Genomic DNA, 112,696 nt, shown 5'->3' with positions numbered 1-112,696 from the left:
CCCGAAGTCGATCTGGGCCTTCTGACCGCCAGCATCTTTCCGACCCCCGCTCTCGTCGCCATCGACCTCGACAGCACTGGCGCCCCGGACTTCAAGGGCAATGTCGCAGCCTTCCCTGAACTGGTCCGACAGATCCGCCTGCGGAACCTCTCAGGCACGATTCTGGTAGACCCGGCGGGCGTGAAGACGCGCAAACGCCCGGCTCTGGTGCCGTTCCTGCGTGAGGCTCTGGCTGGCGATCCCCTGAAACCAGACGTTCTCGGCGCCACACCGTCCGGCCTGCTGGAACTGACGCGCCCGCGCCGCCGTCCCCCTTGCATGAACTCCTGTCCTCCCCACATGGACAGGCGCTGTCCATCCTCAGGACGATCCTGCGCGAAAACCGCCCCGGCCGGACGCTGACCGCCTCGATCGGACTCGTCACGGCGCTGGAAAACGATCCCGATGCTCTGGCGGATTTCACATCCCGCCGCGCCCGGCCGCTCGATCTTGTCCTTGATCCCAATGCCCCACCCGCAAGCTGGAGCCTGTCATGAGCAACGCCACCTGCCCGATCTGCCATCGCCCCACCGATCCGCAGTTCCGGCCTTTCTGCTCCCGTCACTGCGCGGATGTCGATCTGGGCCGCTGGTTCAGCGGGACTTACCGCGTTCCGTCCTTCCGTCAGGACAATGATGAAGAACAGGACGAATATCGCGACAGGGAGGGTTGATCCCGCCTCAATCATCAGCTAAACCCCATCTCCGCAACAGGGTCCGCCCTGAAGCTCGGTGCCCAAGTAGCTCAGTTGGTAGAGCATGCGACTGAAAATCGCAGTGTCGGTGGTTCGATTCCGCCCTTGGGCACCATTTTTCCCCTGAAAAAATCATTATCTGATCAGCGCTTTACGCGAATGGCTGCTCTGTCGTGGCGCGATTCTGTCTGGCGTTCTGATGGCCTGATCTTCCATGATGGCGCCGGGCAGGCCATCGCCGTCTGAAACAGGCCTCATCTCTCGCGCCCGGAGATATCGGGAACCGAAAAATGGACGATCCCCTTTCCCGGCATCACGACCCGGACCTTCCACCCCGGATGGAACCGGAGCAGGCACCTCAGCCCGAACTCCAGCCCTGTCCCGAGACTGATGCCAACGGGCGACGTCGCCAGCCGCCAGTCTGGTTTTTGCTACCCCTGCTCTGCATCTGTCTGTTTCAGGTTGCTGTTCTGGTGCCGCAGATCGCCCATCTGAACATCGGTCCGGGCAGGTTTTTCGCCATATCAGACCATCAGGGCAACACCCGCGCTGCCCGCCTCAACCGCGCCGTTTCAGGAATGCCCCGTTATCCTCAGGCCATGATCGACCGGCATATCGAAGATCATGTCACGGTGGCCTGTACGATTGATGCACAGGGCCGTTCCCATGACTGTCTGGTCCGGGAAGGGCATTACGCGAAACTGAATCAGGCCGCACGCGACTATGTGGTTCAGGCGTCCTATTTCCCTGCAATGAGAAACGGCCATCCCGTCAGCTCACACTACAGGATGCACTTCAACTTCCTCATCCCCAAGGTCCGTGACCGATAGCAGGAACATGAATGTCCCTTTGAATGCATCCGAACCGGGGGCGAGGGCGTTGTCTTTTCAACCGTCAGTGTCACACGGGTTTCCACCCGCAGGGCCTGACTATGAAAACAGACAGAAGGTTCCATGATGTCTTCCAATATCAGCCGCCGTGGCGTCGCCCTTGCAGCCGTTCTTTTCGGAACGGGTCTTGTCGCAGCCCCTGCCGTCCGTGCTGAAGATACGCTTGGCACTCCGGTCGGACACGTCACGCTTTCCGCACGCTCCGCCGATGTGGGCGTCGGTTACACCTGGGGTGACGGCACCCTGACCTATGGCCATCGCACCTACCATTTCAAGGTGACTGGCGGGAACATTGCCGCTGTCGGCTACTCGGCCCTCAAGGCCGAAGGAACCGTCTATAACCTGAAAAACCTGCATGATTTCGATGGCAGCTACGGCTCTCTTGCAGGTGAGGCTACTCTGAACAAGGGTCTGGGAGGCGCTGTTCTCTCCAACAGCAATGGTGTGCGCATCAAGATCGACAGTTCGACGCAAGGTGCACGTCTGGCTGCCGGTGCACAGGGCCTGACCTTTACGCTGAGCAACTAATCTGATGTCCTCCGGTCGCGGCTCCTTTCAGGGGCTGCGAGTCCAGGCAGGATATTCCCCCGCATGCCCTGCCTCTTCCGTCGGTTTTCTGCGGGGGTGCGGAGCATGACAGATCATGGATACCAATATTCTTGTTCTCTCCTTCACCGAGCAGAGCAAGGCATTCCAGGCTTTTTCCGAACTGCGTGAACGGGCTGCGGATCAGAAGCTGGTTGTCATCAACGAGGCTGTCGTTGAGCGCGGTACGGCTGGCAACATCACCATTCATGATAACTGGGCCGATGGGTCTTCCGGCGAACAGGTTCTGAACGGAACACTTCTGGGGTCTCTGGTCGGGCTTCTTCTTGGGCCGCTGGGTGTGCTGCTCGGGGCATCCATGGGCGCGCTTGTGGGATCGAGCCTGTCGGTTGAGGATTCGGCAATCCGCAGCAGTCTTCTGGCGCAGATTTCTTCCGTCATTCCCGTGGGAACGACGGCCGTGATCGCGACGGTTCAGGAATATGTGCCGCAGGTCGTGGACGATCTGGCGGCGTCGCTGGGTGCATCGCTGGTGCTGCGTCGGCCGATCGAGGCCGTGGAGCGCGAGGTTCTGGCCCAGCAGAAGGCCCAGGCCGCTGCGGCAGCGGAGGCCGAGCGCGTCCTCGTGCAGCAGCATTCGACCGAATGGCACGACCGTATGAGCGAGTGGCAGAAGCAGGTTTCGACCAGCCTTCACAATCTGAAGAACAAGATCACGGGCGGCTGAGACCGTTACGGTCTTGATCTGACCCTCTGATGCGGGCCATCGTGACGAAACATTTCCTTACAGGATGTCGTCACGATGGCCCGTTTTCGTATGCTTTTCCTGCTGGCCGGTCTGGGCGCGTTTGCAGCAGCATCCGCGGCTCCTGCGCCGCCGCCCATTCTGGCGCCGTTTTTTCATGACGGCAGTTTCGAGCCCGGCAATTACGGGTTTGTCCGGGGTGCTTTTCCGGGTGCGACCGCGCAGCAGGTCGCGGACTGGAAGGCCATTAAGGCTTATGGCAGGGCCTGCATGCATGATGCGGCACTCGTGCAGGATGCGGAGCTGAAAAAGCTCGGGATTATCGCGTCCGTTCCGAAAGATCGCGGCTATCAGGACCGGCTGTGTTCGCAGATCCTTAACGTCATCTCTGCGCCGGAAGGTTTTGCGAATTGGGAGGCATTCCGGACAGCATTGTCCCGCAGCCTTCCCTATTTCCAGACTTACGAGGCCGGGATCACGGCTTCAGTCAATGCCATTCAGGGGGCAGAAGAGAACACGCTCGAAGAAGAGGCCACAGCACGCATCATTCCTGATCAGGCCTGGCGGGGGCCCCTTGGGATGGAAACATTAGACACTCTGTCAGGCGTTGATGCCGATACACTCAGAATGCTGAAAAACCGTACTGTACACAGATTTGAAGATGTGGATTGGGACAACAGTCACTGGGTGCGGCATCTGCTGGACACGAAGGGATGGTCAGCCGTGATAAAGGCGGGACCGAGAACCGCAAAAATGGTCTGGCTGATAGTGCAGCATGCCGATGAGGATCCGGCCTTTCAGGCCAAAGCGCTGCATCAGCTTGCGCCCTATGCGCGCGCTGGCAAATTCGCCAGGCCGGATTATGCATTGCTGACAGACCGGGTCATGCTGGCGACGACAGGCAAGCAGCATTATGGCTCCCAGCTTTCGTGCCAGAACCATCACTATGCACCCCGTTCGCTTGATGCGGGCGGCGACGATCCGAAGACGCTGGACAAACGGCGGGCGGAAATGGGGCTGTTCTCGGAAGCCACCTACCTCACCTATCTGCCACCCCATTGCTAAAAGGGGTGAAGGGGGCGAGCCCCCTTCCGGGTGCAGGGCAGCGCCCTGCATCACAACGCCGTCGGACGGTCCATGGTCTTGCGCAGCGGATACAGCGCCAGTTCTTCGATTGTCGCACCGGTATTGGTGGCCTGAAGGCCCAGCGTTGTCAGCGGATTGGCAGGGAAGACCAGGGCCGTGGCAACCGAGAGGCCGTCATTGGCGAAGAGTTCCAGCGCACAGGCATCCAGCACCAGACGCAGGGAAAAGCGGCGGCTGTTGGCGATCAGGGGCGTGGAGAAACGCTCCGTGAAGAAGGGCTGGGAGAAGCCGTGCAGGTCACCACGGTCGAGCCAGAGCTGGCTTGAAAAAGCATCGAAACCGATGGAGAGGGACTCTCCCTGCCCGTTTGAGAACACGATGACGAAGCGGCCCGCACGGCCCTGTTCGCCGTCCGGCTGCGGGTTGCTGCGCTCATCGACAGTGACGATCAGGAGCAGTTCAATGACCGTGCCGGTGGGGAGGGCAACCTGCACACCGCTCTGGGCGGCGATACGGTCCACTTTGAACGGGATTTTCTCGCCCCGGAAGGCTTCGAGCCCGTAGGGGCGCTGGACCAGACGCAGCCAGTTCATTTCATCCCGGCGCAGGGACATGCGGCGCGGCAGCGTCATGAGGCCGCGCCAGCTCCGGTTGGGGACTTCCTCGCAGTACTGCCAGTTGCCGAACCAGGCGAAATAGACCGCCTTGTTGTCCGGCATGCTGTCATAGACCTGCATGGCGTAGCTGTCCTTGGCGAAGTCCGTCAGGCCGATCACCGTGTTGTCGGGCGTAAAGCGCTCACCGTCGAAATCGCCCACGAAATACTGCGTGACGCTGCCGCCCAGCGGGCCGCCCGGATTGACGGAGACGAACAGGACCCAGCGCCTGCCTTTCTCCTCACCCTCGATGTCGAGTTCGATCAGGTTGGGACATTCGTAGTCCACGCCGAACAGACCGGCCGGGCCGAAGCTGCTGAGATGCATCCAGTGCAGCAGGTCGATGGAGCCGTAGAACAGCACCTTGTGGGCGCGCGCGCTGACCACGACCATGATCCATTTGCCGCTGGCCTCATGCCAGAAGACCTTGGGATCGCGGAAGGAATTGACGCCGATATTCAGGATCGGGTTGTGGTCGTAGTCGATGTAATGCTGGCCGCCATCGGGGCTCCAGGCGATGTACTGCGTCTGGCTCTGCGGTGTGGCGCGCGTGTAGATCGCGACCAGTCCGCCGGGCATGGGCGGGAGCGCAGGCGGGGCGGCATGGGTTTCGGCGCTGCTTGAAGGGGCATAGACCGACCCGAACGGGGCGGACTCATTCGGGCCGAGCGCGGGCATTTTGTCGGGCGCGTAAGGCGTGTCAGATGTGGTTTTCCGCAGTTCCGGGGCGAGCGCCTGCATGGCGGCCTGCGTGGCCGTCGGGGTCGCCGGAGGAGCAGCGGCGGCCTCCGGTTTGCGGGGCGGGAAAAGACCCGAGACGTTGTTGCGGTCCAGCACGACGCAGCCGGTATAGGCCTCGCCCGCTGCCGTCTGGTCAATGGCGATGGGCTGGTCCTGCCAGGTGTAGAGATCCGTGCTGGTGGCGTGGCCCCAGTGGACGCGTCCGGCGTAGGGGGCGGTCGGGTCGTACTGGTAATAGAGATGGTAGGTCTGGCCGTCGAAGATCAGGCCGTTGGGGTCATTCATGAAGCCGGTAGGCGGCGAGAAATGAATGGAGGGGCGATAGAAATAGTCGCTCTGGGTGCGGATGACAGGCTTGTTATTTGCGCCGGGCTGATCGGCGGGTTCGATATGCGCATTGCTCGGCTGATGGCCGTGAGGCGTGAGCGCGTCTTTCGGCGGTTCATCGGCGGCGCTAGCATTCCCCGTCAGACGCAGGCTGCTGCCGACGGTGCCGGCAACGGTTCCGGCGGCAAGAAGGGATGTCAGGGCGCGGCGGCGGCCCGGGACTGGCAGGTCATTATGGTCTGTCATGACGGACAGGATACATGAGACGCCCGTTTTCAAAAGAGCGGGCGTGAGCCCGGGGCAGGACGTTGCATGTCCGGCCCGGATACGGACATAGTGCGGCATGAAGCGTCTCGACCCCTTTCTCCTGTCCCTCATCGCCGCAATCGCGCTGGCCTCTTTCCTGCCCTGCCGGGGGCAGATGGAGCACATTCTCCAGCATGTCGTGACGATCCTCATCACGTTCATGTTCTTCTTCCAGGGCGCAAAGCTCGAACGTCATGCCATCGTGGACAGCGTGAAGGACTGGAAGCTTCAGGGGAGCGTACTGTTGTGTACGTTCGCGCTGTTTCCGCTGCTGGGGATCGGGCTACATCTTCTGTTCCGGACAGTCTTTCCGGATGCGCTGTTCGGTGAGGAACTGTGGTCGGGCATCCTGTTCTTGTGCTGTCTGCCGTCCACCGTGCAGTCTTCCATCGCGCTGACCTCCATCGCGAAGGGCAATGTTCCGGCGGCGATCTGTGCGGCGACGGTTTCCAACATCGCGGGCATTGCGCTTACGCCGCTGCTGACGGGCGTGGTGCTCGGGCATATGGGCGCGGGACATTCGCCGCTGGAATCCGTGCTCGATGTGGGCAAGGAGCTTCTGCTTCCGTTTGCGCTCGGGCAGATCCTTCAGAAATGGGTTGGGCCGATTGTGCGGAAACACAAGATCCTGATTTCATTCACCGATCGCGGGTCCATTATCGTGGTCGTTTATACGGCGTTCAGCTCGGCCGTGGTCGAAGGGATCTGGCACCGGGTTTCGGGCGCGCATTTGCTGGAAGTGGCGCTGCTCAACAGTTTCATGCTGGCGCTGGTTCTGGTGCTGTCGCATCTGATGGGCGACGGGCTGGGGCAGACGACGGAGAACAAGATCGCGCTCCAGTTCTGCGGCTCGAAGAAATCGCTGGCGTCAGGCGTGCCGATGGCGAGCGTCATTTTCCCGGCGGCATCGGTCGGCATTATTGTGCTGCCACTGATGATCTATCATCAGATCCAGCTCTTCACCTGCACGCTGCTGGCGCGGCGTTATGGGCGTCGGGCGCTCGACACCAGCGACCAGGGCACGGCGACCTCGCCGCAGCGGCGCACGGCCACGCCGTAAACTTCGGCGAACAGAGCGTCCGTCAGGACTTCGGCGGGCGTGCCGATGCTGACGAGACGCCCCTGCGACAGGACCGCGATGCGCGTGCAGAAGCGGGCCGCGAGCGCCAGATCATGCAGGACGACAGCGACGGCCTGACCCTGCGTGGCGTACTGCCCGAACAGGTCCATAACCGTCAGGGCCTGTGCCGGATCGAGTGCCGCGACGGGTTCGTCCGCCAGCAGAATGGGGGCCTGAACCGCCAGCGCGCGGGCGAGCAGGACGCGGGCGCGTTCGCCGCCTGAGAGACGGGCGGAGGAGCGGTCGGCAAAGGCGCTCATCCCGACCGCATCGAGAGCCTGCTGCACGGCTGTTTCATTCTGTTCCGCCGAGGCCGTGCGGCGATGAGGCAGGCGCCCGAGCATTGCGACATCCCGCACGCTCATGCCGATGGCAGCAGGCGCTTCCTGCGGGAGGTAGGCCAGATGGCGGCCGCGCTCTTCGGGCGGCATGGTGAACAGATCCTGTCCGTCCAGCAGGACGCGGCCGGTCTCGGGGCGCAGCAGTCCGGCCATGATGCGCAGGAGCGTGCTCTTGCCCGCACCATTAGGTCCGATCAGGCCGAGAACTTCGCCGGGACGCACATCGAGCGCAATATCATTGAGCAGTCTGTTGCCCAGAAGCGTCAGGCTGATCGTGTCTGTCTGGAGGATCATGGTGCGCTCCTCATACCGGCCGTCCGCGCAGGCGCCAGACCTGCCAGAAAAAGACCGGCGTTCCGATCAGGGACGTCACGACGCCGAGTTGCAGTTCGGCACCACTGACGGGCAAGCGTACGAACAGGTCCGCGGCCAGCAGGAGCGCTGCGCCCCCGAGTGCGGATGGCAGCAGAAGGCGCGACGGGCGGGCTCCGGCGAGTGGGCGCAGCAAGTGCGGCATGACGAGGCCGACGAAGCCGATGCCGCCCGCCACGGCGACGCCGCTGCCGACCGCAAGCGCCGTTCCGAGCACGACGCGCCACTGCACCGCACGCAGGGGGAAGCCCATCGTCTGGGCAACATCTTCGCCAAGGGTCAGGGCGTCGAGCGAGCGTCCGGTACTGAACAGCAGCGCCGAGCCGATCAGGAGGCCGGGTGTGGCAATCAGCACGTCATGCAAACTGGCGCGGGACAGGGAGCCCATGAGCCAGTGCATGATTTCGTAAGACGCATAGGGGCTTGGCACGAGATTGAGCGTCAGGGCCAGAAGCGCGGCACTCATGGAGCCCAGCGCCGCACCAGCAAGCACCAGAACGAGCGTACCGCCTCGGGTCAGGGCCAGAAGCAGCAGCGTGGCTAGCCCGGCGCCGGACAGGGCCGCAAGCGGGAGTGCGGGCGCCCAGACTGCCGAGACGCCGGTATAAAAAACCAGCACGGCTCCGAGCGCACCACAGCCCGAAATGCCCAGCACGCCCGGATCGGCGAGCGGGTTGCGGACCAGTCCCTGAAGCGCCGCACCCGACAGGCCGAGCGTTCCGCCGATTAGCAAAGCGAGGATCATACGCGGCAGGCGGATCTGGCCGATGATGGTGGCGGCGATCGTCTCACGGCCATGCAGCATGTCGGACAGGCCTTGCACGACGCCGATCCCCGCCGGGCCTGCGGCCAGTGACAGGATGGCGAGAGCCAGAACCACGGCGCTCAATATGGCGACGGTCAGGGTGTAGCGGCTCATGGCGAGGGCTCCGTACCAGTCAGACGGTCATGCGCGGCGATCAGGGCGGTCAGTGCATCGAGAGTGTCGGGCGTGCCACACATGGTCAGGCGGCCGGGAAGTGCCAGAAGATGCGCGCCCGTGAAACGGTCCCGCAGGGCGGGATGATGCACGACATCTTCCGCCAGAGACGCGCCTTCGGAAATCATGCCCGTCACCAGCAGGGCGGGCGGATGGGCAATCAGTGTTTCGAGCGCGATGGTGCCGTCGGGGCGTTCGGAAGCGGACAGGCGGAAGCCGGCGCGCTTTAGCAGATCGGAAATCAGGCCGCCCTCTTCTCCCGCAAGGTTCGCGCCGATGACCGTGGCGGTCAGGATCTGGTCCGGATGGGTGGGATGGAGGCTTTCCAGACGCTCCGCGAAGGCGCGGATCATGTCGTCGCCGCGCGCGTCCTCGCCGATGGCGTGGGCGACGGTGCGGATCTGCGTGGGAATATCCGCAAGGGAGGCGATGGACGGAAGCTGGACGAACGGGACATGCAGGGCATTGGTCACGAGCGGGACGGTCGGGCGGTGCCATGTTCCGTCCAGCACGACGTCCGGATGGGTGACGACGAGATTTTCGCCGTCAGGGCGCTGGATGGGGTAGGTCCTTGCCACCTCGCAGCGGACGGATTCCGCGCAGTCCGTTGCCAGGGGGCTGAGACCGAGGATGTGGGACGGGTCTGCCAGTTCGAGCAGCAGTTCGTCCGTGCACAGGTTCAGGGAAACGATACGGGTCCGCACCGGACCGGCACAGGCCGATCCAGCGATCGCACCCGTCATCAGGCCCGACAGCAGCAGGACTGCCATCGGGGCTGAAAGGGCGTGAAGGAACGCCTTAAAGGCCAAACGTCACACCGCCATAGAAGGATCGGCCCGGCTGGAGATAGCCGACCGGGTTTTCATAATACCGGTTCCCCAGATTGTCGCCGCGAGCGAACAGGGTGACGAAATCGGCCAGCTTGTATTCCGCAGCGATGTTTACCGTGACGTAGTCATGACCGATCGTGCTCATGGACGTGTAACGGTCGAGATCGTGCCAGCCGCTGACATAGAGCAGGCTCGGCGTGATGCTCAGGCGTTTGGTCGGCGTCCAGATGACGCTGGCCGTGGCCTTGTGACGGGGGCGGCGCACCAGGGCCGCACCCGTGCTGCGATCCGACGCATCCGTCCAGGTATAGGTGCCGCGCAGATCCACGCTCTTGATGATGCGGTAATCAACAAAGGCTTCCACACCATGCGTCTGGGCGCGGGCGACGTTCACATAGGTGTAGTTGTAGCCCGACAGTGCCGTGTTGATGAGGTTGCGGACATGGTTGCCGTAATAATCGGCGCCGAAGGTCAGCTTGCCGTCCAGAAGACGCTCTTCAAATCCGGCATCAAAACCCAGGAGACGCTCGGCCCGCAGGTTCGGATTGGCCAAGAAGTAATAGGCCGGGTAGCTGACGAAGAGCTGGTTCAGGGACGGGCCGTGGAAGCCCGAGCCGCCACTGGCCTTCAGCGTCAGGCCGGTGCCGGGGATCTTCACGGCAGGGGCGACACGCCAGGTGACGTAATTGCCGTAACGGGAATTGTTGTCATAGCGGATATTGGCCGAGCCGAAGAGGATATCGTGCCAGTGGCCTTCGAGCTGCCCCCAGGCGGCGTTCGTCGTGGTCTGGGCCGAGACCGGGGTCATGATCCGCTCACGGATATAGTCGTAACCCACGAGAAAGGAGCCGTTATGGCCGAGATGGGTCAGGCCCTGCCAGTCCACCTTCAGGCGATCGCCGCGGTTTGAAGCGATTTCCGGATCGCCAGCCGTGATGTCATGGCGGCGATAGGTAATGTAGCCGACACCCAGCGTCTGCTCGAACACGCCCTTGAAGGATTTCATGTGTGCGGTGCCGCGCAGGATGGCCTGTTTGAGATCGCTCTCATTCTGCTGCGCTGACGGCAGCGCCGGGTAGGAGCTGTAATCGTCGGCGACGTATTCGTAATCCGCCTGCGTCAGATGGGCCGTAAAGCCGAGATCGAAATTGTCCGTCACGTCATAGCCGAGGCGTACATTGGCCGTACGGTTGTCGTTGCGGTTGGACGCGACATCATGGCCTTGGACCTGCGCGCGGATGGCTTTCGGCACGGCCTGATAGTCGCCGACATGGTTATGCGAGACTTCAACCATATAGTGGAAACGATGGAGCGAACCTGAAAACCCGGCCGTCTCGTTCTTGGTGGAATAGCTGCCACCTTCAAGACGGACAAAACCGTGCAGCGGTCCCTGCCCCTGCTTGGTCGTCATGTCGATGACGCCGCCCATCGCATCTGCACCATAAAGACCACTCTGCGGTCCGCGCAGGATTTCCACCCGGGCCAGACCATCGGTGAGGAACTGCGCCGTATCAAATGCCCCGGCCGGCGTGGACGGATCATTGATGTCCATCCCGTCCAGCCGCACCTTCACTTCATTGGAATTGACCCCGCGCATGAAGATCGACCCCGTCCCGCCGGGGCCGCCCGTGCGCACCATGTTCAGGCCCGGCTCACGCGCCAGAAGGTCCGCAAGGTCGCGCCGCTGCAGAAGTTCAATGTCACGCTGGGTCACAACCGTAACCTGCGAGCCGACCTTGCTGATGTCCTGCGGGATGCGATTGGCCGTTACGGTGACGGTCTCCGGGACGGTGGCGGTCACGGCGTCAGGAGTGGTCTGCGGGGCACTGGTGGCTGTCGTCCGGGGAACGGCCGGGGGTGCCTTGGGCTTCTGCGGCGGTGCCGGTTCCTGGGCCGGGACGGACGCCAGCGCGGGAACGGCGACAAGCATGCTCGTCGCGAAAAGAAGGCAGGAAATACGGGGCATGGCGATAGTAATGTCTCGTCGTTCTGCGTCGCCCTCAAGAAGGAGGCAGACCCGCAGTGACAGGGCCTGACCCGGCGTTCCGATGCACCCCGCCCGGACCGTCCTTCGGACAACTCATGCTGACGGCAGGTCTCCTGGCTCGCGCTCCGGTCTCAGGCCCCTTCCCGGCACCGGGCCAGTGGGTTCTCTCCTGAAGCCGTACTGTTCGCCCGTTACGGAGCGACAGTCAGCACTTACAGTTGCGGGGGCAGCCGCAGTTTTGCACTGCGTTCCCTTTTCACCCGGCAGGCCGGGCACCGTCAGGTGTCATGAAGCGCCCCGGGCGACACAAGTCAAACACAAACATCCATTTCTGGCTGATTTGATACCGCACAACTCTGCAACATGGCTTTCATTCTGTTACAATACGGCCTTTGCCTCGAATATCCCCGGACGTCAGTGTTCCTGCCATCGGATACAGGATCAGGACACGATCATGACGACCCATTCTGCTGCCCAGACGGTTCACCAGGACCGCGACCTTCCGGCAGGACGCGATGGCATGAAAGCAGAGGGGCCCGGTCTTCCCCAGCGCCTGTTGTGCAGCACCTTCCGGGTCCAGCAGTATAATGACGTCCATGCCCGTGCCGCCGATCTGAGACTGCGCCTGCCGCTGGGCCGCAAACGCCTTCAGCGGATCGAACGCATCCGCGAAGCCGGGGCGCTGTTCATCCATGTTCCCAAGAACGGCGGGACCTCGATCTGTGACCTGCTGTATGGCGGGATCATGATGCATGAGACCTGGCGCTACTATAATCATGTCGCCCCCGATCTGTGCCGGACCCTTCCCAGCTTCGCGATCTGGCGCGATCCCATGAAGCGTTTCGTTTCCGCATGGGCCTTTGCCCGTCGTGGCGGCACGTCACGGGTGAAAATCCATCCTGCCGTCAACGCGCTCTACCGCTCGTTCCACACGCTGGACCATGCCATCGACCACGTGGAATCCTGTTCGTCCGTTTACGAGATGGACCATGTGTTCCGTCCGCAGACCCTGTATGTCTGCGACCGTAATGGCCGGCTTGCCGTCGATCAGCTGTTTTCGATGGACCGGATTTCGTCCCTGCCCGATCTGGTGCCTGTCCTGAAGGGCAAAACCATTCCCCATCTGAACGGCAACAGCCACGATGTCGTCCCCACGGCCGCGCAGGCGAAAAGGATTCGAGAGATCTACAGCGCAGACGAAGCACTGCGTCCCGCAGGATGACTTTTTGAAACGATCGCCCCCAGAAAAACGGGTCATGTCTTCCAAATGTCACAATGCGCAGGGAGTTACCTGCCCTTTCGCGCCGTTAGATCAGCGAAATGTGACTAAATTGCCATACCCCCTTCATGTCATACTGTATCACTCTACATCTGATTGAAATAGAGCCGGCACTCATGCTTTTTCTCGGTTGAAAGTTCACCTGACCGAGAAAGACCAACAATACGATGCGCCTTGCTCGCCTGCTTTCGACTTCGGCCCTGTTTGCATTTGGTACGGTGTCGGCATTTGCCGCCCCTGCAGACAGCACGGCCCCTTCCACCAAGAAGGGTCCCACGAAAGTCGCTGCTGCCGCCGCCCCGTCCATGATGGGCAATACGGCTCCAACAGACGAACATGAAGAACATGTCTCCGTCAGCGGTCACCGCTCCTATTTCGATGGTGTAACACGCCGCGATGTCGGTGGTGGTCTGATGCAGAAACAGGATGCGGCAAAGTCCGTTTCCGCCATTTCCCGCGACTACATCGAAAAGCAGGCCCCTGGTCAGGACCCGATGCAGCTCATCGCGCTGCTTCCGGGCGCAAACGTTTCGTCTTCCGATCCGGCAGGTCTGACGGGCAGCCACATGAGCGCCCGCGGTCTCGACCAGACGCAGATGGGCTTCACGCTTGAAGGCTTCCCGATCAACGACGTCGGCTCCTTCCAGACCTATTCCCAGGAAATCGTGGATTCCGAGAACCTGCGCAAGGTTGCTCTCGCACAGGGTTCCGCCGATCTCGACAGCCCGCATCTGAGCGCCACAGGCGGCGTGGTCGACATGTACATGATCGATCCGAAGATGAAGAAGGGCGGCGCGTTCGACGTTTCCTACGGGTCGTACGCCTACACCCGCGGCTTCCTGCGCCTCGACACCGGCAAGATCGGCCAGACCAACCTGCGCGCCTATTTCTCCGGCTCCTACGCGACCGAAGATGCCGTCCACTCCATGGCGACGAACCGCAAGCTGCATGCCGAAGCCAAGTTCGTGAACGACTGGGGTGACGGCAACCGCGTCTCTCTCGCGATCGTCGGCAACCGTCTGTACAACTACCTGAACCGCTCCGTGAATATGGCGTCGTGGGACGCCTACGGACTTGGCGTCAAGGACAAGTACGTCGCATCCTACAAGAATGCAGCGGGGACCACGGTTTCCAACACGGTCTATAACGGCGTCTACAAGGACCCGACCGGCAAGACCACGGCGAACGACGCCGATTACTACAAGTTCCACCAGAACCCGTTCACCAACATCTATGCCAGTGCCCCGTCCACCTTCAAGCTGACAGATCACCTGGTGCTGACCGAAACCCCGTATTTCTGGTACGGCAGCGGCAGTGGCGGCGGGGCTTATGCCGCACCCACAAGCTGGGGCGCCACGTCCATGAACGGCACGCTGGATGGCAAGACCGTCGCCAAGGGGACGCTGCTTTATGAACCGTCCATCACGACGACGTATCGTCCGGGCGCCGTAACCAAGCTGACCCTGACCACCGGCGTCAACCGCCTCATGGTCGGTTACTGGTTCGAGTATTCCAAGCAGATCCAGAGCGCCCCTGCCACGGGCATCGGTTCTGATGGCACGCCCTGGGAAGTCTGGGGTGGTGGCCCGAACTATGTGTTCAACAATGGCACGACCTACCAGTACCGCGCCAACCTGACGCAGACGCGCGTCCACACGATGTTCATCGGCGACAGCCTGTCCCTGCTGCACAACAAGCTGACCATCGAAGGCGGCCTGAAATACGCCATCGTCACCCGCGATGCGCAGAACATGCTGCCCGACACCTCAACGGGACCGTACATCAACAAGACGTATTACGAGCCCCTGCCAACGGCCTCGATCCGTTACCAGATCAATCCGGAAATGCAGGTCTTCATCTCCGGTTCGACCAACTTCCGCATGCCGACGAACTACTCCCTGTTCGACGCTGGGACCTATTACAAGCCGGGCGGATATTCCACGCAGGGCAATGCCAACCAGCAACCGGAAATCTCCATTTCCGAGGAAGCAGGCTGGCGTTATACGGGTCCGACGGTCATGGCCTCGGTCACGTATTTCCACTACAACTTCACCAACCGCTTCTTCTCGCAGAGTGAATGTCTGAACGAGACGTGCAGCAACTACGCAACGGGCAACATCAATGCCGGTGGCCAGAGCACGAACGGTATCGATGCGGAAATCGGAACGCGGCCGATCTTCTATCATATCCGCCCCTACGCTTCGTTCGAATATGTCGATGCACGCACGACCAGCAACCTGCGCGGCGGTAGCGGCAAATATATCGACTATCTGCCGACCAGCGGAAAGTTCGCGCCTGAAACCCCGAAATATCAGGTCGGCTTCAACCTCGACTATGATGACGGCAACCTGTTCGGCGCCTACAGCCTGAAATATGTCGCCAAGCAGTATTCCACTTTCATGAACGACGAACACATTCCCGGTTACGTCAAGATGAACATCTCGGTCGGATACCGCTTCAAGAATGTCGGTTTCCTGCAGGCACCGAACATCAAGTTCAACCTGACCAACATCACGGACAAGCACTATCTCGGCTTCCCACTCGGCCTGCAGACCAATGCCGTAGCAACACGCGGCATCTTCGGCACCACGGTCCGCGGCACGGCACCAACCTATGCCATCGCGGCTCCGTTCGCCGCGACGGGTTCCATCAGCGCCGGTTTCTGATCCTTCGGAACCCGCTGGAACTGAATACCCCATGCCGGTCTCCGGCATGGGGTTTTTCATGACCGGGAACGCCCGGCCGGGAAGGCTCTGCGCACTTGCACTCCACCCGGCAATATGGCCATTTAAGACCACGCCAAAGATGAAAAGGATCCACGGTGGGCAGAACGAAAACGGCAGTCAGATCAGCTCTGGACATCTATCTGGATGCCCTGCGGGATCACCTGTCCATTGACTCCAAGGCCATCGAGACGGCGCTTTCCGAGTTGCCGGGGTGTGAGCAGTATCCGGGGCTGTGCCGCCGGATGGAGCAGGATCTGGCGATGGGCCGGAGCCATGCGCGGGAGATCACGATCCTTCTGTCCCGGCACGGACACCCTGCCCCGGTTCCCCATGAGACCGTCTCGTCCATTCTCAGCACCGTCTCGGGGCTGCTGCATGGGGGTGAGGAGCATGACGTTCTGAAGAACGTGCTGGCGGCGAGCGGGTATCGCGCCCATCAGATCGCCTCGCTTCAGGTGCTGATCGTGCTGGCACGGCAGCTTGGCTTTGCGCAGGACGCGGCCGCGCTGGACTGTCTGAAGGATGAGGAAATAGCGGCGGCCGGGGCGCTTGAAGGGCTGATGCCGGAAATCGTGGCGCAGTATCTGGCGGCGGCCTGAAGCGGCTCAACGCGGCTTGCAAGACATCCGTGAGGGCGTAAACTTCGGGCATGTCCTCATTCCGCTTCCTTCATGCTGCTGACATCCATCTCGACAGCCCCCTGAGGGGGTTGAGCCGTTACGAGGGGCTTCCCGAAGCGGAAATCCGCGGCTCCACGCGGCGCGCGCTGGACCGGATGGTCGAGACGGCACTCACCGAAAAAGTCGATTTCGTCGTGCTGGCTGGCGATCTGTATGACGGAACCTGGCAGGATGTGGGAACCGGGCTTTACATGGTCCGGGCGCTGAGCCGGCTGGTTCAGGTGGGCATCCGGGTCGTGACGCTTTCGGGCAATCATGATGCCCAGTCGGTCATTGCGCGCGAACTGCCGCTGCCGGACGGGATCGACCATTTCTCCTATGATGCGCCGCAGACGCTGCACTGGCCCGAACTGGGTGTGGCGCTGCATGGGCAGAGTTTCCGGGACCGGCATGTCACGCAGGACATGACACGCGCCTATCCCGCGCCGGTGGCGGGGTGTTTCAATATCGGGGTGCTGCATACGTCGCTCTCGGGATATGGGGAGCACGAGACCTATGCCCCCTGCTCCGTCGAGACGCTCTCGGCCAAGGGGTATGATTACTGGGCGCTGGGGCATGTCCATGCGCGCGAAATCGTCTGCGAGCATCCGTGGATCGTGTTTCCGGGCGTGCTGCAGGGACGGCACGCGCGGGAGACCGGGGCCTGTGGCTGCGCGCTTGTAGATGTCGAGGACGGATCTGTCCGGTCCGTGACGTTTGTCGATTGCGATGTGGTGCGCTGGAGCCAGCTTGAACTGGATGTCAGTGACATGCAGACGATGGAGGCGGTTCTTGCCGCCGCGCGGCGTGAGATGGAGCAGGCGCTTGCCGAAGCGCAGGGGCGGACTGTCATTGCGCGGATTGTGCTGACCGGGCAGAGCGCATTGCATGACCGGTTATGTGCTTCCCATGCCTGGAAAGAGGATCTGCGGAGTATCGCGGTTTCGCTGGCGCATGGGACCGCGCAGATCGCACTGGAAAAAATCCGGAACGAGACAACCGCACCGGTACATCGGACTAGTGTTGCAGAGACGCGGGAGCTGGATCTGGCGCTTGAGGGACTGATGCAGGATGAGGATTTTCTGGCGTCCCTGCCCGAGGCATTTGAAGGATTTTTCTCTGCTCTGCCGTCCTGTGTGGAGCGGGACAGTCTGATGGCGGGCGGCCAGTTTCCGCTTGAGCAGGCACGGGCAGCCTTGCGGGCTCGACTGGTGGGGGAGACGGAATAATGCGTTTCGATCGTCTCGATCTTTTCCGCTATGGCGGGTTTCAGGATGCCACGCTGACCTTTCCCAAAGGCGCGCGGGATCTGCATGTCATTTATGGTCCCAACGAGGCCGGAAAATCGACGACGCTCAACGCCATCCGGGATTTCCTGTTCGGATTTCCGCATCATATTTCCGGAGACTGGATGACGGCCGCCTCATTGCTGCGGGTCGGGGCGTGTCTGGAACAAGACGGGACGGTTTTCGAAGGTATTCGCCGGCGCGGGCGAAACCAGACATTATATGCGGCGGACGATAAAACCGCTCTGGACGATCTGCCGCTGCGGACCTGGCTGGGCGGGCTGGATACGAAGGGCTTCGAAGCGGCCTGGGCACTGGATCATGCGCGGTTGCGCGAAGGCGGCGAGGAAATGCGCCGTCTGAAAGACGATGCGGGGCTCCAGATCCTTGCGGCTGGGCTGGGGCTTGAGGGGGTCGGGAAACTGGCATCCTCCCTTCAGGACGATGTCAATTCGCAATGGAAATATCGCTCTTCCAAATCGGCTTTGCAGCAGGCGCGCACAAAACTTACGGAGCTGCAAAAGACCCTGCGCAATGACACGACAACAGCCAGGCAGCTATCAATTTCGAATAGGGAACTTTCCCAATCAGAAACAGAAAAAGCTCTCTGTGAGCGCGCAATTCAGGACCTTGGCGTGCGCCGCAGAAATAATTCACGACGGAAAATGACATCTGTTCCGTTTCAGAAACTTATCGATATAGAAACGGAAATTGCGCAGTTCCCTGCGTGGGAATTGAGTATTCAGGAATGCAGTCGGATTGAAAAAATCCTTGAGACGCTGCGCCGGGATGAACATGCTGCATCGATTGCACGGCAAAAGATTGGTGCAGTATCAGAACAAATAAAATCTTTCGGTGAGCCACATCCGATCCTTGGGGATCATGAAAATATCCGTTCACTTCTGGCGAAAGGTGTTCTTATTGAACGGCTGGAAGCAGCGGTTGGAGAACGTCAGGCACGCATGACGCGGGACGGGATCTGGCTGGAACAGTTCTGGACGCGGCATGAATGTGAACCGGGTGATCTTCCCGCACTGGTCGCGCTGGATGATCTGGATCAGCGGCTTCAGGCCCGTGTTCTGCTGCAGACGCAGGAGCAGGGTCTTCGGGCACGGCTTCGGGACACGGAGCAGGCTCTTGATGGCCTTCATCCTGTGGCTGGTTCGGGGATGGAAGAGCATTCCGGTACGGAGCGGTTGCGTCTGTTCAGACTGGAACTGGATGAGGCGAGAAGTCTTGGTCCGGTTGATGAGCGCATCGACGGTCTTGCGCAGGAGGTTGCGCGGCAGGAGGACCTGACAGCTGCGGCTTATGGGGCGCTGTTGCCATGGTCGGCGAAGTGCGGGGATCGCCGTGGTGAGCTGACGGCTCTTGCAGTGCCCGACCTCGCAGGCCTTGAAGAAGAAATCCGGCTGTGGACAGCACTTGAAGAGCAGCGGCGCGGCGCGCTGGACGAGGAGCAAGCGGCGCAAACGGCTGCGGCGCAACTGGCGCAGCAGCGTCGGCGGCTGGAAGAAGATGGACAGGCCGTTTCCCGTGAACAGCTTCTGGCAGCGCGTCAGGAACGCGACCGTCTGTGGCAGGACATGGAAGAGCAATTCCGTTCCGAAACCTGTCCGGCTCCTGCGATGCGGGAGGCGTTTGGCGTTCTGATCCAGAATGCGGACAGTCTGGCGGACCGGCGTCATGCCCATGCCGAGCAGTCTGCACAACTGGCGGCACTGGTGCGTCAAGGTGAGGATCTTGTGCTGAGGGCTGACGAAGCCCGGCGCAGGGTTGTGCAGGCAGAGGCGGAACTGGATCGCCGCAGAACTGCGTGGGCGGCGCTGCTGGAGACGCTGGGTGCTCCGGTGTTGCCGCCTGCGCAGCTTCAGGTCTGGATCACGCGGCGTCAGGCGGCACTGGCAGCCGAGGATGCGTTGCAGGTCGCGCGGATGCAGCTTGAATTGGCAAAGACCAGCCGGGATGAGATGAGCCGGCGGCTGGGCGTCTTTATAAAGGGCTGCACGTCAGACCGGCTGGCTGTTCAGATCCGGCAGGCCGCATCCCTTCTGGAGCGTGACGAGGCCGAGGCGCAGCATCATGCTGCGCAGCAGGCGGAACGTGTCCGGTTGGAAAAGGCCCTGACACGAGACCGGGCGATGCTGTCCGAACTGGAACGTAGTCAGGCACAGTGGGAAGAAGACTGGACGGTTGCATGTCACGGATGCCGTTATCCGGGCCGGGCAGAGCGGGTTGACCTGCAGGATGTGCGGGAAGCGCGCACGATCCAGGAACGGCTTGAAAACGAGCGGAAGGAACAGGATTCCGAAGCGCGCGATATTGCAGCTTTCCGCAATGCGCTTGGGGTTTTCCTTCAGCGCTATGGGCAACGCGATGCAGTGGAGCTTGAGGCTTTCCTGACGCGGGAACTCGAGCGCGAACGCAAGCGACAGGCTGTTGTGCAGCAGCGAAATGCCGTTGAGGCTGAAATTGCTCAGGCCGATGTGCAGATATCGGCGCTTCAGGCGGAACTGATGCCGGTGCGATCCATGCTGGGAATTGGGCCGGATGATGATCTCCATACCGCGCTGTCGCAGGCACGGCACAGGGCCGGGCTTTGTGAAAAGCGGGACGAACTGCGGGAGCAGATCCGGCAGGCGGGAAATGGCAGACCACTCGAGGCATTGCTTGAAGAAGCACGCGGGACGGATCCGGCGCAGCTTGAGCAGGAATTCGAAGCCATCGAAGCGGAGACTGCGGCGCTGAATGCCCGCAGGTCGGAAGTGGACGAGCGCCTGTTCAAGGCGCGGGCGGCTCTGGCCGAGCTGGAAACTGCACGGGGCGTGCATGAAACGGCCGAGGAAATCCAGGAGACAGAGGCGGAAATTGCCGAGCGGGCCAGCCGTTATGTCTCGCTCAGGCTCCAGCAGTTGATGCTGTCACGTCTGGTGGAGCAGGGGCGGCAGAAGGCGCATGGGCCGCTGCTGTCACGGGCCGGGGATCTGTTTTCGCGCCTGACGCTTGGGCGTTATACGGGACTGGCGACGGAAGACGAAGGATCGGACGGGCTTGTGCTGGCAGGGAGCCGGCCTGGGAACACGGCGCTCGTGCCGGTGCATGCCATGAGCGAGGGCACGCGCGATCAGCTTTATCTGGCATTGCGTCTGGCGTCGGTGGAGCAGGCACTGGATCGTGGAATCCGTCTGCCTTTCCTGGCCGATGATCTATTCGTGACGTTCGATGAAGAACGGACGGCAGCCGGGTTGAAGATTCTGGCCGAAATTTCAGAGAAAACGCAGGTTTTATTTTTTACCCACCATGGGTATATCTTAAATCAATCAAAACAGATTGCGTGTATTACCGAACTATAATCTTATTTTAAAAGAACTTTTACTTTTAAGACTTTTAATATGGTCTGTGCCATCAAATGGCACCCGGTGACGACACAGTATGAAATACAATGTGGCTATTTCCCTTTAAATGGATTTTCCCTATAGCCATTCATCTATCGTTGTTTTGCTTGGTTTCACTCCCTAAGATGGTGTTTAACAGCATTTCCACCTCTCCTTACAGAGCATGGTCGTGACTGACAGTTCGCATGGTGATCTGAATGCACAGCGCATCGTGCCGCTGGCCACACTTGCGGTGCCACCACGCGGTATGGATCCTGTTGTTGCCCGGCTCAGCACAACCCTGTCATCGGCAATCGCCGGGATTCTGAAACAGGGGCGGGCCGTGCTGGTGCTGCCCCGGCAATCGCGCGGCACGCTGTATCTGGATCAGCGACAGTTTGCAGCACTGACGACACCCCCGGCGGTCGAGGCCACGGCAGATGTCTTTCTGCTTAGCGTGACGCGACCTGCATTGCTGCGACATCTTCCCATGCTGTCAGGGCTGCCGCCGCTGACCTTCGACCTGGAAAAAGGGCCCGGCGCCTTTCTTTTATCCGTTTCTGCCATGCTGGAGGCCGGGTTTCTGGAAGGTGCAACCCCCCAGACGCGCCAGCGTCTTCTGCAGCATGTGACGGATCTGCTGATCACGACGATCCTGGATTGCCTGGATCTGGAAGTCAGTGTGGCCGGGCGCCGACGGCATCGGCAGAAGCATATCCGGCATTATATCGAGACGCGGTTGCACGAACATGATCTGACCCCGCAGAGCATTGCTGAAGCGTCAGGGATTTCGACACGGGCGCTTTATCAGCTTTTCGACGGAGAGGAAGGTGCCGTTGCGGGCTGGATGCTCAACCGCCGTCTGGAGCGGATCCATGCCGATCTGACGAACCCGGCTCATGATGCGCTGCCGATTGCACAGATTGCGCTGAACCACGGCTTCCGCAACGCTGCACATTTCTCCCGGCGGTTCCGGCAGAAATTTGGCGCGTCTCCGCGTGAGGTTCGCCAGCGTTTCTCGCGAGGAACTGTCCGGTTGGGTAGCGCAGGTCGGGGCTGAATTTTTCCTGCTTTGAGAACCATTAAAAAAGGCGAGGGATGTTTCCCTCGCCTTTCTGTAGTCTGAAACGCAACCAAAGTTCCGCTTACTCTGCGGCCGGACCGGCCAGCAGCGTTGCAAGCGAACGACCGAAACCGGTCGGATCAGGAAGGGGCTCGCCTTCCTGCACCCGCGCCAGATCCAGCAGGACGCTGGCATAGTCCTTGATGCCTTCGCCCTTCGTCACACGCTCGGCCAGGGCCTTGATGAGCGGATGCTTCGGGTTGATCTCAAGGATCGGCGGCATGGCTGGCATGGCCTGACCTGAGCGACGCATCAGGCGCTGCATTGTCAGGTCCGGACCTCCGTCGGACGTAATGACCACGGCGCTGCCCGTCAGACGCACAGTGCTGCGAACGTCCTTGACCTGATCGCCAAGCGCGTCCTTAAACGCCGGGACCAGCTTTTCGACATCGGCGGCCTCGGTCGTGTCTGCTTCCACAGACTCGAACTTCTCCAGATCGCCGTGGGAGTGGGTGACGGAGCGCAGGGGCTTGTCCTGATAGGAGGACAGACGCTCCGGCCAGAAGCCATCCACCGCGTCGGACAGTAGCAGGACCTCAATGCCACGTGCGCGGAAGCCCTCAAGCTGGGCCGAGGACTTCAGGGCATCGAGGCTGTCACCCGTCAGGTAATAGATGGCGTCCTGACCATCCTTCATGCGGGAGACGTAATCATCCAGCGTGATCAGGTCGTCACTATAGGTGGAGTGGAAGCGGGCGAAACCGGCGATTTCCGTACGGTGTTCAGCGTCTTCCCACAGGCCTTCCTTGATAACGGCGCCGAAGTTTTCCCAGAATGTGTTGAAACCGCTATCGGCTTCCTTTGCACGCTTGCTGATCTCGCTCAGGACGCGTTTGGTCACGGCCTTGCGGATGCGGGCCAGGACCGGAGTGGCCTGGAGCATTTCACGCGAGACGTTGAGCGGCAGGTCTTCGGTATCGACCACGCCCTGCACGAAGCGCATCCAGTTCGGGACGAGTTCGGCTTCGTCGGTGATGAACATCCGGCGGACATGCAGATGGATCCGGCTTTCGCGGGACCGCTCCATGAAATCGAACGGACGGGCGCTGGGCAGGAATAGCAGGGCCGTGAATTCGGTTACACCTTCTGCGCGCCAGTGCAACGTTGCATAGGGTTCGTCAAAGGCGTGGGAGATGTGCCGGTAGAATTCGGCATACTGTTCCGGCGTGATTTCGGATTTCGGCTTGCTCCACAGGGCCGTGCCTTCGTTGGCAGCCTGATCTTCCGTGGTGCCGTCTTCCTTGGTTTCACGCAGGGTGATGGGCCAGGAAATATGATCTGCCCATTTGCGGATGATGGAGCGCAGACGCCAGCTGTCGAGGAAGTCGTCGGCATCATCCTTCATGTGCAGGACAATGTCGGTACCTGGCGTAGAGCGGGATGCAGGGGTGAGCGTGAAGGCACCTTTGCCATCTGAGGACCAGGTCCAGGCTTCATCCGAACCGGCCTTGCGGGACGTGACGTCCACACGGTCCGCAACCATGAAGGCGGCATAGAAGCCAACGCCGAACTGGCCAATCAGGCTCGGGCGGTCTTCCGGCTTGGCGGCATTCAGCTTCTCACCAAAGGCGCGGGTGCCGGAACGGGCAATCGTGCCGAGGTTCTGGGCCAGTTCGTCATGAGTCATGCCCACGCCGTCATCGGAGATGGTCAGCTCTTTCTGGCTCTTGTCCGGATTGATGCGGATAGACGCATTTTCCGGAAGAGCCAGCGCGCTGTCGGTCAGGGCCTCGAAACGGCGCTTGTCCGTGGCGTCAGCGGCGTTGGCGACAAGCTCACGCAGAAAGATTTCGCGATCTGAATAAAGGGCATGGACCACGAGATCCAGAAGACGTCCGACTTCAGCACTGAACTCATGCTTTTCGGCGGCCTTCTGGGTGTTTGTTTCGCTCATATCATCAATCTCCCTCAAGGAAAGTGATCTGGATATGCGATGTCACAAACAGTTTTTCAACTGCGATCAGAGGTATGAAGCCAGAGTCATGCTCTTCATGTCAGCGATAAGCGAATAGGACGCCTGAAGCTGGTTGTTGGTGTCCGTGACCTGCGTGGAAACCTTTGCCAGATCGGCATCCTTTACCTGTCCGAGCTGGGTGGTCAGGGCAGAGGACATCTGGCTCAGCATGGCGCTTTGACCCGTCAGGTTGTTCTGCTGGACACCGAGAAGGCCACTCATGTCTCCCAGACCGCTCGTGACCGTATCCATGGAACTCTGAAGCCCGGAAATCAGATTGGAATAGTCGGTGGTGCTGCTCGAAGACGAGCCCAGAGAAGCGACGACCATGAGGTTTCGCATCAGATCGCGGATGGGTGAGCTTGTGGAGGTGGACGTCGCACCCTGCGTGGCAACCATGCCGACCGACACTGTTTCGGACTGTCCGACGACAACCTGCGTTTTCTGCTGATAGGCCTGATCTGGCGAAGTGGACACCGATGCAGAAAAGGGTTGGCCGGCCGTAGTATTGTTGGCGAGATTCTGCGTCGTGCTGAGAATATCGGCTGCACTGGTTGAACCGAGTTGGCTGACGGCTTGTCCGATCTCATTGGCCAGGCTGGATGTGCCCAGATCTGTGCTGACGGGTGCCGTGGTGCTCTGTTGCCCGGCGAAGACGTAGCTGTCGCCCTGTTTGGTGTTCAGCAGATTGCCAAGTGACGTCAGGGCCGACTGTGCGGCGGTGGCAGCCGTCGTGACGGTTGAATAGGACAGCGTGCTGCCAAGTGTGGACAGAGAGCTCGTCAGATCGCTGGCAATGCTCGAAATCTGTGAGAGGGCAGTCTGCGTCGTGGTCAGGGTATTCTGGGCGTTCGTGACGTTGCCCGTCCAGGCCGAGACCTGCGTAATGGCCGGCTGAAGCGCGAGAGCCTGTGTTCGGGATGCGCCGAGACCGGCATAGCTGTCGGACAGCACGCCGGTCGAAGCCTGGAGCTGAAGGGCGCTCTGGTTCTGTGAAAGGTTCTGGACACCGAGGAGAAGCTGGCTGGAGATTCCTCCAAATCCGAAGCTGGAGATGGTTCCGGTCATGATCAGGATCCGATTGCGCTCAGCAGGGCGCTGAACATTGTCTGAACGGTCGAAACGACTTTGGCATTGGCCGCATAGGCGTTCTGCAGGGTGACGATATTGGCCATTTCCGTATCCACGGAGACCGTGGAGGTTCCGGAAAGATTGGACGTCAGGCTGGTCTGTGTCGTCTGGGACAGGGCGAGGCCGCTGCTTGCATCACTGGCGGTGGCAGCCTGTTTTGCCGTCAGGGAGGTGGCGAGGGAAATGATCCCCTGATCGCCCGTATACCCTGTCGACAGGTTTTTGGTCATGCCGAGGTTCGTGCTTGGAGCCGCAGTGCCGCTGCTTCCAAAACTGTTGTTCAGCACGTTGAGGACGGTCTGGGTGCTGGATGTGCTGTTATCGAGCAGTTTGGACGGGTCATCGGAATAGACGCTGGAAACGCTCATTTCCTGCGAGAAGCCGACGCTGCCGGTCGGCGTGAGATCCGTCTGCGATGTGCCCGGAACACTGCCATCTGCACCGGACGTGAAAAGAGGCATGCCCTGATCGCTGAAGCGGGTGGCGACTGTCGATGTCAGGGAGTCCAGCTGCGCCTGCATGGTAGGGAGGGTCGTGTCCCGCAGGGTGATGTTGGCGCCCAGCGTTCCCCCGGTCAGATGGGTAGTGACGTCCTTGCCGTTCAGGGTGATGGCAGGAATGGTGTTACTAGAGGACGTGCCCGGATAGGTCATACTGACCGAGATCTGGGCCGAGGACGTGGAAAGCGGCCATGTGGAGGACACGGTCGCAGGGCTGGCGCTGCTGGTGTCGCGCGTAGGAAGCGTGACGCCATCTGCCGTGCTGATGGTCATGTCGCCATTTGCGGATTCCGACCAGGAGACGGAGAGTTCCGAGGACAGGGACGACAGGGCCGTGTAACGCTGATTTTCGAGCGCCGCCGTATCCTGTCCTGTGCTCTTGAGGTTCATGATCTTGGTGGACAGGGTGCCGATCGTGGTGAGATCGGTATTGATGTCCGAAACCGAAGAGACCACGGCGTTCTGGGCGGTCTGACGCTGGGTCTGGTATGCGGAAGACAGGGTGTTGACGGACTGGGCAAAGCTTGCGGCGGCGGAAACGACCGTGCTCTGGGCCGAGGCGCTGTCGGGTGTGGAGGTTAGGGAGGTCAGGGCGGACTGGAGATTGCCCAGCTGGTCAGACAGCGTGCCGCTGCTGCCGGAGGTTGCCGTCGTTGAGCCCTGAAGCGCCGTGATGTTGGACAGGGAATTGCTCGTGGCCGTGTAGGCTGCGACATCCGCGTTCTGGGCGTAGAGCGCCTTCTGGACCTGTTCGTTCGTGGCGAGTGTTGTGGCGGCAGTGCGGACGCCAATACCCGTATTGCCAGCCACGGTGGACTGAACGTTGGCGTTTTCCTTGATATAGCCGCTTGTCCCCGCATTGGAGACGTTGTTGGACGCAACGGCCATGGCGTTCTGAACGACGTTCAGGCCAGATGTTGCAATCGAGAGTGCGCTGTTCAGTCCCATGAGGCTGGTGTTCCTTCAGTCCGGCTTACTGGATCATTGCCAGGGTGGTCTGAAGAAGCTGGTCTGCCGTGGAGACGACCTTCGTATTCGCGCCGTAAGCCTGCTGCGCCACGATCAGCTTGCTGAGATCACCGGTCAGGTCCGTGGTGGATTCCTCGACCGAGCCAGTGGTCAGAGTGCCGGCGCCGTTGGTGTTGACGGCGTTGATCTGGGGGCTGCCGGACTGTGCCGTGGCGGTATAGGCCTGGCCGTTCTGGGCAGACAGGCTGTTCGGATCAGCAAAGGTCGTCAGCGGGATCTTGGCGACGAGCTGGGAATAGCCGTTATCGAAAGTCGCCATGACAGAACCGTCCGTCTGCATGGAAATTCCGGAGAAATTGCCGCTGGTGACGCTGTCGGAAACCGTTGTAACGCCGGACGGCGTGGCACCATCCGTAGCGATACTGACGCCATTCGTGCTGCCAATCGTGCCCAGGTTGACAGTCATGTCCTGAGGGGAGCCCTCATAGTCGAAGCTGGCAGTCGAACCCGAAGCCTGGCTTTGTCCGTTGACGGAGGCAATGGCGCCGGTGGAGGCATCGAATTTCACGGTCGCGGTATTATCCGCATTATTGGCATTGGTGACCGTCCAGGTCGTGGCGTCGACCTGCGTCCAGTTCAGCGAAACCGTCTGGGCATTGCCCTTGCTGTCATAGGCCGTGGCCAAAGTGGGAGTGCCGTCGGGCTGACCGGTCATGGTCAGTTTCGTGCTTTCGGTTGGCCGGAATGCGATGGTGGAAGGAACCTGAATGGGATCGAGAGACGTGCTCAGGCTGCCCGTGGAGGAATCGACGTTGTATCCCTCAAGGTAATAGCCGGACGTGTTGACCAGATAGCCGTTCTTGTCCTGCGAGAAATCACCATTTCGCGTATAATACTGCTGCGAGCCCAGAACGGGGGTGCTGTCATTGCTCTGGCCGGTGGCCTGCACGACGTTGAAGAAGCCGTTGCCGGAAATGGCGAGGGCCGAACTGTTGGTTGAACTCGTGACCATGCCCTGGTTGTCGTTGTGCTGACGGGTGGTGGCGACGACGCTGTCGCTCAGGGCTTCACCGTCATTGGCGAGTTCGTTGTTGGTGACGTAGTCCTCGAAACTGGTGGTGCTCGCCTTGTAACCAGTGGTCTGGCTGTTGGCGATGTTGTTGGACAGGTCACTGAAGGCATGGGACTGCGAATTCAGGCCACTGACAGCGGTGTGGACTGCGTTGATGATCGAGGACATGGCATACTCCCGGACATGGAACAGGCTGCGGGTCATATGCCCGAGCATCATCGGCGAGGATTCCACAGCGGATGTTAAGGAAGTCCTTACGAGGCAAAAAAGAGCCATCCAGCCTGCATGAAGGCCGGATTCGGCTATGGAATTCCTTGGAACCCGGGCGGGAAAAACGCTTTCAGCCTCTGGTTCTCCGGGTTTGGAACGGGCAATATGTGTGAGCATGCCCCAGCCAGACGACGACCCGAAAAAGCCCAGTATTCCTGACGATTCTCCGGTCAGACCTGCCAGATTCGTTCATGGCAGCATCATGCGTCATGTCGTGACCATGGCCGGGACGGGGGCGATCGGGCTGATGGCGGTCTTTGCCGTCGATCTGCTCAATTACGGCTATATTTCCCATCTGCATGACAAGACGCTGACGGCGGCGATCGCGTTTGCGACGGCGGTCAGTTACGTGCAGGTCTCTGTTTCCATTGGCATGACGATCGGGCTCGGGGCCTGCACGGGGCGGCTGATCGGGGCGCGGCGGCATGACGAAGCCCGGCGGATGGCCTCGGCATTTCTGGTGGTCATGGTGGCGATTGCCGCTGTGCTGGGGCTGGTGACGGCGACGTTCGCGATGCCTCTGCTCGGGCTTCTGGGGGCGCATGGCGAGGCGCAGCAACATGCAGCGACGTTCCTGCATATTGTCTCGCCGGCGTTGCCGCTGGTCTGTCTGGGGATGGCGCTGTCGTCACTTCTGCGGGCGGTCGGGGATGCCAAGCGCTCGATGCGGGTGACGCTGACCGGAGCTGTGGTTTCGGCCTGTCTGGATCCGGTCATGATTTTCGGGCTGCATCTGGGGCTTGAGGGTGCGGCGATCAGCACGGTTCTGGCGCGGTTGGCTATTGCCGCGAGCGGATTCCTGAATTTGCGGGGTCACGCCATGCTGGAATGGCCGGAGCGGTCGGCGTTCGGGCCGTCCACGCAGCTGATTGGCGGGATTGCGGTTCCGGCGATTGCGACCAATCTGGCGACGCCGACGGGGGCGCTGTTCGTGACGCATGCGATGGCGCGGTTCGGGCTCAATGCGGTTTCGGGGCAGGCGACGATTGACCGGATCGTGCCGGTGGCGTTTTCGCTGGTCTTTGCGCTGACGGGGTCGGTGGGACCAATCATGGCGCAGAATCTGGGGGCGCGGCAGATCCATCGCGTGCAGGAAGCGCTTCTGGCGGCGCTCAAGCTGACGGCGCTGTGTGTGGGGCTGACCTGGCTGATTCTGGCGGCGACGCACAGTTACATCATCCAGCTTTTCGAGCTTCAGGGTGTCGGCGTGGATATCGTGCGGCTGTTCTGCTGCTGGCTGGTGCTGAGTTACATGTTTGTCGGACTGCTGTTTGTGGCCAATACGGCGTTCAACAATCTGGGGCACCCGTTCTATTCCACGGGGTTCAACTGGGGCCGGGCGACGCTGGGGACCATTCCGTTCGTGTGGTTCGGGTCGGCTTACGGGCCGGTCGGGATCCTCGTCGGGCAGTCGCTGGGCGTGGTGCTGTTTGGCAGTCTGGCCGTCGTGACGGCGTTCCGGGTCATCCGGAAGCTGGAGCCGGATATCGTAAAGCCGTGACGGCACCCGGAACGCTCTGATGGCAGTTCTGGACTTTAAAACCGGAAGGCCGCATCATCAGGGCAGAATACAGGATTGTCTTTTGGAAGAGTCTGGAACGTTTTCTTACAAGAAAAAGACTAATGACATTGAGTGAGCGCTGATTTGTTTTCAAAGGAACGAAAAACGGTTCCTCTTTCCCGGGATCAGGATTTTTGTTCGTTGAACCTGTTTTCTGATCGGGGCGGAATCTGTACCATGGATACTGAAAACCCATACTATCCTGCTGACAGGATATTTACGGCAGAAAACCGTTCCTTTTCCTCTCCGCTTCTTGTGTCCCTGCCCCATGGAAGACAGTCATGATCCAGGACTTTGATTTCGGTCGCGTCGTCATCATTGGAGACGTTGTTCTTGACTGTTACGTGCATGGCTCTGTTGATCGTATCTCGCCGGAAGCACCGGTTCCGGTATTGCTCCGGGCGAAACATACGGCCGTTCCGGGGGGCGCTGCGAACGTTGCCATGAATGCCGCAGCACTAGGATGCGATGTGGTTCTGATCGGGTTGATTGGGACGGATGCTTCCGGCGAAATGCTGAAAGAGGCTCTGCGGTTACAGCCGAATATTGATGTTTCGGGTCTGGTTGAAGATGCTGACTGGACCACGATCACGAAGACCCGTGTGCTGAGCGGCCGGCAGCAGATTGTCCGGATCGATGAAGAACATGTCAGGGCGCTTTCGGAAGAGACGCGCAGACGCCTCATGGAAAAAATTGCCGAAGCAACGGCCTCGGCGGATGTGGTGGTGTGTTCCGATTATGCGAAAGGCGTGCTGGGAGACGAGGTCGTCCGGTTTGCCATTGATGCGGCGAATGCGCGAGATGTGCCCATTATCGTCGATCCGAAACGTCGTGATTTCTCAGTTTACCGGGGGGCGACCTTAGTGACGCCCAATCGCGGTGAGCTTGCGGCCGCAACGAACCTTCCGGCCCGGACTGACAGCGAGATTGCGGAGGCGGCCCACTGCATTGCCCGGCAGTTCGGGGGCGATGTGCTCGTCACCCGTTCGGAAGAAGGCATGACGCTGTTTCGGACGAATGGCAAAACCGTTCATTCACAGGCCCGCAAGTCGGAAGTCTATGACGTGTCCGGGGCGGGCGATACCGTGGTTGCAACGATCGCCAGCGTGATTTCCGCCGGGCAGGACCTCGAAACCGCCATCGTCATCGCTACGAATGCCGCGTCCATCGTCGTCTCCAAACTGGGAACGGCGACGGTGTCACGCTCGGAACTCAGTGCGGTTCTGCTGGCCAGTATGCGTGAAAACGGTGCCCTGGTGGATGTTGAGCGTGCTGCGCTTGTTGTTGAGGAATGGCATCATCACGGGGCGCGGGTCGTGTTCACCAACGGGTGCTTTGACCTGATCCATCCGGGGCATATCTCGCTGCTTCGCTCGGCTGCCCAGCAGGGTGACAGGCTTGTGGTCGCCATTAACAGCGATGCCTCGGTTTCGCGTCTCAAAGGGCCGACACGGCCGCTTCAGGACGAACAAGCGCGGGCTACGGTCATCGGTGCACTGCGTTATGTCGATCTTGTCGTGATTTTCGACGAGGATACGCCGCTTGAGACGATCAGGGCCCTACGGCCGGATGTGATCGTGAAGGGCGCGGATTATCAGGAGGACGAGGTCGTGGGGGGTGAATTCGTTAAATCCTATGGCGGGGCAGTGGTGCTTGTGGACCTCGTCTCCGGACGCTCTACCACGTCGATCGTGCGGAAGATGCTGCCAGCGGCCACGGGCCCGGCATCCACAGAATCCTGAAACTTACAGACCATCATGCAGAAAGACATTCCCATGACTATTGCCGCTTCGTCGCTTGCCTGGCGGGACTGGCTGGCGTCGAGGGCGCTTCCCCTATGGACGACCAGCGGGTTCGATCCGCGACGGAACCTGTTCCATGAGCGCCTGTCATGGGATGGCACGCCGATCCGCATGGACGCGCTCCGTCTCATGGTGCAGGCGCGTCAGGTCGCGACCTGTTACCGTGCGTCGCTTGACGGGCTTTATGACGCAACGTCCAAAGCAGAAGCCTGTCTGGAGACGATGGAGCGGCTTTATCATCGCAGGGACGGCGCGCCCGGATGGGTCTTTTCAATCGGCCCTGATGACAGGCCCGCAGATTGCAGACGTGACCTCTATGCGCATGCCTTTGTGCTTTATGCCTGTGCGTGGTCCATCCGTGCAGGAGGGCCCGCCCGGCTGGCGCGGGAAACGGCCGATGAGGTCCGGACCATTTTTGCAGCGCATAATGATGGCTTTCTGGATGCCGTGCCCCCCGTGGACAGTCTGCGTCGCCAGAATCCGCATATGCATCTTCTGGAAGCCTATCTGGCTCTTTTCGAGGCGACGCAGGACGAGTTCTATCTTGCAGAAGCCAGGGAAATGGCGGAGCTGGCGCTCAGGCATCTGATCGAGCCGCGTTCAGGGCTGCTTCTTGAGTTTTTCGATGCGGACTGGAAACCAGCCGAGAAAGCCGGCAGCAATCGCGTTGAGCCCGGACATCTTTTTGAATGGTCCTGGCTTCTGGGCGAGTATCTGCGGCTTGCGTCTCCTCACGCCGCCAAGACCCGGCATTTCAGGGACGCGGCAGAACATCTGTATCAGGTCGGAGCGGCAAAGGGGCGCGACCGGGCCACAGGTCTGGTGTTCGATGCGATGACCGAGGATGGGGATGTCTTTGAACATTCGACCAGAATCTGGCCGCAGACCGAACTCATTCGCCTGCTTTGCCAGCGGGCGAAACATCAGGGTGGAACACTGGATGAGGCGGCGCAGTTCGGGGAGCGTTTCCTGTCCGGATATGCCCCGGACCGTCTGAAGGGTGGCTGGGTTGACCGTCTGGATGCCAGCGGCGCGCCTCTGGTCGATTACATGCCGGCCAGTTCGCTTTATCACATCTACAATGCAGGCCGGGAATTCATCCTGTAATTCCCGGCCCGTCGAAGTCAGTGACTGAAAACCTGCTGATAGAAGGCGAGTTCCCTTTGCAGGGCGTCTTCTATGGTTTCGCGGGCGCGGAAGCCGTGGGCCTCCTCCGGATAGACATGCAGGGCGGAATGTTCGAGTTTTGTGCGCATGGATTCCGCCTGTGAGAGGGGGACGACCCTGTCTGCGCCGCCATGCAGGAACAGGACGGGAACGGTAATCCCCTCGGCCTGCGTGATGGGAGAACGTTTCAGATACACGGCCTCGTCTTCCGGGTAGGGACCGATTAGTCCGTCCAGATAGCGGGCCTCGAACTTGTGGGTTTCTTCGGCCAGCGCGCGCAGGTCAGTGACGCCGTAGAGGGAGGTTCCGGCAGCGAAGAGGTTCGACTGGGCAAGAGCACCGAGGACGGTCAGGCCGCCGGCGCTGCTGCCACGGATGACGCATCGGGCGGGGTCGGCGAGACCGCGGTCGAGCACGGCCTGCACGCCGGCGAGGCAGTCTTCGATGTCTGCGACGCCCCACTGGCGGTCCAGTGCTTCGCGGTAGGCACGGCCGAAGCCGGTTGAGCCGCGATAATTCACGTCGAGGACGGCGAAACCGCGTGAGGTCCACCACTGCACCTTGAAGGCGAAGGACGGATTGGCGCGGCCGGTCGGGCCGCCATGCGCCATGACGACGAGCGGTGGTTTTTCGCCGTCCCGAAGCGCGCTGGTGCTGCTGGCCGGAGCGTAGAACAGGCCGTGGGCTTCGGCGCCGTTGGCGGTCGGGAAGGTCAGGGGGGTGGGAGTTGCGATATCGGCTTTTGTCACGCCGGGCGGGAGGGTGACGCTGGTGCGGAAGCGGTCATACGGTTCGCCGGGACGGCCGACGGCGATGGCGGCGGGCGCGTCGGACGGGGCGTCGATCCAGGCGAAGCGCCCGTCTTCGAGTGGTTGCGGGACGTTGACGGGGGTCCCGAGGGCAACATCCGTCCAGCTTCCGTTATCTTCCAGCAGGACGTGATTGAGGCCGTGGCGGATGCCGAGGGCCAGCAGTCTGTTTCCGGGCAGTGGAGCCATAGTGCGTTGACCGAAGACCCAGTGCGGCAGGCCAATTTCCGCGTTGGCACCATTGAGGCTGTGCGGGTGCCAGCCGGTATCGTCATGGGAAAAGCGGATGGGCGTCCAGCATCCCGAGGCGTCGGACGTGGCGTAGAGCGTGCCGTCGGGGGACCAGCAGGGTTCGATGATGCTGCACTGTTCCGGGCCGGTCAGGTCGCTGACGGGGCCAAGCGTGTCGGTTGTGCGATCGAAGGGGGCGACGGAGAGGGTTGTGACGGTCCAGGGCATGGCCGGGTTGTTCCAGCTGAACCAGGCCAGGAAGCGTCCGTCGGGTGAGGGGCGGGGGGCTGCGTAGAAATCCGCGCCTTTGGCCAGCACGGTTTCGCGTCCATCGGACTGCACATGCACGAGGGCTGCGACGGGCACGCCTTCGCCGTGGGTTTCTCGCACGCAGAACACGGCGTCGGAAACCGGATCAAAGGTCAGGTCGGCGTAGCGGTGTTCGGGGTTTTCGCCCGCCTGTGCCCATTGCGTGGCGGTGGTGCCGTCGCTGAACCAGAGTCCGCCGAGTTTGCGGTCGCTGAAGACGACCTGCGGGGCGCCGTTCTTCAGACGGACATCCCAGGCCCCGCCACCATATTCATGCACGCGGGTGCCGACCGAATATCCGGGCGGGATCAGGTCGCGGACGTGGCCTGCGGGATCGCGGGCGGTGATGACGGAGCGGCCCTGTTCATCCGGGCGGTTTTCGAGCCAGATGATCCAGTTTCCAGCCGTGCGCAGTTCGGAAAAGGACAGGGTGCGGCCGGCCACGAGTTCGGGCGTGATCCAGGACGGCCAGTTTCCGGAAGTAAATGCGGAAGCGCGGGGGAAACTGTGGGTATAGGCGATGTCGTCATTTTTCATCCTGTCTCCGATGCCGTAGTATCGTAACCGGCGGCCTTCCTTTCCGCCACAGCTTGAACGGGACCAGGACACTGTTTCACCTCAGTCATTTTCTCGACCACCTGCTGGTGCATTACGGCTACGGCGTCGTTGGCGTCATCGTCATGTTCGAGAGCATGGGCCTTCCCCTTCCGGCGGAAAGCGTCATCATCGCAGCCTCGCTCTATGCGGGCAGTACCCATCATCTGGAAATCCGCTGGATCGCCCTGGCCGCCGTGCTCGGCGCCATCATGGGCGACAATATCGGGTATCTGATCGGCCATCACTTCGGTTACGGCATTCTGAAAAAGCACGGCCACAAGGTCGGCATGACGGAAGAGCGGCTGATGCTGGGGCGGTATCTGTTCCGCAAGCATGGCGGGATCGTTGTGTTCCTCGGGCGCTTCATCGCAGTGCTGCGCGTGTTCGTGGCGCTGCTGGCCGGAGCGAACCGGATGCCCTGGCATTCGTTCCTGTTCTTCAATGCGATGGGCGGCATCTGCTGGGCGGGGGGCTATGCCTTCGTGACCTATGAACTGGGCAAGCAGATCGAGAAGATTTCGGGCCCTGTGGGTGTGGTCATGGCCATTCTGGGGGTGAGCTGTCTGATCGGGGGGCTCATCTTCCTCAAGAAGAACGAGAAGCGCCTGACGGATGAGGCCCTCAAGGAAGCCGAAGCGGATGAAAAACGCGACGAGGCCCGCGCAGAGACGAAACCGAGCTGACCCACACTGGAAGGACAGACCCGATGACACAGACCGCCGCACCCGCCTGGTCCACGGATTCCCTTGAGCGTCTGGACGGGAAGACGGCGCTCATCACCGGATCGACGGGGGGTCTGGGCTTTGAGGTCGCCTGCGGGCTGGCGAAGCAGGGCGCTGCGATCCTTCTGAGCGGGCGCAATCATGACAAGGGGCAGGCGGCTCTGGCGCGACTGCATGAACGGGTGCCGTTCGTGAAGGCACGGTTCGAGCTGCTGGATCTGGCGTCACTGGCCGGGATCGAGGCCTTTGCGTCTGCCATGCGCAGCCGGGGGAGCCGATCCATCTTCTGGCGAACAACGCCGGGGTCATGGGCCCTGCGACGCGCCTGACGACGAAGGACGGGTTCGAGCTTCAGTTCGGGACCAACCATCTCGGACATTTTGCGCTGACGGGCCGGCTGCTGCCCCTGCTGGCGGCGGGGAATGCGACGGTCATGACGGTGGCCTCTCTGGCGGCGCTGAAGGGAGAAATCCCGTTCGGCGATCTGAACGCGCGGCATTCCTACAACCCCATGGTTCGTTACCGGCAGAGCAAGCTGTGCAATCTGCTGTTTGCGCTGGAGCTGAACCGCCGGGCGCTCAAGGCGCCCTGGCCCATCCATTCGCGGGCCGCACATCCGGGCTGGGCTGCAAGCGATATCGTGGCGAATAACGGCAGTCTCGATCAGTCCGCCAACAAGGCAGCCCGGTTTATGCGGGGGCTGGCGCGGCGTGTGGCCGGGCCGGTGTTTCACGCCATGGGACAGACGGTCGAGGAAGGCGCCTGGCCGCTGCTTTATGCGCTGGCCAGTCCGGAAGCGCGTGACGGGGGCTATTACGGGCCGCAGGGCCCGGGAGAGCGCCGTGGCGTGCCGGGGATCGCGGGACTGCCTGCTCTGGCGCATGTACCCGAACTGGCGGAGCGTCTGTGGACCGTCTCCGAACAGATGACGGGCGTGAAATACGGACTGCTCTGAGACGAATAAAAGTTTTTGGGTGTCACCTTTTTTCAAAAAGGTGACGTTCCTTGACGCTTCCTGGCTTTGAAGCTTTTTGGAAAAAGCTTCACCAAAAACTTTTATTCGGGATCTTTCTCAGGGGCGGACGATGATCATGATGACGATGACCATCATCAGGATTGTGGGGACCTCATTGGCGATCCGGTAGAACTTTTCGGGGTGCTGGTTACGGTCTTCGGCGAAGGCGCGACGCCAAGCCCCGCAGGCGCCGTGGAAACCGGCGAGCCCCAGAACGCAGATCAGCTTCGTCCACCACCAGCCGGCGTTCCAGTCGATCAGACCGGGAATGGAGGCCAGCGCGCCGCCGGCGAGGAAGGTCACGATCATGGCCGGAGTCATGATCTGGCGCAGGAGCTTGCGCTCCATGACCTTGAACCGCTCGCTCTCGACCGAACCCGGCACCACCTGGCAGTGATAGACATACAGGCGCGGCAGATAGAACGTCCCGGCCATCCAGGCGATGAACGCCATGATGTGCAGGGACAGGATCCAGCTCTGATAGGTCGCGAGAAAGTCGGTCATGCGTGTTTCTGGCTTTCCAGCGTCCGGCGGAGCAGGGGTACCAGCTCGTCCAGATGCGTAATGCGGACGGAGCCTTTGACGGGCCAGAACGGGGGCAGGGGCACATCCTCGGGGCGAAGAAGCACACAGGCCATGCCGGCCTTCCAGGCCGCCTCTGCACCGGTATTACTGTCTTCGATGACGACACAGTTTTCTGGCAGGACACCCTCGGCCTTTGCGGCGTACAAATAGACGTCCGGAGCAGGTTTGGGGCAGCCCATGTCATTGGCGGAATGGACGCGGTTTTCGGGGAAATACTGCGACATTCCGGTGCGCTCGAACTTGGCTTCCATTTCACGGACGGAAGAATTGGAACCGACGCGAACCGGCATTCCCAAAGCCCGCACGCCTGCCAGCATTTCGAGCGCTCCGCTTACGGGTTCTGCGCTTTTTCGCATCATCTGTACGAGATTTTCGCGCAGTTTGAATGCCGTTTCTTCTGGCAGGGAATGCCCGAGTTCATGCTCGAGTTCTGTCACGATCTGCGGCAGGGCCTTGCCTGCAAAACGCTTATGCGCCTCATCGTCCGAAATGGACAGCCCCTTGGAACGGGCAAATTCCGCCGTGGCACGGCAGGACGGGCCCTCGCTGTCCACGAGAACGCCGTCACAGTCGAAAATGACCAGTTTCAGATGGCCGGCCGGATCGAGGGCGGTTGTCATACCGCCCATCATACCGCGCGTACCGCTTCGACGAGGGCTGCCACGTTCTCGGGCGGCGTATGCTGCATGACGCCGTGTCCGAGGTTGAAAACATGCGGTTTTCCGCGCATCGCGTCCCGGATGGCCTGGGCTTCGCGGATCATTTTCTCACCGCCGGAGAACAAGATCATCGGATCCATATTGCCCTGAAGCGTCAGGCCCGGCGTGACCTTGGAAACCAGTTCGGAGATCTGGGCCGGATCGGCGACGGTATCGAGAGCGAGCGTGTTGACGCCGGTTTTCTGCGCATATTCGCGGACCATGATGCCACCAAGCCGCGGAAAACCGATGATCGGGGTCTTGGGATGCCGGGCGCGGATGTACTCGACGATCTGGCGCGTCGGCTCGATCACGTAGCGACGGAACGCGGAAGGCGGCAGGATTCCGGCCCAGGAATCGAACAGCATCACGGCTTCCGCGCCGGCTTCGATCTGACCACAGAGCATCTCGGCGGTACTCGAAGTCAGGATGTCGATCAGGCGATCGAACAGGGCCGGGTTGGTCTGCATCATGCGCCGGGTTTCGGCGAAATCCCGCGATCCGCCGCCCTCGACCATGTAGCATGACACTGTGAACGGGCTGCCTGCGAAGCCCAGAAGTGTCGTGACGTCCGGAAGCTCTTTTGTGAGGCGGGACAAGGTCTCGCGCACTGGTGCAACGGCGTCCTGTACGCGTTTCGGGTCCAGTCTGGCGAGGTCGGCTTCGGAGCGGATGGCACCGAGCACGGGACCGCGTCCGTCAATGAATTCAAGGGACTGACCCATGGCCCAGGGCAGGATCAGGATGTCGGAAAACAGGATGGCTCCGTCCATGCCGTAGCGGCGGATCGGCTGGATCGTCAGCTCGGTGGCCATGTCCGGGGTCATGCACCGGGTCAGGAAGTCGGCCTTGTCCCGCATGGCGCGGAATTCCGGGAGATAGCGGCCTGCCTGACGCATGAGCCACACCGGAGGGGGCCAGACGGCTTCACCACGGAGGGCCCGCAGAAGCGGTTTCGACGAGGGTGAGGAAGGTGCGTTTTCCGAAATCATGCCGCCCACTAATCATAAAAGAAAAAAGAAAGAAATGCTGGAGGTTAAGATGATCCCTGTGGATACCGGGGTACCCGGCTTTCTGAAAATGTACCCCGTCTTACTCACACTGTGTACAACTCCGGAAGCCGCAGTCTGCAAGGGAGTCGTTGATTCAATCCCGAATTGCCCACAGAGAGCCTGTGTACAACCCCCAGTTCCGGCTGGTGTACCGTACAATCCACGGTACTGGGTACTCCTTTCGCAAGGGCAGGTACTATCCCCATGTACCCCAGGTACTGACGCAATCTCTTCACCGGGTGATCCGCAGTACTCGTCCCTGTTCCAACAGTCGATAGTACGGAGTCGTACTTCATGATGTCTTTCAGTACTTCCCTCATTCTTGCCAGCGGCTCTTCGGCTCGGCGGATGCTTCTCGAAAATGCGGGGCTGGCCGTGCAGGTCCGACCCGTCGATCTCGACGAGGAGGCGCTACGGCGATCCTGCGAAGAGCAGGGGCACACGCTGTCCCAAACGGCGATCGCGCTGGCGGACGCAAAAGCCAATCTCGCGACGCGGGATGTGGACTTTGATGAGCTGACGGTGGCGGCGGACCAGATCCTCGATCTGGACGGGGTGGCGTTTGCCAAGCCGGACTCTGTGGCGGAGGCGGCGGAGCATCTGCGCCGGCTGCGGGGGCGGACTCATGTCCTGCGCACGGCTGTCGTTCTCTATAAGGGGGGCGAGAAAGCCTGGGAGCATCTGGCGTCGCCGCGGCTGACGATGCGGGATTTCTCTGACGACTTTCTGAAGGCCTATCTGGAGCGGGAAGGCTCGGCGATCCTGTCCTGTGTGGGGGCGTATCGGCTTGAAGGCCCGGGGATACAGCTTTTTTCGGCTGTCGAGGGCGCGCAGGATGCCGTGATGGGTCTGCCGCTGTTGCCGCTGCTGGAGGAACTGCGGGAACTGAAGGTCCTTGCGGCCTAAAAAATCTGTTTTTCAGGCTTGTCAGGGCGAAATCATGACGATATACCGCCCTCATCCGGCCCCGTCCCAAAGGGGCCGCTTGAAACATGTGGGGCCATAGCTCAGTTGGGAGAGCGCCTGAATGGCATTCAGGAGGTCGTCGGTTCGATCCCGATTGGCTCCACCAGTTTCCCTTTCTCCGAAAAATCGAAATGCTCCGTTCAGGCTCTGTTGTAGGGTCGGTGCTTTGTCCTGTCTGCGTGCTGTTCCGCAACTGGGCCAGGGTGGACCTTCGGGCCAGCTATGTTAGCGTGACTTTGGCAGCGACGGTTTCCAACTTCTGACAGATGCTGCCCTGAACGTTCTCTGAAGGAGAAATACAGTGCGTTATTCACACGGTGTATTTGCAGTTCTTGCAGCAGCTGGCCTTGTTGTTTCCTCGGCTCATGCCCAGTCCATCCCTGGCGTTGGCGGTGCGGGCAATGCCATGAGCGGCATGTCGGGCATGAGTAACATGACCGGTGGCACCGGCATGATGGGCAGCATGCTGCCGAATGTGTCTTCCGCAAGCACGGGTAATGTGGCGGGTGTTCTGAGCTATTGTGTGCAGAACAACTATCTGAGCGGCAGCAGTGCGACGTCAGCCCTGAGCAGCCTGACGGGCAAGCAGGACGTGACGTCTTCCAGCGATTACAAGGCCGGCCAGCAGGGCCAGCTTCTGACGGGAGGCACCAATCCGCTTTCGCTGTCGAGCCTCAAGGGGCAGATGAAGCAGAAGGTCTGCAGCATGATCCTGAACCGCGCGCAGAATCTGCTTTGATTTCAGGGTGATTATCCGGCCTGTCGCGGTTCGGTCGTGGTGGGCTGGATCCCCTTTTAAAAAAGGACTATTAAATCAGTGAAGTATCTCGTTACGGGTGGGGCCGGATTTGTCGGCAGTCATCTGGCACAGGCTCTGGTTGATGCCGGGCATGACGTTGTCGTTCTGGACAATCTGAGCACGGGCCATCGGGCGGCTGTCCCGCAGGGCGCGCAGTTCCTGCAGGTCGATCTGGCAGATGCGGACGCGACGGACCGGGCGGTGGCATCGGGGCAGTGGGATGCGGTTCTGCACTTTGCCGCGCTGTCGCTTGTCGGCGAAAGCATGAGCCAGCCGTTTCTCTATCTGCGGCGCAATTACATCACGGCGCTGAACCTGATCGAGGCCTGCACGCGACATGGTGTGAAGCGCTTTGTCTTTTCCTCGACGGCGGCGCTGTTTGGCGGGGATGACTGGCCACCGCTGATTGCGGCGGATGCGCCTGTTGATCCGGGATCACCTTACGGCGAGAGTAAATATCTGATCGAGCGTGCACTGGTCTGGGCTGATCGGATCTGCGGCATGACGAGCGCATGTCTGCGCTATTTCAATGCGGCGGGGGCGGATGCAAAGGGACGTCTGGGCGAGGATCACCGGCCCGAGACGCATTTGATTCCGCTGACGATCGACGCGGCTCTGGGGCGCCGCGCCGGGCTGAAGCTGTTCGGGAATGATTATCCGACGCGCGATGGCACCTGTGTGCGCGATTATATCCATGTGAGCGATCTTGCCGATGCGCATATCCGCGCCATGAGCCAGCTCGATGAACGGTCGGTGACCTATAATCTGGGCAATGGCTTGGGCTTTACCAATCTGGAAGTGGTCCAGAGCGTCGAGCGCGTCAGTGGCCGGAAGGTGCCTTGGGAATGGGCGCCACGGCGTGGGGGTGATCCGGCTGTTCTGGTGGCGGATTCCACGGAGATCCGCCGGGAAACGGGGTGGGACCCGCGTTTCAGCCAGTTGGATGATATCGTCGAGACGGCCCTGCGCTGGCGCATGGACCATCCGAACGGATATGGCGCGGCCTAAAGCGGCTTGACCAGATCGGCCACGATCCCGTTCGTGGCGGTCAGGGCATCCTGGGGCGAAAGTTCGATCAGGAGGCCCTGACTTCCGCCATTGATGACGACGGGTGGGCCGTCCATACCGCACTGCTCAAAAGCAGTGGGGACTGTGCTGCGTTGGCCGAAAGGGCTGACGCCGCCGATACGATAGCCCGTGCGCTGTTCGGCGTCGGGGCGGGAAAGCATCTTGGCTTTGCGGCCTCCAAAGGCCTGCGCCACGCGGGCGAAATCCAGCTCGCGGTCTGCGGGCAGCACCACGCAGGCGGGGCGTCCGTCGATCTGCACCATCAGGGTCTTGAGGACATGATCCGGCGACAGGCCCAGCGCGGCCGCGGCAGCCACGCCAAGTTTTCCGGCCGAGGGATCGTAATCATAGACATGGCGCTCATAGGAGATGCCGAGGGCATCCAGCGTCAGGGTTGCGGAAGTATCCGGAACACTCATCCTCATGTCCTTTACAGTCATCACGAGGTGTTCAGGATGGCAGGCGGGGGCGGCTGATGCTAGGGTTGCACTCATGATTCAACAGCGCTCCATCCGTAACCATGGCTGCTAGCGTGCTGGCCTGCATGCTGGCTTCGGCCCTGCATTACCGGTTGCCACCGCGCATTCTGCCTGCGATCCAGCGGGTCGAAGGCGGCGTGATGGGTCATGTCAGCACGAATACGAACGGATCGGTTGATATCGGGCTCATGCAGATCAACTCGCGCTGGATCCTGCCGATTGCCTCTATGATCCATCAGCCGGCGTCGCAGGTTGCGACGCGACTGGCGCTTGATCCGTGTTTCAACGTGGCGGCGGCGGCCATGATCCTGCGCAGGGCACTAGATGACGAGCGGGGGAATCTGATGAAGGCGATCGGGGATTATCATTCCCGGACCCTGCCGCTCAATCTGGATTACCAGCGCAAGGTCGTGGCGGCGGCCGCTGCGCTTTATCTGCGTCGAGGATGACATCGGGCAGGGTGGTCAGGTGGTATGTGTTACTTTATAACGCCTGAGCCTTAGATCCCTTCCCCGAGGAAAATGATGCGTTCTTTCCCGGCTTTTCTGCTGGCTGGCCTGAGTCTGGGCAGTATTCTGGGCATTTCTGATGTCGCTCAGGCCGAGCCTTCCCAAACACCGGTGCGCGTGGTCTGTGCGGAAGCGGCCTGGTGTAATGTGGCGGCGCAGATCGGCGGGGCGGATGTGCAGACGCAGGCGCTTCTCGCCACACCGGGCATTGATCCGCATGATCTGACGCCCTCGCCTTCAATGGCGCGGGCCATGGCGAGGGCGACCATCGCGGTGGTGAACGGGGCGACCTATGACGACTGGGCGCTGCCATTTGCGGCATCTGCGCCTGGAAAGATCGTGGTGGCGGGGGTTGCCGGATGGCAGCCCGGCGATAATCCGCATCTTTTTCTCGATCCCGAGGCGGTTGGAAAAGTCGCGCATGTCTTTGCCAACATGCTGTCGCATCAGCCGGGGATTTCGGCTTCCGACGTGGCTGGGCGGCTGGAGGCGTTCCTAAAGGAACTTGACGGTGTGAAAGCCCGTCTGGCCGCGATGAAAGCACAGCATGAAGCCGTGCCCGTGGCGGCGGTGGAGCCGGTGGGCGAGACGCTGCTTCGGGATGCAGGGCTGGATGTCGTGGACGAAAACTTTGCGCTGGCGATCATGAACCATGCGGAACCGTCGCCACGGGATGTGGCGCAGGTCGATACCATGATCGATGGACGAAAGGTGCGGATGCTGATTACCAATCCGGCCATTCATTCTCCGCAGATTGACCGGCTGGTGGATCGGGCGCATACGGCCGGCCTGCCGATTGTGGCGATTGGCGAGACGTTGCCACCCGGTCAGTCCTGGCAGGGCTGGGTTTACGGGATTCTTCAGACGGTCGGGCAGGCGCTGGGTGATGGTGGACACTGAAAGAGTCTGCTGTCAGCCGGAGCGCGGGCTCGTCCTGCGGAATGTGACGCTGACGGCGGGATCGACCTGCGTGTTGCGGGATGCATCCCTAACGGTGCCGCTTTCGGGGATGACGCTTCTGTCCGGACGGAATGGAGCCGGGAAGTCCACGCTGCTTCGGGCGATGCTGGGGCTGGTGCCGCTTCAGGGTGGTGAGATCCTCACCCATGGTCTGCCACCGGCGCAGGCGCGACAGCATATCGGTTACATGCCGCAGAGTGTGACGGATGCGGCCCTGCTGCTTCCGGCGGTCAGTCATGTTCGCGCGGCGGTGGACGGGCTGCGCTGGGGGTTGCCGCTGCGTTTGCGGCCACGGCGGGAAGAGGCGGACCGGCTTCTGGCGCTGACCGGGGCATCGGTGTTTGCACATCGTCCGCTGGGACTGCTGTCCGGCGGGGAACGACAGCGGGTGGGGCTGGCGCAGGCTCTGGCGGGAAATCCGGATCTGCTGCTGCTGGATGAGCCTCTGGCGGCGCTCGATCATGCGGGGCAGGAGCAGACAGTGCGTCTGCTGGAGGATCTGACGGAGCGTCTGGGGATCGGGATTGTCCTGACGTCCCATGAAACCGAGGCGCTGGCGGGTGTCGTCACGCGGGTTGTGCAGCTTGCGGACGGGGAGCTGCATGTTCGAGTTTGATTTCATGCGCCATGCCTTCGTGGGCGCGGCGGTCGTCTCGGTTCTGGCGGGGACGGTCGGCTGGTTCCTGATGCTGCGGCGTCAGGCATTTGCTGCCCATGCGCTGTCCCATATCGGGTTCAGCGGTGCGGCTGGGGCGGTCTGGCTTGGCTTTCCGCCACTGTCGGGGATGGTGGTGTTCAGTCTGATGGCCGGGTTTGCCATCGGGGCCGAGAGGGAAGGGGAGCGCGGCATTCCGGCTCAGCGGGACAGCACGATCGGGCTTGTCTTGGCGGCCAGTCTCGGGCTTGGCGCCTGGTTCCTGCATATGAGCAACCGGGGTTCCAGTCTGGCGACCACGCTGCTGTTCGGCGATGTGCTGGGGATCGACGTGCCGACACTGGAGGCACTGTGTGGCGTCGCGGTGCTGTGTCTGGGGTTGCTGGCGTTTCTGGGGCGTCGGCTGCTGTTTTCCAGTCTGGCGCCGGAAGTGGCACGGGCGCGGGGTGTGCCGGCGCGGCTGGTTTCGGTCGTGTTCATGGCCGTAGCGGCGCTGGCCTGCGCGGCGTGTGCGGAAGTGGCCGGGGCGCTTCTGGCGTTCAGTCTGATGATCGGGCCGGCTGCGACGGCTCTGAAGCTCGGTTTGGGACCGCTGGCCGGGATTACGCTTTCCGTCGGACTGGCACTGGGTCTGTCATGGGGCGGGTTGATGCTGTCCTGGGTGACAGACGCGCCTGTTCCCTTCTGGATCGGGCTTGGGGCCGCCCTGTCCTACGCGCTGGCCGATTTGTGGCAGCGGTTCAGAAGTCGTTGAGACCAGACACCTTGAAGTGAATCAGCAGCATGAATGCGACGAGCATTACATGCATGATGATCAGCGTTTTTACGCCAATGACCGGGACATCTTTGGTGGTATCGGGTGTTTGCATGATCGTATCCTGACGGGCTTGTGACAGAATAGTCAATCCTGATGGTATTTCACACAGAATTTCTGTTGGTTTTCTGCTTGGCCTGAAAAAACCATTCATTTTGTGATATGTTATGTTTCTATGGAAAACGATACGAAAACAGTCCAAACCGGACGGGAGCATATTGATCCCGCGTCCATCGAAGTTTCCCCCAACGCAAAGCTGATGCTGATTCTGGCGGCAGTTGTCGCTGCGATCTGCGGTGGCCTGTATGGCTATGATACGGGCATCATCTCCGGAACGCTGCCGCTGATCGGGGATGATTTCCGCCTGGGTGCCACCATGAAGGAATGGGTTGCATCCGCCATTCTGCTCGGCGCCATCTTCGGGGCATTTGCGGCCGGAGGGCTTTCGGAGAAATTCGGACGCCGGAACACCACCTGCATGGTGAGTGGTCTGTTCGTGATCGGGGCCACGACCTGTTCTCTGGCGCCGGATGTCTGGAGCCTGATTGCTGCGCGTTTCGTGCTGGGTCTGGCCGTGGGTGGTTCGACGCAGGTCGTGCCGATGTATATTTCCGAACTGGCGCCGCAGGAGCGTCGTGGCACGCTGGTCACGATGTTCAATGTCGCCATCGGTCTGGGCATCCTGATTGCCAACATCATCGGCTTTACCGAGCGTGTTAACTGGGGCTGGCGTCCGATGGTGGGCATTGCCGCCATTCCGGCCGCCATCGTGTTCGTCTCCATGTTCTTCATGCCCAAGAGCCCGCGCTGGGCGGCTGAGAATGAGGGCATGAAGAGTGCCATCATCCAGCTTGGCCGGATCCGGACGACCAAGCGGACCATCCGCCGCGAGGTGCAGACCATCCGCGAGAATGCGGAAGGGATCGACCCGAAGAACCGTGGCTGGCGCGGTCTGTTCCAGCCCTGGGTGCGCCCCGCACTCGTGGCCGCTCTTGGCGTTGCGTTCTTTACGCAATGTGGCGGTCTGGAAATGATGATCTACTATACGCCGACCTTCCTGAATGATGCCGGGTTTGGCACGTCCTCGGCCCTTCTGGCATCGCTGGGTGTGGCCGTGATCTACTGCATCATGACGTTCCTGGGCTGCATGTTCGTGGACCGGATCGGCCGTCGTCGCCTGATGCTGATCATGGGACCGGGTGCGGCTCTGTCACTAATCGGGCTTGGCGTGATGTTCATGAGCCATCCGGCACCGGGAAGTGTGGGCGCTTACATGATTGTCGCGTTCCTGCTGCTGTTCATGATGTTCAATTCCGGCGGTATCCAGGTTTGTGGCTGGCTGCTGGGCGCCGAGATGTTCCCGCTCTCGATGCGTGGGCAGGCGACCTCGCTGCATGCCGCGACGCTGTGGGGGGCCGATCTGCTGGTGACCAGCACGGCGCTGAGCATGGCTGAAGCCATCGGGCTGAGCTGGACGATGTGGTTCTATGCGTTCGTCAATCTGGCATCCGTGATCTTCGTGTTCTTCTTCGTGCCGGAAACTGCCGGTGCGTCGCTTGAAGACATTGAAGAAGCACTGATCGAGAAGCGTTTCCGTCCCACGCCGGGGAATACCCGGATCGTGCAGAGCGATGATGAGGACGCCGAAGCCGCTGCATGATACGCTTTCTCCTTCACGCAGAAGGGGACTGACCATGACGGATGTTATCGCTCAGAGGGTTGCTGCCGCACGATGTGGCAGCAACCCTTCTGTTATCGGGCGTATGAAATCGGGCTGGCTGGTGATCGGTCAGACGCAGCCTCTGCCGGGATACTGCCAGCTTCTGGCCGATCCGGTTGTGCCGACAATCAATGATCTTCAGGGTGAGGCCCGTGCGCAGTATCTGGCGGATATGGCAGCGGTAGGGGATGCGCTGCTGGCCGTGACCGATGCGGTGCGGATCAATTACGAAACATGGTGCAATCTGGCACCATCCCTGCACACTCACATTGTCCCGCGCTATGCCTCCGAAGATGCGGAGAAAGCCACGCGCCCGGCGGGAACGGTCTATGATTACGACGCTGCTCGGCCATTCAGTCCGGAGCAGGACGGACCGTTCATGGAGGCCATGCGGCGGTTCCTGAAACTAGCGTGAAAACAGATACCAGAGCCGGAAGACTGTGCTTTCGGAGAACCGCTGGCGCCTGAGCCTGCGGTATCTGAAAAGCGTGCACAGGCGGGCGGGAAATGTCCGGGCTGCGGCAATGTCCTTCAGGAGACGCAGGGCCTGCGGGGACAGGTTCTCCGGCTGGCTCAGAAGATGGGTCACGTTGGAGCGGAAAATGGTCATGAAGACTTTGGGGCCACGGCGGCAGGCAGCCCAGGCGCGTCTGATGAACGAACCGGTTGCGCCGACCGTGTTATGGGCGTGCTGTCGGTAGTAACTGACGCAGCGATTGTCGAAAATGATGTCTCCTTCGGCCGCGGCTGTCAGGAGATAGGCCCACCAGTCATGCAGGACTGAAGGCGGCGGCGGGTTGTTCCGCATCAGCCTGTGTGTTGCGGCGTTCAGAAGAACGGTGTGCCCCGTTGCGATATTCTGCGTCAGGGAGGCCGGAAAATCGGGTCTGCGGCGCAGGGGAGCGGATTCCTGGCAGACTGTGAAATCCGCGTTCGTCAGATATTGTCTGGCGCAATACAGGGTCGGCCTTTCAGCCGGGCGCCGGCTGATGGCATCGAGGGCCCATTCCAGTTTCTGCGGTTCCCAGATGTCATCCTGATCGGCGAAGGCTACGTAAGGCATGGCGGGGATGGCATCAAGAAGATGGGCATAGGAACCTGCTACGCCCAGCCGTTCGTGACGGGTGGTGATCTCGACGCAGCGTCCCTGTCCGGGACCAGCGGCAAAGATGCGCATTTTCTCAGGCGAAGAATCGCTTGAAGCATCATCACGCCAGTAGAGGATCCAGTCCGGATGGGTCTGGGCCAGGATACTGGCAAGCTGTGCGTCCAGATAGGTTTCGCCATTATACAGCGACAGGAGAATGGCGATCTGGCGGGAAGATTCGGCCCTTTTCTGTGTCATGTTTCGGCACCCGGGCTTGAGGCCGAAAGAGGGGAAAGGGGATCATTCGGACGCAACGGTAAAGATGGTGACAGACGGCCGCCCCTCCGCCGGGGAAAGGCAGCCGACTGATCAGGCTTCGGAAAACAGCTTGTGAACGATGCGTGTCACGCTGTGGCGCCAGTCTGGCATCTTTACGCCAAAAATGCGATGGAGCTTTGAATTGTCCATCCGGGAGTCCTGCGGACGTTTGGCCGGCGTGGGCCAGTCCTCGGTGCGGATGGCGTTGACCTGCGGCATGGTCTGGCCATGCTTTGCGGCTTCTTCCAGCGCAGCGACGGCCAGGCCATGCCATGTGGTCTCACCTGTTCCGCTGGCGTGGAAAATGCCACGATATTCCGGCTTCCAGCCGTCACGCTCGATCAGGGCGATGATGGCGAGAATGGCTTCGGCCAGATCGTCCGAGCTGGTCGGATTGCCTTTCTGGTCGCCCACGACCTTGAGCACGGGGTTCTTGGCACCCGCATTGATCATCGTGCGCACGAAGTTCTTGCCGTGGGCCGAATAGACCCAGGACGTGCGCAGGATGATGCTCTTGATGTTGGCGGTCAGGACGGCCTGTTCGCCTTCGGCCTTGGTGCTGCCATAGACCGTCTCGGGAGAGGTGGCGTCCTCTTCGGTGTAGGGCATGCCCTTGTCACCGGAGAAAACATAGTCCGTCGAGACATGAATGAACGGGATGTCTGCCTTGGCGCAGGCTGCGGCCAGCGCTGCCGGACCGGAATTGTTGGCGCGTTCGGCGCCATCTTTTTCCGTTTCGGCCAGATCGACAGCCGTCCATGCGGCCGCGTTCACGATGACTGAAGGCTTATATTTTTCGACCGTGGCGGCAATCGTTTCCGGGCGGTCGAAATCGAACTCCGGACGTCCGACGCGGATGATCCGCTCGGTTCCGAGGTTCTGAAGGGACGTTGCGAGCTGGCCGTTGCCGCCCGTGACGAGAATGGAGCCTGTGCTGCTGGACATCGTCATGCTCACTTTTCGTACTGGAACCAGCCCTTGGCTTCCGAGAAATGCGGCGCGACCAGATCCTTGTCGGACAGGACGGCGTCAGCTTCGGAAACGGGCCAGTCGATCTTCAGTTCGGGGCAGTTCCAGATGACTGCGCGTTCGGAGACCTTGCTGTAGAGCGAGGTGCATTTGTACTGCACTTCGGTGTTCTCTTCGAGCGTGACAAAGCCATGCAGGAAGCCGGGCGGAATCCAGAGCTGGGACCAGTTTTCGGCGGAGAGTTCAGCGGCGCACCACTTGCCATAGGTTGGCGAGCCGGTGCGGGCATCGACAGCCACGTCCCAGATGGCGCCACGGGTGACGCGGACGAGCTTGCCCTGTTCGTAGGGTGCGAGCTGGCAGTGCAGGCCACGGACAACGCCTTTCTGGCGTGACAGGCTCTGGTTGTCCTGAACGAAGGGCAGGTCGATGCCGGCTTCGCCCATGCGCTCCACATTGTAGGTTTCGGAGAAGAAGCCGCGATTGTCACCAAAACGGGGAGGCGTGACGAGAATGACCTCTGGAATGGAAAGACGTTCGACCTTCATGCTCTGAATTCCTGCTGTGAAAAGATGTTATGAAAAAACGGTTCCGGTAGCAGCGGGATGCAGAAAACCGGAACCGTCGGGAAAGAAATCAGCTGTTAGCCAGTTCCAGAAGCAGGCGGCCCAGTTCGGTCTTGCCCATTTTCTTCGCGTGTTCACGAAGCTGGTCGGCCGTGATGAATTTGTTGCGGAACGCCACTTCGGCGGGAGAACCGACCAGCATGCCCTGACGGGACTGGATGGTCTGGACGAAGGTTCCGGCCTGCATCAGGCTGTCGGGCATGCCTGCATCGAGCCAGGCGCAGCCACGGCCCAGACGGTCCACCTGAAGGGTGCCTTCTTCGAGATACATGCGGTTGAGGTCGGTGATTTCCAGCTCTCCGCGGAGGCTGGGCTTCACTTTCTTGGCGAACTCGACGACGCGGCTGTCATAGAAATACAGACCTGTGATGGCCCAGTGGGATTCCGGATGGGTCGGCTTTTCCTCGACCTTAAGGGCCCGGCCGCTCTCATCGAAGGAGACCACGCCGTAACGCTCGGGATCGCGGACCTGATAGGCGAAAACCGTGGCGCCCTGCGGACGGTTCGACGCGGCACGCAGAAGAACGCCAAGATGTTCGGAGAAGATCAGGTTGTCGCCCAGCGCCAGGGCACAGGGAGCACCCTGGATCCAGTCTTCGGCGATCAGGAACGCCTGTGCCAGACCGTCCGGTGACGGCTGGATGCGGTATTCGAATTTCACGCCGAACTGCGAGCCGTCACCCAGCAGGCGCTGGAACTGGGGCATGTCATGCGGGGTGGTGATGATCATGATGTCCCGGATTCCCGCCAGCATCAGCGTGGAAAGCGGATAGTAGATCATCGGCTTGTCATAGACCGGCAGCAGTTGCTTGGAGGCTGCGAGCGTCATTGGATACAGGCGCGTGCCTGAACCGCCGGCGAGAATGATGCCCTTCATGGACTGTGTTTCGATGGTGCTCACTTGCTGGCTCCCAGTCTCTGGCCTGTATAGCGCTTGGAGCGGATTCCTTCCCACCAGGCGCGGTTGTCGAGATACCACTGTACCGTCTTGCGGATGCCGCTTTCGAAATCGTGCTTCGCTTTCCAGTCGAGTTCTTTTTCGGCGTGGGACGGGTCGATTTCATAGCGGAAATCATGGCCGGGGCGGTCGGTCACGAAGCGGATCAGGCGCTCGCGCGGGCCGGCCGGGTCGGGCTGAAGCTCATCGAGGACGGCGCAGATCTTCTTGACGACTTCAAGATTGGTGCGGGGCTGGCGAGCGCCAATGGCGTAGGTCTCGCCCGGCTTGCCGATTTCGACGGCTTTGACCAGTGCTTCGACATGGTCTTCGACGAAGAGCCAGTCGCGGACGTTCTCGCCCTTGCCGTAAACCGGAAGTTCGCGGCCTTCGATGGCGTTGATCGTGACCAGCGGGATCAGCTTCTCGGGGAAGTGCCAGATGCCGTAATTATTGGTGGTGTTCGTCACGAAGGTCGGCAGGCCGTAGGTGTGGAACCAGGCGCGGACCAGATGGTCGGAAGAGGCTTTGGAGGCCGAATACGGGCTGCGCGGATCGTAGGGGGTGGTTTCGGTAAATGGCGGATCGTTCGGCTCCAGATGGCCGAAGACTTCATCCGTGGAAATGTGATGGAAGCGGAAGGCCTTCTTTTCGGCATCGCCCAGCGTGTTCCAGTATTTCCGGGCGGCTTCGAGCAGGGAATACGTGCCGACGACGTTCGTCTGGATGAAGACCCCGGGGCCGTCGATCGAGCGGTCCACATGGCTTTCCGCTGCGAGATGCATGACGGCGTCCGGACGGTATTCGTCGAACAGGCGCTGCATTTCCACACCGTTCACGATGTTGGCGCGGGCATGGGAATACCGGGGGTCGTCTGCGACCTCGCTGACAGTATCTTCCGAGGCTGCATAGGTCATGCAGTCAACGTTCAGAACCGAGTGTTCGGTGTTCCGGATCAGATGGCGTACGACGGCCGACCCTATGAAACCACAACCGCCTGTCAGCAAAATCCGCATTTGGACCTCATAATATTGGATCAGGGACTAAAACCCCTGACAGAATAACTTTTACCTTACAGCGTTGTTGAAACAGCGCAAATAACGCCGGTACATTTCTTCTGGCATCGTGAAGTGGATCCCGGGAAATGTTTTCGCGTCTCGCGCTGTCCAGGCTGATGGGCTAATCCCACAGTCGTGCGGAGGCAGGAGAGGCAGATATGCTGGCTGATACTTTGACACGCTCCCTGACGGATGTTCTGGAGCGGCCCGATCTTCGGGTGATTGCGGATGGACTGGTTCCCATTCTGGATGTGTCACTGTCCCTGCCATTCCGGGTTGCGGGAACGCTGGAACCGGGGAAGCCTTTCTGTCTGCAGACGGCCACGCTTACTTTAGGGGGCCCGTGTCTTGAGGCGCCGCGTCTTGCGCCGACATATCTGCGCCATGCCATCGAGCTGATGCGGCTGCTGGAGCCGGGGGCCAATCCGTATCTGGCCAGCTTTGCCGCAGCCCGTGTGGCGGCGCTGTTTCATGCGCTCGATACGGGTGAGGTTGCGCCGCTTCCGGCCTGGCTTGCGGTTTTCAGCGATGATGTGCCGGATGCACCGGCTCTTATGCAGAGCTGGGAGACGCTGAGTGCGTTCCTGCCGGATCTGCCTGTTTTCACGCAGCATGAAGCGGAACGTCTGCAGAAGGTTCTGACCCGTCTGTGGCCTGTTCTGGCGCCTGCCGAGAGTCTGATGAGTGGTGGCGGGGATTCCCGGCTGGCTGTTGATCCGCATACAGGGCTGAACCGGTATTCGAGCTCCCATCGTCCGCGCCCCTGGGCGATCACTTTTGGGTCATCGACTGCGTCTTCGCTGTCCGAGCGTGGTTTCGGGGGAGCGGAAGCCGCCCGGCGTGGCATGATGAGTGCGCTTCTGGCCAAGCAGGATCCGGATCTGGTGCAGGAAGGTGTCGTGCGCCGGGCCCGTGAGGCAATCGGGGCGCATTTTGGTCTTCCGGAAGATGCCGTACTGTTATCGGCGTCCGGGACGGATTGTGAGCTGGCGGTTCTGGCGCTTGTGGCGGCGGGAACGGATCGGCCGGTCACGTCCATTCTTCTGGCGCCGGATGAAACGGGCAGCGGGGTTCCGCTTGCGGCCTGCGGGCGGCATTTCGCTACGGATAGCGCCTGTGCCACGCTCGTGGGCAAGGGTGAGGTGATCGAAGGGTTCTCGCCCGAGACGCGGTTGATTGGTGTCGATATCCGTGCGGCTGACGGGACGGCGCGGCCGGTGGGCGAGATCAACGCCCAATGTGCGGAACTTGTGCGGCGGGAAGTGGCCGGGGGGCGGCATGTTTTGCTGCACCGGCTGGACCAGTCGAAGACCGGGCTTGCGGCGCCGGACATGGATCTTGTCTGGGAATTGTGTACGGAGCTGGGCGATCAGCTCAGCGTTGTTGTTGATGTCTGTCAGGCGCGACTGAGCCCATCGCGTGTGGCGGAATGGGTGGAGCGGGGGATCATCGTCATGATTACCGGCTCCAAATTCTTTACCGGCCCACCTTTCTGCGGGGCCATTCTTCTTCCTCCCGCAATCCGCAGCCGTCTGCCGTCTCTGTCGCTTCCCAAAGGGTTGCGGGCCTATGGCAATCGGGACGAATGGCCGGAAGGCGCGGATGCTTCGGCTCTCAATAACGGTCACAATATCGGACTGGCGCTGCGCTGGTATGCAGCACTGGCGGAAATGGATGCGCTGTTTGCGTTGCCCGATCCTGTCATTCGCGGTCGTCTGACCCGGTTCATGACGGAAGCCGTGGCCATGGTTAAGGCCCGTCCCGCGCTGACCATGCTGCCGATGGGCACGCCTTTTGATGACGGCCGCTGGGATGCAGTGCCGACCATCCTGTCCTTCCTGATTGAAGATCCGCATGCGCCGGGGCGTCCGCTGGCACTGGAAGATGCGCGGCGGCTGCATCGCTGGCTGAATGCGGATCTGTCGCCCTGGGTGACGGAAGGGGAGGGTAGTCTGCTCTGTGTGCTGGGGCAGCCGGTGCCGGTGCCTCATCCGCTGGTGGACGGGCCGGCCGGAGCGCTGCGTCTGTGTGCGGGTGCGCGCCTTGTGTCGGGTGAGCCGTCGCATGAAGGGCTGGACGAGGAGCGCCGGCTTCAGCGCGAATGCATGGATGCACGCCGGGTGCTTGGAAAACTGGAACTGATCCTGAAGCACTGGGATGTTCTGCTGGACGCGAACCCTGTCCCCCGTTACGCCCCGTTGTCATGACCCAGACAGATAAAGCGGTCCCGCACGGGCATTTTCTCGATACGCCGGAACTGCCGAAGGGCGTCACCCGGTTCTGGCTGATCCGTCATGCGGTTGTGGAAGCCAGTGCGCGCAAGACGATGTATGGCGCGCTCGATGTGCCGCTGTGCCGTGAGGCAATGGCTAGCCAGCAGGGCGGCTATACCACGCTGGCGCGGCGTCTGCCGAAGGATGCCCTGTGGTACAGTTCACCGTTGCAGCGGGCGCAGGATACTGCGGCTGAAATCCGCAAGGCGGGTGCGTTTTCGCAGGATGTGACGATTGACGGGCGCTTCATCGAGCAGTCGATCGGGGACTGGCATGGCACGCCGCATACGGAGTTTATGTCCCTGCTGCGTCTGCCACCCAATCCGTTCTGGTCCATTTCCGCCTGCGAGCTTCCGCCGGGCGGTGAGAGCATGCTGGATGTCTGCGCGCGTGTAGGGCACGGGCTTGAGGATCTGGCGAATGCGCATGAAGGGCAGGACATGGTTGTCGTCAGCCATGGCGGTGCCATTCGCGCGGCTCTGGCGCATGCGCTGAGTGTTCATCCCGATACGGCATTACGTTTTTCGATCCAGAACCTGTCCATCACCATTCTGGAGCGTATCGACTGCCTTTGGCGCGTCGTAACGGTCAACGAACTGCCTGATTTTCGGGGCTGAAAGCCAAGGGCAGTCTCTGGATTTCGGGGGCTGTCCGGAAACACGAAAAGACCCGTAGCGGGCTTTGAAAATTCAGTATGAAATTTTTGGGAAACAACCGGAGACGGGCATGGTGGGCACACAAGGGCTCGAACCTGGAGGGATCGAAGAACCCTTGATTGATACGCTTGGCTGGTGATTTCAGGTTTTTGGCGATTTGATTGACTACTTTTGGGTTCGTTTTCGATCTGCGTTTTGAGCAGATTGAGTGCTGCCCCCCGCTGGATTGCTATGCATTCGCGCTGATCCGCTCCAGGAAGAGGAAGCGGCGCATATTATAGACGATATTGGCCAACCCGATCCTCATGGTGGCCCGCGTTATGCCGACGGTTCGGACGAACAGCCCGGTCTGTGATTTCTGATCAGCAAAGACATGCTCGACACGCGACCGGATAACGGACTTTCCGGCGTTGGATTTCTGGATATGCCTGGGCATAGGCTTGAGATGCGGCTTTTTCCTGTGAACCTTCGAGACAAAGCCCTGCTCCTCCATGAAGTCCTCATTCGCTTTTGAACGATAGGCCGTGTCAGCCCAGACCGTTGAGGCCGTATTGGTTTTATCCAGCAGCCCCTCTCTCAATCGCGCGCCATCACTGGCGGCGGCATCCGTCGTCTTCCATTTCCGGATGAACCGGTATTTCCGATCGATGGAAACATGCGATTTATAGCCAAAGAACGGGATGGCGAGATCGCTGGAGGGCATGGTTCCATCATCCTGCCGCTTCGCCTTCGTGAACTTCAGTGTCCAGCGCGCATGACGATCCTTGTGCGACAGCTTTGCGGGTTTGTCCTGCCAGTCTTCAGGAATACGTCCTTCCCGAAGATCGGCTTTCTCTGCGTTGGTGTTCCGCTGCTTTGGAGCAGCTACCAGTGTGGCATCCAGGATCTGGCCTGACATCGGTAAATACCCGGCGTTGCGCAGGGTCGCATCAAAGCGGTTGAACAGCCCTTCGATCGCACCCGCCTGGGTCAGACGCTCGCGGAACAGCCAGACCGTTTTGGCATCCGGCACCCGATCCGAAAGTCCCAGACCAAGGAAACGCATAAAGGAGAGGCGATCGTTGATCAGATATTCCGTCCGCTCATCAGACAAATTGTTGAGCGTCTGGATCACCAGAATTTTGAACATCAGCACCGGATCAAATGGCGGTCGTCCGCCTTTGCTTCCGTCAGAATACGCCAGAGCCTTCTCCAGGTCAGGGCGGAAGACTTCAAAATCCACAGTCCGGGAAAATGCTTCGAGCTGATCACCAAGCCCGCTCAAGCGGGCAAGCCGTTCTTCAACATCAAAGAAACCCGGCTGCTTCATCTTTCATCATCCCCAATCAACTAAGGGGAAATGGAATCACAGAGCAGACCTCAATACCAGGGGGTTTTTCGAACCCTCCAGGTGGAAGGGATCAAGGCTGCAAAGGAACGCGGGATCTATACCGGCCGGAAGTCCTCCATTGATTCTGAGCAGGTGCATCAGTTGAAGGACGAGGGAATCGGACCGGCTGAGATTGCGAAGCGCTTGGGCATTGGCAGGGCTAGTGTCTATCGCATTCTGTCTGCTGGGTCCTGAGATCGGGCTGGTCCGGCGCGGCCCGGATGTGTGGTCTGCGCGGTCAGCGCAGGAAGTTTCCTTCCCGCGATTTTGTCTTGTTATGCGCATAAAGCATGGCTTGCCCGTTCTGGGCTGACAGAGTGGAGTGTAGTCCAAAAGCTGTCGAGACGAGAAAACCGCAGTTTTCCGGGAAAATGTGCGAACGATCAATAACACCTTTTAGAAGGTGTTACGCGGCAATCTCGAAAGGTGTTATTGGAAAACTTATATAAAACAATATCTTATGAGGCGAATAACACCTTAACACCTATAACACCGTTTTCAGACTAAGGGAGAGAAAGACAGAGCCAAAGCCCTCTGACATATGCATCAAACGCATATCTCTCAAAAATGCTTGGGTCCCTCCTAGAGGGTTTTCCATCCGGGGGTAATTCGCACCCCGGTAAGCGAGGGTCTCAACATAAACTGAAAGTTGGGTTTCTGTTGTTGCTGCTGCTGTTCGGTGTCGTGTTGCCTTCGAGGCATGCTGACAGCAGAGATGGTCAATCTTTTTCAGATGAGTCCGGATTGAGTCCGGAAGATCCACAGAGTCCGCAAAGCCACAATCCAGCAAGAGCCTTGTAGGCTGCTGGGACAGTCTAGAAATCGCAGATTTTCAAGGGAATAACCGGAGACGGGCATGGTGGGCACACAAGGGCTCGAACCTTGGACCCGCTGATTAAGAGTCAGCTGCTCTACCAACTGAGCTATGTGCCCATGGCCCGTCTACCGGTGGAGCGGCTTATAGCGGGATTCTGCCCCGGGCTGCAAGGGGTTTTTCATCTTTTCTGCAAGTTTGGTCTTAAAAAGATAAAAATCCTTATATTTCAGTAATTTATGTCCGGTTGAGCAGGCGCATGACGCTCTCGAACTGCTCCAGAGACGTGTAGTCGATCTTCAGGGAGCCGCCTTTTTTTCCGTTGTAGGAAATATGGACCTTCAGTCCGAGGCGGGAGGAGAGGTCATTCTCGATCTGCAGGATTTCCGCGTCCCGTGCCTTTTTGGCCGGTGTCAGGGTATTTTTGCCACCGGTCAGAGCTTCTGCCTGACGCACGTTGAGGCCTCGGGCGATGACGATTTTTGCGGCAGAGACCGGATCAGGATGGGTCAGCAGGGCGCGGGCGTGACCGGCTGTGAGTTCACCGTTGCGGACATGCGCGCGGACTTCCGGCGGCAGGTTGAGCAGGCGCATGGTGTTGGTGATGTGCGGGCGTGACTTGCCCACGGCACCGGCCAGTTCTTCCTGCGTCAGGGTGTAGTCCGTGACCAGACGTTGCAGGCCTTCGGCTTCTTCGATCGGGTTGAGATCCGCGCGCTGGAGGTTCTCGACCAAGGCAGCGGCCATGGCGTCCGTATCGTCGAGTTCGCGAATATGGACGGGGACGCTGTGCAGGCTTGCGAGCTGTGAGGCGCGCCAGCGGCGTTCGCCGGCGATGATCTGGTAGTGGCCTGGCTTTTCCGGATCGGGGCGGACGAGCAGGGGTTGCAGGACGCCGCGTGAGCGGATGGAATTGGCCAGTTCGGACAGGCGCTCGGGGTTCATATCCTTGCGCGGCTGGAAGGGGCTCGGGGCCAGAACATCCACCGGCAGGGACGAATGCTGCTGCGGCTGGGCATTCGCACGTGTGGCACGGGCGAGCTGCGGCGCCTGATCGCCCAGAAGGGCCGCGAGGCCGCGACCAAGCCGTGGGGAACTGTCCTTTTTGGCCATCGCCGGTTACGCCTTTGCCTTGTTCTTGTTGCGTTTGATCAGTTCATCCGCCAGCGCCAGATAGGCGATGGCACCCGTGGAGCGAGCGTCATAGTCCAGTACGGGGCTGCCGTGGCTCTGGGCTTCGGAAATGCGGATGTTGCGCGGAATGAGCGTCTCGAACACCTGATCGCCGAAAAAGCCCCGCGCGTCCTGTGCCACAAGTTCGGACAGGTTGTTGCGCCGGTCGTACATCGTTAGGACGATGCCCTCGAGATGCAGGTCGGCATTGAAGGCGCGGCGCACGCGGTCAATGGTGCGGACGAGCTGGCTGATGCCTTCGAGCGCGAAGAACTCGCATTGCAGCGGCACGATCACGCTGTCAGAGGCCACCAGCGCGTTCAGCGTCAGCAGGCCAAGGCTTGGGGGGCAGTCGATCAGGATGGTGTCGTAATCGCCTTCGAGCGCGCGCAGAGCGTCACGCAGGCGGTATTCGCGGCGCTCATCGCCGATCATTTCCAGCTCTGCACCCGCCAGTTCGTTATTGGCGGTGATGATCGCCAGATTGTCGAACTCGGTCGGCTGGGGCAGGGCATGGGGCTCGGCTTCCACCATCAGCGCGGCATAGGTGCCGGTGTTGCGCTGGTCGTAGTCGATGCCCAGACCGGTGGAGGCATTGCCCTGCGGATCCAGATCCACGAGCAGGACGCGCTGTCCCTGACGGGCCAGACCGGCTGCCAGATTGATGGTGGTGGTGGTCTTGCCGACGCCTCCCTTCTGGTTGGTGACGGCAATGATCCGGGTGGTGGGAGATTCGGTTTTAGACGACACGCTTGAAATCACTGACCTTGATGATGGCTCCGCCGGGGTCGGTGCGGCTGGGAATAATGGTGTGGCTCATGTGCCAGTCGGCGCTTGCCTCGGTCAACTCGGCCTGCGCCTTCTGGCCCTTCAGGAACAGGCAGAACCCGTCTTCCTTCAGTAATGGCCGCGCCCATTCGAGGAGCCTGTTAAGAGGAGCCAGCGCCCGGGCCGTGATGATGTCGGCTGGAGGGGGGCTGGCGGCTTCGATACGTTTGGCGATGACCGTGACCCTGGCTTCGCAGATGCGTCCGGCTTCCCGCAGGAAGGCGCATTTGCGCTGGTCCGATTCGATCAGAGTGACGGGATTTCCGGTGGCGATGGCCAGAATGATGCCTGGAAAACCGCCGCCCGACCCCAGATCGGTGATGGTCGCGCCTGCGGAGATCAGTTCTGCAAGCTGGAGGCTGTCTTCGATGTGACGGGGCCAGAGCTGAGCGATGTCGCGCGGGCTGACGAGATTGATCTTCGCGTTCCACTGCACGAGCAGGTTGGCAAAGCGCTCCAGCCTCTCATGTGTTTCACGTGAAACGGTGGTCATGACAGGGTCCTTACATGGGCCAGCAGGGCGACCAGCGCGGCAGGTGTGACCCCGCGCACGCGCTGTGCTGCGGCGAAACTGGTCGGGCGGGCCTGGGAAAAGCGCTCGCGCATTTCGCTGCTCAGGCCGCCGATGGCAGTGTAATCCAGATCGGCCGGAAGGGCGATGGCACTTTCGGATGCGAGCTGACGAATTTCACGATCCTGCCGGTAAAGATAACCGCCATAGCGCGCTTCAGTCTCGACATGGCGACGCACGCGCAGGGGAAGTTCACCGAACCACGGGGCCAGCGTGTCCAGCTTCGTATGGTCGCCATTGCTGGCGAGGACATCGAGAACCGTGCGTCTGCGGCCATCCAGCGAGACTTCGAAACCAACGTCGCGCAGGGTCTGGGGCAGGAAGGTCGTCTCAGCCGCGCGGGCCATGGCGGCGTCGAGTTCTGCTTTTTGGGCGGTGAAGGCGGCTTCGCGTTCTGACAGGACGCAGCCTGCTGCGATGCCTTTTGGCGTCAGGCGCAGGTCGGCATTGTCGGCGCGCAGGGTCAGGCGGTACTCGGCGCGTGAGGTGAACATGCGATAGGGTTCGCTGATGCCGTGCAGGGTCAGGTCGTCGATCATGACGCCGAGATAGGCGTCACTCCGATCCAGCGTGAGCGGTTCATTGCCTGCCGTGGCGCGGGCGGCGTTCAGGCCTGCGAGCAGTCCCTGTGCTCCGGCTTCTTCGTAGCCGGTCGTGCCGTTGATCTGTCCGGCAAGGTACAGGCCCGGCAGGCGACGCAGTTGCAGGGAGGGCAGAAGCTCACGCGGGTCCACGTAATCATATTCGACGGCATACCCGGCCGTGACGATGCGCGCCTTTTCCAGACCGGGCATGGTGGCGATCATCGCGGCCTGCACGTCAGCGGGCAGGCTGGTGCTGATGCCGTTCGGGTAGACCAGATCGCCGCCCGGATTACCGGGCAGGGCTTCGGGCTCCAGAAAGACCTGATGCGATGTGCGCTCGGCGAAGCGAACGACCTTGTCTTCGATCGACGGGCAGTAGCGCGGGCCGCGACCAGCGATGGCGCCCCCATACATGGCCGAGCGGTGCAGGTTCTCGTTGATGATCCTGTGGGTCTCGGCGGTCGTATGGCTGATGCGGCAGACGACCTGCGGGTTGGTGATGGCCGTCGTCATGGGGCTGAAGGCTTCGGGCTCGGCATCGCCGGGATCGGCCGGGAGGTTCTCCCAGTCGATGCTGTCTCTGGCCAGACGCGGTGGGGTGCCGGTCTTGAGGCGGCCCATCTGGAGGCCGAGCGCATAGAGTTGTTCGCCCAGACGCTTGGCCGGGGCTTCGCCGATGCGTCCGGCTTCCGTCTGAGTGTGGCCGACATGGATGACGCCGCGCAGGAAGGTTCCGGTGGTCAGCACGACGGCGCCGCAGCGGAACTCGTGGCCGTCTTCACAGATGACGCCGGTGATGTGGCCGTTCTCTTCGATCAGGTCTCCGGCGGCGCCTTCGAGGATCGTCAGGTTTGGCGTGGCAGCCAGAAGATCCTGAATGGCGGCTCGGTAGAGCGAACGGTCGGCCTGTGCACGGGGGCCGTGGACAGCGGGGCCCTTGGAGCGGTTGAGCAGTTTGAAATGGATGCCAGCGCGATCTGCGGCCTTGCCCATCAAGCCATCGAGCGCGTCGATTTCGCGCACGAGATGGCCTTTGCCGATTCCGCCGATGGCCGGGTTGCAGGACATGGCGCCGATCGTTTCAAGCCGATGGGTGAGCAGCAGGGTGCATGCGCCGAAGCGGGCTGATGCCGCTGCGGCTTCACATCCGGCATGACCGCCGCCGATCACGATGACATCGAAATCGCTCAAAACCTACTTCCCGATACAGAACTGCCCGAAAATCGCATCGAGCAGGGATTCAACATCAACACGTCCCGTCAGACGCCCCAGAGCCAGCATGGACAGGCGGAGTTCTTCGCCCCGAAGCTCCGGCCATGTCGCGGTCTGGGCGCGGTCCAGATGGGTTACGGCCTCCTGAATTCCGGCGCGGTGTCTGGCGCGGGTCAGCGGCGGCGCGGCGGAACCTGCCATGAGTTCTGCCACCCGGTCGGACAGGACCTGCCGCAGCGCACCGAGGCCTTCACCGGACTGCGTGCTGATCCCTAACATGCCGGGTGGGGCGGGCGCGATGTCGATTTTCGTCCGGATAGGAATTTCCTCTCCGGACAGGGATTCGAGGCTCTCATCCGGGCCGATCAGATGCAGTACGACGTCGGCTTGTTTCACGTGAAACAGGGCGCGGCGGATGCCTTCGGCTTCGATCTCATCTTCGGTCTCGCGCAGGCCTGCCGTGTCGATCAGGCGCAGGCGAACGCCATCCAGCACCCAGTCGAGCGCAATGGCGTCGCGAGTGGTGCCTGCACGATGGGTGACGATGGCGGCGTCTGTTCCGGATAATGCATTGAGAAGACTGGATTTTCCGACGTTTGGTGAGCCTGCGATCACGACCGTCAGGCCCTGACGCATGAGTTCGCCACGATTGTCCTGGAGATGGGCGGACATCTCGGTCTGAAGCTTTGAAAGTTCTTCGATCAGGCCGTCTTCCACGTCCTGCGGCAGCTCTTCGTCCGGGAAGTCGATCAGGGCTTCCTGATGCGCGAGGACGAGACGGAGGCGCTGTGCCCAGTCGTCGTACAGGCGGCTCAGGGCGCCGTCGGCCTGACGGAGTGCCTGTTTGCGCTGGCTTTCCGTTTCGGCGTCCACGAGATCGGCGATAGCTTCGGCCTGAAGCAGGTCCAGTCGTCCTTTCTGCACGGCGCGGCGGGTGAACTCACCCGGTTCGGCAGGGCGGGCGCCCAGATCGGTCAGGGCGTCGGCGACGCGAGCGATGATGGCGGGGCCGGCGTGCAGGTGCAGTTCGAAGCCGTCCTCGCCGGTGTAGGAATTGGGGCCGGGAAGCCAGAGGGCGACGGCGTGATCGAGCACCTCTCCGTCATGGCGCAGGGTGCGCAGGCTGACGCGGCGGGGTTCAGGCAGCCGTCCGTTGCAGAGTGCTTTCAGGATCGCATCGCTGCCTGGACCGCTGGCGCGCATGATCGCAATGGCCGCACGGGACGGACCTGTGGCCAGAGCGAAAATGACCTGGGGCGTGTTGTCAGGGGCGTCCGGGAGGGATGAGCGCGTCATGGGTTTCTATGTAGTGCAGGTGGCCTTGCGGTGAAATGCCCTGTGGGGAGGCATGAAAAGCGCAGGCATGAAAAAGGCGGACCGTTTCCGATCCGCCCTTTCTGTCAGACTGACAGGGAGTGGGAAGCTTACTGGGCTTCATCCACGCCGCTGTGGGTCTGCGGGGAGAAGGTCCAACCTTCGCCGTAAGGCTGCGGCATATAAGCCATCCAGCCCTTGCTGGAGACGTTCCAGCCAGCGGTGGAGACCGGTGCACCCGTCGTGCGCAGCTTCTGGATGTCAGAAGCAGACACGGTTCCCGGTGCGTTGTTGCCCCAGCCCTTGCGCATGAAGTTCACGACATCGGCCATCTCCTGATCGGAGAGGTGATTCTTGAACCCGGGCATGGCAACAGCGGACGGTGCGCTGTTGGTCGGAGGCAGGATGCCACCGAAGGCCACGACATTGGCGAGCGACGTCGGATCATCCGTCAGGACAACCGGGTTGCCAGCCAGCGGCGGGAACATGCGGTTGACGCCCGAACCATCGTTCATGTGACAGATGGCGCAGTTGTGCAGATAGACTTCCGCACCGGCATTGCCCTGGCCACCCTTGTTCAGCAGAGCGGTCGTCTGACCGTCATCCTGACCGAGGTTCTTGCCTTCCGGCACAGCCGGCATGCTCTTGAGGTACTTGGCCGTGGCGCGCAGATCGTCGTCGGACCAGTGCTGCGTGCTGTAGGCCACTACGTCGGCCATGCCACCGAAGACGGCGGAGTGGTCGATACGGCCGCTCTTGAGGAAGGTCACGAGGTCATCTTCGGACCAGCGGCCCAGACCCGTGTCGCTGTTGCTGCGCAGGCTCGGTGCGATCCAGTTGTCGATCGGTGCACCACCGGCGAGGTAGGCGTTACCGCCAGCCGTGCCGTAAGCCTTGACCTGCATCCCGAAACCACGGGGCGTATGACATTCGCCGCAATGGCCCGGACCGTTGACGAGATATTCGCCGCGGGCGACTTCCGGATCACTGATGCTCTTGTCCACGCCCGGCGTCATGCTCGGGACGAACATGGCGCGCCACATGCCTAGAGGCCAGCGCATGGAGAGCGGCCAGCTGATGTCCGGTGCCTTGTTCTGCTGGGCAACCGGCTTCACGCCATGCATGAAGAAGGCATACATCGCACGGATGTCGTCATCGGACAGACGGGCGAATTCAGGATAGGGCATGGCCGGATAGACCGTTGCACCATCCTTGCGGATGCCCTTGCGGAGGGCTTTCGTGAAGTCCTCCAGGGTGTAGTTGCCGATACCGTGTTCCGGGTCCGGCGTGATGTTGGTCGAATAGATCGTGCCGATCGGGCTCTTGATCTCCAGACCGCCCGCATAGGGCTGTCCGTGAAGAGCCGTATGGCAGGCAATGCAGTCCGACAGGCGGGCGACATATTCGCCACGCTTGATCAGGGCGTCATCGGCGTCCTGGGCATGGGCGGCGCCGAAAGACACCGCCATAAGGCCAATAGCGGCCGCGAGTTTCCATCCCTGTTTCATCTCAGATACCAGCCTGTCCCGAGTTAATGCGTTCAGCATGTCACGTGCTCCTTATGCGTACCGCTATCTCAGGGGTGATCCGCGGTCGGAACATCGGCCGTGGACTGCGGGACATTGAGGAACTGATCGTTCGGAACGCCTGTGGAGTTCTGACGCGCCTTGACTTCGTCCTCGTAGGACTCGTTGGCACGCTTGACGATGAAGTTACGGATATCCTCGATCTCGTCAGGCGTCATGGAGGTGTCGAAACGATCCATGCCGTAAGCCGTCAGAGCACCGCGACCGACGAGCTTGTAGAAGCTTTCCTTGCCACGAGGTGCACCGGACCAGCGAAGGTCAGGCAGAACGCCGCCGGAGATCGCGTTGTCGCCATGGCAGGCCGAGCAGAACGTCTGATACATGAAGTATCCGTTCTTCTGACGGGCCTCGTCATAGGTCGGAACCGGCTTGACCGGGGTGAAGCCCAGCTCGTTCTTCGGCGGCAGGCTGTCCTTGCCGTCAAGCGAGAAGGCGATCACGCGGGAATGGTTGACCGTCCAGCCCGAGGTGCGGGCAACGCCGCCGTACAGGAACGGATAGATGCCACCCCAGCCCACTTCAACCGCGACATACTGCTTGCCGTTGGCCGTATAGGTCACCGGCGGAGCGATGATCGCGCTCTGTGCGGGGAAGGAATAGAGATCGTTGCCGTTCGTGGCGTCGTAGGCGTGGAATTCGCCGTTTGCCAGACCCTGGAAGATCACGTTACCGGCCGTGGCCAGAATACCGCCGTTCCACGGACCCTTGTGGTTGATCGTGAAGGCAGGCGCCATCTTCTCCGGATCCCAGGCCACCGTCCAGCCCTTCAGGACCTTCAGGAAGTCTTTCTTGGCGGAGACGTGAGCCGGATCGTTATCGTCGAAGAGACCGATCTTGTTCATGTCGAGGCCGAGGTTCCAGGCGTCGTGATACGCCTTGAAGCCGCCTTTCTGGCCGTCATACATGAGCGGAATCTGCTGTGCCGGGATGTAGACCAGCTTCGTCTTCGGGCTGTAGGCCATGGCGGCGAAGTTATGGCCACCAAGCTCACCTGGAATACCGATCCAGGGCTTGCCCGTCAGCGTCCACAGGGCGTCAGGCACATAGTTCGGGCGACCCGTGACCGGATCCAGGCCGGTGGCCCAGTTCTCGTAGGTGTAGGGCTTGCCGGTGATGAACTTACCCGTCTTCGCATCGATGATGTAGAAGAAGCCGTTCTTCGGAGCATGGACGATCACGTGGCGCATCTCGCCGTTGACCGGCATGTCGAGCGTCATGATCTGCTGGACGGAGGTGTAATCCCACTCGTCCATCGGCGTTTCCTGGAAGTGCCAGACATACTTGCCGGTGTCAGGATTGATCGCGACGATGCTGCCGAGGAAGAGGTTGTCGCCCTTGCCTTCGGAGCGGAACTTGTAGTTCCACGGCGAGCCGTTGCCGACGGCCAGGTAGACGAGGTCCGTCACCGGGTCATAGACGAGCGAATCCCAGACGGTTCCGCCGCCGCCCTGCTTCTTCCAGGCGCCGTTCTTGCCCCAGGTCGGGTAAGCCTTGGACATCAGGATGTCGTCGGAGGCTGCGCCGTCGGGCTTGTTGTCGGGGTTCGGAACGGTGAAGAAGCGCCAGTCGAGCTTGCCGGTTTCGGCGTCGAAAGCGGAGACGAAGCCGCGGGCACCGAACTCTGCACCACCGTTGCCGATCAGGACCTTGCCCTTGGCAATACGGGGGGCACCGTCAACCGTATAGGAGCGCTGGTGGCCGAGCTGGGCTTCCTTGGGGATCGTGTAGACGCTCCAGACCAGCTTGCCGGTCTTGGCGTCGAGCGCGATCAGGCGTCCGTCGAACGTACCGAAATAGACCTTGCCGTTCCAGTAGGCAGCGCCACGGTTCACGGAGTCACAGCAGCCGCGGTCGGCAATGTTGCCCGGAACCTTCGGATCATAGGACCACAGGAGCTTGCCGGTCGCTGCATCCAGCGCCTTCATCTTGCTCCAGTTGGTCGTGGCGTACATGACGCCATTGACGATCAGGGGCGTGCCTTCCTGGCCGCGGTTCGTGTCCAGATCATAGTGCCAGGCGAGCTTGAGCTTGCCGACATTGTCCGTGGTGATCTGGTCGAGCGGGCTGTAGCGCTGCTCGGAATAGGACCGGCCGTAGGACAGCCAGTCCCCGGCATGGCCACCGTTATCGGAGCTTGTGATTGCTGCGCCAGTATCTTCCTGCGCAAAAGCGACAGGGACAGCTGCAGAAATCGCCAGTGCGGCGGCGCAGCTGAGAAGGCGCTTTTTCGTAACCTTGATCGGCGTCAGTAGACCAGAAGTCATGATCCAACTGTCCTTTTTGTAAAGACTGTTTCCGCTGTGATATTCTGGACCTCTGAAGTCTTGAAAGGGCAGGGGAGATCCTGTTCCTTATCAAGCCGACCATCAGTACCGGACACCGGCAGCATGAGAACTTACTGACCCTATTTTATTGCTTAAGACAAACACGGCTTCTGACGTTTCCGTGAGGAATTGGGATGGACGGCCCCGAAACGGGCTATGAGGTTGCTCACCGAATAATTACACTGGCGTTCCGGAAAACCCCGGATCGCCTTTCCAATACAAAAAATGGCAGTTTTCCAACACATTACAGAATATTGCTAAAAAGCCTACAGAAGCGGTACTGTATGCCTGAAACGCATGTTGCTATGGCTCGATATGCGCATAGTGCATGGCTAAAAAGTCTCGCCTGGCTGGCAACACTGCCGGATTGACGGTTTCGGGCGGCTCGGGCACCGTGTCGTTCATGCCACAGCTATCCTGTCACTCACCTTTCGGGGCCCTTACCATCAGTGAAGATGAGGGCCAGATCGTCGCTCTGGACTGGGGTTGGGGGCGCGATCAGGAGGAGACTCCACTTCTTCTGCAGACCCGCGACCTTCTGGAGCGCTATTTCGACGGGGAATCGGTCGATTTCGACACCCTGCCTTACCGTCCTTACGGGACTCCGTACCGTCAGAAGGTCTGGGACGCGCTGCGCCGGATCCCCTATGGGAAGACGCGGACTTACGCGGACATCGCGGCCGAGGTCGGGGGTTCTGCCCGCTCGGTTGGTGGCGCGGTCGGGGCGAATCCGATCCCCATCCTGATCCCCTGCCATCGTGTCGTCGGGCGTTCGGGGCTGGGGGGGTATTCGGGACTTGGGGGTGTGGCCGACAAGCACGCCATGCTGCATCTGGAAGGCGTTCTTTAAGGCGCGGCCTTTCTTCTTCGGCCCGGCACACCGGGCCACAAAAGGGGCGCCGAAGCTCCCCTTTTTCATGTCGGCCGTGCTGATCGTGGATCAGTTGTTCATGGCCTCGAAGAAGTCGTGGTTGGACTTGCTGTATTTGAGCTTGTCCAGCAGGAAGTCCATGGCGTCCATCGTGCCCATCGGGGCCAGGATGCGGCGCAGGACCCACATCTTGGACAGTTCGGCGCGGTCCACCAGCAGCTCTTCCTTACGCGTGCCCGACTTGGTGATGTCGATGGCGGGGAAGGTGCGCTTGTCGGCCAGCTTGCGGTCCAGAATGAGCTCGGCGTTGCCGGTGCCCTTGAACTCTTCGAAGATGACTTCGTCCATGCGCGAGCCCGTGTCGATCAGGGCCGTTGCGATGATCGTCAGCGAGCCGCCTTCCTCGATGTTACGCGCAGCACCGAAGAAGCGCTTGGGGCGCTGCAGGGCGTTGGCGTCCACACCGCCGGTCAGCACCTTGCCCGAGGAAGGGACGACGGTGTTGTAGGCGCGGGCGAGGCGGGTGATGGAATCCAGCAGGATGACCACGTCGCGCTTGTGCTCGACGAGGCGCTTGGCCTTTTCCAGCACCATTTCCGTCACCTGGACATGGCGGGTTGCCGGTTCGTCGAAGGTGGAGGAGACGACTTCGCCGCGAACCGAGCGGGCCATGTCCGTCACTTCTTCCGGGCGTTCGTCGATCAGCAGGACGATCAGGAACACTTCGGGATGGTTGGCGGAGATGGAGGCTGCGATGCTCTGGAGCATCACGGTCTTGCCGGTGCGGGGCGGGGCGACGATCAGGGCGCGCTGGCCCATGCCGATCGGCGTCACGAGATCGATCACGCGCGGGGTATAGTCGCGCTGGTCTTTCTTGCCCTTGCCGCGCGGAGAGGATTCCGTGACGGCGGCTTCGGACTGTTCGACTTCCATTTTCAGGCGACGCTCGGGGTAGAGCGGCGTGAGGTTATCGAAGTTGATGCGGGTCCGGACGGTTTCCGGAGCCTCGAAGTTGATGGTGTTGACCTTCAGCAGCGCGAAATAGCGCTCGCCGTCGCGCGGGGCGCGGATCTGGCCTTCAACCGTATCACCCGGGCGGAGGCCGAAGCGGCGGACCTGGGCGGGGGAGATGTAGATGTCGTCAGGGCCGGGAAGGTAGTTGGCTTCCGGGCTGCGCAGGAAACCGAAGCCGTCCGGCAGGATTTCGAGCGTTCCTTCGCCGTAGATCGCCTGATCGCGCTCGGCAAGGGTCTTGAGGATGGCGAACATGATGTCCTGCTTGCGCATGGACGAGACGTTCTCGATCTCCAGTTCCTCTGCATAAGCCAGCAGATCGGCCGGAGATTTCTTCTTGAGTTCGGCGAGATGCATGAAAGACGCGCCTTGATGTGCCGTAAGGGGCAGACCTGATAGGGGAGGATGCGCGACCACACAGAAGACAGGGCGACTGGGCGGGGGCTTCGGGTGTCAGGCGGGGATCCGTAAAGATTTCGCAGGACAGTGAAGCGGGCGTCATCCGGATGGAAAGGGAGACCGGGTGACAGGACGTCACCGGAAAGTCGTCCTTCGATTACCGGAGCGCGCGAACCGGTGTCAAGGCTGGTGCGCGTGCTCCGGAACACTTTGATCCATGTCAGTTTTCTGGGGCTCAGGCTTTCAGCATGGCGTCCGCCGTGCGCAGGGACAGGGACATGATGGCCAGTGCCGGGTTGGCGGCAGCGGCGCTGGGGAAGATCGAGTGATCGGAGATCCACAGATTGTCGATATCGAAACTGCGGCCTTCCGGATTGACGACATTGCTGCCCGCATCCGTGCCCATGCGGCAGGTGCCGATCATGTGAGCGGCGCGGTCGATGACGCGGATGTCTTTTGCGCCGATGGCCTCCCACATCCGGCTCAGCAGACTGGCGGCATGATTGTGCATGGCCCATTCGTTGGGGCCGTAGGAGTGCTCGATCAGGGGCTTGGGAATGCCGAATGCGTCCTTCTCGTTCGAGAGGGTGACGCGGTTTTCGGGGCGGGGGAGACATTCACCGTTGATGCCGATGCCAGCGGAGCGGTTGTATCCGGCGAGGGCGCGGGCGAAGGCCGGGCCGCGTGTCGTGGTGCTGCGGGCGAGGTTCTGGCCCCATGTCGCAGGCATCATGCCGAGTGACTGGATCAGGTAGCCGCCGACGAAATCCGCATCTTTGGGGCGCATCATGTCTTCGGTGATGGTCAGGGACGGGTAGCCGCGATTGGGGCGGATGTCCTCGTCGAACTCGCCCCAGACCTGCGTGGAAACATGGGTCATGTAGTTCTGGCCGACCTGACCGGAGCTGTTGGCTAGGCCGTTGGTCAGGAGCAGACGCGGGGTTTCGACGGCACCGGCGGCCAGAACGAGAGTCGCGCATTTCTGGCGGTGTTCGACGCCGTTCTGGCGATAGACCACGCCGGTCACGCGGCCGGAAGTGTCGCGTTCGATCGTGTGGGCGAAGCAGCCGGGGCGGAGTTCCGCACCATGGGCGACGGCCATGGGAAGCCAGGTATTGTCCGCGCCGGATTTGGCGCCGTTGCGGCAACCCTGATGACAGGCGCCGCAGTTCGCACAGCCATGACGGGTGCCGAAATGGGGCTGTTCGATTTCGCGGGTGATGAGGGCAGCCGGGCCGTCGGCATGGCGCAGGCCGAGCGCGTCACAGCCTTCGCGCATTTTCAGCGCGGCGGAATTGGCGGGCGGAGGCGGGTAGGCGTAGCGGCGCGTTGGGTCCCAAGGATAGGAGGCCGGGCCGGAGACGCCGATGAAGGATTCCACGCGCTCGATATAAGGCAGCAGTTCGTCCAGACCGAATGGCCAGTCCACGCCCTTGCCGGTTTCGGTGTGCAGATGGAAGTCGCGGGCATCCATGCGGGGCATGAAGGCGCCATAATGCAGCAGGGAACCGCCGAGGCCGGTGCCGCTGTTATTGCCGCCGAAAGCCTGCGGATTCGTGCCGGCGGAAAGGCGTTCGTGCAGCCAGTACAGTTCGCGCGCCGCGATTTCGTCGGGTGTGTGGCCCATGGCGGTGAAGGCGGGGCCGGCTTCGAGCACGACGACAGTCTTGCCGTTGCGGGCGAGTTCTGCGGCCAGCGGCGCGCCACCGGCACCGCTGCCGATAACGACGGCATCGACGATGTCTGTTTCTGCGAATGTCTTCATGACGGTCGTGCTGTTCATTCCCTGGAGTCTGCCATCTGGGCGAGGGGGGCGGTGGCTTTGGGCTCGAAATCTTCGCGGCTGTCCGGGCCGACTTCGGTGAAGCCCTGAAAGACGGTGTCGCCGCCAGTGAGGCTGGAAGAAATACCCAGCGCCTGCTGCACACGCGGATCGCTCATGACGCAGTCCACGACTTCGCCGCGCAGATCGCCGGCCCAGCGTGCCATCTGGGGAATGGAAAGGCGGCCGTCGCGGTCGAGGCCGAGCTGGCCGGTCATCATAGCGTCGAGCAGGGTGCCGCGCAGTTCCGGAGCCAGATGGATGAAGCGGATGCCGTGCTGTTCGGCTGCGACATCGTCGAGTGTGAGGAGGGCCGCTTCCCAGGCTTCGGCATCGGGCGGGAGGTCCGCAAAGCGCCAACCATCACGGGGGCCGGAGAGGGCAGCGTCGATCCGGGCCGTCATGTTGATGTCCGTGCCGGGCGGCAGGATTTCGTCGAGGGGAAGCAGGACGGGGAGGAGCGCATCGAGGACGGCATAGGCCTGAAGCGACAGGGTGCGGGGCTGTGTTTCAGGGGCTGAAAGCCGGGATGTCAGGATGTCGCGGGTGCGGGCGGAGAGGTGGTCGGAGTCCAGAATTTCAGGACGGTCGGGCGGGGGGACATTGCGGCCTCCTGTGTTTTGGTTTCAAAGTCTGGCGACGGGGATGGTTCCGCCTCCCGCTGGCGGCAAAGATGCAGTATCCTGCATGACCGAACCTTTTCCGGTATGATGCCGGGTGTGGTTCTGAGGGCCAGTCTTTGGGACTGACCGCAGGACAGACAGACATTTCCCCGCTTCGGGGCGGGACGCAAGACAGGGAAGCAGCATGACGGTCGAGATCAGGGTTCCGGCGCTTGGAGAAAGCCTGACGACTGCGACTGTCGCGCGGTGGCTTAAAAAATCCGGCGACTATGTGCAGCATGACGAAACCATCGTGGAGCTGGAGACCGACAAGGTCAGCGTCGAGGTGACGGCGCCGTCCGCCGGGCGTCTGGAAGACTGCGTAGCGGTGGGGACGGAAGTCGAGATTGGCGGGCTGCTGGGTGCTGTGGACGAGACGGCGGAGGCACCGGCTGCGCCTGAACCTGCTCCGGCGGTTGAAGCGCCTGCTGCCCCGCTGGCACTCGAGCCTGTTGCGGCTCCTGCGCGCGTGGCCCCGCCCGCGCCGGAAGCGCCGAAGCCTGCTGCTGTTGCTCCGGCGCCCAAGCTGTCATCGCATGAAGCGCGGGAACGTCGCGTGCCGATGAGCCGTCTGCGTCAGACGATCGCCCGCAATCTGAAAGCGGCGCAGAATACGGCGGCCATTCTTACAACGTTCAACGAGATCGACATGTCCGCCGCCAAGGCGCTGCGGGCACAGTACAAGGAAGAGTTCGAGAAGAAGCATGACGGGGCCCGGCTGGGCTTCATGTCCTTCTTCGCGCGCGCTGTGGTCGGGGCATTGAAGGATTATCCGGCGATCAATGCGCAGATCGAAGGCGATGAGATTGTCTATCGCGATTTCGTCAATCTGGGTATTGCGGTCGGGACGGAGCGTGGATTGGTTGTGCCGGTGCTGCATGATGCCGATCAGATGAGCTTTGCCGAGCTGGAGCGTCGCATTGCCGATTATGGCAAGCGGGCGCGGACGGGTGGCCTGAAACTGGAAGAGCTGTCGCATGGGACGTTCTCCATCACCAATGGCGGGATTTTCGGATCGCTGTTGTCTACGCCGATCCTGAACACGCCGCAGTCCGGAATTCTGGGGATGCATGCCATTCAGGATCGTCCGGTCGTGCGGGACGGGCAGATCGTGATCCGGCCGATGATGTATGTTGCGCTGTCTTACGATCACCGGATTGTGGACGGGCGGGAGGCGGTGAGCTTCCTCGTCCGGATCAAGCAGCTTGTTGAAGATCCGCGGCGTCTGCTTCTGGATCTGTGATGCTTTTTGCGTGGCCGGGACGTTGGACATCTCTGCTGCGCCGAACGCCGGACAGGTTTCTGTTCCCTCGCGTTCTGTCTGTTGTTCTGAACCCGAGGATGGTGTCCTGAAGATGCGTGATGTTTCCAGTCTGACGCGGTTTGCTACCCTGTTATCTGTCTCCACGACACTGGTTGTGGGGGTGGCACCGCTGGCGGCCTGTGCCCGGCCGGACAGTGCAGGGCCGGAACTGTCAACGCATCAGCCGGACACGACGCCATCGCTGGGCGCTTCGGTGCCACCGCCCGCCAGCAATCCGCCGACGGATACGCCGCCTCAGCCTGATCTTGCGCCGCCGCCGATTGACATCCCGGATCTGCCGGTCGTGTCCGATGAAGCCGCGCGGGAAGAGGCGTCCCGCCTGGCGGTGCTGATGAAGCATAATATCAAAGGCTTCAGCACTTATACGCCAGAGCGCCGCAAGGAATTCCTGACGCTTGCGAAGGATGCGGTCACGCAGGCGGACATGCCGGTTTCGCGGCCGCAGCTTGTCATGGTCGTGGACCGGAATGAGCATATTCAGCATCTGGACTATATTCTGGCGCTGCCGGATGCGACTTGGGAATCCCTTGGGGGTACACCGGTTTCGACCGGGACGACGGGACGCAAATATTACTACATCACACCGACCGGGGTTTTTCAGAACACGGCGGACCGTCTGGGCTATCGGGCGGAAGGCACGAAGAACAAGTACGGAATCCGTGGGATTGGTGCCAAGGGATCGCGCGTGTGGGACATGGGTTGGCAGACGGCGATGAAGGGCTGGCTGCCACGTCATGAAACCGGGCAGATCCGGCTGGAAATCCATGCCACCGACCCGCAGTTTCTGGAATGGCGTCTGGGGCATCCGGCGTCGGAAGGCTGCATCCGGATCCCGGCGACTATGAATAAATTCATGGATCATTACGGGTTGATCGATGCGCTATATGAGCAGGCGGCAAGTTATGATCCGCGTTTTCAGGCGCTGCTTCCGAAGGATCGGCAGCCGACGCAGATTGCGGGTGATCTGGTGGTTGTGATCGATTCAGGACCACTGACGGAGCCGAAGATCGACCCTATTGCGGATAAAAGACCGTTACCTTAAGTATAGAATTAGAAATATTTCAAAATAAGTATGAAGGTTTGAAGTAAAACGTGTGAATGTTTTATTTCGGGAACGGTAAAGCAGTTTTCCTGAGCTGAAGCCTTCCGTATGGAATGCGCGCCATTCACTGGAGCCCATTCCCCATGACGTTCAAGATGCGTAACCATATCCTGCTTTCCGGGTGCTTCGCCGGTGCCTTGTTGCTGGGAGGAAGCGCTCACGCAGATGTTTCTGATTCAAAACAGAAGAAGCATGAGGAGCAAAAAGCCAAAAAGGAAAAAGCGGCGGCGCCTGGCGTGGAAAATCTGACTGTTCTTGGTCACGCCGCGCGGACTGCACCTGCGACGGTTCCGCTGGATATTACAGAACCGACATCAAAAATTCAGTCTGGCTTTCTGAGCAACAATATCATTCCGCTCGCCAGCATCGACGATATCATCCGGTTCCAGCCGAGCGTTTATTCGCAAAATCCTAACGGTCCCGGAATGGGTAAGGCCGAGGCGATGAGCCTTCGCGGCTTTCGGGACGGGCAGTACAACATGACATTCGATGGCATTCCGTTCGGTGATGCCAGCGATTTGCACCACACGACATCGTCCCTGTTTATCTCGCACTTCCTGGGGAAGCACAGATTGATCGCGGTCCCGGAACGGGTTCCACGATCGGTAATGCGACGTTCGGTGGAACGATGGGGTTCATGTCCAAGACGCCGTCGGCCAAAAGGGGCGTGTCACTGTACGGGACTTATGGCAGCTTTAATACGCGCGCCGGTGGCATCGAATTCGACAGCGGCAAGACGCGTTTTGGGCGTGCGTTTCTCGACATGCAGCATGAAGAGACGAACGGCTATCTGACCAATTCGGCCGAGCGCCGGAGCAATCTGATGTTCAAGGATGTGATCGACCTTGCACCCGAGACGACGCTCACATTCGAGACGACATACAACAAAGAATGGCAGTACACGACGCAGGGTGCGACGCTCGCCGAATATGCGAAATACGGCAAGAATTACGGGCTGTGCAACGACCCGTCCAAGCAGTGTTATTACGGATATAACCCCAGCACCTACACGTCCGATTTTAATTATGTGAGCCTCAAAAGCCGCCTTGCATCATGGCTGACGATGGAAAACCAGCTTTATACGAGCGGGTTTGAGCATGATTATACGGAGAGCACGGATGCCAGTCAGACGAGCACGGCTGCGAATGGTGTGACGTTCTATAATTCGGCCGGGAAGAAAGTGGCGACCTATGCCAATGACATTCCCGGGAAATATGCAGACGCCAAATTCCGTTCTTATGGGGATACGTTACGATTCAAGGCACATACATCCTATGCGGATATTCTGTTCGGTGTGTGGGCGGATGTGCAGAAGGATCGTCGCTATACCTATGCGCTGGATCTGAGTAAAAATGCGATCCCGGTTCCGTCCAAAACGGGGTCGGCTTACAGCTATGATATTTCCGATCTGAACACGACGGTGCAGCCCTATCTCGAGTTCGATATTCATCCTTGGAAAGGGGCCGTTATCAAGCCGGGTATAAAATATTCCATGTTCACAAGGGACTATGATGCGACGATAAACAAGTCGACAAAGGTGTCGATGAAGGACACCCAGCACTATGGGTCCTGGCAACCATCTATTGCGATCAATCAACGGATTATGAAAAACTGGAGTGCGTATGCGCAGATTGCGCGCAGGTTCCTGGCACCTCCGATGTCGGTTTTTCAGGTTCAGTCTGTTGGAAATGTGAAGCCGGAAACGACCCTGAATTATCAGGTTGGATCGGTTTATCACGGCAAGAACTGGATGCTGTCACTGGATGGATATTACATCGATTTTTCCAATTATATCGCTTCCGCACAGATCAATGTTGAGAACATCGGCACGACCTCGACCTATGTGAATAGCGGTGGCGCGATTTATCGCGGGATCGAGCTCGAAGGGCAGTATGTCATAGGATACGGTTTTTCGCTTTACGGCAATTACAGCGTGAATAACGCGCGCTACAAACACAGCAGCGTGCGGGTGGCGACAACGCCGGATTCACTGGCATCATTCGGTCTGCTTTATGAAAATGCGAAGGGTCCGTATTTCTCGCTCATGGGGGAATATGTCGGGCATCATTGGGGTTTGGACAGCACCACCAATTCGGCTGGTCATACGGTGTTTGAAAACCAGTACAGGATCCACGGCAATGTGACGGCGGATCTGGCCCTGGGCTGGCGCATTCATAATATCGGTGGCTTCATGCGCGATGTGACGCCGAGCCTCAAGATTTCCAACCTCTTCAACAACCGCTCCATCAGCGATTTTGCGGGCAACCAGTCTTACGGTGACGCGCCGCTTTACTGGCGGCTGGCCGGACGGAGTGTGTTCTTCAACATGACGGCGACCTTCCCGTGAAAAAGACCGGCTGTGTCCTTCTGTTTGCGCTGTCCCTGACGGGATGTTCGGGCGGAGCCTCTGCGCCGTCCGGGCCTGTTCTGGAAAAAATCGTGCTCCTGTCCCGGCACGGGATCCGGAGTCCGACGGCGTCTCCGGTATCTTTAAAAGCGAAAACCGGGTTTGACTGGCCGGAATGGTCCGTAGCGCCCGGCGAGATGACGCCACATGGTGTGGCAACGCTGGGGGCGATGGTTCAGGCTGTCCGGTCGCATTATCAGCATCTGGCTTTTGGACCGTTGCAGAACTGTTCCGATCAGATCCAGGTCTGGGCGGACGGGGCGGATCACAGGACGCAGCAGACCGGGCAGATCTGGGCGCGGGATGTGGCGCCGGACTGTCACGTTACGGCGCAGTGGCAGGCGCAGGGTCCGGATCCTGTCTACAACGCCATTGCGGCAGGTCGGGCTGTGCCGCCGCGCCTAGAGACGGAACAGGCGTTTGCGTCTGCGCTGCCGGTCTCCCGCACTCCGGATGTGCAACGCGGATTACAGGCGTTGCAGATGCTGATGGCGCCGGGAGCGTGTGACGGGCCAACGCACACATCACGCTGTCTGCGCGATGCTTCGGTTCTGGACTGGAAGAAAGCCGCGCCGCATCTTTCCGGCGGCGTTGCGACGGGGGGTATGGCAGCGGAAAGTCTGCTGTTGCTGTATTCCGAAGGCTTTCCGGTGGATGTGTTCGGATCTGCGAAAGCGGATGTGCCGGGGCTGCTGAAGACAGTCATGCCGGTTCATGCGGCGGAAAGTCTGCTGCTACGTCGTCTGCCGGTTGTGGCGCAGGCGCGGAATGGCGTTATGGCGCAGGGCATCTGGGCGTTTCTGGCGGATCGTCCGGTTGCGGATATTCCCGGGGTGACAGCGTCCACGCGGCTGCTGGTGCTGGCGGGGCATGATACGAACCAGGATGCTATGGCGGCAATTTTCGGGCTGTCATGGGCGTTTGCCGACCAGCCGGACAGCACGGCGCCGGATACGGTTCTGGCGTTTGAGCGGTGGCGTTATCCGGACCGTCATGTGGAGGTCAAAGTGCGAATTTTCCATCAGTCGCTGGAAGAGCTGCGGGCAGGGCAGGCGTCCAGTGTGGAGCGTTCGATGCAGACGCTGGAGCCGCGCAATCCGATCCTTCCCTGAGATCAGCCAGTCATAAAAAAAGCCCGACTGTTACCAGCCAGGCTTTTTCATGTTGTCCATGCGGACGGGGCGCGGATCAGTGCGTCCAGTCAGCCGGGACCTTGCCGCCATTCTTGGCCAGCTCGGCATAGACCTGCTTGATGAGCCAGACGTTCATCGTCGCGGTGTCGTCCGTGCTGCCCGAGTAATGCAGTTCGCTGGCCAGTTCCTTGCGGGACTGGAGCGAGCTGTCGAGACCGAGCAGCTTCAGGAGATCCACGATGGAGGTCTTGTAGTTCAGCGGCTGGCCAGCCTTGGCAGCCAGACCGGACAGGACGGCATCGACGTCCACCGGTGCGGCTGTCTGGGAGGCGGCAGCGGCTGCTGCAGGAGCGGCCGGTGCGGCTGCATCTGCCGCGGCCGGAGCAGCAGCGGAGGTGGCCGGGGTGGCTGCTTCGGCATGGCCAAAGATCTTAGACATGATCGTGCTGAAAAGACCCATGAGTGTAACTCCTGTCGGTTAAGGAAATCCGGAAGGGGCGTAACCGGGGTTCCGCCCTCCCTGATCCGTCTCGTCTTAGTAGCGGTATTCTTCGTGCTTGAACGGACCATTGACTGGAACGTCGATATAGTCCGCCTGTTTCTGTGACATTTTGGAAAGTTCTGCGCCAACCTTTGCGAGGTGCAGGGCAGCGACCTTTTCGTCCAGAGCCTTCGGCAGGGTGTAAACCTTGACGTCGTACTGGCCCGGCTTTGCTGTCCACAGTTCGATCTGTGCCAGGGTCTGGTTAGTGAAGGACGCGGACATCACGAAGGATGGGTGGCCCGTTGCGTTGCCCAGATTCACCAGACGGCCTTCGGACAGAAGGATGATGCGGCGGTTCGGAGCCAGCTCGATCTCGTCAACCTGCGGCTTGATGTTGTTCCAGCGATAGTTGCGCAGGGCTTCGACCTGGATTTCGCTGTCGAAGTGACCGATGTTGCAGACGATCGCACGGTCCTTCATTTCACGCATGTGGTCGATCGTGATGATGTCCACATTGCCCGTGCATGTGACGAAGATGTCGCCGCGCGGTGCTGCGTTTTCCATCGTGACGACTTCATAGCCTTCCATGGCGGCCTGAAGGGCACAGATCGGATCGACTTCGGTCACGAGGACGCGGCAGCCTGCGTTGCGCAGGGAGGCAGCAGAGCCCTTGCCCACGTCACCGTAACCGGCGACCACGGCAACCTTGCCGGCCATCATGACGTCCGTGCCGCGACGGATCGCGTCCACGAGGCTTTCGCGGCAGCCATACAGGTTATCGAACTTGGACTTGGTGACGCTGTCGTTCACGTTGATGGCCGGAACCTTCAGCGTGCCCTTCTTGGACATTTCCCACAGACGATGCACACCCGTCGTCGTCTCTTCGGAAATGCCGCGCACGTCCTTGAGCATTTCGGGGTATTTGTCGTGCATCATGATGGTGAGGTCGCCACCATCATCGAGGATCATGTTCGGCGTCCAGCCATCGGGACCATGAATGGTCTGCTCGATGCACCAGTTGAACTCGTCTTCCGTCAGGCCCTTCCAGGCGAAGACGGGGATACCGGCGGCAGCGATGGCGGCTGCGGCGTGATCCTGCGTGGAGAAGATGTTGCACGAGGACCAGCGGACCGTGGCGCCGAGAGCGATCAGCGTCTCGATCAGCACTGCGGTCTGGATGGTCATGTGCAGACAGCCGGCGATGCGTGCACCCTTGAGCGGCTGTGAGTCCTTGTACTCTTCGCGAAGAGCCATCAGGCCCGGCATTTCGCCTTCGGCGATGGAGATTTCCTTGCGGCCCCAGTCTGCCAGGGTAATGTCGCGAACCTTGTAATCCTGCGTCGTCATGAAATGGCCCTTGCTGCCCATCTTTGGATGGCTGCCTGTATAAAGGCTTGGCGGACCCGCGGAAAGGGCGGGCCCGGCAATAGGCCTGTCGCCGTTATTCCGGCGACGTGGTCTGCGGCGTTGAATCGGTCGGAGCAGACGTCTTCTTATGCGCGTGGTGACGCTGGTGGCCGAGTTTGTGCACGTCTTTCTGGTTCGACGGGACGGGGCCCGTTTCATTCGTCGTGCGGTTCATGGCGCCTGGCGCGGTCGGCGGCGGCTGGTCCGGCTGTTCCATCACGGTGTGCGGATTGGTCGGCAGACGGTTGTTCGGCTGGTCGATGGTGGAGTTCTGCGCCTTCTGCACGGCAGACGTCGAGGTCTGTGTCTGGTCGTTGCTGGGGGCGCTGACGGCCTGGGCCATCACGGACGGAGCGGTGACGGCAGTGCCCAGCAGGAGGCTGGCGGCGAAGAATGATGTGCGGATGGACATGGACATTCCTTTCCGGAAGGGGAGGCCCCCTGCGGCAGGGGTTCGCTCATTGCGGAGTAAGATGAATAACCCGCCACAATGGATGAAGTTGCATTGAAGGGCGCTCACATTTACGCAAGGAGGGGTATATTGCGTCGTTGCGCATGGCGTGCGAGAAGCCGGACTGAATTCGCCCCCAGTCGTTTCTGTCGAAGCTGCATGCCGGTTCTGCCGGTCCTGAACCCCCTGAAAACAGGAGGATGTCGTGTCAGAGAGCACTGCCTACAACTTCCCCTTTACGGTTCTGGATCCTGACCATCAGGAAACAGGGGCACCCGCATTTGCAAACGGACTGGTCTGGGCGGTTCATGCCGTCCCCGGACAGGAGCTGCGGACGCTCGGATCGGCCGAGGTCGAGGCGCTTCTGGCACCGGAGCGACCGGTCGAGAGTGATGGCTGGTACTGGCTGCATTTCGATACTGTGCATAGCTCGGCACGCGGATACGTCGCGCATCTGCCGGACCTGCCTGAAGATGTCTGCGCCATGCTGGCTGAGACGGAGTACGGGATTGCGCTTGAGGCGTTCGGTGATCTGATCTGGGGCGCGCTGCCGGCTTTTGACGATGCACTGTCGGAAGAGGACCGGGATATCTGCGCCTGGCGGTTTGCGATGCGGCCGGACCTGCTGATCACGACACGGCGCAATCCTATTCCGGTTCTGGGCGCGGCATATCGTTCGCTGAAGCCGGACCAGATTCCGAAGACGCCTGCGGGGATTATCGACCGTGCCCTGCGTGAATTTACGGGGACAGTGCGGCGTCAGCTCGGACATCTGGATGACGAACTGGACCGGGCGGAAGACGTGCTTCTGCTGATTGAGCATCGCTCCGACCTGGGGCATCTGGGTAGCATTGTCGGTAAGGTGCGCCGTCGTGCGACCGAGCTGCGCCGGGTGGTGACGCCGATTGACCGTGTTCTGAAAGACGAGGATCTGGACCTTCCGGACTGGGCCGAGGACGAATTACGGGACAGGGCCGAGCGGCAGGTTCATGCAGCGCTGGACGATCTGATCGCGCTTCAGGACCGTGCGCGGTCCCTGCAGGACGAACTGGGCTCCAATCAGGCGGAAGAGACCAACCGACGACTGTATATCGTCTCGGTCGGAACCACGTTGATGCTGCCGGCGACATTCGTGACCGGATTCTTCGGTATGAATACCGGTGGGATGTTTCTGGCGCAGGGGCAGATGGGGACCGTGGAAGCGGGCATTGTCTGTTTCGTCTTCATGACCGTGACGTTCCTGTTCATGAAGATTGCGCGTCTGCTCTGATTTTTCGGCTGAGAGCCGGTCCAAAAGAAAACCCCCCCGTGCCAGGCACGGGGGGTTTTCTGTGTCACAGGGACTGATCCGGGAAGGATCAGACGTTCTGCGGCTTGCGGGAGTTTGCGGCGGCAACAGCCTTGCCCCACTCCACGAGGGTCTTGGTGCAGTCCGTGCGATCGAGCTTGCACTCAATGAGCGTCGGGCCGCGGGTGTTTTTCTTGGCCTTGGCGATGGCGTCGGCCAGTTCCGCACCGGTCGTGGCATGCAGGCCAAGACCATACTTGCCGCTTTCTTCACCCGGGACGCCCTGGTTGAAGCACTGCATCAGAGCTGCGTAATCCCAGTTCTGGATGTAGTTGTACGGGCCGTCATGGATGGCGATTTCGATGACGTAGCCGTGGTTGTTCACCAGGAAGATGATGACCGGCAGTTCGTAGCGGACCATCTGGGCCACTTCCTGCGCCGTCAGCTGGAAGGAACCGTCACCGACCATCAGGACGTGCTTGCGATCCGGCGAAGCGGTGGCGTTGCCGAACATGGACGGGACGGACCAGCCGATGTGACCCCACTGCATTTCCGTCTCGACCTTGGCACCTTCGGGAAGGTGCATACGCACGGCGTTGAACCATGAGTCGCCGGTCTCGGCGAAAAGGGTGGTGTTGCCGTCGACCAGTTCGTTGATCTGGCGGGTCATTTCATCGTTGGACAGCGGCTTTGCCGGGTCAGCCTTCGGGAGCATGACGGGCTTGTACTCGCCGGTCAGGGCTGCGGACTTCTTCGGAGCCTTCTCGGTCAGCGCCTTGACGAATTCCTTGAGACGGAAGCCGTCGAAGGTCTTGCCGTTGACCGTGACGCGATCAGGATTGACTTCGAGAACCTTCTCGCCGCGGATGATGCTCTTCCAGCCACCCGAGGAGTAGTCGTTCCAGACCGGTGCCAGGCAGATGACGGCGTCGGCGCCTTCGATGATTTCCTGTGCGCCCGGGCTGCTGACATCACCCCAGTACACGCCACGGAAGCCGGGGTGCGTCTCGGGGAAGTAGCTCTTTGCAGCGGCCATGACCGTGACGGGGCAGCCCAGCTTGTCAGCCAGTTCGACCGTTTCCGTGAGGGCTTCCGAAGCGCGCAGCTTGGTGCCGACCAGGATGGCGACCTTGTTGGCCTTGTTGAGGAAGCCCAGGCTCTCGTCCAGAGCGGCCTTCAGGCTGGCTTCGTCAGGACGCGGGTGGGCGTGCAGGGACGAAACCGGACCCGGACGGACGCAAGGAGCGGCCGAGACGTTACAGGCGATTTCAAGATAGGCCGGCTTTTTCTCGCGCAGCATCGTGCGGATGACGTGGTCGATCTTGGCCGGAGCGGTTTCAGCAGAGGTGATGCTTTCGGCGGCACAGGTGACGTGCTTGGCCATTTCCATCTGGTAGCTGTAATCCGTCGTGCCGATCGTGTGGTGCAGGACGTGGCCCGAGCCGTGATCGTTGGAGTTCGGAGCACCCGAAATCACGAGGATCGGCAGGTTCTCGGCATAGGCGCCGCCGAGGCCGTTCATGGCGGAGATGGCGCCGACGCTGAAGGTGATGACGGCTGCGGCGGCACCGTTGGCACGGGCATAACCTTCGGCGGCGAAGCTGCAGTTCAGCTCGTTGCAGTCATAGATCTGCTTCGTGCCGCCCTGTTCGATCAGCTGGTCAAGCAGAACGAGGTTGTAGTCACCGGCAACGGCGAAGTGATGCTTCAGGCCGATCTGTGTTAGTCGTTCGGCAAGATAATGTCCGACAGTATAAGTCATGGTTTCAGTACCTCAGGAGCCATAGGGACGGTCAGATGACTGGATGATCTGCCTTGCTGACAGGACCATGCAGTCATCCGACCGAAGGGAGGCTATGACAGGATACGGGGACAGGGAACCGTCTGACCGTTTGCCGGAATCGGAAGATCCAGACGCGCAGTTACTGACGGAGCCGGCAGACCCTCGCAGCCTTTGGGGGAAACAGGAATGTGGAGAAGGGACCTGACCGACCTGTATTTCAGGAGAGGCGTCCGGGATTATCCGGATATTGCGGGCAGGTGTCTGGAACAGGAATTTTAAAGGTGACGTGCCGTCAGGGGACCAGGGAAAACCGGGATTTTCAGGATAGCGATTTTCTGTCGTTAAATAACGGGTAGTATAACAGAATAAACGGCCCGTTCCGTCATGACGGACCCCAGAAACGGCAAGAAAAGAACCTCTTGGTGACATATCTTCCCATCACAGCCGGGAAAACAGACCGGCTTCGTATGAAATATCTGCCTGTTCCAGACACAGGAATGTTTAGACCAAAAATCCTGTCTGTGAAGGACATCGATCAAACATTACAATTAATTGAAAAAACCCTTTCTCATGAGGGAGAATTAAATACAGCCTGACCAGTTCGGTGAAACGGATAAGGACCAGAATGGTCTTGTTGCGTTATTTCAGGTGAAGGAAACCAGCAGAACGCCCCCGATGGCCATTGCGGCGCCCAGAAGACGGGGAAAGGACAGGGCGTGCTGTTTCAGGCCGAGAAGGCCGAAATGGTCGAGAAGCAGGGACAGACAGACGGCGCAGGTCAGGGTGATGACCGTAAAGGCGGCCGAACCGGTCTGCCGGGTTGCCAGGGATCCGGCGACGACGAACATCAGGTTGCACAGGCCTCCGGTCCATGCCCACCAGGGGACATTCTGGAGTCGGGTCATGAGAGGCTGGGCTGCGGTTGTGCTGTCAGTCGGGAGAAAGGCGAAGAGGCAGACCAGTCCGCTCAGGGCGACGACATAAACGGTTAGGATGGTCAGGCTAGGCCCGAGGGCCTTGTTAAGTCCGGCATTGGCGGCGGACTGAACCGGATTGCTGAGACCTGCGAGAACAGGCAGGAGCCAGATCAGAAACTTCATGTCTCTGAAAGCCTGATCATGCGGTCTTCACGGGACGAACAGTACAGCGCTTCCATCAGTTTCTGGTCACGCAGACCTTCTTCGCCGGATGTCAGAGGTGTTTCATCCTTGAGGATGCATTGGGCAAAGTGATCGATTTCAAGAGTAAACTGGTTGGCCGGGGGGATGTGCCATTCGGTGACGGCGGGGTGGCCTTCGTTTTCACGCGAGATGCGGAGTCTGTGGCCCTGATAGGCAAAGGCATTTTCCAGCTCGATCGAGCCTTTTTCCAGCCGGATGCTCAGCTTGCGGGTGATGGAGGCGCCATAGCTGGTCGCGCAGTTGGCAATCACTCCGGAAGGAAAGCGCATCATGAAGGAGAAGGTCTCGTCTACGCTGGCAAAGCGGGGATCGTCTGCCGGACTGACCATCCGGGCAAACAGCTCGACAGGTTCTTCGCCCAGAAGGTTGCGGGTGCCGTTCAGGCAGTAGAGACCGATATCGGGCAGGGCGCCTCCGCCGGCGACAGGCGCTTTCAGGCGCCAGTGGGAGGCATCGGTTTCGGTCTGTGTGTTGACGGCTTCCACGAGTTTGGGTTTGCCCAGTTCTCCACTGCGGACGAGTTTGATGACAGCGCGGTTGAAGGGCTCGAAATGGCAACGATAGGCGATCATCAGCTTCACGCCGGCCCGTTTGCAGGCAGCAATCATGCGCTCGGCTTCCTGCGCCGTATTGCTCATCGGCTTTTCGCACAGGATATGTTTTCCGGCGGCGGCCAGCGCTTCCACCTGATCGACATGCATGGCGTTCGGCGTGGCCACATAGACGGCCTGAATGTCCGGGCGGTCTGCGAGGCGATGGATCTCGTCATAGGTGAAGATGGATGAAGGCGGGATGCCGTATTCCTGCGCGACGGTCAGGGCCTTTTTTTTCCGGCCGGAAATAAGGGCGACGGGACGGGCTGTCCGGCTTTCCATAAAGGCGGGGAGGATCTGTCCCACGCTCAGTCGGCCCAGTCCCATAACGGCAAAGCCGACCCGCTCGTCAGGGGGAAGAATGGGGGAAGAGCCAGTGTCCGTGTGTTCCGTGTTGCCGCTTCCAGTACCAAACGTCACCCTGCCGTTTTCGAGGCGTCCGGTATCTGCTTCGGAGGGAGAGGAAAGGTGGCTGCTGGCGGGGAGGTCTCGCGACATGACAGGTCCTTGTGGTCTGGCTGTCTGTCATGAACGCAGGGGTCGAGCAAACGGCTTTCACGCGGAGGCGCGACCATCAGGAATGTGAAAAATCTTTCATACTGTTGCGGGTTCGGGCGCGGCCTGTCGGTGAGCGACGAAAGAAACAGGTGGAGTATCGATCTGCCATGTCAGGGAAACCGAGGTGGAGCTTCCGAGAGTGAGCTGACCGATTTGTTTTAGGGCGGCCGTATTCACGAACAAGGGAAGGTTTTTGTCGCCGAAACGGAGGGTAAACCCTTCATGGAGTGTTGGCAGCGGAAGGATGTCCTGCGCCTCGTTTTCCAGCCTTATCGCATGTGCGGTGAGGATCAGGGATAGTCCGCGAAGCATCTCTGTCGTCATGGGAAAGAAGTTTTCCCATTCTTGAGGAACAGGGGCACTATAATCCACGCTGTTTTGCCCTGAAGGCGCGCTTCTCAGATAGGTTCCGGTTTTCGGAATAAAAAAGATGATCCGTTTATGGGAAAGCTCCTGCATTTCCAGTTCAGGAAAAGGGCGGGGCATGGAGATGCGCTTTTCCATAAACGGGCGACAGGGAAGCTGGAAAGGAACGGGAACAACAGCACAAAGTCCCGGAAGGCGCCCTGGCTGGAAGGGAGTGCGGCTGGGCGCATCCTTCAGCGGATTATGGTCGAGCATCTGACCGTGCCAGTCCATGAACCACAGGCGGAGTGTCGGGGTGGGGTCAGTCATCATGTCTCCGAAGGCTGCTTGGTGAGGGCCAGGCATTTCTTCATGACGCCGGGCAGTGCGGCGCGTTTCGTTGAACGGAACGTGCCGAAAGAGGAATCGATCCCTGCATTATGGCCCTGCGGAAGGCAAGCCTCGTAGACTGTGAGGTACAGGGTGAAATGGGTAAAGACGTGACGGATCTCGCCTTTGCGGACCCAGTGGGCCACGCAGGGGGCGTGGGCAAGGGCTTCGTCTTCGGGCCAGGGTGTGCTGCGCCACTCCGTTCCGGGAAGCTCGTCCATGCTGCCGAGCAGGCCGGTTGGCGGGCGTGTGCGCAGGAGGATCTGGTCGTCGTTGTCGTGCAGGAGAAAATGCGCGCCGTAACGGGTGGGGCGGGTCTGTTTGGGCTGTTTGGCTGGCAGTTGTGCTGCGATGCCACGGGCATGGGCGATGCAGGATGTCTGCCAGGGGCAGGTCAGGCAGGCGGGGCTACGCGGAGTGCAAATCGTGGCGCCGAGATCGAACAGGGCCTGCGCGAAATCCGAAGGACGGCTCTGGGCGACAGGATCGTCGTTCAGGAGTGCGGCCTGTCGGGCGAGCAGCGGGCGTGAGGCTGGCAGGGGATCTTCGGTAGCGTTCAGGCGGGCTGTGACTCGCTCGACATTCCCGTCAACGGGGACGACAGGACGCCCGAAGGCGATGGCGGCAATAGCGCGCGCTGTGTAGGCGCCGATTCCGGGAAGGGTCAGCAGCTCTGCGACAGTGTCGGGGAAACCGCCGCGTTCGGAGACGCGTTTTGCACAGGCGTGCAGATTGCGGGCGCGGGCGTAGTAGCCGAGGCCGGCCCAGAGGTGCAGGACATCTTCGAGCGGGGCGGCCGCGAGATCCTGAACCGTCGGGTAATGCGTGAGAAAGCGCTCGTAATAGGCTATGACGGCCTTGACGGTTGTCTGCTGGAGCATGATTTCGCTCAGCCAGACGGCGTAAGGGTCCGGGCGATGGCCGGGAAGGCTGCGCCATGGCAGGACGCGGCGGTGGTTGTCGTACCAGCGCAGCAGGGCGGATGCATCAGGAGTCACGGTGACGGATATGACGAAGGATCGCGGTTCGGACAAGCGCCCCTCAAGAAAGAAACCCGTATCGGAGCCCGATGGCTGGGTGCCGTCAAACCGGAACTGGACGCCACGGCGCTCGGGCACGAAGCAGATCGGGACATTCGTTCAGGGTCTGACGCAGCCTGTTTTCAAGAAGAAGCCGCCGGTTCTCGCACGCCTGATGATGGACTGGGTGGATTTCGTGGGTCCACGTCTGGCCAAGCAGACCGAGCCGCGACGGCTTTCTGCGGGGACGCTGACCCTGGCGTGTTCGGGACCGATCGCCATGGAATTGCAGCATCTGGCACCCCAGATTATTGAGCGCATCAACGTGGCCTGTGGGCTACGGGGGGAATATGGAATCGAGCGGCTCAAGATCGTTCAGGATCTGGTCGCGTTCGAACGGCCAACGCCGAAGCGTCCGAAACCGGTGCAGATCGAGGTGCCGGATATTGAGGACGAGGAGCTTCGTCTGGCGCTTGAAAACCTGGGTGGACATCTGGGCGCACGGCGCAAACGAAGGTGACGGAAGTGTTTCACGTGAAACAAGTTGTTTCGTCATGGGAAAGCCACCTTCCCACGCAATCTGATAATGCCGATATGGGAAAATGATCGGGCTTTCCCACAGGAGACTTGCCATGACCTTTGCACACAGACCCGCTGCCGCGCTGATGCTGGCACTGCTGGCGTCTTCGATTTCCCTTCCCGCCTTTGCCCAGCATGGCGGCGGAATGGGTGGTGGCGGTTTCCATGGTGGCGGGATGGGGCCCGGTGGCATGGGCGGCGGTGGTTTCCGTGGCGGACCCGGTGGCGGTGGCTACGGTGGACGTCCTGGCTGGGGTTTCCGCGGTGGCGGCTGGGGCGGTGGCTGGGGTGGCCCGCGCTTTGGTGGCTGGGGCTATCCGGGCTGGGGTGGCTGGAACGGCTGGGGTGGACCCGGCTGGTTCGGCTATGGCTGGGGTATGCCGGGCTGGGGCGGCGGCTGGGGCTGGGGCGGATGGGGCCTTGGTGTCGGTCTTGGCATGGCGGCCGGAATGGCTGTGGCCTCGCCTTATGGCTATGGCGGTTATGGTGGATACGGATATGCGCCGGGCTATGCTCCCGGTTATTACGCCGTACCGTCCTATTCCGGGGTGCCGCCTTACATTTGGGGATACTGATCGAAAAAAGCCGCCGGGGCCTAGGACTCCAGCGGCTTTTTCGTCTCTGGCGGGTCTGAAGCCCGGTCAGTCTGTTACAAAATCCTTCGCATGATAGCCCTGTGCGAAGAGATGCGCGCGCAGGCTGGCGAAGTTGATCTGTGTGGAAATGATGCGGCGCACATTGGGCTTGGCGTGGAAGGCCAGGCCCAGCCCGGCACTGGCGAGCATCGGGATGTCGTTTGCGCCATCGCCGGTCGTCAGGGCGGCGCGGAGCTGCACGCCGCGCTCTGACGTCAGGCGTTCGAGATGGTCGCGCTTGGCGTCGGGGCCGAGGATCGGGCCAGCGAGGCGACCGGTGATCCTGCCGTCTTCGATTTCCAGCGCATTGCCGTAATTTTCATCAAACCCGCAGAGCTCGGCCACGCGCTGGGTGAACCATGTGAAACCGCCTGAGACCAAGGCCGTGCTACCGTTATGTTTGCGCATGGTCTGGACGAGTTCCTTTGCGCCTTCCGTCAGGGTGACGGAATTCCAGACGTCTTCGAGAACCGATGCCGGCTTGCCTGCCAGCAGGGCCACGCGCTGTTCGAGGGCGGCGTCGAACTCCAGCTCACCATTCATCGACGCGCGGGTGATGGCGGCAACTTCCTCGCCACAGCCCAGAAGGTCTGCCAGTTCGTCCAGCGTTTCGCCGGTGACGATGGTGCTGTCCATGTCGGCGACGAGGACGGCCTTGCGACGGCCGCGGGTCTTCATCAGCAGCGCATCAACGCGGTAGGGGGCCAGTGTCGCACGGATGGTGGCGGCGCTGGCGGAGCCGGTGCGTGAGGGCGGGCAGGGAATGTCCACCGCTTCGCCCGGGGACAGGACGATCGGGGCATTACCCTTGACGAGGGTGCGGGCGATGTCGATCGCCTCGGGCTTGAGGGGACCGGATGTCCGGTCGGCGATGAGGGTCAGGACGGCAGGAAGGGACATGGGCTCTCGTAACGGTCCGGCACGTGTGGCAGGAGGGGGAATGAACGCCCCGAAGACTGTGACTGTTAAGACTGCGCTCATTGTGGCTGGCCCGACGTGCTCCGGCAAGTCGGCACTGGCGCTCGACCTTGCCCGGCGCTTTGAGGGCACGGTCATCAATGCGGATTCCATGCAGGTCTATCGTGATCTGCACATTCTGACGGCCAGGCCGGACGCGGCGGATGAAGCTGCTGTGCCGCACCGGCTTTACGGTATTCTGGATGCGGCCGTGCCGGGAAGTGTGGCCTGGTGGCGGTCCGAAGCGCTGCGGGAGATGGATGCGGCCTGGGTCGAAGGGACGGATGCCGATCCTGTGTGGCGGGACGGGCATGTATCTGCGGGCGCTGACGGATGGTCTGGTGGAAGTGCCGGACCCGGGAGATGCCGCGCGGACCGAGGCGCGGGGACTGGCGGAGGAAATCGGGCCGGAGGCGCTTCATGCGCGGCTGATGCAGGTTGATCCGGAGACGGCATCGGGTCTGCGTTCGAACGATACGCAGCGGATTTCGCGGGCCTGGGAGGTCTGGACGGGGACGGGGCATGGGCTGGCCTGGTGGCGGTCGCAGCCGGGTCTGCCGCCTGCGCCGTGCCGGTTCGTGTCCGTGCAGCTTGATCCTGAACGGGAAGGGCTGCGCCGGGCGATCGATTCCAGATTCGGGCAGATGCTGGAGGCCGGGGCTCTTGAAGAAGTGTCTTCTCTGCTGGCGCGGGAGCTCGATCCGGTTCTGCCTGCCATGCGTGCGCATGGGGTGCCCGAACTGGCGGCCGTTCTGCGGGGGAGGTCTCGCTTGAGGAAGCGCGGAAATCCGCCGTCCTGGCCATTGGACGCTATACGCGGCGGCAGGCGACCTGGTTCCGGCATCATGCGCTGGGGAAAGGTGATGACGGGATGATTTCGTTGCGTAGATATACCCATTCTGCGCAAGAATCGGAAAGTCAGTATGAAAAAATAGAGAACTTTATATCTGAACGAGTTGACGCCGACGCGCCGTCGTCCTAAATCCCGCCGCTCATACCTTGGGAGGAAACGGTGACGGCTGCTGAAAGAGACGCAGGAACAGGCAACGAGGCGCTGAATGGCGCGGAGGTGCTTCTGCGCGTTCTCGATGAAGAGGGTGTGGAGGTCATATTCGGATATCCGGGTGGGGCTGTCCTTCCGATTTACGATGCTCTCTTCAAGCAGGACCGAATTCGCCATGTGCTTGTCCGCCATGAGCAGGCTGCCGTTCATGCGGCAGAGGCCTATGCGCGTTCGACGGGCAAGGTGGGCGTGGTGCTGGTGACGTCGGGTCCGGGTGCGACCAATGCCGTGACCGGGCTGGTGGATGCGCTGATGGATTCCATCCCGCTCGTCTGCCTGTCGGGTCAGGTGCCGACCAAGCTGATCGGTAATGACGCGTTCCAGGAAGCCGATACGACGGGCATCACGCGCCCTGCGACCAAGCACAACTACCTCGTGCGGGAGCCGGGGACACTGGCGCAGACCGTGCGCGAGGCGTTCGAAGTTGCGCGTTCGGGTCGTCCGGGGCCGGTTCTGGTGGATCTGCCCAAGGACATCACGGTCGGCAAGGCGCCGCTGACGAAGCCTGCGCTGTCGCGGTTGCGGCGTCTGAGCCATCAGGGTGGCCCGGATGCGGAAGCGATCGCGCGGACCGTTGAGGCCATGAAGACGGCCAAGCGTCCGCTCTTCTATACGGGTGGTGGCATCATCAATTCCGGTCCGGAAGCGTCGGAGCTGCTGCGTCGTCTGGCGCGGAAGACCGGTTTCCCGGTCACGTCCACGTTGATGGGGCTGGGCGCGTTTCCGTCTCCCGATCCGCAGTTCCTGGGCATGCTGGGCATGCATGGTTCGGTCGAGGCCAACATGGCCACGCATGGCTGTGATCTGCTGATCGCGCTGGGCTCGCGCTTCGATGACCGTGTGACGGGGCGCGTGGATGCGTTCTCGCCCAATTCGTTCAAGGTGCATGCCGATATTGACCCGAGCCAGATCGACAAGATCGTGCCGGTGGATGTGCGGATCGAAGGCGATGTGCGCGATACGCTCGAGGCCCTGCTGGAAGCCTGGGGCGATACGCCGGCGCCGGATCTGTCCACCTGGTGGAACCAGATCGCCTCCTGGCGCAGCGTGGACGGCTTTGGTTTTACACAGGACATGGACCCGTCGGCCATCATCCGTCCGCAGCATGCTATCCGCCGTCTGTACGAGCTGGCGCAGGAAACGGGACGTGACACGTTCGTGTCCACCGAGGTCGGGCAGCATCAGATGTGGGCGGCCCAGCACTTCCAGTTCGACAAGCCGAACCGCTGGCTGACGTCGGGGGGGCTGGGGACGATGGGCTATGGTCTGCCGGCCGCCGTGGGCGCGCAGGTGGCCCATCCGGATGCGCTGGTGATCGACATCGCCGGTGAAGCCTCCACGCTCATGAATATCCAGGAACTGGGCACGATCGCGCAGTATCGCCTGCCGGTGAAGATCTTCATCCTGAACAACCACTATATGGGCATGGTCCGTCAGTGGCAGGAGCTGCTTCACGGGTCGCGCTATTCGCAGTCCTACAGCGAGGCACTGCCGGACTTCGTAAAGCTCGCTGAAGCCTTCCATGCGACCGGGATGCGGGCGACGCATGTGGGTGAGCTGGATGACGTGATCCGTCGGATGCTGGCGCATGATGGGCCGGTCGTGGCCGATATCTGCGTGGCGGAAGGCGAGAACTGCTATCCGATGATCCCGTCGGGTGCCGCGCACAACCAGATGCTGCTGGGTCCGGATCAGGATTCCGAAGCGGCGGGACTGACCGAAGAAGGGAAGATGCTGGTCTGATGACGGAGACTATCCAACATTCGGTCATCTCTGTTCTGATCGAGGACGAGAGTGGCGCGCTGGCCCGCGTGGTGGGCCTGTTTTCCGGCCGCGGCTACAACATCGAGAGCCTGACGGTGGCGCTGGTGGATGCGGAGCAGAAGCTCTCGCGCATCACCGTCCTGACATCGGGCACGCCGATGGTGATCCGGCAGATCAAGGCGCAGCTCAAGCGCCTGATCCCGGTGCATGATGTCTGTGACCTGACGGAAGAAGGCCCATATGTGGGCCGTGAGCTTGCGCTGGTGAAGATCGTCTCGTCCGGTGACCGCCGGACGGAGGCCCTGCGCATTGCGGATTTGTTCCGTGCGCGGCCTGTGGATACGACGGCCACGAGTTTCGTGTTCGAGCTGACGGGGTCTCCCGAGAAGATCGACGCGTTCATCGAGTTGATGCGCCCCCTTGGCCTGGCCGAGGTTTCGCGCACCGGGATTGCTGCCATCGGGCGGGGTCCTTCAGTGTTTCATCTTAAAAAGGAGCCTGTCTGATGCGGGTGTATTACGATCGCGATGCCGATCTGAATCTGATCAAGAGCAAGAAAGTCGCGATCATCGGCTATGGCAGCCAGGGTCACGCCCATGCCAACAACCTCAAGGACAGCGGCGTTTCCGACATCGTCATCGGCCTGCGTCCGACGTCTTCCGCCGTGAAGAAGGCTGAGGAAGCCGGTTTCAAGGTGATGGAGCCGGGTGAGGCTGCTGCCTGGGCCGATGTTGTCATGGTCCTGACGCCGGATGAAGGCCAGGGCGCGCTGTACAAGGAAAGCCTTGAGAAGAACCTGAAGCAGGGTGCTGCCCTGGCCTTCGCTCATGGTCTATCCATCCATTTCCGCATCATCGAAGCCCGTCCGGACCTGGACGTGTTCCTGATCGCGCCGAAGGGCCCGGGCCACACGGTCCGTTCCGAATACCTGCGTGGTGGTGGCGTGCCGTCCCTCGTGGCCGTGGCACAGAACGCTTCGGGCAATGCGCTTGAGATCGCCCTGTCCTACGCTTCGGCAAACGGTGGTGGCCGTGCGGGCATCATCGAGACGACCTTCAAGGAAGAAGTCGAAACCGATCTGTTCGGTGAGCAGGCTGTCCTGTGCGGTGGTCTCGTTGACCTGATCCGCGCCGGCTTCGAGACGCTGGTTGAAGGCGGTTATGCGCCGGAGATGGCCTATTTCGAGTGCCTGCACGAAATGAAGCTGATCGTGGACCTGATCTACGAAGGCGGCATTGCGAACATGAACTACTCCATCTCCAACACCGCCGAATACGGCGAGTATGTCACGGGTCCGCGCATCATCACGCCGGAAACGAAGGCCGAGATGAAGCGCGTTCTGACGGACATCCAGGACGGTACGTTCGTTCGCAACTTCATCCTTGAGAACCAGTCCGGCGGCGTTGGCTTCAAGGCCATCCGCGCCCGTAATGACGCTCACCCGATCGAAAAGACCGGTGAGAAGCTGCGTGCGATGATGCCGTGGATTGCCAAGGGCAAGCTGGTCGACAAGGCCAAGAACTGATCAGACGGATCTGAAGGGCCGGATTCGGCCCTTTGGAACCGGGAAGCCTCGGCTTCTTTCGGGCGTCGCGATTTCCGGGATTCGTTTCCCGGAGATCCGGCGCCCGAACTGTATCTGCCTTGGGATATTTAAGGCATTTCTGGATATGAGCCCTGTGTGCAGGAAAGGGAAAACCGCTTTCTCATGCAGTGGGAACATGGACCGGCGGAGATATGTGACATATTGGGGAATTACCCCATAAAGTGCTTGCATCAGGGGGGAGGGGCCGCTAACTAGCGCGCTTCCTGGCCCAAGGGGGCATTTTTGCCCAACAGGCTGTCTACTGGTTTGGGGGTACGTGATGAACGCACTTGCTCAACTGGGGATGGTATCGGGACTCCCGAGAGATATCCAGAACGGCGCAGCTCACCTCGTTGAGGAGGAGCGCAAGGATTACTTCATTGAGCGTGATGGCGAGCGTTTTGCTGGCAATCACCTGCTGATCGATTTCTGGGACGCCCGGAATCTCGATGATCCCATGCGGATCGATGAAACGCTGTGCGAAGCTGCGGTGGCGGCTGGCGCAACGATCCTGCACAGCCATTTTCACCACTTTACGCCCAATGGCGGCGTGTCCGGCGTGATCGTGTTGGCGGAAAGCCACATCTCGATCCATACGTGGCCGGAACGGAATTATGCGGCCGTGGACGTGTTCATGTGCGGTGCATGTGATCCGAACCTGTCGATCCCGGTGATGCAGCGCCTGTTCCAGGCCGGCCGGATCGAGGTCGATGCCGTGCGGCGTGGCCGCGTGCAGGACAAGGCTGCAAAAGCAGCCTGAACTGACGAAAGGACCGGGTAAAACCGGTCCTTTTCCAATACAATCCGACAAGGAAACGATGATCCATGGCTGAAACATGGCTCAACGAGACCCTGTACCCGGACTGGGGACAGCGCTTTCTCGTTACGCGTGAGCTCGCACGGGTAAAATCCGACTTCCAGGATGTGGTGGTGTTTGAAAGCTCCAGCCACGGCCGCGTGCTGGTTCTGGATGGTGTCATCCAGATCACCGAGCGTGACGAATTCGTTTATCAGGAAATGCTGACGCATGTGCCGCTGCTGGCGCATCCCTGTGCGAAGCGCGTGCTGATCATCGGTGCGGGCGATGGTGGCGTTCTGCGTCGCGTCCTGCAGCATGACACGGTCGAGAAGGCTGTCATGGTCGAGATCGACGGTGCGGTGATCGAGCTGTCCAAACAGTATCTACCGGACATTGCCGGGGATGCGTGGAACGATCCGCGGGCCGAGGTCATCGTTGGTGACGGCATCGACTATGTCGCCAAGGCGGCTGACGGTTCGTTCGACGTGATCATCGTCGACAGCACCGATCCGATCGGTGTGGGCGAAGTGCTGTTCACGGACGAATTCTACAGCAACTGCGCACGCATTCTTTCGGCTGAAGGGCTGATTGTGAACCAGTGCGGTGTGCCGTTTATGCAGGCGGATGAGCTGTATGAAACAAGCCTGCGTCGTGCGAAGTTCTTCCCGCATGTGGGTGCGTATGTGGCCGCTGTTCCGACCTATGTCGGTGGGTTCATGACGCTGGGTGTGGCCTCCAAGGGGCAGGCGCCGAACACGCAGACGGTCGAGCAGATCCGCACCCGTGCGGAAGCTGCGAAGATCCTGGGGACGACGCGCTACTGGACGCCGGAGATCCATGTCGGATCATTCAACCTGCCGCCCTATATTGCCGAGCATCTTCCGAAAACCGGAAAATGATCGTGTGCCTGCCTCTTCATTAAGGGGTAGGCAGTTACAGCTGGCTTTTCAAGCTGCTGTTGATCCGTTCCAGAAGTGTTACGAGAATGTCGCGTTCGAGGGGTGTAAACCCCTTGAGTGCTATGTCGGTTAAATGTTCCACAATAGGAACAATATTCCGACTTTTCCGCTGTCCGTCCGGTGTCAGTGTGACCAGTGTGCTGCGGCGGTCTGTCGGGTCTGGTTCGCACTGGATCAGGCCGTCGCGCTCCATCCGGGCGAGAAGTGTCGTCATGCCCGGCTGTTCGATATCCGCAAAATTCGCGAGGGCTTTCTGATTGAGGGTCTTTCCATCCTGCAAAGCCTGCAGCACGGGAAGCTGACCGATCCGGAGGCCTGTCTTTTTGAGTTCGCGTTCCAGTAGGAGCGTGAAGAGCCTAGTGTTGCGCGTGGTCAGGGCGCTCAGGGGAGAGGGGACGGTCATTCGGATTCGGGGGAACATGTGGATAGAATACATAACATGTTATGTATCGGAATAATGAAAAACCCGGAGGCCCTTTTCGGGCCTGACCGGGCTGGAAAAATCAGGGCTGCATCCGGGCCAGAGGCGCGACGCAGCGGTGTTCGCGATAGAGCGTCCATTCATCGCAGATCTGGTTCGGCGGGAACGTACAGGTGCCGGTTTCACCGCCAGCGGTCCGGACATCACCGTGACGGCCACCCTGCTGCGTGCAGTAGACGCTGGCGGGGTTGGGGATGCCGATCAGGCGCTGGCGCGGATTATGCTGCGGATGGGAGGCACAGGCGGAAACCGTGCCGCACAGAAGAGTAATGGTCAAAAGGCGTTTCATATTCGACAGATGCATTGTTCAGGGGGCTCTCTTCTTCAGGAAACGGACACTGCGTTCCTTGATTTCCAGGTCTTTTACAGCTTTTGCAAAGACCGCGAAATGCGGGGTCTTGAGGTGGGCCTCGAAGGCGGCGCGGTCGGTATAGACTTCCACGAGGATGACCGTGTCGGCTTCCGTTTCGGGGGACAGGACCGTGAAGCTGTGGCAGCCGGATTCGTCAGCCACGGAGCGCTCGCTGTCATAGGCGCAGGCTTCAAGGAATTTTTCGTAGGTTGCCGAAGTGGTTTCAAATTCGGCAATGACCGTCAGTTCACCAGCCATGACATTTTCCTTTGCGTGTTGCAGGGCAAAAGACCCAACGCATGAGCGTTCGTAACGATTGCGGAGTTTTTCGGAAACTGGCAGGATCGGGATGACCGACACGGGAGAGACCGGCCGTCAGGCTGGCGCCGAAGGAGCAACCGCCCCGGAAACTCTCAGGCCAAAGGACCGAGGCGGTCAGGACATTCTGGAGAGAGGTGCGCTGGACGCATCCGCCGACGGGATAGCGATCTCAGGCGAAAGGACAGAAGGGGCGACGTTTTTTCCGGTCCGTTTTGCGGGCGACCGGGGACGTCTGCATCTTCACGCCTTTAGATAGAATGGTTCGGGGCTTTCCATATGACTGATTCCCTCCAGCGTACTCCTCTTTATGATCTGAATCTGGAACTTGGCGCGAAAATGGTGCCGTTCGCGGGCTTTGAGATGCCGATCCAGTTCCCGGCCGGACTGATGACGGAGCATCTGCATACGCGTGAAAAGGCCGGTCTGTTTGATGTGTCTCACATGGGGCAGATCCGCATTGCCGCGAAGAGCGGGGACGTGAAGGACGCGGCTGCGGCTCTGGAGACGCTGGTTCCGGCTGATTTCGTCGGACTTGCCGCCGGGCGTCAGCGTTATGGACTGCTGACCAATGAGAAGGGCGGAATCCTGGATGACCTGATGGTCGCCAATATGGGCAAGGACCTGCTGGTTGTCGTCAATGCGGGCTGCAAGGTTCAGGATGCGGACCGGATCGAGAAGGCGTTGTCTGATCGCTGTGTCGTGACGCGTCAGTTCGACCGTGCGCTCATGGCGCTTCAGGGCCCGGCGGCGGAAGCGGCTCTGGTGTCACTCTGCCCGGCCGTGAAGGACATGCGCTTCATGGATGTGATCGAGACCGAGCTGGCCGGTGTTCCGGTAACGGTGTCGCGCTCCGGTTATACGGGCGAGGACGGGTTCGAGATCGGCTGTGCCGGCGCGGATGCCGAAAAGATTGCACGGGCGATCCTGGCGCAGCCGGATGTGCTGCCGATCGGTCTGGGCGCGCGGGATTCGCTGCGTCTTGAGGCCGGGCTGTGCCTGTATGGCAATGACATCGATGTCACGACCACGCCGGTTGAGGCGTCGCTGGGCTGGGCGATCCAGAAAGCGCGCCGTGAGGGCGGTGTGCGTGAGGGCGGCTATCCGGGTGCGGATGTCGTGCTGAAGCAGGCGCGCGATGGCGTAGAGCGCAAGCGCGTCGGGCTGGTTGCGGATGGCCGGGCTCCGGTGCGGGCGGGGGCGAAGCTCTTTGCCGATGCCGAGGGGCAGAAGGAAATCGGGGTGGTCACGTCTGGGGCATTTGGCCCGAGCGTGAAGGCTCCTGTTGCGATGGGATATGTCACGCCGGATCACGCGGCGGTGGATACGCCCGTCTTTGCGGAACTGCGGGGCAAGTATGTGCCGCTGCATGTGCGGGCGATGCCGTTCGTGGCACCCGGCTTCAAGCGCTGAACTTACAGTCGAACTTCAGATCAGGAAAAAGCAGCTATGACGACCTATTACACGAAGTCCCATGAATGGATCCGCGTCGATGGCGATCAGGGCACTGTCGGCATCACGGCACATGCCTCCGAAGAGCTGGGCGAACTGGTGTTCGTCGAAGCCAAGGACGAGGGCACGGAAGTTGCTGCCGGTGATGCGGCGGCTGTTGTCGAGTCCGTGAAGGCGGCGTCCGACATTTATGCGCCGGTTGCGGGCACGCTGGCCGGTTTCAATGACGCGCTGTCCGATGATCCGACGCTGGTGGGCAAGGATCCGGAAGGCGAGGGCTGGATTTTCCGCATGACGGTTGCCAACCCGGACGACCTCAAGGGCCTGCTGACGGCCGAACAGTACAAGAGCCTCTGAGGGGAGGCGGGGTCTGCGCTGGCAGGCCCCGTTTTTTCTTCAGCCCGCCACTGCTTTCATGAAATGCCAGAGAACCTGCCTGTGACGACCTTGTGGCCTGCCCAGACCGAAGATTTCAGCTCCCGCCATATCGGCCCGCGCCCTTCCGAAATCGGAGAGATGCTGCGTGTCGTGGGGGCTGCCAGCCTTGATGACCTGATCGACAAGACCATTCCGGCCGCCATTCTCGATCGCGGAGATCATGGGATTGGTGCTGCCCTGACCGAGCAGGATGCACTGGCGCGTCTGCGGCAGATCGCCTCGCGCAATCAGGTTCTGACGTCCATGATCGGGCAGGGCTATTACGATACGGTTCTGCCGCCGGTCATCCAGCGGAATATCCTGGAAAACCCGGCCTGGTACACGGCTTACACGCCATATCAGCCCGAAATCAGCCAGGGCCGTCTTGAGGCGCTGCTGAACTTCCAGACGCTGGTGGCGGATCTGACGGGGCTCGACATTGCCAATGCCTCCCTGCTGGACGAGAGCACAGCCTGTGCGGAAGCCATGGCGCTGGCGCAGCGTGTGGGCAAGTCGAAGGCGACGGCGTTCTTCGTGGATGCCGATACGCACCCGCAGACGATTGCCGTGATCCGCACGCGGGCCGAGCCGCTGGGCTGGGATGTTGTGGTCGGCGATCCGGAGACGGATCTGGATGCGTCCTCCGTGTTCGGCGCACTGCTGTCCTATCCCGGGTCTTCGGGGCAGGTGCGGGATCCACGCAAGGTGATCGCGGCACTGCATGAAAAGGGTGCGATTGCGGCTCTGGCCTGTGATCCGCTGGCTTTGGTGCTGCTGGAAAGCCCGGGCGCGCTGGGCGCGGATATCGCGATCGGTTCGATGCAGCGTTATGGCGTGCCGATGGGGGCTGGTGGTCCGCATGCGGCGTTCATGGCGACGCGCGATGCGTTCAAGCGGCACATGCCGGGGCGTCTGGTTGGTGTGTCGCGCGACAGCGCGGGCAAGCCGGCCTATCGTCTCGCACTTCAGACGCGCGAGCAGCATATCCGCCGTGAAAAGGCGACGTCCAACATCTGTACGGCGCAGGCCCTGCTGGCGATCATCGCGTCCATGTATGCGGTCTATCACGGTCCGGAAGGGCTGAAGGCCATTGCCGCGCGCACGCACCGGATGGCGGCGATCCTGTCCGCCGGGCTGAAGACGCTGGGTGCGACGGTCGAGACGGATGTATTCTTCGACACCATCACCGTTCAGGCTGGCGATGCTGCGCCGCAGGTTCTGGCGCGCGCTGTGGCTTCTGGCATCAATCTGCGTGATGCGGGGGATGGCCGGATCGGCATGTCCTGTGACGAGACCACGACGCCGGAGACGATCCGCGCAGTCTGGGCAGCGTTCGCGGGCGAAGGGGCGGATCTGTCGGCCATCGAGCAGGCGCTGGATGTGGCGGATGCGCTGCCGGAAGGCCTGTCGCGGACGGCACCGCTGCTGACGCATCCGGTGTTCCATGCGCACCGCTCCGAGACGGATCTGCTGCGCTACATGCGTGCGCTGGCGGACAAGGATCTGGCGCTGGACCGGACGATGATCCCGCTGGGTTCGTGCACGATGAAGCTCAATGCGACGGCGGAGATGATTCCCATCACCTGGCCGGAATTCGCGCGGATTCATCCGTTCGCACCTGCGGATCAGGTTCAGGGTTATGCTGAGCTGTTCGCCTATCTGGAGCGCACGCTGTGTGCGATTTCGGGGTATGACGCCGTGTCGCTTCAGCCGAATTCCGGCGCGCAGGGCGAATATGCCGGACTTCTGGCCATCCGGGGTTATCACCGCGCACGCGGTGATGAGAACCGCGACGTGTGTCTGATTCCGGCCTCCGCACACGGGACCAATCCGGCTTCGGCCCAGATGGTCGGGATGCGGGTTGTTGTCGTGGCCTGCGATGAGAACGGCAATGTCGATGTCGAGGATCTGAAGGCCAAGATCGCACAGCATGACGGGCGCGTGGCGGCCATCATGATCACCTATCCGTCCACGCATGGTGTGTTCGAGGAGCGGATCGTCGAGATCTGCGAGCTGGTTCATGCCGCGGGCGGGCAGGTCTATCTGGATGGCGCGAACCTTAATGCGCAGGTCGGGCTGGCGCGGCCGGGTCTGTATGGCGCCGATGTCTCGCACTTCAACCTGCACAAAACGTTCTGCATTCCGCATGGCGGCGGTGGGCCGGGCATGGGGCCGATCGGTGTGGGCAAGCACCTTGCGCCGTATCTGCCGGGACAGCATGGCATTACGGTGTCCGCAGCACCTTTCGGGTCGGCGTCCATTCTGCCGATCTCCGCGGCCTATATCATGATGATGGGCGACGAGGGGCTGCGTCAGGCGACGACGATGGCGATCCTGAATGCGAACTACATCGCCTCGCGTCTGGGTGAGCATTATCCGGTTCTGTATCGCGGGACGAACGGCTTTACGGCGCATGAATGCATCGTGGATCTGCGGCCGCTGAAGGATGCAGTCGGTGTGACAGTGGACGATATTGCCAAGCGTTTGATCGATCACGGGTTCCATGCGCCAACGGTCAGCTTCCCGGTGGCGGGGACGTTCATGATCGAGCCGACGGAATCCGAAGGCAAGGGTGAGCTGGACCGCTTCTGCGATGCGATGATCGCCATCCGTGCGGAAATTGCCGAGGTCGAAGCCGGGCGCGTCGGGATGGAAGACAGCCCGCTGCGCTTTGCGCCGCATACGACGGCGGATCTGGCGGGGGACTGGGAGCGTTCCTACAGCCGTGAGGCAGGATGTTTCCCTGGTGGTGTGGATACGGCGAAATACTGGTCGCCGGTCGGGCGTCTGGACAATGCCTGGGGGGACCGGAATCTTGTCTGTTCCTGCCCGGATATTTCGACCTACGTCGAAGGCTGAACGGGTTTTCCAGTCCGGTGTTTTGGCAAGGGCGTCTTCCTTCGGGGAGGCGCCTTTCTGCTGTCCGGTCCTTTCGGGTCGGATACCCGGCATGGGTTCTTTATCACAAAGGGGTGTGGTATGGTTTCACGTGAAACGCTGCCCGCCTGCATGAAAAACGGGGCAGGGCAGCTCTATCGGATATAAGGAGTTCCATCATGAGCCAGACGGTTCACATCACGGCTGTTGTCACGGTTCCTGCTGAACATGCTGCGGCTGCGGAACAGGCTTTTGCGGCCTGTGTTGTGGAATCCCGTAAGGAAGACGCATGCCGCCAGTATGTGATCAGCAGGGATATCGAAAAAGCTGGCCGGTTTGTGGCCAATGAGGTCTGGTCTTCGGAAGCCGGGTTTGAGGCCCATCTGGCTGCACCGCACTTCAAGGTTCTGGGCGATGCTCTTGCGAAGTGTGGTGCTCAGGCCGAAATCATGAAGGTCCAGCCGCTGGACGAGGCTGCTGACGCGGCCTGAAAAAGCTGTTTGCATTTCTGTGGGAATATGCCCTTTTTCGGGGAGCGACTGCTTTGCGGAGCAGCCTTTGAAAAACAGGAGACTCTTTATGGTTTCGGTGGTGACGTTCAAGGTTGATGGCATGTCCTGCCAGGGATGTTCTGGCAAGCTGCAGTCTGCGCTGTCCAATGTGTCGGGCGTTTCATCTGCGCAGGTGACGCTCGATCCGGCACAGGCTGCCATTCAGTATGATGAGCAGAAAGTAACGCCGATTGCGTTGCAGCATGTTGTGGAAGATGTCGGTTTCGACGTCATCGCCTGACTGACAGAAAGGGTCTGCGGCTTATCGACGATAATGTGGCAGACCCAGGCCCTTGATGAGGGCAATGGCCCGCAGAGTAAATCCTGCGGTAACGGCGAAGGCGGCCGCGGCTGTGGTATTCACGCCTGCTGCGGTGAGAGCAACATAGCTCCCTGACGCAAGAGCCACGGCCGTGACGTAAAGCTCCGGCCGGATGATGATGGACGGGACACCGGCCAGCACGTCCCGGAAAATACCCCCCATACACGCACTGACAATGCCCATCAGGGCTGCCGGGATCAGAGGGATCCCGTAGGCCAGCGCCTTGGCTGAGCCAAAGACGCCATAGGCTGCGATCCCCAAACCGTCGAACCATTCCACCGCGCGGGCCGGCCAGAAGCGGGCTGGCGTGAACCAGACGGCGATGGCCGAAAGCAGGCAGGCCGCGATCGGGACGGAGGTGTGCATCCAGAAGACGGGCGCACCGATCAGGAGGTCCCGTACGGTGCCGCCGCCGACGCCCGTGATGGCGGCAAAGAACATGAAGGTCACGATGGTCAGACGTGAGCGTGCGGCCTCGATGGCGCCAGAGATGGCGAAGACGATCGTGCCGGCGATGTCGAGGATCGGCAGGGCGGACGAGGAGAAGGCCTGAAGGGCGGGTGGGATCATCGGGCCGTCTTGAAGTGGGGTGTTGAAAACAGAAAAGCCCGGCACGAAGGCCGGGCTTTCCCTTGAGGTGATGTTCTGACCCGGCTCAGACCGAGTAGTACATCTCGAACTCTGCCGGATGCGGCGTGTGTTCGAACTTGTAGACTTCCGGCCACTTGATGTCGATGTAGCTTTCGATCTGATCCTTGGTGAAGACGCCGCCTTCGAGCAGGAAGGCATGGTCTTCCTTGAGGGCTTCGAGAGCTTCACGGAGCGAACCGCAGACCGTCGGGATCTGGGCCAGCTCTTCCTTCGGCAGTTCGTACAGATCCTTGTCCATGGCGTCGCCCGGGTGGATCTTGTTGCGGATGCCGTCGAGGCCGGCCATCAGCATGGCAGCGAAGGCGAGATACGGGTTGGCGGTCGGGTCCGGGAAACGGACTTCAACGCGCTTGGCCTTCGGGTTCGTCGCATGCGGGATACGGCAGGACGCCGAACGGTTCGCAGCGGAGTAAGCCAGAAGCACGGGGGCTTCGAAGCCCGGGATCAGGCGCTTGTAGGAGTTGGTGGACGGGTTCGTGAAGGCGTTCAGGGCCTTCGCGTGCTTGATGATGCCACCGATATAGTACAGCGCCTCGTCGGACAGATCGGCATACTTGTCACCAGCGAAGTTCGGCTTGCCGTCCTTCCAGATGGACTGGTGAACGTGCATGCCCGAACCGTTATCGCCCGCGATTGGCTTCGGCATGAAGGTGGCCGTCTTGCCGTAGGAATGGGCGACGTTGTGCACGCAGTACTTGTAGATCTGCATGAAGTCGGCGGACTTCACGAGCGTGTCGAACTTCGTGCCGAGCTCGTGCTGCGACTGTGCGACTTCGTGGTGATGCTTCTCGATTGGCAGGCCCATCTCGCCCATCGTGGAGAGCATTTCGGCGCGCAGATCGTTCTCGCTGTCTACCGGCGGGACCGGGAAGTAGCCGCCCTTGACGACAGGGCGATGGCCCATGTTGCCTTCTGGATAGGCCTTCAGGGAAGCGCCCGGGCCTTCGATGCTGTCGAGCTGGTACATGCCGAAGTTCGGGCCTGTGCCGAACTGCACGTTGTCGAAGATGAAGAACTCGGCTTCCGGACCGAAGAACGCCGTGTCACCGAAGCCGGCATCCTTGAGATAGGCTTCTGCGAGCTTGGCGGTCGAACGCGGGTCGCGGTTGTAGAAATTGCCCGTCTTCGGATCGATGATGTCGCAGAACAGGATCAGCTGCGGCTTGGCGGAGAACGGGTCCATGACGGCCGTTTCCGGATCCGGAAGCAGGACCATGTCGGACTCGTTGATGGCCTTCCAGCCCTGGATGGAAGAGCCGTCGAACATGAAGCCTTCAACGAAGGTGTCGTCTTCGATGGTCGAGACCGTCTGGGTCGTGTGGTGCCACTTGCCCTTGGGGTCCGTAAAGCGCAGATCGACGAATTCCGCCGCGTGCTCCTGGATCATCTCGAAGACGCGGGCAACGGCCTGCGGGTTCGGGGCGGGCGGCTTGCCAGCTGCTGCGGGAGCAGCCTTGGGGGCTGCGGCCTTCGAGGGACGGCGCGCCGGAGCGGCCTTCGGTTTCACGGTAGAGGAAGTGGGGGCTTTCTTGGCCATCGATCTGTCGCCTTGCATCGTGTAAACGGCTGCAAAACGATTAAGCGACAAATGCCCGTCTGTCGAGTACGGGAAATTACGCATTTTCGCGGATTTACGACGGAATCTTACGAATGCGAACAGGGTTTTACGGGCAGGTTCGGTGATCCCGGGGCGCGATCAGGGAGCAGAATCCGGTTCGGGACCATCCGGGACGCAGTTTGCCGTGAATATCGGTGTTGCGGAGGTTGGCAAGGCTTTGCAGCATTGCTCTGGCCTGCGATGGTAGCGCGCTTTCTGCCTTGTCGGATGTGGTGGAAATCAGTTCTGGGAATCATCAATGAAAACGCCGAACCAGTATCTTGCGGGTCTTCCAACAACCATCTTCACGATCATGTCACAACTGGCCGTGAAACATGGGGCGATCAATCTCGGGCAGGGTTTCCCGGATACCGAAGGTCCGCAGGATATCATTCAGGTTGCGGCCGAGGCGTTGCAGGATGGGCGGAACCAGTATGCGCCTCTGACCGGGCTGCCGGAACTGCGTGAGGCTGTGGCGGCATCCAACCGGCGTTTCTATGGTCTGGATGTGGATCCTGCGACGGAAGTTGTCGTGACGTCCGGTGCGACGGAGGCTCTGGCAGCGTGTCTGATGGCGGTTGTGGAGCCGGGTGACGAGGTGGTGGTGATCGAGCCGCTTTACGACACCTATCTGCCGGCGCTGAAGCTGCTGGGTGCGGTGCCGCGCTGTGTCAGGCTTGCACCGCCGCACTGGTCCCTGCCGGAGGCGGAGCTGCGGGCCGCGTTTGGGCCGAAGACGAAAGCGATCATGCTCAACTCGCCGATAAATCCTTCAGGCAAGGTTTTCGTTCGCGAAGAACTGAAACTGATTGCGGAACTGGTCCGGGAGCATGATGCCTATGCGATCTGCGATGAAGTCTATGAGCATCTGACGTTTCACGTGAAACACTTGCCATTGATGACACTTCCGGGGATGCGCGAGCGCTGCATGCGGATCGGAAGTGCAGGCAAAAGCTTCTCCCTGACGGGCTGGAAGGTCGGATATGTGACGGCGCCGGCAGCTCTGGCATCCGTGGTGGCGAAGGCGCATCAGGTTCTGGTCTTTGCCACCGCGCCGAATCTGCAACGCGCCGTGGCTTACGGCCTGAACAAGGATGACAGCTATTATCAGGCGCTCTCAGCCCAGATGGAGACGCAGCGCGATCTGCTTCGGGATGGGCTGGAACGGCTGGGCTTTGAGACGCTCCCAGCGGATGGCAGCTATTTCATCGTGGCGGATATTTCACGACATGCGCAGGGCCGGGGAGATGTCGAATTTGCCCGCTGGCTGATCGAACATGCGGGAGTGGCGACGATCCCTGTTTCAGCCTTCTATAATCCGGATGGCGAGACGCCTCCGCAGAACCTGATCCGGTTTGCCTTCTGCAAAAAGCCCGAGATCCTGCGTGAGGCCTTGAAACGGCTGGAAAAGGCCCTTTCTTAAAAGTCCTGCGCTGTGAGCCATTTCTTGTTCAATCTGTCTGCCGGGAAAGCCGGTCTGTTCTGTCTGGAGGTTTTCCATGTCTGTTGCTGCTGATGCTCTGGGCGCTCTTGCGACGACCGATGCTCTGTTTTTCGGGCGATCCGATTCAAAGCTGACCCGTGACGATGCCAAGGCGCTCGTCAATCGCGGGCTCGATGGTGTGGATGATGGCGAGCTCTTTCTGGAATACCGGGAAAACGAAAGCATCAGCCTGGATGACGGGACGATCCGGTCGGCCAGTTTCAATACGTCTTCGGGGTTTGGACTGCGGGCTGTTCTGGGGACGGAAACGGCTTTCGCGCATGCAGATGATATCAGCCGGGATGCTCTGGAACGTGCCGTCAGTACAGTTGGTGCCGTGCGGCAGGGGCGCAGTGGCATCATGGCGCCGGGCCCGCAGGCGACGAACCAGCGGCTATACGGCGATTCTCGCCCGCTTGAAGGCACGGACTTTGCAGCGCGTGCGGCGGTTCTGAGCGAGATCGACGCTTATGCGCGCGGTCTGGATTCCCGGGTGGTGCAGGTCAGTGCCGTACTCAGTTCCGAGTGGCAGGCTGTGCAGATCATGCGGCGCGCGGATTCAGGCGGCGATGTTGCGGATCTGCGACCTCTGGTGCGCATGAATGTATTGGTCGTTGTGGAGAAAGACGGGCAGCGGGAAAGCGGAAGCTGCGGCCTTGGTGGACGTTATGAACTGGACCGGCTTCTGGCTCCGGAAACATGGCGTGAGGCCGTGGACAAGTCCCTGAAGCAGGCCCTGATCACGCTGGAGGCCGCGCCTGCACCTGCGGGCGAAATGGATGTGGTACTTGGCCCAGGATGGCCGGGTATTCTACTGCATGAGGCCGTAGGACACGGTCTGGAAGGTGATTTTAATCGCAAAGGCACATCGTCCTTTTCCGGGATGATCGGCAAGCGGGTGGCGTCTCCAGGTGTGACGGTGATCGATGACGGAACGCTGCCGGAGCGTCGTGGTTCGCTGAGCATTGATGATGAAGGGACGCCGACGTCGCGGACGGTTCTCATTGAAGACGGGATTCTGACCGGCTATCTTCAGGATCGGCTGAATGCGCGTCTGATGGGAACGCATTCGACCGGGAATGGACGTCGGGAATCCTATGCCCACGCACCCATGCCGCGCATGACCAATACACTTATGCTGGAAGGCAGCGCCACAACGGAGGACATGATCCGCTCCATGAAGCGCGGGCTTTATGCCGTGAACTTTGGTGGCGGACAGGTCGATATCACGTCTGGCAAGTTCGTGTTCGCGGCTTCGGAAGCCTATCTGGTGGAAGATGGAAAGATTGTCCGCCCGGTGAAGGGTGCCACACTGATCGGAAATGGAGCGGACGCCATGAACCAGATTTCCATGATCGGTTCGGACGTGGCGCTTGATCCGGGGATTGGAACCTGTGGCAAGGCCGGACAGGGCGTACCGGTTGGTGTCGGGCAGCCGACGCTGAAAATTTCGGGTCTGACCGTGGGCGGGACGGGCTGAGATCCCGGCCGCCTCAGAAGGGGAAGGTTATCTGGAATGGGACATAATTACGCCAAGCCGCTGACGCCTGAGGTTCGGATGGAGCGGGTTTTTTCGCGTCTCCCAGGCGACTGGGCTGTGAGAATGGAACGCCAGAACGGAGAGGGCTGGTCAGTCTGGATGCAGCGTCCGGATGGGACGCAGCATCGTGTGACAGGACCTGTTCTGGTGGACGCTCTGGAAGAGGTCTGGCGCGCTCTGAGATAGGCAGCGTCAGAAGCTGTTATGGGTCGCAAGCATGAAGAAAATCCGATTGACAGCCGGATAGACCAGGAACTGGATCAGAAGCAGGACAACCATCGGGGCAAAATCCATACCGCCGGTATTGGGCAGGATGTTGCGGATCGGGGCCATCACGGGTTCGACGATCCGGGCCAGCGCGTTAAAGATGGAATAGAAAAAGCGGTTGCGGATATCCAGGATCCCGAAACCCAGCAGCATCGACAGGATGCAATAGGCCAGCAGAATCCATACAAAAGCCTGGATCAGCATCAGGATAATGGCGTGCAGGGCAACCATATGAAACCTCGTCGAATGTCGGAAGGGCAGCCGAAAGGCCGGTCGGAGAACGCTTGTAATCATAGCGATAGCACAGAACAACGTCCTGCGTGCAGGTCTGCTTGACAGCCTGCACGAAGAGGAGAACTATTGTCCTGCCGTGGGGCTGTAGCTCAGATGGGAGAGCGCCTCGTTCGCAATGAGGAGGTCAGGGGTTCGATTCCCCTCAGCTCCACCATGGTGGGCTTATTTTTATTGATAAACAGCCATTTTTTGAAAAATTACCTCTTCTGACCCACGTTAAAACCCATGTTTAATGCTGGGTTTTCGGGGGACGTCCGGGGATGTCGGGGGACGGAGTTTTCAGAAGCATTCTAATCCCCAGAGACTGACTAGAAGCCCTGCCGAACACAGCCTTAATTAGTCCTTCCTCCCTGTTGTGACTTCGTAACCCACTGAATTCAGCAAGTGTCCTGTGTCGATCAGGGGCTTGGATGCTGTCGTCATGTTCACCGTAGAGAGTTTTCCGCTCTTTTTTGTGGATCTAAGGCGATTTTCCACTGTGGATTCGGCAAGGGGCGGAGACTGAAGCGTTCTGATCTGTTCCTGAAGCTGGGCTACAATTTTCTCCGCAGCCATCTCCAGAGCCTTTTCTGGATCACCACGGGTCCGCTTGAGGCAGGCAGCAACAAGTGCACCCCATGCAGCCTGATTTTTGGCGATGGTCTGACGCATGAAGGGGCGGGGAGGAATACGATCCGTTCCGAATTCATTGAAGGCAGCCACCGCAGCGACAGGTGTACCGTCCGGATAAGGTTTTCCAGCAGAGCTTCCATTGCTGTAGGGATATGTGGCGCCTTCAAAAAAACCAACGTTCAGGTGGGGAAGCTCTTTGGTTTTGGCCAAGACACGGTTCAGTAACTGCTCCATGAGGCCTGCGGATGCGGCTTTTGCTGCGCCTTCCAGTTTTTTTTGAAGGCGATCCAAGCCTCGGATGAATGATTTCGCCATGAGCTTAACTCCTGCGCCGTGGAGTTGCCCCGTGAAGGGGAGAGTCTTCCTCAACAGGCTGGAGCAAGGCGGGAGCCCGATCCATACCAAGGGACTGAGCGTTTTTCTGTTGGCAGACATTGCTGAACATTGCTCTGGCAGCATCAAAGGGTGCTTCATCCACAGCAACCCCCATTATTCTCAGGCCAGCGCAATAAAGCCCGGCCGACGTGCCGTAGTTCAGAACGTCATTCCCAAGGAGCGGTCGTAGCTCTTCGACAGCACGCCGGTAATCGCGCATTCCAAGGCAGGCACGGATTGCTGCATCCTGGGCAATGGATTGATCGCCCAGAACGATCTTTTTAGCCCGCTCATATTCGTCGGGGGTCAAATCATCTTCCAAAAGTCCCAGGAGGGTGGTCGTACGGAGAGCCAGTTCAGGGGAATCTTTCCCTTCGGATCCTCTCGTAGATACACAGGTTTCAATGGCATCCCGGATCTCTGGCGCATGTTCTGTGGACATCCGTGGATGTAGAAATCTCTCAAGCGTATCGCGTGTCGCCTGTTTCATTGATCGTCTCTTTATTTATTTGCGGGGGAGATGTGCGGCGGAAGATGAAGGGTCTTCCACCGTCTTGCCATCGCGGGACTGAGCATGAATGCCCCCATGGCTCGTTGGTGTTTATGACCGCCACTTACCAACTTGGCGGATCGTTTTACTTGGCAGAGAACAGGCTACGCTTTGGCTTCGTGACCTTGGTTTCTATGGGCATGGGTTTTGAGGCATCAGCGCCTGGAAGCAACGTCTGAGCATCACTGGAAAGACCGGAAAAAGCCTTTGTCCAGGATGTAAGAATTTCTTGGTCGGCCAACTGTCTCATGCGAAGCACCACACTACGATCGCCGTTCTTTGCAGGATCGAACTTGCAGTCAGTATGATGATAAAAACCAGCATCTGACAGCGTGCCTAGAACGGCATAACAGGTAATCAATTCCTGTTCGTGCTGACGTGTCTTCTCGACCAAAGAAGCCCATTCAGGGCTATCCTGAATGACACGTGCTGCAGCCTGTATGGTCGCGGTTTTGGCAAACCCTAGTGTCGCCTCAGCATCAGGCACACGAGAGCTCAATTCAGTCATTGTCCGCTTTGCTGCTTCCAGTTCATCGCGTGCCGCCGCCAATGCATAGCGCCGCTCACTGGCCTTGGAGAGCACGGGAGGACGACCTTCCCGGGCTGCTGCAATCAATTCGTCAGGGTCAGTCTCGCGGGCTTTTGCAAGGGCCTCTTCAGCCGCGGTAATAGCGTCCCTGCATTCCCGGCAACGTGTTCGCGCCGTATCCATGGCAGCCCGGGTGGCTCTCTGCTCCTCACGGGCAGCGTGTTCTGCGGCGATACTGTCCGCAAGGTACTGGCGTGCGTTTTCCATTATGTTTCCCTCAAGCTTTACGATTGGGAGAGGCACCAAACAGCGGACTGTCTGCGGCGGCATCATGGGCGAGTGAGGAACGTGGGCTCAGGCGGCTGGTCTGTACCTTTCCTGCCATATCCATCATGGCTTCCAGGCCACTTAGCGAGACGCCACGGGCATTAAAGCCGAGCGTCTGCAAGGCGTCGCGGTAAAGCTGGGCAGCACTTGTCGCCTGAAGTGCTGCATCCATCCCAAGAATGGGGGCTACACGCTGACGTGCGGTTTCAATGCGTTGGTTGCGGTCTCGCTCTGCACGGATGGCCGCATTTATCTGCCTGTCGATCACAGGGCATAACTCCGATTTCTGTAGGGGGATTGGGATTTGTATCCGGCAAAGCTGGGCATCCGCCGTACGGGGGCCTGCACGAGCACACCAGCAATCGAGTTCACAAGATCGTCGTGACTGCCTGGAGCATGATCGACAGAGTCTTTGCCGCTACGAGCAGTACGACGCTCAAGGCCACAAAACTGACGTTCGATCTGCTTGAGATCGAGCAGTTCAACTTTGCCTGCATTCAGCTTGGGCAGCGCTTCGAGATAAAGCCCTGAACGGTCCTTATCGCTGAGGGTATAGTTGATGCCGTGTGCCCGGAACCGTTCGCGAGGGTACTCGCCACCATAGCGGTCACCCGTGACCGTCTTCAGGCCATAGGATTTGATGGTGTCAGCCAGTTCCTTGGTTGCAGCATCGGGGCTGAAGGGGGGCTTGATTTCACGGACGCAATCAAGGACCGTGATGCCTCCTTCATCATGAGCGATGGCAAGCGTGAAGCTATCGCCTGATCCGCCTGAAGGGTCGCAAAATGCCCGGTAGAGATTGCCAGAGATGAACGGCAGTTCGTACCGGTCAGGCACTGTGCAGGCCTGAATGACTTCAGGGGTAATGAAGGAAGCAATGTCGCTACGGAATTCCCCACCGTATTCGGCAGCGGCGCCAGCAGGATCGTCGTCATACGCTTCCTGAACGATCGCAGGATCCAGCGCAGGGTTCATTTCCATGCTTGAGCCACGCCATACCAGGACGCGGGCATCATTCTGTGCCCAATGCTTCCGGAAAGTTTTGTAGAGGACGCCACGCTTGGCATAGGGCGACGAGGCAAGCAGGAGCATTGCACTTGGAATAGTGCTCAGGCCCGGCCGAATGGCTTTGATGATTTCCTCATCAGGATTGGCGCTTGCTTCGTCTGAACGCCAGAACGCTGTCTCATCTGCAAGGACTGCTGCAAAGGTATAGCCGCGGGTGACGCGGAAACTGGCTGTTGCAATTTCAATGATGACGCGGTTCGAGAGCGTGATTGTCTCGTTGGTCTCATCCTGCACCATATTGGCCAGCATTGGCACGGAGGATAGCGTACCCGAAATGTAGCGGAAGATGGTGCGGGCCTGCTTGCGGTCAGAGGCGATGACAGCAACGGTCGCCATTTCACCAGGGGCGAGATAGGGCGCGTAATCTCGGAACGTCGCCAGATAGGTCGCAATCAGGCCAAGAATACGACTTTTGCCAGCACGGCGTCCGCATATCAGTGTTGCTTCTTTGAATGGGTCTGTAGGCGCTTCCGTCCGGCCCGTGTGCTGCTGATAAAAGGGAAGATCCTGTTCACCCATGGGAAGTGCAAAGAGTGCCTTGAGGAAAGCTTTCCACGCGGCCCATGTGTCACCCTGAAAATGAGAACCGAACAGATTGTCATCCGTCATCGCGTCGATGATGTTCATGCCACCCGTCCGTTCAGATAGGCATCCAGAGAGGGTGCGCTTGCTGCGGTACCTTCAATTCCCAATTGGCGCATGGTGCGCGTAAGGGTGTTGGCCCACGCCAGATACTGGCGGGCATCTCGTTCGGCCGGAGCGCCTCCTTCCATCATTTTGCGGTCCATCATGGTGACATGGAGCGTCATCCAGGCCGCGCGTTCGATGAGGGCTTTCTGTGTTGCGGAAGGCTTTCCTCCGACGTGTTCAATGAGATCAGAACGTACTCTTTTGAGCAGGCGAGCTTCCTTGCTCCTTCCGTCGAGTTTCTGGAGGCTACTTGGCCTTGAGTGAGGGGATATACGTTTCATACCCCGGTGATAACGGGGTTATACTTTATATTTCAATAAATATTTTTGGTATGTGAAGTAAATTGAAAGTAAATATGAAACAACTTGGGATTATGGGGGACTTATGGGGACGCCGGGGGACGAGTGATTATTTTTTATTACTTTCGACGTTCGTATGCTTATCTGACCTCTTCATTAAGCGCCCGATAGACACCAGAACGTGCAATTCCGAGCTCCTTGGCAATGGCGGCCGCGGAATGGCCATCTGCCTTCATCTTGCGGATGGTCTCAGCCTGGGACATGACCGTCCGAGGACGGCCCTTGTATTTGCCTTCCTGACGCGCCTTGGCGATGCCTTCCCGTTGACGTTCCAACATGAGATCACGCTCAAACTCTGCCACCGCTGCCAGCATGGTCAGCATCAGCTTTGACGTGGGGCTCGTCGTATCGAGCGTTGTCCCATTCATTGACAGGACAATCAGGCCGCACCCCTTGGTCTTCAGTGCTTCAACGTAGGCCAGCAGGTCAGCCGTTGAGCGCGCCATGCGATCGGGCTTCGTTACCACCAGCACATCACCGGTGCGGATAAATTCAAGCGCAGCCAGCAGTTCAGGGCGTTTTGCATCCTTGCCACTGATCTTCTCACCAAAGACTTTCTCGCATCCGGCTGCCTTCAAGTCCCGGATCTGGGCTTCCAGTCCGGCATCCTGATCAACCGTCGAAACGCGGGCATATCCAATCTTCATAGCGGGTCTCATGTCCTAAAAATCCCTTAGACCCTAGATTGGTGTTGTCTCAAAAGTCAAATGCAATTTCATAGGACAAGGACTTTCCGTCATTTTGTCCCATCGTTCTCATGTCCCACATGGGCTTGCCTTTTAGGACAACGG

The 112,696-nt window shown here is 60.5% G+C and carries 102 protein-coding genes, 4 tRNA genes, 4 pseudogenes and 2 riboswitches (1 of these 112 running past the window's edge); of the genes and pseudogenes, 56 read left to right on the top strand and 54 right to left on the bottom strand.

The genetic code is table 11. The annotated features are described in order from the left end of the window. The 7 genes and pseudogenes from ACJ2A4_RS08420 to ACJ2A4_RS08390 form a co-directional block, all read left to right on the top strand. Positions 1 to 536: pseudogene (locus tag ACJ2A4_RS08420) on the top strand (ribonuclease E/G); it begins 507 nt to the left of the window's first position. After that, positions 533 to 712, top strand: coding sequence for a DNA gyrase inhibitor YacG (locus tag ACJ2A4_RS08415; protein ID WP_225198185.1), 180 nt, complete (start codon positions 533 to 535; stop codon positions 710 to 712). The pseudogene ACJ2A4_RS08420 and the gene ACJ2A4_RS08415 overlap by 4 nt, the downstream one beginning before the upstream one ends. Positions 713 to 772: 60 nt before the next feature. Next, positions 773 to 848, top strand: a tRNA-Phe gene (locus ACJ2A4_RS08410). A gap of 175 nt (positions 849 to 1,023) precedes the next feature. After that, positions 1,024 to 1,563: an energy transducer TonB gene (locus ACJ2A4_RS08405; RefSeq protein ID WP_408872482.1), complete on the top strand. Its 540-nt coding sequence runs from the start codon at positions 1,024 to 1,026 to the stop codon at positions 1,561 to 1,563. 126 nt (positions 1,564 to 1,689) lie between these two features. Beyond that, positions 1,690 to 2,151, top strand: coding sequence for a hypothetical protein (locus tag ACJ2A4_RS08400; RefSeq protein WP_408874136.1), 462 nt, complete (start codon positions 1,690 to 1,692; stop codon positions 2,149 to 2,151). A 115-nt stretch (positions 2,152 to 2,266) separates the two neighbouring features. Further along, the gene (locus tag ACJ2A4_RS08395) at positions 2,267 to 2,896 is read left to right on the top strand and encodes a DUF1269 domain-containing protein (protein WP_408872481.1); all 630 of its coding nucleotides are present in this window, start codon (positions 2,267 to 2,269) and stop codon (positions 2,894 to 2,896) included. Positions 2,897 to 2,971: 75 nt separating this feature from the next. Further along, on the top strand, positions 2,972 to 3,979 hold the full coding sequence (locus ACJ2A4_RS08390) for a DUF6624 domain-containing protein (RefSeq protein ID WP_408872480.1): 1,008 nt from the start codon (positions 2,972 to 2,974) through the stop codon (positions 3,977 to 3,979). 50 nt (positions 3,980 to 4,029) lie between these two features. Here ACJ2A4_RS08390 and ACJ2A4_RS08385 read toward each other — a convergent pair whose 3' ends face one another. Beyond that, positions 4,030 to 5,970 carry a glycoside hydrolase family 32 protein gene (locus ACJ2A4_RS08385; protein ID WP_408872479.1) on the bottom strand — a complete coding sequence of 647 codons (1,941 nt, stop codon included), beginning with the start codon at positions 5,968 to 5,970 and terminating at the stop codon, positions 4,030 to 4,032. Positions 5,971 to 6,067: 97 nt separating this feature from the next. Here ACJ2A4_RS08385 and ACJ2A4_RS08380 point away from each other — a divergent pair, with 97 nt between their 5' ends. After that, the gene (locus tag ACJ2A4_RS08380) at positions 6,068 to 7,090 is read left to right on the top strand and encodes a bile acid:sodium symporter family protein (RefSeq protein ID WP_408872478.1); all 1,023 of its coding nucleotides are present in this window, start codon (positions 6,068 to 6,070) and stop codon (positions 7,088 to 7,090) included. On the opposite strand, the gene ACJ2A4_RS08375 is transcribed toward ACJ2A4_RS08380, so the two are convergent. From ACJ2A4_RS08375 to ACJ2A4_RS08360, 4 genes are read right to left on the bottom strand one after another with little or no spacing between them, the layout of a single operon-like run. Continuing rightward, positions 7,015 to 7,785, bottom strand: coding sequence for an ABC transporter ATP-binding protein (locus ACJ2A4_RS08375; protein ID WP_408872477.1), 771 nt, complete (start codon positions 7,783 to 7,785; stop codon positions 7,015 to 7,017). The two genes, ACJ2A4_RS08380 and ACJ2A4_RS08375, sit on opposite strands and share 76 nt — an antisense overlap. A 10-nt stretch (positions 7,786 to 7,795) precedes the next feature. Beyond that, positions 7,796 to 8,782: an iron ABC transporter permease gene (locus ACJ2A4_RS08370; RefSeq protein ID WP_194688495.1), complete on the bottom strand. Its 987-nt coding sequence runs from the start codon at positions 8,780 to 8,782 to the stop codon at positions 7,796 to 7,798. Then, positions 8,779 to 9,612 carry an ABC transporter substrate-binding protein gene (locus ACJ2A4_RS08365; RefSeq protein ID WP_408872476.1) on the bottom strand — a complete coding sequence of 278 codons (834 nt, stop codon included), beginning with the start codon at positions 9,610 to 9,612 and terminating at the stop codon, positions 8,779 to 8,781. The genes ACJ2A4_RS08370 and ACJ2A4_RS08365 overlap by 4 nt, the downstream gene beginning before the upstream one ends. Before the next feature lie 28 nt (positions 9,613 to 9,640). Further along, complete coding sequence (locus ACJ2A4_RS08360; protein ID WP_408872475.1) at positions 9,641 to 11,638, bottom strand: TonB-dependent receptor plug domain-containing protein; 1,998 nt, start codon at positions 11,636 to 11,638, stop codon at positions 9,641 to 9,643. 106 nt (positions 11,639 to 11,744) lie between these two features. Then, a riboswitch (cobalamin riboswitch) is annotated at positions 11,745 to 11,954 on the bottom strand. A gap of 159 nt (positions 11,955 to 12,113) precedes the next feature. Between ACJ2A4_RS08360 and ACJ2A4_RS08355 the strand changes: the two genes are divergently transcribed. The 6 genes from ACJ2A4_RS08355 to ACJ2A4_RS08330 all read left to right on the top strand — a co-directional run bounded on the left by ACJ2A4_RS08355 (position 12,114) and on the right by ACJ2A4_RS08330 (position 22,043). Further along, positions 12,114 to 12,881, top strand: a complete 768-nt coding sequence (locus tag ACJ2A4_RS08355; protein WP_408872474.1) for a hypothetical protein — start codon at positions 12,114 to 12,116, stop codon at positions 12,879 to 12,881. Positions 12,882 to 13,105: 224 nt separating this feature from the next. Further along, complete coding sequence (locus ACJ2A4_RS08350) at positions 13,106 to 15,604, top strand: TonB-dependent receptor (RefSeq protein ID WP_408872473.1); 2,499 nt, start codon at positions 13,106 to 13,108, stop codon at positions 15,602 to 15,604. 155 nt (positions 15,605 to 15,759) lie between these two features. Further along, the gene (locus ACJ2A4_RS08345; protein ID WP_408872472.1) at positions 15,760 to 16,263 is read left to right on the top strand and encodes a DUF892 family protein; all 504 of its coding nucleotides are present in this window, start codon (positions 15,760 to 15,762) and stop codon (positions 16,261 to 16,263) included. A 50-nt stretch (positions 16,264 to 16,313) separates the two neighbouring features. Next, positions 16,314 to 17,552 (top strand): exonuclease SbcCD subunit D, encoded by a 1,239-nt coding sequence (locus ACJ2A4_RS08340; RefSeq protein ID WP_408872471.1) that lies wholly within the window; start codon positions 16,314 to 16,316, stop codon positions 17,550 to 17,552. Then, complete coding sequence (locus ACJ2A4_RS08335) at positions 17,552 to 20,962, top strand: AAA family ATPase (RefSeq protein WP_408872470.1); 3,411 nt, start codon at positions 17,552 to 17,554, stop codon at positions 20,960 to 20,962. The genes ACJ2A4_RS08340 and ACJ2A4_RS08335 overlap by 1 nt, the downstream gene beginning before the upstream one ends. A 205-nt stretch (positions 20,963 to 21,167) precedes the next feature. Beyond that, positions 21,168 to 22,043: a helix-turn-helix domain-containing protein gene (locus ACJ2A4_RS08330; RefSeq protein ID WP_408872469.1), complete on the top strand. Its 876-nt coding sequence runs from the start codon at positions 21,168 to 21,170 to the stop codon at positions 22,041 to 22,043. 85 nt (positions 22,044 to 22,128) lie between these two features. Here ACJ2A4_RS08330 and htpG read toward each other — a convergent pair whose 3' ends face one another. The 4 genes from htpG to flgE all read right to left on the bottom strand — a co-directional run bounded on the left by htpG (position 22,129) and on the right by flgE (position 27,936). Beyond that, positions 22,129 to 24,000 (bottom strand): molecular chaperone HtpG, encoded by a 1,872-nt coding sequence (htpG, locus tag ACJ2A4_RS08325; RefSeq protein WP_408872468.1) that lies wholly within the window; start codon positions 23,998 to 24,000, stop codon positions 22,129 to 22,131. Positions 24,001 to 24,066: 66 nt separating this feature from the next. Beyond that, a complete protein-coding gene (locus tag ACJ2A4_RS08320; RefSeq protein ID WP_408872467.1) occupies positions 24,067 to 25,128 on the bottom strand; it encodes a flagellin in 1,062 nt (353 codons plus the stop codon). A 2-nt stretch (positions 25,129 to 25,130) separates the two neighbouring features. Next, entirely contained in the window at positions 25,131 to 26,639 is a 1,509-nt protein-coding gene (gene flgK, locus ACJ2A4_RS08315; RefSeq protein ID WP_408872466.1) for a flagellar hook-associated protein FlgK, read from the bottom strand. Between the two features lie 25 nt (positions 26,640 to 26,664). After that, positions 26,665 to 27,936: a flagellar hook protein FlgE gene (flgE, locus tag ACJ2A4_RS08310; RefSeq protein ID WP_408872465.1), complete on the bottom strand. Its 1,272-nt coding sequence runs from the start codon at positions 27,934 to 27,936 to the stop codon at positions 26,665 to 26,667. A 181-nt stretch (positions 27,937 to 28,117) separates the two neighbouring features. Here flgE and ACJ2A4_RS08305 point away from each other — a divergent pair, with 181 nt between their 5' ends. The 3 genes from ACJ2A4_RS08305 (at position 28,118) to ACJ2A4_RS08295 (ending at position 32,472) form a co-directional block, all read left to right on the top strand. Continuing rightward, complete coding sequence (locus tag ACJ2A4_RS08305) at positions 28,118 to 29,503, top strand: MATE family efflux transporter (RefSeq protein WP_408872464.1); 1,386 nt, start codon at positions 28,118 to 28,120, stop codon at positions 29,501 to 29,503. A 341-nt stretch (positions 29,504 to 29,844) separates the two neighbouring features. Then, positions 29,845 to 31,305: a D-glycero-beta-D-manno-heptose-7-phosphate kinase gene (rfaE1, locus tag ACJ2A4_RS08300; RefSeq protein WP_408872463.1), complete on the top strand. Its 1,461-nt coding sequence runs from the start codon at positions 29,845 to 29,847 to the stop codon at positions 31,303 to 31,305. Positions 31,306 to 31,338: 33 nt separating this feature from the next. Beyond that, a complete protein-coding gene (locus ACJ2A4_RS08295; protein WP_408872462.1) occupies positions 31,339 to 32,472 on the top strand; it encodes an AGE family epimerase/isomerase in 1,134 nt (377 codons plus the stop codon). 17 nt (positions 32,473 to 32,489) lie between these two features. Here ACJ2A4_RS08295 and ACJ2A4_RS08290 read toward each other — a convergent pair whose 3' ends face one another. Beyond that, on the bottom strand, positions 32,490 to 34,418 hold the full coding sequence (locus tag ACJ2A4_RS08290; RefSeq protein ID WP_408872461.1) for a prolyl oligopeptidase family serine peptidase: 1,929 nt from the start codon (positions 34,416 to 34,418) through the stop codon (positions 32,490 to 32,492). 143 nt (positions 34,419 to 34,561) lie between these two features. On the opposite strand from ACJ2A4_RS08290, the gene ACJ2A4_RS08285 reads away from it, so the two are divergent. Both ACJ2A4_RS08285 and ACJ2A4_RS08280 read left to right on the top strand, forming a co-directional pair. Beyond that, positions 34,562 to 35,161: a DedA family protein gene (locus ACJ2A4_RS08285; RefSeq protein WP_024716998.1), complete on the top strand. Its 600-nt coding sequence runs from the start codon at positions 34,562 to 34,564 to the stop codon at positions 35,159 to 35,161. A 23-nt stretch (positions 35,162 to 35,184) separates the two neighbouring features. After that, positions 35,185 to 36,155, top strand: a pseudogene (locus ACJ2A4_RS08280) (SDR family oxidoreductase). A gap of 117 nt (positions 36,156 to 36,272) precedes the next feature. Here ACJ2A4_RS08280 and hemJ read toward each other — a convergent pair. The 3 genes from hemJ to hemE are packed head-to-tail and all read right to left on the bottom strand — an operon-like array spanning position 36,273 to position 38,490. Beyond that, positions 36,273 to 36,719, bottom strand: coding sequence for a protoporphyrinogen oxidase HemJ (gene hemJ / locus ACJ2A4_RS08275; protein ID WP_408872460.1), 447 nt, complete (start codon positions 36,717 to 36,719; stop codon positions 36,273 to 36,275). Next, positions 36,716 to 37,420: an HAD family hydrolase gene (locus tag ACJ2A4_RS08270; protein WP_408872459.1), complete on the bottom strand. Its 705-nt coding sequence runs from the start codon at positions 37,418 to 37,420 to the stop codon at positions 36,716 to 36,718. The genes hemJ and ACJ2A4_RS08270 overlap by 4 nt, the downstream gene beginning before the upstream one ends. A gap of 8 nt (positions 37,421 to 37,428) precedes the next feature. After that, positions 37,429 to 38,490 (bottom strand): uroporphyrinogen decarboxylase, encoded by a 1,062-nt coding sequence (gene hemE, locus ACJ2A4_RS08265; protein ID WP_408872458.1) that lies wholly within the window; start codon positions 38,488 to 38,490, stop codon positions 37,429 to 37,431. A 354-nt stretch (positions 38,491 to 38,844) separates the two neighbouring features. Here hemE and ACJ2A4_RS08260 point away from each other — a divergent pair, with 354 nt between their 5' ends. The 4 genes from ACJ2A4_RS08260 to galE all read left to right on the top strand — a co-directional run bounded on the left by ACJ2A4_RS08260 (position 38,845) and on the right by galE (position 41,323). Next, positions 38,845 to 39,456, top strand: coding sequence for a Maf family protein (locus ACJ2A4_RS08260; RefSeq protein ID WP_408872457.1), 612 nt, complete (start codon positions 38,845 to 38,847; stop codon positions 39,454 to 39,456). A gap of 90 nt (positions 39,457 to 39,546) precedes the next feature. After that, positions 39,547 to 39,622 (top strand) — tRNA-Ala (locus tag ACJ2A4_RS08255). A gap of 195 nt (positions 39,623 to 39,817) precedes the next feature. Continuing rightward, positions 39,818 to 40,255, top strand: a complete 438-nt coding sequence (locus tag ACJ2A4_RS08250; protein WP_408872456.1) for a DUF2501 domain-containing protein — start codon at positions 39,818 to 39,820, stop codon at positions 40,253 to 40,255. Positions 40,256 to 40,333: 78 nt separating this feature from the next. Continuing rightward, on the top strand, positions 40,334 to 41,323 hold the full coding sequence (gene galE / locus ACJ2A4_RS08245) for a UDP-glucose 4-epimerase GalE (protein WP_408872455.1): 990 nt from the start codon (positions 40,334 to 40,336) through the stop codon (positions 41,321 to 41,323). Here the strand turns inward: galE and ACJ2A4_RS08240 are convergent. Beyond that, a complete protein-coding gene (locus tag ACJ2A4_RS08240; protein ID WP_408872454.1) occupies positions 41,320 to 41,802 on the bottom strand; it encodes an aminoacyl-tRNA deacylase in 483 nt (160 codons plus the stop codon). The genes galE and ACJ2A4_RS08240 overlap by 4 nt on opposite strands. 101 nt (positions 41,803 to 41,903) lie before the next feature. Between ACJ2A4_RS08240 and ACJ2A4_RS08235 the strand changes: the two genes are divergently transcribed. From ACJ2A4_RS08235 to ACJ2A4_RS08220, 4 genes are all read left to right on the top strand, one after another. Beyond that, on the top strand, positions 41,904 to 42,311 hold the full coding sequence (locus ACJ2A4_RS08235; RefSeq protein ID WP_408872453.1) for a lytic transglycosylase domain-containing protein: 408 nt from the start codon (positions 41,904 to 41,906) through the stop codon (positions 42,309 to 42,311). Between the two features lie 72 nt (positions 42,312 to 42,383). Next, positions 42,384 to 43,271: a metal ABC transporter solute-binding protein, Zn/Mn family gene (locus tag ACJ2A4_RS08230; protein WP_408872452.1), complete on the top strand. Its 888-nt coding sequence runs from the start codon at positions 42,384 to 42,386 to the stop codon at positions 43,269 to 43,271. Further along, a complete protein-coding gene (locus ACJ2A4_RS08225) occupies positions 43,258 to 43,947 on the top strand; it encodes an ATP-binding cassette domain-containing protein (protein ID WP_408872451.1) in 690 nt (229 codons plus the stop codon). The genes ACJ2A4_RS08230 and ACJ2A4_RS08225 overlap by 14 nt, the downstream gene beginning before the upstream one ends. Continuing rightward, entirely contained in the window at positions 43,934 to 44,740 is an 807-nt protein-coding gene (locus ACJ2A4_RS08220; protein WP_408872450.1) for a metal ABC transporter permease, read from the top strand. Before ACJ2A4_RS08225 ends, ACJ2A4_RS08220 begins: the two co-directional genes overlap by 14 nt. On the opposite strand, the gene ACJ2A4_RS08215 is transcribed toward ACJ2A4_RS08220, so the two are convergent. After that, entirely contained in the window at positions 44,727 to 44,855 is a 129-nt protein-coding gene (locus ACJ2A4_RS08215; protein WP_408872449.1) for a hypothetical protein, read from the bottom strand. The two genes, ACJ2A4_RS08220 and ACJ2A4_RS08215, sit on opposite strands and share 14 nt — an antisense overlap. Before the next feature lie 120 nt (positions 44,856 to 44,975). On the opposite strand from ACJ2A4_RS08215, the gene ACJ2A4_RS08210 reads away from it, so the two are divergent. Both ACJ2A4_RS08210 and ACJ2A4_RS08205 read left to right on the top strand, forming a co-directional pair. Beyond that, the gene (locus ACJ2A4_RS08210; RefSeq protein ID WP_408872448.1) at positions 44,976 to 46,460 is read left to right on the top strand and encodes a sugar porter family MFS transporter; all 1,485 of its coding nucleotides are present in this window, start codon (positions 44,976 to 44,978) and stop codon (positions 46,458 to 46,460) included. 34 nt (positions 46,461 to 46,494) lie between these two features. Then, positions 46,495 to 46,935, top strand: coding sequence for an HIT family protein (locus ACJ2A4_RS08205; protein ID WP_408872447.1), 441 nt, complete (start codon positions 46,495 to 46,497; stop codon positions 46,933 to 46,935). On the opposite strand, the gene ACJ2A4_RS08200 is transcribed toward ACJ2A4_RS08205, so the two are convergent. The 5 genes from ACJ2A4_RS08200 to rfbB all read right to left on the bottom strand — a co-directional run bounded on the left by ACJ2A4_RS08200 (position 46,927) and on the right by rfbB (position 51,473). Then, complete coding sequence (locus ACJ2A4_RS08200; RefSeq protein ID WP_408872446.1) at positions 46,927 to 47,865, bottom strand: glycosyltransferase; 939 nt, start codon at positions 47,863 to 47,865, stop codon at positions 46,927 to 46,929. The two genes, ACJ2A4_RS08205 and ACJ2A4_RS08200, sit on opposite strands and share 9 nt — an antisense overlap. Before the next feature lie 111 nt (positions 47,866 to 47,976). Further along, positions 47,977 to 48,876, bottom strand: coding sequence for a dTDP-4-dehydrorhamnose reductase (gene rfbD / locus ACJ2A4_RS08195; RefSeq protein WP_408872445.1), 900 nt, complete (start codon positions 48,874 to 48,876; stop codon positions 47,977 to 47,979). Positions 48,877 to 48,878: 2 nt separating this feature from the next. Beyond that, positions 48,879 to 49,442 carry a dTDP-4-dehydrorhamnose 3,5-epimerase gene (rfbC, locus tag ACJ2A4_RS08190; protein ID WP_194259402.1) on the bottom strand — a complete coding sequence of 188 codons (564 nt, stop codon included), beginning with the start codon at positions 49,440 to 49,442 and terminating at the stop codon, positions 48,879 to 48,881. An 88-nt stretch (positions 49,443 to 49,530) separates the two neighbouring features. Further along, a complete protein-coding gene (gene rfbA, locus ACJ2A4_RS08185; protein ID WP_408874135.1) occupies positions 49,531 to 50,397 on the bottom strand; it encodes a glucose-1-phosphate thymidylyltransferase RfbA in 867 nt (288 codons plus the stop codon). A 20-nt stretch (positions 50,398 to 50,417) separates the two neighbouring features. Continuing rightward, a complete protein-coding gene (gene rfbB / locus ACJ2A4_RS08180) occupies positions 50,418 to 51,473 on the bottom strand; it encodes a dTDP-glucose 4,6-dehydratase (RefSeq protein ID WP_408872444.1) in 1,056 nt (351 codons plus the stop codon). A 200-nt stretch (positions 51,474 to 51,673) separates the two neighbouring features. Between rfbB and ACJ2A4_RS08175 the strand changes: the two genes are divergently transcribed. Further along, a complete protein-coding gene (locus ACJ2A4_RS08175) occupies positions 51,674 to 53,722 on the top strand; it encodes a hypothetical protein (protein WP_408872443.1) in 2,049 nt (682 codons plus the stop codon). Next, on the top strand, positions 53,719 to 54,405 hold the full coding sequence (locus tag ACJ2A4_RS08170; RefSeq protein WP_408872442.1) for a histidine phosphatase family protein: 687 nt from the start codon (positions 53,719 to 53,721) through the stop codon (positions 54,403 to 54,405). Before ACJ2A4_RS08175 ends, ACJ2A4_RS08170 begins: the two co-directional genes overlap by 4 nt. Positions 54,406 to 54,673: 268 nt before the next feature. Here ACJ2A4_RS08170 and ACJ2A4_RS08165 read toward each other — a convergent pair whose 3' ends face one another. Continuing rightward, positions 54,674 to 55,753: an IS5 family transposase gene (locus ACJ2A4_RS08165; protein ID WP_408872441.1), complete on the bottom strand. Its 1,080-nt coding sequence runs from the start codon at positions 55,751 to 55,753 to the stop codon at positions 54,674 to 54,676. Between the two features lie 69 nt (positions 55,754 to 55,822). Here ACJ2A4_RS08165 and ACJ2A4_RS08160 point away from each other — a divergent pair. Beyond that, positions 55,823 to 56,008 (top strand): annotated as a pseudogene (locus ACJ2A4_RS08160) (helix-turn-helix domain-containing protein); the annotation flags it as partial. Positions 56,009 to 56,670: 662 nt separating this feature from the next. Here ACJ2A4_RS08160 and ACJ2A4_RS08155 read toward each other — a convergent pair. The 8 genes from ACJ2A4_RS08155 to ACJ2A4_RS08120 all read right to left on the bottom strand — a co-directional run bounded on the left by ACJ2A4_RS08155 (position 56,671) and on the right by ACJ2A4_RS08120 (position 66,159). Further along, positions 56,671 to 56,746 (bottom strand) — tRNA-Lys (locus tag ACJ2A4_RS08155). 118 nt (positions 56,747 to 56,864) lie between these two features. Next, a complete protein-coding gene (locus ACJ2A4_RS08150) occupies positions 56,865 to 57,740 on the bottom strand; it encodes a ParB/RepB/Spo0J family partition protein (RefSeq protein ID WP_408872440.1) in 876 nt (291 codons plus the stop codon). 6 nt (positions 57,741 to 57,746) lie between these two features. Continuing rightward, positions 57,747 to 58,550, bottom strand: a complete 804-nt coding sequence (locus tag ACJ2A4_RS08145; RefSeq protein WP_062510748.1) for a ParA family protein — start codon at positions 58,548 to 58,550, stop codon at positions 57,747 to 57,749. Next, positions 58,540 to 59,121 (bottom strand): 16S rRNA (guanine(527)-N(7))-methyltransferase RsmG, encoded by a 582-nt coding sequence (gene rsmG / locus ACJ2A4_RS08140; protein WP_408872439.1) that lies wholly within the window; start codon positions 59,119 to 59,121, stop codon positions 58,540 to 58,542. The genes ACJ2A4_RS08145 and rsmG overlap by 11 nt, the downstream gene beginning before the upstream one ends. Further along, entirely contained in the window at positions 59,118 to 60,974 is a 1,857-nt protein-coding gene (mnmG, locus tag ACJ2A4_RS08135) for a tRNA uridine-5-carboxymethylaminomethyl(34) synthesis enzyme MnmG (RefSeq protein ID WP_408872438.1), read from the bottom strand. Before mnmG ends, rsmG begins: the two co-directional genes overlap by 4 nt. 3 nt (positions 60,975 to 60,977) lie before the next feature. Then, entirely contained in the window at positions 60,978 to 62,291 is a 1,314-nt protein-coding gene (mnmE, locus tag ACJ2A4_RS08130) for a tRNA uridine-5-carboxymethylaminomethyl(34) synthesis GTPase MnmE (protein ID WP_408872437.1), read from the bottom strand. Between the two features lie 128 nt (positions 62,292 to 62,419). Next, on the bottom strand, positions 62,420 to 63,856 hold the full coding sequence (locus tag ACJ2A4_RS08125; protein ID WP_408872436.1) for a c-type cytochrome: 1,437 nt from the start codon (positions 63,854 to 63,856) through the stop codon (positions 62,420 to 62,422). A gap of 29 nt (positions 63,857 to 63,885) precedes the next feature. Further along, entirely contained in the window at positions 63,886 to 66,159 is a 2,274-nt protein-coding gene (locus ACJ2A4_RS08120; RefSeq protein WP_408872435.1) for a PQQ-dependent dehydrogenase, methanol/ethanol family, read from the bottom strand. 463 nt (positions 66,160 to 66,622) lie between these two features. Between ACJ2A4_RS08120 and ACJ2A4_RS08115 the strand changes: the two genes are divergently transcribed. Continuing rightward, the gene (locus tag ACJ2A4_RS08115) at positions 66,623 to 67,069 is read left to right on the top strand and encodes a methylated-DNA--[protein]-cysteine S-methyltransferase (RefSeq protein ID WP_408874134.1); all 447 of its coding nucleotides are present in this window, start codon (positions 66,623 to 66,625) and stop codon (positions 67,067 to 67,069) included. Between the two features lie 90 nt (positions 67,070 to 67,159). On the opposite strand, the gene rho is transcribed toward ACJ2A4_RS08115, so the two are convergent. From rho to ACJ2A4_RS08100, 3 genes are all read right to left on the bottom strand, one after another. Then, entirely contained in the window at positions 67,160 to 68,461 is a 1,302-nt protein-coding gene (rho, locus tag ACJ2A4_RS08110) for a transcription termination factor Rho (RefSeq protein WP_011252631.1), read from the bottom strand. A gap of 277 nt (positions 68,462 to 68,738) precedes the next feature. After that, positions 68,739 to 70,268: a GMC family oxidoreductase gene (locus tag ACJ2A4_RS08105; RefSeq protein WP_408872434.1), complete on the bottom strand. Its 1,530-nt coding sequence runs from the start codon at positions 70,266 to 70,268 to the stop codon at positions 68,739 to 68,741. 14 nt (positions 70,269 to 70,282) lie between these two features. Next, a complete protein-coding gene (locus ACJ2A4_RS08100) occupies positions 70,283 to 70,819 on the bottom strand; it encodes a gluconate 2-dehydrogenase subunit 3 family protein (RefSeq protein ID WP_408874133.1) in 537 nt (178 codons plus the stop codon). A 313-nt stretch (positions 70,820 to 71,132) separates the two neighbouring features. On the opposite strand from ACJ2A4_RS08100, the gene sucB reads away from it, so the two are divergent. The 5 genes from sucB (at position 71,133) to ACJ2A4_RS08075 (ending at position 76,932) form a co-directional block, all read left to right on the top strand. Further along, positions 71,133 to 72,230: a dihydrolipoyllysine-residue succinyltransferase gene (gene sucB / locus ACJ2A4_RS08095; RefSeq protein ID WP_408872433.1), complete on the top strand. Its 1,098-nt coding sequence runs from the start codon at positions 71,133 to 71,135 to the stop codon at positions 72,228 to 72,230. 112 nt (positions 72,231 to 72,342) lie between these two features. Next, positions 72,343 to 73,353: a L,D-transpeptidase gene (locus ACJ2A4_RS08090; protein ID WP_408872432.1), complete on the top strand. Its 1,011-nt coding sequence runs from the start codon at positions 72,343 to 72,345 to the stop codon at positions 73,351 to 73,353. 155 nt (positions 73,354 to 73,508) lie between these two features. Next, a complete protein-coding gene (locus tag ACJ2A4_RS08085; protein WP_408872431.1) occupies positions 73,509 to 74,207 on the top strand; it encodes a TonB-dependent receptor plug domain-containing protein in 699 nt (232 codons plus the stop codon). Next, positions 74,177 to 75,760 (top strand): TonB-dependent receptor, encoded by a 1,584-nt coding sequence (locus ACJ2A4_RS08080; RefSeq protein WP_408874132.1) that lies wholly within the window; start codon positions 74,177 to 74,179, stop codon positions 75,758 to 75,760. Before ACJ2A4_RS08085 ends, ACJ2A4_RS08080 begins: the two co-directional genes overlap by 31 nt. Beyond that, positions 75,757 to 76,932: a histidine-type phosphatase gene (locus ACJ2A4_RS08075; protein ID WP_408872430.1), complete on the top strand. Its 1,176-nt coding sequence runs from the start codon at positions 75,757 to 75,759 to the stop codon at positions 76,930 to 76,932. Before ACJ2A4_RS08080 ends, ACJ2A4_RS08075 begins: the two co-directional genes overlap by 4 nt. 76 nt (positions 76,933 to 77,008) lie before the next feature. Here the strand turns inward: ACJ2A4_RS08075 and ACJ2A4_RS08070 are convergent, their stop codons facing one another. The 3 genes from ACJ2A4_RS08070 to ACJ2A4_RS08060 form a co-directional block, all read right to left on the bottom strand. Then, positions 77,009 to 77,413 (bottom strand): DUF3597 domain-containing protein, encoded by a 405-nt coding sequence (locus ACJ2A4_RS08070; RefSeq protein WP_194259371.1) that lies wholly within the window; start codon positions 77,411 to 77,413, stop codon positions 77,009 to 77,011. Between the two features lie 75 nt (positions 77,414 to 77,488). Beyond that, entirely contained in the window at positions 77,489 to 78,784 is a 1,296-nt protein-coding gene (gene ahcY / locus ACJ2A4_RS08065; protein WP_408874131.1) for an adenosylhomocysteinase, read from the bottom strand. A gap of 94 nt (positions 78,785 to 78,878) precedes the next feature. Then, positions 78,879 to 79,256, bottom strand: coding sequence for a hypothetical protein (locus ACJ2A4_RS08060; protein ID WP_408872429.1), 378 nt, complete (start codon positions 79,254 to 79,256; stop codon positions 78,879 to 78,881). 244 nt (positions 79,257 to 79,500) lie between these two features. Between ACJ2A4_RS08060 and ACJ2A4_RS08055 the strand changes: the two genes are divergently transcribed. Further along, entirely contained in the window at positions 79,501 to 80,565 is a 1,065-nt protein-coding gene (locus tag ACJ2A4_RS08055) for a transporter (RefSeq protein ID WP_408872428.1), read from the top strand. 88 nt (positions 80,566 to 80,653) lie between these two features. Here the strand turns inward: ACJ2A4_RS08055 and ACJ2A4_RS08050 are convergent, their stop codons facing one another. From ACJ2A4_RS08050 to mutY, 5 genes are all read right to left on the bottom strand, one after another. Further along, positions 80,654 to 82,345, bottom strand: a complete 1,692-nt coding sequence (locus ACJ2A4_RS08050) for an alpha-keto acid decarboxylase family protein (protein WP_408872427.1) — start codon at positions 82,343 to 82,345, stop codon at positions 80,654 to 80,656. 665 nt (positions 82,346 to 83,010) lie between these two features. After that, complete coding sequence (locus tag ACJ2A4_RS08045; protein ID WP_408872426.1) at positions 83,011 to 83,466, bottom strand: DMT family transporter; 456 nt, start codon at positions 83,464 to 83,466, stop codon at positions 83,011 to 83,013. Then, a complete protein-coding gene (locus ACJ2A4_RS08040) occupies positions 83,463 to 84,638 on the bottom strand; it encodes a Gfo/Idh/MocA family oxidoreductase (protein WP_408872425.1) in 1,176 nt (391 codons plus the stop codon). Before ACJ2A4_RS08040 ends, ACJ2A4_RS08045 begins: the two co-directional genes overlap by 4 nt. A gap of 96 nt (positions 84,639 to 84,734) precedes the next feature. After that, positions 84,735 to 85,376, bottom strand: a complete 642-nt coding sequence (locus ACJ2A4_RS08035; RefSeq protein ID WP_408872424.1) for a hypothetical protein — start codon at positions 85,374 to 85,376, stop codon at positions 84,735 to 84,737. After that, the gene (mutY, locus tag ACJ2A4_RS08030) at positions 85,373 to 86,431 is read right to left on the bottom strand and encodes an A/G-specific adenine glycosylase (protein WP_408872423.1); all 1,059 of its coding nucleotides are present in this window, start codon (positions 86,429 to 86,431) and stop codon (positions 85,373 to 85,375) included. Before mutY ends, ACJ2A4_RS08035 begins: the two co-directional genes overlap by 4 nt. Positions 86,432 to 86,441: 10 nt before the next feature. Between mutY and ACJ2A4_RS08025 the strand changes: the two genes are divergently transcribed. Both ACJ2A4_RS08025 and ACJ2A4_RS08020 read left to right on the top strand, forming a co-directional pair. Then, the gene (locus tag ACJ2A4_RS08025) at positions 86,442 to 86,972 is read left to right on the top strand and encodes a DUF721 domain-containing protein (protein ID WP_408874130.1); all 531 of its coding nucleotides are present in this window, start codon (positions 86,442 to 86,444) and stop codon (positions 86,970 to 86,972) included. 112 nt (positions 86,973 to 87,084) lie between these two features. After that, entirely contained in the window at positions 87,085 to 87,606 is a 522-nt protein-coding gene (locus ACJ2A4_RS08020) for a hypothetical protein (RefSeq protein WP_408872422.1), read from the top strand. A 66-nt stretch (positions 87,607 to 87,672) separates the two neighbouring features. Here the strand turns inward: ACJ2A4_RS08020 and serB are convergent, their stop codons facing one another. Continuing rightward, positions 87,673 to 88,566 (bottom strand): phosphoserine phosphatase SerB, encoded by an 894-nt coding sequence (serB, locus tag ACJ2A4_RS08015; protein ID WP_408872421.1) that lies wholly within the window; start codon positions 88,564 to 88,566, stop codon positions 87,673 to 87,675. Between the two features lie 40 nt (positions 88,567 to 88,606). On the opposite strand from serB, the pseudogene miaA reads away from it, so the two are divergent. The 6 genes and pseudogenes from miaA to speE all read left to right on the top strand — a co-directional run bounded on the left by miaA (position 88,607) and on the right by speE (position 94,733). Further along, a pseudogene (miaA, locus tag ACJ2A4_RS08010) lies at positions 88,607 to 89,605 on the top strand (tRNA (adenosine(37)-N6)-dimethylallyltransferase MiaA). Between the two features lie 30 nt (positions 89,606 to 89,635). Then, complete coding sequence (ilvB, locus tag ACJ2A4_RS08005; RefSeq protein WP_408872420.1) at positions 89,636 to 91,429, top strand: biosynthetic-type acetolactate synthase large subunit; 1,794 nt, start codon at positions 89,636 to 89,638, stop codon at positions 91,427 to 91,429. Continuing rightward, complete coding sequence (gene ilvN / locus ACJ2A4_RS08000; protein WP_408872419.1) at positions 91,429 to 91,956, top strand: acetolactate synthase small subunit; 528 nt, start codon at positions 91,429 to 91,431, stop codon at positions 91,954 to 91,956. Before ilvB ends, ilvN begins: the two co-directional genes overlap by 1 nt. Continuing rightward, complete coding sequence (ilvC, locus tag ACJ2A4_RS07995; RefSeq protein WP_062510693.1) at positions 91,956 to 92,975, top strand: ketol-acid reductoisomerase; 1,020 nt, start codon at positions 91,956 to 91,958, stop codon at positions 92,973 to 92,975. The genes ilvN and ilvC overlap by 1 nt, the downstream gene beginning before the upstream one ends. Before the next feature lie 340 nt (positions 92,976 to 93,315). Further along, on the top strand, positions 93,316 to 93,795 hold the full coding sequence (gene speD, locus ACJ2A4_RS07990) for an adenosylmethionine decarboxylase (RefSeq protein ID WP_408872418.1): 480 nt from the start codon (positions 93,316 to 93,318) through the stop codon (positions 93,793 to 93,795). A 65-nt stretch (positions 93,796 to 93,860) separates the two neighbouring features. Next, positions 93,861 to 94,733, top strand: coding sequence for a polyamine aminopropyltransferase (speE, locus tag ACJ2A4_RS07985; RefSeq protein WP_011252652.1), 873 nt, complete (start codon positions 93,861 to 93,863; stop codon positions 94,731 to 94,733). A 34-nt stretch (positions 94,734 to 94,767) separates the two neighbouring features. Here the strand turns inward: speE and ACJ2A4_RS07980 are convergent, their stop codons facing one another. From ACJ2A4_RS07980 to ACJ2A4_RS07970, 3 genes are all read right to left on the bottom strand, one after another. Beyond that, positions 94,768 to 95,196, bottom strand: coding sequence for a MarR family winged helix-turn-helix transcriptional regulator (locus ACJ2A4_RS07980; RefSeq protein ID WP_408872417.1), 429 nt, complete (start codon positions 95,194 to 95,196; stop codon positions 94,768 to 94,770). Between the two features lie 100 nt (positions 95,197 to 95,296). Further along, positions 95,297 to 95,551: a DUF333 domain-containing protein gene (locus ACJ2A4_RS07975; RefSeq protein ID WP_408872416.1), complete on the bottom strand. Its 255-nt coding sequence runs from the start codon at positions 95,549 to 95,551 to the stop codon at positions 95,297 to 95,299. A 30-nt stretch (positions 95,552 to 95,581) separates the two neighbouring features. Further along, positions 95,582 to 95,884, bottom strand: a complete 303-nt coding sequence (locus ACJ2A4_RS07970) for a putative quinol monooxygenase (protein ID WP_194259353.1) — start codon at positions 95,882 to 95,884, stop codon at positions 95,582 to 95,584. A gap of 91 nt (positions 95,885 to 95,975) precedes the next feature. Further along, positions 95,976 to 96,065: riboswitch (glycine riboswitch) on the top strand. Between the two features lie 158 nt (positions 96,066 to 96,223). Here ACJ2A4_RS07970 and gcvT point away from each other — a divergent pair. From gcvT to ACJ2A4_RS07945, 5 genes are all read left to right on the top strand, one after another. After that, positions 96,224 to 97,357, top strand: coding sequence for a glycine cleavage system aminomethyltransferase GcvT (gene gcvT / locus ACJ2A4_RS07965; RefSeq protein ID WP_408872415.1), 1,134 nt, complete (start codon positions 96,224 to 96,226; stop codon positions 97,355 to 97,357). Positions 97,358 to 97,393: 36 nt separating this feature from the next. Then, positions 97,394 to 97,753, top strand: a complete 360-nt coding sequence (gene gcvH / locus ACJ2A4_RS07960) for a glycine cleavage system protein GcvH (protein WP_062455063.1) — start codon at positions 97,394 to 97,396, stop codon at positions 97,751 to 97,753. Between the two features lie 63 nt (positions 97,754 to 97,816). Further along, positions 97,817 to 100,672 carry an aminomethyl-transferring glycine dehydrogenase gene (gene gcvP, locus ACJ2A4_RS07955; RefSeq protein WP_408872414.1) on the top strand — a complete coding sequence of 952 codons (2,856 nt, stop codon included), beginning with the start codon at positions 97,817 to 97,819 and terminating at the stop codon, positions 100,670 to 100,672. 197 nt (positions 100,673 to 100,869) lie between these two features. Then, positions 100,870 to 101,181 carry a putative quinol monooxygenase gene (locus ACJ2A4_RS07950; RefSeq protein WP_408872413.1) on the top strand — a complete coding sequence of 104 codons (312 nt, stop codon included), beginning with the start codon at positions 100,870 to 100,872 and terminating at the stop codon, positions 101,179 to 101,181. A gap of 88 nt (positions 101,182 to 101,269) precedes the next feature. After that, the gene (locus tag ACJ2A4_RS07945) at positions 101,270 to 101,482 is read left to right on the top strand and encodes a heavy-metal-associated domain-containing protein (RefSeq protein WP_408872412.1); all 213 of its coding nucleotides are present in this window, start codon (positions 101,270 to 101,272) and stop codon (positions 101,480 to 101,482) included. 21 nt (positions 101,483 to 101,503) lie between these two features. On the opposite strand, the gene ACJ2A4_RS07940 is transcribed toward ACJ2A4_RS07945, so the two are convergent. Both ACJ2A4_RS07940 and glnA read right to left on the bottom strand, forming a co-directional pair. Then, the gene (locus tag ACJ2A4_RS07940; RefSeq protein WP_408872411.1) at positions 101,504 to 102,133 is read right to left on the bottom strand and encodes a trimeric intracellular cation channel family protein; all 630 of its coding nucleotides are present in this window, start codon (positions 102,131 to 102,133) and stop codon (positions 101,504 to 101,506) included. 85 nt (positions 102,134 to 102,218) lie between these two features. Further along, entirely contained in the window at positions 102,219 to 103,601 is a 1,383-nt protein-coding gene (glnA, locus tag ACJ2A4_RS07935; RefSeq protein ID WP_408874129.1) for a type I glutamate--ammonia ligase, read from the bottom strand. Between the two features lie 469 nt (positions 103,602 to 104,070). Between glnA and ACJ2A4_RS07930 the strand changes: the two genes are divergently transcribed. The 3 genes from ACJ2A4_RS07930 (at position 104,071) to ACJ2A4_RS07920 (ending at position 107,020) form a co-directional block, all read left to right on the top strand. Next, on the top strand, positions 104,071 to 105,234 hold the full coding sequence (locus ACJ2A4_RS07930) for an aminotransferase (RefSeq protein ID WP_408872410.1): 1,164 nt from the start codon (positions 104,071 to 104,073) through the stop codon (positions 105,232 to 105,234). A gap of 76 nt (positions 105,235 to 105,310) precedes the next feature. Beyond that, positions 105,311 to 106,774, top strand: a complete 1,464-nt coding sequence (tldD, locus tag ACJ2A4_RS07925) for a metalloprotease TldD (protein ID WP_408872409.1) — start codon at positions 105,311 to 105,313, stop codon at positions 106,772 to 106,774. Positions 106,775 to 106,810: 36 nt separating this feature from the next. Then, positions 106,811 to 107,020 (top strand): hypothetical protein, encoded by a 210-nt coding sequence (locus ACJ2A4_RS07920; protein WP_408872408.1) that lies wholly within the window; start codon positions 106,811 to 106,813, stop codon positions 107,018 to 107,020. 6 nt (positions 107,021 to 107,026) lie between these two features. Here the strand turns inward: ACJ2A4_RS07920 and ACJ2A4_RS07915 are convergent, their stop codons facing one another. Next, on the bottom strand, positions 107,027 to 107,332 hold the full coding sequence (locus tag ACJ2A4_RS07915) for a YggT family protein (RefSeq protein ID WP_194259345.1): 306 nt from the start codon (positions 107,330 to 107,332) through the stop codon (positions 107,027 to 107,029). Positions 107,333 to 107,473: 141 nt separating this feature from the next. Here ACJ2A4_RS07915 and ACJ2A4_RS07910 point away from each other — a divergent pair. Continuing rightward, positions 107,474 to 107,549 (top strand) — tRNA-Ala (locus ACJ2A4_RS07910). 182 nt (positions 107,550 to 107,731) lie between these two features. On the opposite strand, the gene ACJ2A4_RS07905 is transcribed toward ACJ2A4_RS07910, so the two are convergent. The 7 genes from ACJ2A4_RS07905 to ACJ2A4_RS07875 form a co-directional block, all read right to left on the bottom strand. Beyond that, on the bottom strand, positions 107,732 to 108,322 hold the full coding sequence (locus tag ACJ2A4_RS07905; RefSeq protein ID WP_408872407.1) for a hypothetical protein: 591 nt from the start codon (positions 108,320 to 108,322) through the stop codon (positions 107,732 to 107,734). Between the two features lie 4 nt (positions 108,323 to 108,326). Beyond that, complete coding sequence (locus tag ACJ2A4_RS07900; RefSeq protein ID WP_408872406.1) at positions 108,327 to 108,872, bottom strand: hypothetical protein; 546 nt, start codon at positions 108,870 to 108,872, stop codon at positions 108,327 to 108,329. Between the two features lie 145 nt (positions 108,873 to 109,017). Next, a complete protein-coding gene (locus tag ACJ2A4_RS07895) occupies positions 109,018 to 109,728 on the bottom strand; it encodes a hypothetical protein (protein WP_408872405.1) in 711 nt (236 codons plus the stop codon). Positions 109,729 to 109,738: 10 nt separating this feature from the next. Next, positions 109,739 to 110,056, bottom strand: coding sequence for a hypothetical protein (locus ACJ2A4_RS07890; protein ID WP_408872404.1), 318 nt, complete (start codon positions 110,054 to 110,056; stop codon positions 109,739 to 109,741). Beyond that, positions 110,053 to 111,483 carry a hypothetical protein gene (locus tag ACJ2A4_RS07885; protein ID WP_408872403.1) on the bottom strand — a complete coding sequence of 477 codons (1,431 nt, stop codon included), beginning with the start codon at positions 111,481 to 111,483 and terminating at the stop codon, positions 110,053 to 110,055. The genes ACJ2A4_RS07890 and ACJ2A4_RS07885 overlap by 4 nt, the downstream gene beginning before the upstream one ends. Beyond that, positions 111,480 to 111,665 (bottom strand): hypothetical protein, encoded by a 186-nt coding sequence (locus ACJ2A4_RS07880; protein WP_228119171.1) that lies wholly within the window; start codon positions 111,663 to 111,665, stop codon positions 111,480 to 111,482. The genes ACJ2A4_RS07885 and ACJ2A4_RS07880 overlap by 4 nt, the downstream gene beginning before the upstream one ends. Before the next feature lie 320 nt (positions 111,666 to 111,985). Further along, complete coding sequence (locus tag ACJ2A4_RS07875) at positions 111,986 to 112,552, bottom strand: recombinase family protein (protein ID WP_408872402.1); 567 nt, start codon at positions 112,550 to 112,552, stop codon at positions 111,986 to 111,988. Positions 112,553 to 112,696: the final 144 nt, after the last annotated feature.

Source organism: Gluconobacter roseus, assembly GCF_046058915.1.
In the GTDB taxonomy this organism is placed as follows: Bacteria; Pseudomonadota; Alphaproteobacteria; order Acetobacterales; family Acetobacteraceae; genus Gluconobacter; species Gluconobacter roseus_A.
This window is presented reverse-complemented; position numbering and strand designations above follow the sequence as displayed.

Coding starts and splice junctions, on each gene's coding strand:
- ACJ2A4_RS08415 (WP_225198185.1), top strand. CDS start 533: ATGAGCAACGCCACCTGCCCGATCTGCCATCGCCCCACCGATCCGCAG.
- ACJ2A4_RS08405 (WP_408872482.1), top strand. CDS start 1,024: ATGGACGATCCCCTTTCCCGGCATCACGACCCGGACCTTCCACCCCGG.
- ACJ2A4_RS08400 (WP_408874136.1), top strand. CDS start 1,690: ATGTCTTCCAATATCAGCCGCCGTGGCGTCGCCCTTGCAGCCGTTCTT.
- ACJ2A4_RS08395 (WP_408872481.1), top strand. CDS start 2,267: ATGGATACCAATATTCTTGTTCTCTCCTTCACCGAGCAGAGCAAGGCA.
- ACJ2A4_RS08390 (WP_408872480.1), top strand. CDS start 2,972: ATGGCCCGTTTTCGTATGCTTTTCCTGCTGGCCGGTCTGGGCGCGTTT.
- ACJ2A4_RS08385 (WP_408872479.1), bottom strand. CDS start 5,970: ATGACAGACCATAATGACCTGCCAGTCCCGGGCCGCCGCCGCGCCCTG.
- ACJ2A4_RS08380 (WP_408872478.1), top strand. CDS start 6,068: ATGAAGCGTCTCGACCCCTTTCTCCTGTCCCTCATCGCCGCAATCGCG.
- ACJ2A4_RS08375 (WP_408872477.1), bottom strand. CDS start 7,785: ATGATCCTCCAGACAGACACGATCAGCCTGACGCTTCTGGGCAACAGA.
- ACJ2A4_RS08370 (WP_194688495.1), bottom strand. CDS start 8,782: ATGAGCCGCTACACCCTGACCGTCGCCATATTGAGCGCCGTGGTTCTG.
- ACJ2A4_RS08365 (WP_408872476.1), bottom strand. CDS start 9,612: ATGGCAGTCCTGCTGCTGTCGGGCCTGATGACGGGTGCGATCGCTGGA.
- ACJ2A4_RS08360 (WP_408872475.1), bottom strand. CDS start 11,638: ATGCCCCGTATTTCCTGCCTTCTTTTCGCGACGAGCATGCTTGTCGCC.
- ACJ2A4_RS08355 (WP_408872474.1), top strand. CDS start 12,114: ATGACGACCCATTCTGCTGCCCAGACGGTTCACCAGGACCGCGACCTT.
- ACJ2A4_RS08350 (WP_408872473.1), top strand. CDS start 13,106: ATGCGCCTTGCTCGCCTGCTTTCGACTTCGGCCCTGTTTGCATTTGGT.
- ACJ2A4_RS08340 (WP_408872471.1), top strand. CDS start 16,314: ATGTCCTCATTCCGCTTCCTTCATGCTGCTGACATCCATCTCGACAGC.
- ACJ2A4_RS08335 (WP_408872470.1), top strand. CDS start 17,552: ATGCGTTTCGATCGTCTCGATCTTTTCCGCTATGGCGGGTTTCAGGAT.
- ACJ2A4_RS08330 (WP_408872469.1), top strand. CDS start 21,168: ATGGTCGTGACTGACAGTTCGCATGGTGATCTGAATGCACAGCGCATC.
- htpG (WP_408872468.1), bottom strand. CDS start 24,000: ATGAGCGAAACAAACACCCAGAAGGCCGCCGAAAAGCATGAGTTCAGT.
- ACJ2A4_RS08320 (WP_408872467.1), bottom strand. CDS start 25,128: ATGACCGGAACCATCTCCAGCTTCGGATTTGGAGGAATCTCCAGCCAG.
- flgK (WP_408872466.1), bottom strand. CDS start 26,639: ATGGGACTGAACAGCGCACTCTCGATTGCAACATCTGGCCTGAACGTC.
- flgE (WP_408872465.1), bottom strand. CDS start 27,936: ATGACCCGCAGCCTGTTCCATGTCCGGGAGTATGCCATGTCCTCGATC.
- ACJ2A4_RS08305 (WP_408872464.1), top strand. CDS start 28,118: ATGCCCCAGCCAGACGACGACCCGAAAAAGCCCAGTATTCCTGACGAT.
- rfaE1 (WP_408872463.1), top strand. CDS start 29,845: ATGATCCAGGACTTTGATTTCGGTCGCGTCGTCATCATTGGAGACGTT.
- ACJ2A4_RS08295 (WP_408872462.1), top strand. CDS start 31,339: ATGACTATTGCCGCTTCGTCGCTTGCCTGGCGGGACTGGCTGGCGTCG.
- ACJ2A4_RS08290 (WP_408872461.1), bottom strand. CDS start 34,418: ATGAAAAATGACGACATCGCCTATACCCACAGTTTCCCCCGCGCTTCC.
- ACJ2A4_RS08285 (WP_024716998.1), top strand. CDS start 34,562: ATGTTCGAGAGCATGGGCCTTCCCCTTCCGGCGGAAAGCGTCATCATC.
- hemJ (WP_408872460.1), bottom strand. CDS start 36,719: ATGACCGACTTTCTCGCGACCTATCAGAGCTGGATCCTGTCCCTGCAC.
- ACJ2A4_RS08270 (WP_408872459.1), bottom strand. CDS start 37,420: ATGACAACCGCCCTCGATCCGGCCGGCCATCTGAAACTGGTCATTTTC.
- hemE (WP_408872458.1), bottom strand. CDS start 38,490: ATGATTTCGGAAAACGCACCTTCCTCACCCTCGTCGAAACCGCTTCTG.
- ACJ2A4_RS08260 (WP_408872457.1), top strand. CDS start 38,845: ATGATGTCTTTCAGTACTTCCCTCATTCTTGCCAGCGGCTCTTCGGCT.
- ACJ2A4_RS08240 (WP_408872454.1), bottom strand. CDS start 41,802: ATGAGTGTTCCGGATACTTCCGCAACCCTGACGCTGGATGCCCTCGGC.
- ACJ2A4_RS08235 (WP_408872453.1), top strand. CDS start 41,904: ATGGCTGCTAGCGTGCTGGCCTGCATGCTGGCTTCGGCCCTGCATTAC.
- ACJ2A4_RS08230 (WP_408872452.1), top strand. CDS start 42,384: ATGATGCGTTCTTTCCCGGCTTTTCTGCTGGCTGGCCTGAGTCTGGGC.
- ACJ2A4_RS08225 (WP_408872451.1), top strand. CDS start 43,258: ATGGTGGACACTGAAAGAGTCTGCTGTCAGCCGGAGCGCGGGCTCGTC.
- ACJ2A4_RS08220 (WP_408872450.1), top strand. CDS start 43,934: ATGTTCGAGTTTGATTTCATGCGCCATGCCTTCGTGGGCGCGGCGGTC.
- ACJ2A4_RS08215 (WP_408872449.1), bottom strand. CDS start 44,855: ATGCAAACACCCGATACCACCAAAGATGTCCCGGTCATTGGCGTAAAA.
- ACJ2A4_RS08210 (WP_408872448.1), top strand. CDS start 44,976: ATGGAAAACGATACGAAAACAGTCCAAACCGGACGGGAGCATATTGAT.
- ACJ2A4_RS08205 (WP_408872447.1), top strand. CDS start 46,495: ATGACGGATGTTATCGCTCAGAGGGTTGCTGCCGCACGATGTGGCAGC.
- ACJ2A4_RS08200 (WP_408872446.1), bottom strand. CDS start 47,865: ATGACACAGAAAAGGGCCGAATCTTCCCGCCAGATCGCCATTCTCCTG.
- rfbD (WP_408872445.1), bottom strand. CDS start 48,876: ATGACGATGTCCAGCAGCACAGGCTCCATTCTCGTCACGGGCGGCAAC.
- rfbC (WP_194259402.1), bottom strand. CDS start 49,442: ATGAAGGTCGAACGTCTTTCCATTCCAGAGGTCATTCTCGTCACGCCT.
- rfbA (WP_408874135.1), bottom strand. CDS start 50,397: ATGAAGGGCATCATTCTCGCCGGCGGTTCAGGCACGCGCCTGTATCCA.
- rfbB (WP_408872444.1), bottom strand. CDS start 51,473: ATGCGGATTTTGCTGACAGGCGGTTGTGGTTTCATAGGGTCGGCCGTC.
- ACJ2A4_RS08175 (WP_408872443.1), top strand. CDS start 51,674: ATGCTGGCTGATACTTTGACACGCTCCCTGACGGATGTTCTGGAGCGG.
- ACJ2A4_RS08170 (WP_408872442.1), top strand. CDS start 53,719: ATGACCCAGACAGATAAAGCGGTCCCGCACGGGCATTTTCTCGATACG.
- ACJ2A4_RS08165 (WP_408872441.1), bottom strand. CDS start 55,753: ATGAAGCAGCCGGGTTTCTTTGATGTTGAAGAACGGCTTGCCCGCTTG.
- ACJ2A4_RS08150 (WP_408872440.1), bottom strand. CDS start 57,740: ATGGCCAAAAAGGACAGTTCCCCACGGCTTGGTCGCGGCCTCGCGGCC.
- rsmG (WP_408872439.1), bottom strand. CDS start 59,121: ATGACCACCGTTTCACGTGAAACACATGAGAGGCTGGAGCGCTTTGCC.
- mnmE (WP_408872437.1), bottom strand. CDS start 62,291: ATGACGCGCTCATCCCTCCCGGACGCCCCTGACAACACGCCCCAGGTC.
- ACJ2A4_RS08125 (WP_408872436.1), bottom strand. CDS start 63,856: ATGCTGAACGCATTAACTCGGGACAGGCTGGTATCTGAGATGAAACAG.
- ACJ2A4_RS08120 (WP_408872435.1), bottom strand. CDS start 66,159: ATGACTTCTGGTCTACTGACGCCGATCAAGGTTACGAAAAAGCGCCTT.
- ACJ2A4_RS08115 (WP_408874134.1), top strand. CDS start 66,623: ATGCCACAGCTATCCTGTCACTCACCTTTCGGGGCCCTTACCATCAGT.
- rho (WP_011252631.1), bottom strand. CDS start 68,461: ATGCATCTCGCCGAACTCAAGAAGAAATCTCCGGCCGATCTGCTGGCT.
- ACJ2A4_RS08105 (WP_408872434.1), bottom strand. CDS start 70,268: ATGAAGACATTCGCAGAAACAGACATCGTCGATGCCGTCGTTATCGGC.
- sucB (WP_408872433.1), top strand. CDS start 71,133: ATGACGGTCGAGATCAGGGTTCCGGCGCTTGGAGAAAGCCTGACGACT.
- ACJ2A4_RS08090 (WP_408872432.1), top strand. CDS start 72,343: ATGCGTGATGTTTCCAGTCTGACGCGGTTTGCTACCCTGTTATCTGTC.
- ACJ2A4_RS08085 (WP_408872431.1), top strand. CDS start 73,509: ATGCGTAACCATATCCTGCTTTCCGGGTGCTTCGCCGGTGCCTTGTTG.
- ACJ2A4_RS08080 (WP_408874132.1), top strand. CDS start 74,177: ATGCAGCATGAAGAGACGAACGGCTATCTGACCAATTCGGCCGAGCGC.
- ACJ2A4_RS08070 (WP_194259371.1), bottom strand. CDS start 77,413: ATGGGTCTTTTCAGCACGATCATGTCTAAGATCTTTGGCCATGCCGAA.
- ahcY (WP_408874131.1), bottom strand. CDS start 78,784: ATGACGACGCAGGATTACAAGGTTCGCGACATTACCCTGGCAGACTGG.
- ACJ2A4_RS08060 (WP_408872429.1), bottom strand. CDS start 79,256: ATGTCCATCCGCACATCATTCTTCGCCGCCAGCCTCCTGCTGGGCACT.
- ACJ2A4_RS08050 (WP_408872427.1), bottom strand. CDS start 82,345: ATGACTTATACTGTCGGACATTATCTTGCCGAACGACTAACACAGATC.
- ACJ2A4_RS08045 (WP_408872426.1), bottom strand. CDS start 83,466: ATGAAGTTTCTGATCTGGCTCCTGCCTGTTCTCGCAGGTCTCAGCAAT.
- ACJ2A4_RS08040 (WP_408872425.1), bottom strand. CDS start 84,638: ATGTCGCGAGACCTCCCCGCCAGCAGCCACCTTTCCTCTCCCTCCGAA.
- ACJ2A4_RS08035 (WP_408872424.1), bottom strand. CDS start 85,376: ATGATGACTGACCCCACCCCGACACTCCGCCTGTGGTTCATGGACTGG.
- ACJ2A4_RS08025 (WP_408874130.1), top strand. CDS start 86,442: ATGACGAAGGATCGCGGTTCGGACAAGCGCCCCTCAAGAAAGAAACCC.
- ACJ2A4_RS08020 (WP_408872422.1), top strand. CDS start 87,085: ATGACCTTTGCACACAGACCCGCTGCCGCGCTGATGCTGGCACTGCTG.
- serB (WP_408872421.1), bottom strand. CDS start 88,566: ATGTCCCTTCCTGCCGTCCTGACCCTCATCGCCGACCGGACATCCGGT.
- ilvN (WP_408872419.1), top strand. CDS start 91,429: ATGACGGAGACTATCCAACATTCGGTCATCTCTGTTCTGATCGAGGAC.
- ilvC (WP_062510693.1), top strand. CDS start 91,956: ATGCGGGTGTATTACGATCGCGATGCCGATCTGAATCTGATCAAGAGC.
- speD (WP_408872418.1), top strand. CDS start 93,316: ATGAACGCACTTGCTCAACTGGGGATGGTATCGGGACTCCCGAGAGAT.
- speE (WP_011252652.1), top strand. CDS start 93,861: ATGGCTGAAACATGGCTCAACGAGACCCTGTACCCGGACTGGGGACAG.
- ACJ2A4_RS07980 (WP_408872417.1), bottom strand. CDS start 95,196: ATGACCGTCCCCTCTCCCCTGAGCGCCCTGACCACGCGCAACACTAGG.
- ACJ2A4_RS07970 (WP_194259353.1), bottom strand. CDS start 95,884: ATGGCTGGTGAACTGACGGTCATTGCCGAATTTGAAACCACTTCGGCA.
- gcvT (WP_408872415.1), top strand. CDS start 96,224: ATGACTGATTCCCTCCAGCGTACTCCTCTTTATGATCTGAATCTGGAA.
- gcvH (WP_062455063.1), top strand. CDS start 97,394: ATGACGACCTATTACACGAAGTCCCATGAATGGATCCGCGTCGATGGC.
- gcvP (WP_408872414.1), top strand. CDS start 97,817: ATGCCAGAGAACCTGCCTGTGACGACCTTGTGGCCTGCCCAGACCGAA.
- ACJ2A4_RS07950 (WP_408872413.1), top strand. CDS start 100,870: ATGAGCCAGACGGTTCACATCACGGCTGTTGTCACGGTTCCTGCTGAA.
- ACJ2A4_RS07945 (WP_408872412.1), top strand. CDS start 101,270: ATGGTTTCGGTGGTGACGTTCAAGGTTGATGGCATGTCCTGCCAGGGA.
- ACJ2A4_RS07940 (WP_408872411.1), bottom strand. CDS start 102,133: ATGATCCCACCCGCCCTTCAGGCCTTCTCCTCGTCCGCCCTGCCGATC.
- glnA (WP_408874129.1), bottom strand. CDS start 103,601: ATGATCCAGGAGCACGCGGCGGAATTCGTCGATCTGCGCTTTACGGAC.
- ACJ2A4_RS07930 (WP_408872410.1), top strand. CDS start 104,071: ATGAAAACGCCGAACCAGTATCTTGCGGGTCTTCCAACAACCATCTTC.
- tldD (WP_408872409.1), top strand. CDS start 105,311: ATGTCTGTTGCTGCTGATGCTCTGGGCGCTCTTGCGACGACCGATGCT.
- ACJ2A4_RS07920 (WP_408872408.1), top strand. CDS start 106,811: ATGGGACATAATTACGCCAAGCCGCTGACGCCTGAGGTTCGGATGGAG.
- ACJ2A4_RS07915 (WP_194259345.1), bottom strand. CDS start 107,332: ATGGTTGCCCTGCACGCCATTATCCTGATGCTGATCCAGGCTTTTGTA.
- ACJ2A4_RS07905 (WP_408872407.1), bottom strand. CDS start 108,322: ATGGCGAAATCATTCATCCGAGGCTTGGATCGCCTTCAAAAAAAACTG.
- ACJ2A4_RS07900 (WP_408872406.1), bottom strand. CDS start 108,872: ATGAAACAGGCGACACGCGATACGCTTGAGAGATTTCTACATCCACGG.
- ACJ2A4_RS07895 (WP_408872405.1), bottom strand. CDS start 109,728: ATGGAAAACGCACGCCAGTACCTTGCGGACAGTATCGCCGCAGAACAC.
- ACJ2A4_RS07885 (WP_408872403.1), bottom strand. CDS start 111,483: ATGAACATCATCGACGCGATGACGGATGACAATCTGTTCGGTTCTCAT.
- ACJ2A4_RS07880 (WP_228119171.1), bottom strand. CDS start 111,665: ATGACGCTCCATGTCACCATGATGGACCGCAAAATGATGGAAGGAGGC.
- ACJ2A4_RS07875 (WP_408872402.1), bottom strand. CDS start 112,552: ATGAAGATTGGATATGCCCGCGTTTCGACGGTTGATCAGGATGCCGGA.